Source organism: Planktothrix rubescens CCAP 1459/22, assembly GCA_904830895.1.
GTDB lineage: Bacteria > Cyanobacteriota > Cyanobacteriia > Cyanobacteriales > Microcoleaceae > Planktothrix > Planktothrix agardhii.
Window position 1 is genome coordinate 2,529,801 of the sequence record LR882958.1, and the last position, 115,343, is coordinate 2,645,143.

Sequence of the window (115,343 nt, forward strand, 5' to 3'; positions counted from 1 at the left end):
TACAACAATTGAAAGAAGACAAAATCCGTTGTCTAATATCCCATCTATAGGTATTGGTAATAAACCAATTGATGGCGGGAACTATCTATTTACAACGCCAGAAAAAGAAGACTTTATCAAGATAGAGCCACAATCTGCCAAATGGTTTAGAAAATGGGTAGGATCTGATGAATTTATTAATAATCGTGAGAGATGGTGTTTATGGCTTGGAGATTGTCCGCCTAATGAATTAAAACAGATGCCACAAGCCTTAAAAAGAGTTGAAGCAGTTAAAAAAGTAAGATTAGAAAGCCAAAGCATTCCTACTCAGAAACTAGCACAAACTCCAACTCGGTTTCATGTAGAGAATATTCCAAGCGGGGAGTATTTGATCGTTCCCAAGGTTTCAAGTGAGCGTAGAAAGTATATCCCAATTGGATTTAGTGATTCAAATACTTTATCTAGTGATTTATTATTTGTTGTTTCTAATTCTAGTCTTTACCATTTTGGTATACTCACATCCGAGATGCACATGACTTGGGTTAGGTATGTATGTGGAAGATTGAAAAGTGATTTTCGATATTCCAAAGACATCGTTTACAACAACTATCCATTCCCTGAAAACGTCAGCGACAAACAAAAGCAAAAAGTAGAAATTGCCGCGCAAAAAGTATTAGACACAAGGGCAAAATATCCTGATAGTAGCCTCGCCGATCTTTACGATCCTCTCACCATGCCGCCCGACTTGGTAAAAGCCCATCAAACCCTAGATAAAGCGGTAGACCTCTGCTATCGTCCCCAGCCCTTCGTTAGCGAACTAAATCGCATTGAGTATTTATTCAGCCTCTATGAAGCCCTAAGTGCGCCATTGCTGAAAGTTGAGAAGAAAAAGCGAAGCAAGAAAAAAGATAGTTAATAAATTAGATGATGTGGCGATCGCTATTCGGTGTGAGTAGTGATTTTTGGGCGATCGCTTTTTAGTATAAGGTATTAAGGCATTAGCTAAATATAGCAATCCTATTTGAGTTGTGTTTAAAATCCCTGATCAAAAGGGAACAGCCCCCCCAAACCCCCCGTGCACGGGGGGCTAGGGGGGGGAGGGATCTGGGGTAATACTTCTGGCTGTTTCATGTCAGTATTAAAATGTTACAACCTATTTAGGATTACTATATATGGATTTTGTGGCAGTTTTAGGGGAACGGGAACACGCTCTGGTGCGACAAGTAATCATTGAAAAAACTTACACCCTATCAGGAATTGATGCGAATAGCACTAATATTTCTGATGCTGATGGTACAGGTAAGCGACTGCGGGTTAGTTTTGCAATTCTCGGCTCTCAAGATAATGCGATCGCAGAATTGATATTTTGGTAATCCAAGATAGTTTTTGGATTTTGGTAATCGAATCAAAACCTGCAAGACTAGACGTTACCACAGGAATTCCCCAAGCACTTACTTATTTGTTGAACGCTCCGAACTTACAGTCAAGTTGCTATGGAATGGTTACAAACCAAAGAGAAGTATTATTTCTGAAATGCGATCGCCACCAAAGTATCCCTCAATACTTCTCAATAGCTGAAAAGTTATTCCGGCTTTTCTTTAAGTTTAGTTTGTTCAATCCTCCGAACTTAGAAAAATATGATGCTTTTGTACAACTGATTTAGACTCGCTATATCATGCTCTTGATTCTGAGCCTTTATTTTCAGGAGATTGGCATTCTTTGGTAGAAAAAATGATTTTCAGTAGGGTATATAATCAGAACATTGGAGAATAAAAAAGGGTTAGGTGTTTCGGATTTGAAACACCTAACCACAAATATCAATGTTTAAATTTAACTAGCGTCCGTTTACTTGTTAAATTCAGTTTTGAACTTCGATCTAATTAGAGAATAATAGTAATTATTCTGCCTCGGAAGTTAAAGGTTGAATACTAACAATTTTTGCACCCATCCGTGTTAAACGCTGCATTTCCTGGTTCATGCGGTTGTAAGGAACAATGATGAACTGGCTGGCGCTAGAACGAATAGAATAATCAGTTTTGTCGGTTTCACCCGATTGATGTAAACCCACAACTTCATAACGAAAAAAGCGACTTCCCGATGGAGAAGCGGCTGAATTACCTACTGCAACTTGACCTAACATTGTTTTGAATTAATCTAATAAAGTTGTACAAAAACAATAAACAGGGATTGCTGATCAGCGCCCCCTGATTAAAAAAACGTCCTAAACAGGTGTAACACTGGCGACTTTACCACCTTGGCGTTGAATTTCCTGAAGTAGAGAAGATAAGCCTTCGTAAGGAACAATAAAGGACTTGCTGCTTCGACGAACTTTAGGATATCGACGCTCAATAATTCCAGCCACTTCAACCCGATAGCTACGGTCAGATTGTCCTAACACTCCGCCTGTGCTGAATCCCGTGGTCGGGACTACACCTTGACCGGAGGAACGATAAGACCAACCTCCGCTACCACCGGAGGGGCCAACAACGGGAGAAGAACTGTTTTGACCCAGTTCTTTAGCCAAGCGAGACGAATTCCCGTCTAATTGAGAGCGATCGCTATTAGCATAACCGCGATACAACCGGAAGATCCGAGTAAAACCGACGCTTCTTTGTCCCCGTTGAAATTCAAAGGCGCGATAGTAGGGAACCACATTTTCCCCAAAGTTTTCCAGGTATTCGACTGAATCAATATAGGAATCAATATCAGCTTCATAGCCTTGGTTTTGATATAAATCCAAGTGGAAAACCACGTCGGATTCAGCATAAGGAGCGCGACCTAGTAAATGTTTGTAATTGAGTTCAATTACACGGGTTTGGAAATTCGGGTAGAAAAACTTGGATTTGTATAGTTCTGATTTAGCAACAGAACGAACAAACTCTCGCACGCTGATGCTACCATCGGTCAACAGAGACTCAGCACTTTTCAGACGCTCAGAACTCATTAAATAATCGTTACCCAGGAGTTGGCGATAAACGGCACGAATTACCTGTTGAGCATCGTCCCGAGTCCAATCTGGTCGCAGTTCAACACGGGGCGTTTCTTGGAATGCAGTAGTTCCTAGTCTAGATGCTGCTGTTGTAATAGCCACCTAAAACCCTCCTCTTATATTTAAGAACATGACCGAGAATCAAGTTGCGATTGTAGCGTGCATTGATTCGCTGTTAAATGTTTGTAAGTCAGAGGAATTAGAGTCTAAGCCTTCTGCTTGAACAGTCAACCCAGACCCCAAGTCTTCTGACACAAACTGGCATTAAAGTTGAAACCAATGAGATTATGCCAAAGTAATTCTCATTATCCGTCCCCCGGCGCGATGAATTCGCTGCAACTGAGTAGACAGTTGGTCATAGGGTACGGTATATTCAGTTTGGGTACGGCGCACTTGAGGCAGAGACTGTGTTGCTTTTTGCATAACAGTCAGGCGGTAGAGTTGTCCACGACTGCCGCCTGTCGTACCTGCTAGACTTTGACCATGATCCGGTGTTTGAATCGGAGCAGCCAAATTCCGGCCTAATTCCCAAGTTAAGCGACTTTGCTTTTGGTTTTGAGCGCGATCGCTGCTGGCATACCCGCGATAGAGGGTAAACAAGCGGTTGAAACCAACGGTTTTCTGTCCATCTTGGGTAGAAAAGCCCCGATAATAGGGGACGACATTTTCCCCAAAATTCTCCAGATATTCTGGAGAGTCCAGGTAAGAGTTGATTTCGGCTTCATAGCCCTGGCTGACATAGAGATCAACGTGAAACGCAATCTCTGACTCATCGTAAGGGGCGCGACCGAGCAGATGTTTGTAATTTAACTCAATAAATCGAGTTTGAGAATTAGAGTAAAAAAACTTAGTCCGGTAAACCTCGGATAAAGCAATAGCTCTGACAAAATCCCGAACGGTAATTTGTCCTTGGCGCAGTAAAGATTCCGCGCTAGTGAGCCGCTCCCGCGACATCAGGTGTTCGTTGCCCATCACCTGACGATATGCTGCCACAATCACAGTTTGCACGTCTGCTTCTGTGTAGTTGGGGCGTAGTTCTACGGGTTTTGTTTCTTCAAAGGCCCGGATACCAAGTCGGCCTCCCTCAAGCAAGCCAACCATATCCTTATGCTCCGTAAGAGATTTTCAAAACAGACAAGACAAAAAAAGAAAAACTTTGTTAATCTTGGATAACAACCACAATAAACAAAGATGCCCGGAGCGTTAAACAACCGTTAACCCAGTTGCTAACAGCTATTTACCGTTCCGGGCATCAAACGTGCTAAATCTAGCTCAGAGCGTTGATAGCATAGTCGATGTAGGAGTTGGCTTCAACACCTGCGTCGCCACTCAGACCGTGGTTGGCTTTGATATATTTCAGAGCTTCCACATACCAGCTAGGAGAAAGTTCAAAAGTCCGGTTGATTTCATCAACACCAGCAATCAGGTACTCGTCCATAGGGCCTGTACCACCGGCAATTAAGCAATAGGTGACTTGACGGAGGTAGTAACCGATGTCACGAGCGCATTTGGCTTTACCACGTTCGCTAGAAGCGTAGTTGGGCCCTTGCATTGTGGTGGTATAAGGGAATTTGTTATACACTGCTTGGGCAGCGCCACTGATCAGGCTGTCAGATTTTGCAGTCAGAGCTTTGGCTGCTTCTAAACCGGCTTTGGCTTGACGGAAACGACCAAAAGCCACTTGGATTTCAGTGCTGCTCAGGAAACGGCCTTGAGAATCGGCGGTTGTTACCGCTTCAGTCAGGGGGGTTTTCATGCTTGAGTTATCTCCCTATGGGTTTACAAAATTTAGGTACAGATTGAAGTCGTTTAATTAGACTTCTATGGAGTTTTGAAAATCTAATTTTTGAAAAATTAGGCGACAGCAGCCGCAGCGAGATCAAAGTAGCCGGCGACTTCAGAAGCCAGAGCGCTACAATCTCCAGGAGTAATTCCTGCGGGATCGTTAACAATAGCCAAAGCTGCATCTTTCATTTTGCCAACGCCAACGGCGACGGAAGCACCAGGAACGCCCAGAGCCAGGTAGGTTTCACGCAGACCGTTCAAGCAACGATCATTAAGAACGCTAGAATCTCCGGCGAAGACTGCGTAGGTGACATAACGCAAAATAATTTCCATGTCGCGTAAGCAAGCAGCCATACGACGGTTGGTGTAAGCATTGCCACCAGGAGCGATCAATTGGGCTTGCTCGTCAAATAAAGCGCGAGCAGCGTTAGAAACAATGGCAGAAGCGTTACCAGTGATGCGGTTAACGGCATCTAAACGCTTGTTGCTTTCGGCAACCATTTGGCCGAGAGCATCGATCTGGCCGGGGCTTAACATTTCGCCGCGGGTATCAGCTTGAGAAACCACCTTGGTAAAGGCATCAAACATGGATCAATCTCCTACTTGACTTGCTTAACTTTATTTTCGACTCAAAGTGAAATGATGGGTTTTCCCGATCCTGACTCTTGAGAGTCTCTCTTGTTTGGCTACTGTTACTGTTTTTGAAGTAACAGTAGCCTTACTTAGAGGAACCTTAGAAATTTTACATCATTTTATGAAAGGACATTAAACTTTTTTAATCAAATGTTAATCAATTGTTGGGAGACTAACATTTGGCTGTTATCTTTGCCCTTCAGATATTGGTTATACAACGCCGTCGCTATTTGTTGCGTTAAAATTTATTACGAACAATGTCTTAGGTAAAAAACACAGTCTGCTTTTCATCATTATCGCATTTTTGCTAAGTGAAAATACTTAGAGGAAAAATCCAATTCCGTCCTTAATCCCGCCTCAGATGAGAAATTGCTAACTGCATCGCCCGTTGCACCGTGGGGTCAGTTTCCTGAATCAATGCCGTATTCAGCAATTCCATTGCACCTTGATCTTTAACTTCATCCCCCATCTTCATCAAAGCCATCGCTACCCCTTTCCGACTTTCTCCATCTGGATGCTGCAATAACTCCATCAACCGGGGAATCGCAGGTGCATAGCTGATATTTCCTAAAGCGGCGATCGCTTCACACCGAACTTCCGAATCAACATCCTCCAAAGCTTGAACCAGAATTTCCGTGGCTTCGGTGTCCGGTTGTTCTTCCGCCATTTTAGCGATCGCCCCCACCACCGCCATCCGCACTTCTGGGGAATCAGAATGAATTTCCCGATATAAAATCTCTTTTGCGGCTGGCCCAATAAAAGCCAGAGCCCAAGCTGCGTGTCCTTTCGTGCTTTCTGGGGAATCCGGGGACGCCAAAATCTCTAATAGAGGTGGGACAGATGCGGCTCCTGTACCCGCTAATGCCCCAATTGCGGAACCTTTGACCACCGTATCCTCATCCTCTAACAACGCTTTGATCAAAACCGGAACCGCTTCCGGGTCAGCAATCAACGTTAAGGTTTTTGCCGCAGCCCTTCGGACAACCGGGTTGGGATGATTAGCCAGCGCAGTTAGTAAAAAGGGAACAGCAGGTTTTCCCACTTGACCCAACGCTTCCGCAAAACCCAGTCTTACCATCCCCCGTGTATCCCCTAGACACTCCACCATTTGTTTGATTAGGGTAAGGTCGCTAGAGTCAAAACCGTTAGCGGCTAACTGTTGATTCACCCTCGCCAACAAAATATCTGTTTCTTCAGGAGACAGGACAACAGCATCATTTCCAGATAAAGTTTCCGAGTTAGACATATATACAGATCAAGTGGGATAACTTAATTCTCAACACTCACCATCGCCTGTTGGCTGCGGAGTTCCTCAAGTTTGGCATCAATTTGAGCCAAGATCGGCTCTAGTTGTGCCATTGCCTTTGTCTTGGACATTTTAGCCCGTTGCGCCGCAGTCAACGTTTCATTCAGGAGGCGTTCTCGATACTGTTCTAGTTCCTGAATAACTTCTGCTAATTCGTCAGAAACAACAGGTTCTGTGCTAGTGATTTCGGTTTGTTCTGTCATATTTTGATAATTTAGATTGGGATCTATTCAGATTTTCTCAGATTCGGTGACTCCGAGTAAACCTTTTTTATAAAACATTTAGAATTGTTGATCAAACCGAGTATAAAATGCTCCATACTTAATCCAATATTGTTTTAATTGATGATTAGGAACAGCTAAATAAGCCTTGGCTTGATAAAGAATCACCTGTCGATGGTTTCCCATCCAAATTTTTTCCTTAATCGCCACAGAAATAAAAGTTCCATTCAAACTAGCGATGGAAGATTCAAATCTTTCAATGGCTGAATAATCTAAGGTTTCAAAAATCAAAAAATTATCTAAAAAAATCAAATGGCGACTCCGAATCCATGCCTCCATTTTTTTTCGGGCGACTGGAGGTAACATTGTTTTTATTATTCATTTTGGTGTCAATCTACAAAAAAATTATTCAATCCTCGCGGTGAAGTTCATCCGCAAAACTTTGTCGTTTTTCAAACCTTAAAGGGCCGTGTACCGATCCCCAAACCTGTTCATCGGTATTAATATCCATGCCTCGATCTAAACTCACCCAAGTCGTTTCTGTGAGTTCCACATCACTAACTAAATAGGTTTGACGACCATTGCGTTCAATTAAACATTGATTCCCTTCAACCCGTCCTTGAAATCCATTTTCACAAGGTTGAAAAATCATCGAACAGTGATAACGACGTTCGGTGACAATTGGAGTCAATGTTCGTAAAATATCCAGATTGTGTCCGGCTCCAGCGTACAAATAAGCGTCTTTTATCCCATAATTTTCAATATAAATTTCATCGTTTTGTTCAACTAATCTATGCAATCCTTGACGATAAGGACTCCACAGATCATAATCATAAGTTTGCTCAGAATAAAAACCAATGCCTTGAAAAAATTCCCAGGGTAAAGGCCGAAAAAAAATCCGAATATGAGCAAAATTTTTAGGGTCAGCAATCGTTTGTTTAGCATTGCTAAAATCCCCAGCGATACATCGAGAAAAACGTGGGATTAAGCTCATCGTTTATTCTTGTTTTAAATCTCGGATTTCGGAAGAAAAAGAAGCCGTTACCACTCCAGTTCCAGCACTCGTTCTAATCAATGAAACTCGAAATCGCAGATTCGGAGTAGCAAACCAAATTCTTTCTTCAGCCATCGCTCGATCATAGGGCGTTAACAGCGTAAAAACCCCTTCTGGATTAATCTGATAATCTCCCACAGAAGGAATGGTTTCTGCATAGCCTTGATCCCGCAATAATTGACCTTTTGTAAAGTCATTTTGATCGGGAATAGGAACTAAAATCGTTGTTCCTTTAATGATATTTCCCTCCTCCCAATCCGATTCTCCCTCCCAAGTCATCCGAAAAGGATGAGTAGAAGATTCAGGATCAATCTGATAAGAATGACACAAGGCAATTACATCAGAATCCTGTTCTTCTAAAGGCACAATATCAATAATAGAAGTAACAGCTTCAAAGTGACTAAAAGCCAGATGATGAGCGCTCCGTTGTGAACGCCATCGTCCTAAAGACTGTTCAACAAATTCAGCAATATCCATGCAGAAAATAAAAAGAGTATCATAGAAGCTATGTCAAGAGAAAAACGATTTTCAATGTGGGTAATTAAAACCTAACCCTTGTCAGTTTTAACAACCCACAGGTTCAATTTTAGGGGTGAAGATTCCCCCAAAATTCAACAGTTAGACCATCTCAGTAATACTGAGAATTTTACCCCCAGTCTTCTGAATATTTTGAATATTTTGAGACAGTTGGGAATAACTGACACAGCAGGTCTTATTCGCCAGTTTTGACAGCGAATTTACGCCTTTTGTTACCACAATCCGAAACCGCTTTTCTTGAGCGCCACCTTGACCCAAGGAAGACACCTTGATTTTTTGGGGTAAATTGGTAGCAACACTGGAAATTAATTTAGATTGGTGTTCACTGTCACTGGTAGCGGCACCACCTAATAAATTGATTGTCCGATTAAAGACAACATTTTTAATCCCCGTTTGTGTGGTGTTACTGCGAGGATAGGGAACACAATTTTCTCCGAAGTTGTTCAGATATTCTGCACTATCGAGATAAGAATCAATTTCTGCTGCGTAACCTTGTGAAATACAAATTTGAACATGAGCAGAAATTTCCGCTTGATCTAACGGTGCCCGTCCCAATAAATGCTTACAGTTTAATTCAATAAACCGATAGGCAGAATTAGGGTCAAAAAACAGAGATTTGTAGAGTTCTGATTGAGCGATTGCCCGCACAAAACCCCGCACGGTTAAATCTCGATTTCGCAGTAAAGATTCTGCCGTTTGATTCCGTTGACTTTCCAACAAATGAGCATTACCCAAGACCTGTTTATAAACGGCTCGGATAATCACTTGTAAATCTTCTTCTGTTGTATTAGGACGTAATTCTAGGCGTTCTGATGTGAAACTTGGAGTTAAAGTTGTCATTGTTATTCTTCCTCGCTACAGGTGATTTTATTGCGTGTTGGGTGCTGAGTGTTCAACACCCAACTGTTCAACCGTTAATGGTTAATTCCTAATTCTTAATTCCGAATTAATTCTATGAAAATCAAACGGAATTAGGAAACTTCATTGATGCTAATAATCTTGCCACCGCTCCGATGAATGCGCTGAATTTGGGGAGTCATTTTCGCGCCGGAAACCAAATACACGGTATTGCTCAACCGACGGGGAGCGTCAAATTTAGACCCCTTGACCACAATTTTAAACGTCTTTTCAGTGGCATCCTGATAAGCCCCTAAACGGCCGCCAGAACTAGGCAACTGAATTTTATTGCCACTGTTTGTAGCCACCGCTTCCACCAAGCGAGAAGCCGTAAAAGCACTATCAACTCCCGCATAGCCCTGATATAAAGACAAAGTACGGTTATAGTTGACCTGTTTTTGTCCCACCTGAGTTTTTGCCCCTTGATAGTAGGGAACAATCATTTCTCCGAACATATCTTGATATTCCTGGCTATCGAGATAGGAATCAATCTCAGCATCATATCCTTCCTCAATACAACGACGGATATGTTCTGAGAGTTCGGCTTGACAACTGGGAGCGCGACCCAGTAAATGTTTAAAATTGAGTTCCACAAACCGATAAGGGGCGCAGGACTCAAAGTAACGACTCCGATAAAACTCCGATTTCGCCACTTGACGCACAAATTCCCGCACGGAGATACCGCCATTTGCCAGTTGAGATTCGGCTGTCACCAACCGTTCACTCTCCATAATATGGGGATTGCCTAAAACTTGTTTATAAACAGCCCGAATCACCGTCGAGATTTCATCGGAACAACCCACTGTCCGCAGTTCTACGGGAGCATCGACAACAACGCCCATGATTTAGATCTCCTAAAAATAGATTGAGGGAATTCAAGAAATCTGGGCAATAGAATATAGAAAAAATAGGCAATCAATTCATCAATAAATGATGACTGAAATCCTATTGCCTCAGAGAAAATATTAAAAAGTTGGATTTTGGATATTGATATTAATCCCAAACCCAATTAACTAATCGGAGTAATACTGGCAATCACGCCGCCTTGTTGGTGAATGCGCTGATATTCCTGAGATAGTTTCTCAAAGGGAACCAAAAAAACTTGGTTACTGCGACGGAATTTTGACACTCGGTTAACTTTCCCAGGAGAGCTATAACCCGTGACTTCGATGCGGTAAACTTTACCTTCTTCGGACGCCCCAACTCCATGACGGGTGCGAGCACTTCCGGTTGGGTCTTGGAAAGACCAACCATTGCCCATTGCACCCCCAGAAGGAGGAATTACAGCTAAGGGAGTTTTTTGAATCACATATCGATTCAGCACCGATGCTTTCCCTGTCAAACTACCTTTGAGGTCACTACTGGACGCGCCCCGCGCCAGAGCAAAGAAATGGGTAAACCCAACCATGGTTTGACCGGGTTGAGTTTTATAACCCCGATAGTAAGGAACGAAGTTTTCGCCATAGGCGTTTTGGTATTCGTCGCTATCGAGATAGAAGTCGATTTCCGCTTCAAACCCTTGGGTATCTAACAGGGTACTGTGCACTCTCATTTCTTCTAAGTCCCGAGGGGCGCGACCTAGAAAATGTTTGAAATTGAGTTCAATAGACCGATAACGCGGACAACTCTCGAAAAAGCGAACGCGATACAAGTCAGATTTGGCAACAGCGCGGACAAATTCACGGACACTCAATTCTCCCCGCTTAAATTGAGATTCGGGGACGATGGCCCGTTCACTCTCCATGACGTAGGCATTGCCCAGAATTTGCCGATAAACCGCGCAAATCACGGCTTCGGCTTCTTCTTCAGAACGTCCGAGAATCATTTCTACCGGGGGGGTGTCTTCGTATAGACCCACGCCCAGTTGGGATGCTGGCCCAAAAACCATGAAACAATCTCCTCGATGCACGATAAGTTGGCGAAAATTAGGATTTCTGAAGTTTGTTACGAAACTTAACAAGCTGTTAAGATTTAAAAATCAGAAATTGTCTTGAAAGCTACACTTAAGCCTGTTCGTTTAATGTTATACCAGACAAGGTTTTAGATTAGACATTTTCCCGATAATCCGTAAAGATTCGTAACATTTGCCTCTCTAGGAAGCTTTTATGTCTCATAAACCTAAAACTTGGTGTTGGTGACTCGAACCCTTTGTTCAGAGAAAAAGCGATTACTGAAACCGTCTCATCGCCTCAATTAAATGGTTAAAATAAGAACTCAATTCTATCTGTTGTTCCGGGTTAAATTCCTCAAGACCAAAGGTTTTTAAAGATTCTAACCCCACAATCATTGCAGGTAAAGGAACCTGTAATTCTTGATAGAGTAATTGCATATTATTCAAGCCTTCAGAAGATGTAAACGGAATACAACTTCCAGCAATTCCATAGGTAATACAACGAAGAAAATGCCAAAAATCTCGCCAACAAGCCTGCGCTCGTGCCGGAGGATATAAATCTCCCCCAACCTCAACAATTCCTGGATATTCATCTAACACTTTTTGACGGGCAGATTCAATAATGGTATCCGCTTTATCTCTGAGTAATCGAGCAGATTCGAGAGCCGATAAAGACTCAGGAATCATCGTTGCAATCAGTTCTAAGTCCTGATCTGTTAAATAACGTCCTTGATCATCAGCCTGTTGAAAAATCTCAATTAATTCGGCTGAGTAGTGATTTTTCCAAGCCTCAAAACTCACAATTCTAGCAAGCGGAATTAATTGTTTAGCGCGTTCAGTTAACTGCATAAATTTGTATGGATTTTTGATAAAAATTCAACCGATGCCAGGGAGAATAAAAAAGGGATAAATTATTCACTTGATATTATATAATACTCAAGATACCTCCCCTCCTCAACCTGAAATCATGGAACTCAGCGAAATTAAAGCCTGTCTAGCCGACTCCGACCCCAAAGACCGACTCAAAGCCATTCAAGAGTTGCATCAGTATGAACCTGAAATCGCTATTCCCTTACTCTTGAGTCAAATGCAGGAAAAAGACTTTTTAGTTCGGTCTTTTGTCGCAATGGGTTTGGGGAAACAACGCACCGCAGAATCCTTAGCCGCTTTGTTACAAATGGTTAAATTTGACCGCGATGCTAATGTTCGAGCCGAAGCCAGCAATTCCCTATCTCTATTTGGACAACCCGTTGCTTCTCATCTGGTCGCTGCATTTTACCAAGACGACAACTGGCTCGTGCGTCGAAGTATTATTGGAGCAATGGTAGAATTAGACTGTCCAGAACACCTATTAGAAATCTGTGTTTGTGGGATTGACGGAGAAGATCTAACGGTACAGGAAGCCTGTATTGATAGTTTAGCCTTCCTCGCTAGTACCCCCCAACGAGAAAAAGCGTTACCACAACTTCTATCTAAAGTCAAGGATTCTTCCTGGCGAATTCGGGCGAGAGTCGCTCGCGCTCTGCATCGCTTTTCCAGTCCCCAAGCCGAAACCGCCTTAGAAGCATTGAAGCAGGATGAAGATCATCGCGTGGTGGCTGCGGTACTGGAAAATTTTGTAAGTTGAAGAAATGTTACTTTCTTTAAGCAAAGCCAGACAAGTCCGGTGGGATTCCGTTAATCTAAACGGATAACATTAAAATCCATATCAACTTTTATGTATCAGCCATTTCAGGAATTTTTAGAAGCAGAGATATTTTCTCGTTTCCAGGTGGTCAGTCGTTCTATTCCAGCCGGATTAGAGTCTAAGGTTAGTGAACGGGGAAAAAATCCCGCTCGGATTCAAAGTTGGTGCTACGAATGTCCTCAATTTCGGAAAATTCGCTACACCTATATTGATGCAGGTGAAACGGCTCAAATTTTTAATAGTGTCATTTATCCCAATTATCACTACGATTTACCCATTTTAGGGATTGATTTCCTCTCTTTTGGTAAAGTTAAAAATTTAGTTGTTTTAGACTTTCAACCCTTATTCCGAGACGAACAATATCAACAAAAATATATTGAACCAATGCGTCCGATTTGGGAAAAATATGATGATTTAGCCCAGGATTTACCGATGAAATTCTATGATGCAAATCAGTATTTTTCTAAATATATTCTGTTTGCTAAAACCGATGCAGCCACCGTTAGAGAAAAAGTATTTTCAGCTTATCAGGACTATATTCATCTCTATTGGGAATTATTACAAAATTCACAACCCCTTTCAGAACCCCAAAGAATTCAAGAGGTAATCAACGCCCAAAAAGCCTATGATCAATATAGCGCTGACCGAGATCCAGCATCCGGCTTATTTAGTAGCTACTTTGGTCATGAATGGGCGGAACGTTTTCTCTATGAATTCTTATTTGAAGATGCTGTTCCCTTAGCGGTTGCTGCGAAATAAAAATTTTCAACAATATGACGCTCTATCAACCCTTTTTAGATTACGCCCTTACCCTTCTTAAAGAAAAACTCCCCCTGACTTCTTACCCCATTCCCCCAGGATTTGAACAAAAAGAAGAAATAACAGGAAAAGGAAAAAGACAGCAAGTTGTGATTACCACCAGTTACGGTTATCAAACACCCAAACTGCGACAAATTCGAGCTGCTCATGTTCAAGGGGGAGAAGCTTTACAAGTTCTCAACTTTGTTATTTTCCCCCATTTAAACTATGATTTACCCTTCTTTGGGGCTGATTTAGTCACCCTACCCGGGGGACATTTAATCGCCTTAGATATGCAGCCGTTATTTCATAATTCCACCTATCAACAAAAATATACTGAGCCGATATTGCCTATTTTTCAACAGTATCAACAACATTTACCTTGGGGTGGAGATTTTCCCGAAGAAGCTCAACCCTTCTTTTCTCCGGCGTTTTTATGGACTCGTCCTCAAGAAACAGAAGTTGTTAAAACCCATGTTTTTGAAGCGTTTAAAGCTTATTTACAAGCCTATCTGGAATTTGTAGAACAAGCCCAACCCATTGATAATTCTGAGCAACGCCAAGACATTTTACAAGCCCAAAAACGTTATGTTAGTTATCGGGCAGAAAAAGACCCCGCACGGGGAATGTTTACTCGTTTCTATGGGGAAGAATGGACTGAAGAATATATTCACGGGTTTCTATTTGATTTAGAACGTTATCTGGAGTAATCCGCGCCGTCGAGACGGAGATTGTAATATTTTATTTATTGTAGGGGTTTGGTCTTCAAACCCTATTTAATCCTGGGTTTAGAGGGACATCATCCCTACAGAATTTTTGCACAACTTGTTTAGGACTGCTATAATAAGTTGAATTCAGAGTTTTAGAGCAATGTTTGATAAAAGTCATGAAAATTTTAAGTATAGAATATCACGACAAAGAATACGATTGGAGCTATAAACCTATAGAGTTATCATCAAATTTAACTTTAATGGTGGGAATATCAGGAGCCGGAAAAACTCAGATTCTTAAATCAATTTTTAACTTAAAAAAAATAGCTAATGGTGCCTCTTTGAATGGAGTCAAATGGAATGTTACTTTCCAGACTAGATCTCAGGTAATTTATCGATGGGATGGAGAATTTGAGACAGAAAAATTTGATCAAGATCTGTTTCAACTAGAATCAGAAGATACTCCAAAGGGTTTTAATCTTTTAACAGAAAATTTGTACAAAGATGAAAATCATCTGATTCAGAGAGATGCAGAAAAAATTATATTCAAACACCAAACTACCCCTAAATTATCACCAACACAAAGTATTATACATTTGCTGAATCAAGAAGAAGATATTTATATGGCTAAAGAAGAACTTGATAGAATTTACTTTAGTGATCCTGATAGAACATCGAATGGGATTTATGGATTATCCCTTGCTATTTTTAAAAAATGTGAAAATTATTCCTTAGATCAGATTCAAGAAAGTGATATTCCTATCCCCATAAAGCTGTCTTTAATTTATCGTAAATTTCCCGATCAATTTCAAATTATAAAACAGAAATTTATAGATATTTTTACACAAATTGAAGATATTAAAATAGAACCTATAGATACTAATAATTTCTCCTTACCCATGTCTTTAAGTAAAATTTTAAATGAATCTACAGTGATTAGCCTTAAAGAAAAAGGAATTATTTCTTGGATTAAACAATCTAGAATTTCTGCTGGGATGTTCAAAACATTAATGTGTTTAAGTGAACTTTTTTTATTACCAAAAGGAAGTTTAATCTTAATCGATGAATTTGAAAATAGTCTAGGAGTTAACTGTCTTGATAGTTTAGCAGATACCCTATTATCTGAGGAACGTGATTTACAAATCATTATGACAAGCCACCATCCTTATATTATTAATAATATCAACCCTAGCCACTGGAAAATTATCACCAGAAAAGGAGGAATAGTAACGGTAAAAAATGCTCAAGATTGGGGAATTAGACCCTCAAGACAAAAAGCATTTATTGATTTAATTAACCTGTTAGAAGAATATCCAGAAGGAATTGATCAAGCATGAATCTTTATATTCTTGTTGAGGGAAAAAATACAGAGAAAAAAATTTATCCATCTTGGCTGAGTTATCTTTTGCCACAATTGAAAAGAGTTAACTTTTATGATCAGGTAGATAAAAATAGTTACTTTTTAATTAGTGGTCACGGATATCCTAATATTATTGAGCATGGTATTCCTAATGCAATAGATAAAATTCATGAAACGGGTAAGTATAACTATTTGGTAGTTTGTCTTGATGCAGATGAAGATACGGTAGAAGATAGAAAAACAGAGGTTGATGAGTTTATTATAAACAATAATATTGACCTTGGAAAAACCGAGCTTGTGACTATTATTCAAAATCGTTGTATAGAAACATGGCTTCTGGGAAATAGACGAATGTTTAATTCAATACAACCGAAGGAAAGCTTGTTATTAGATTATGCTAACTATTATGATGTTTCTACGGAAGATCCAGAAATGATGGGAAGCTATACTCATAAAAATCATGCAGATTTCCATTATGCTTATTTAAAAAAAATTTTTAGAGCAAACAATAAAGTTTACACGAAGAACAAGCCACGAGATGCACAAGAACGTTACTATTTAGAACAGTTAATGCTAAGAATTCAAGAACAACCTCAACACTTAAAAACTTTTCAAGACTTGATAGAATTTTGTAATATGATTAGGCAAAAATTATCAGATTCATGAACAGGTAGCATAAGTCTATAAATTAATTTTAGCTAAAGGGTTAAAGTGATCGCTCTCATCTCAAGAAACCGAGTTTATAATTCAGATTCTATTGAGAAACCCGGTTTCTGATGGTCTACCTTCCCCTAAATTGAAAGTAACGCTCTTTGACGATTGGTTTCCATCATTGCATCTAATTCAGAAGGCAAAACACAGCGACGTTCAGAAGAATAAGTCATCAAATTAACACCATTCATCACCTTAACGGTACTAACTCTCACCCGAAAATTATCCGTAATAAACCAACAACGTTCTTGACCTTGATTGCGTTCATATTCAGTATCAATTGTTAAAACCCCATCATCAGCAAACTGATAAATCCCCACAACCGGAATGCCTTCAACATAGCCTTTATTGCGGAAGAATTTACCATAACGGGGATTATCTGGATTAGGAACATCAATCAAAATAGCGCCATAATTAGGATTAGGTTCTCCCTCCTTAAAATTTCCCTGCCACATAAAACTAGCCCCTCCAACCACTGAATTAGAATCAATTCCTTGTTCTGAACAAATTTCTAAGATAGTCGGATCAGTTTTATCTAAAACTTTAATAATTAAATTCGATTCTCCCGATTCATCCGCAGCCGAATCAAAGCGATGAACCGCTCTTTGTGAAAACCACGTTCCTTCACTCTTTCTAAAAAAATCCATCATCGTCATCGGTAATTTCATTGACCGTTTTTCTCCTTGTTAATTAAAGTTATAGCGATTAAAATGACTATTAAACCTCTATTTTTACACCTTTACAGACTTATAGCAGTTACCATCAAAAGTGATTGACAAAGACGAATCCAGCAAACCCAAACCAGGGAACTAGGGAATATCCCCCTTAATTTCTTCCTTCGTGTCTTCGTGTCTTTGTGGTTCCTTCTACAGAAAAAAAATAGCAAAGGTATTGTAAGTCACCACGCCCACCGATAATATTGGGCATGATTTTTCTTCAACAACTATGACCATAACCCGCCATGAAATTGTACAACTTCTCCAACAAGGCAAAAGTTTAGCCAAAGCCGACTTACAAAGCCTTGATCTGCATTCCCTCGACTTATCAGGAGTTGATTTCACAGGAGCCAACTTAATTCAAGCAGATTTGAGTCATGCTAACCTCACCGGGGCGAACCTCACCGGGGCTGATTTACGCGCAGCGAACCTAACAGGAGCGAACCTCACCCAAGCAATATTGGCAGATAGTCTATTATTTCGGGCTAATTTACAGGGATGCTGTCTGAATCAGGCTCAACTTGAAGGTGCGAAACTGCAACTGGCTCGTTATGATGCTCATACCCTCTGGCCAGAGGGATATAACTACCGCAACTCCGGGGCTGTGGGGCCAAAAGCCAACTTAAACGGAGTCTATCTGAATACGGCAAATCTGAGAAATGCCGATTTGCAGGGGGCTAACCTGCGGGGAGCCTATTTGAGTGGAGCCGATTTGAGTGGGGCTAACTTAGAAGATGCGGCATTAAGCGGGGCGAACCTTCAGGGAGCGTTCTTAACCGGGGCTTATTTACGCAAAGCCCGTTTAGTTGGGGCAGAAATTCAGGGGGTAGATTTCCGGGGGGCGGACTTAACCGATGCTAACCTAGAGCAAATTGAAAGTATAGCTGGGGCTGATTTTACTTTAGTTCAAGGGTTGAGCGAGGAGACAAAAGCAATGTTGTGCAGTCGTCCGGCGGAGGAATTAGGGACTTGGAACCAGTTTACCCGCCACAATACCGCCGAAAGTTTGGGGTTAGTTGAGGGTTAATTTCAGTAAAGTTTACAAATTGTTAATTAGTTTCTCAGACACAAGACAAAGGGGATAGCCTGCCTGTATCGTCATATACAAGTTAGTCAAACAACTAACGACATCTGAATTAAAAAATTCCTTTTAACTTATTTAAGGAGAACTCAATGCTTGACGCTTTTTCCAGAGCAGTAGTAACTGCCGATACCAAAACAGCCCCAATTGGTGGTGCTGACCTCGGCGGCCTGAGAAATTTTATTGCTGAAGGGAACAAGCGCCTTGATGCAGTCAACGCCATTGCCAGCAATGCAAGCTGCTGCGTTTCCGATGCGATCGCTGGGATGATCTGCGAAAATACAGGTTTAATCCAAGCTGGCGGTAATTGCTACCCCAACCGTCGGATGGCTGCTTGTCTGCGTGATGGCGAAATCATCCTGCGCTATGTGACCTATGCTCTGTTGGCTGGTGATGCCTCCGTTCTCGATGATCGTTGCTTGAATGGTCTGAAAGAAACCTACATCGCTTTGGGTGTTCCCCTCCAATCTACGGCTCGTGCTGTTGGAATCATGAAAGCAATTTCCGTTGCTCACATCAATAGCACCAACACTCCTGCGATGGCTGGTAACAAATTCCGCAAAATGGATACAATCCAAGGCGACTGCTCGGCTCTGTCTGCTGAAGCCGGCAGCTACTTTGATCGCGTGATTGCTGCCCTCAGCTAATAGCTATTGTTCTTCTAATTGATGAACTAGCTGAATTGAAACCAACAAGTAATCAGATCCATTCAGGAGATATCCCCATCATGAAATCAGTTGTTACCACTGCGGTCGGTGCTGCGGATGCAGCCGGACGTTTTCCTAGCACCTCTGACTTAGAATCCGTACAAGGTAGTCTTCAACGTGCTGCTGCTCGTTTAGAAGCCGCCGAAAAACTCGCTTCCAATCTGGATGCAGTTGCCCGGGAAGGTTATGATGCCGCTATCAAAAAATATCCTTACCTGAACAACGACGGGGAAGCCAATTCTACCGCCGTGTTCAAAGAAAAATGCCTCCGTGACATCAAACACTACCTGCGCTTAGTCAACTACTGCCTGGTTGTCGGTGGTACGGGGCCCTTGGATGAGTGGGGAATTGCTGGCCAACGTGAAGTCTATCGCGCTTTAAGTCTGCCCACCGCTCCCTATGTTGAAGCATTGAGATTCTCTCGGAACCGGGGTTGCGCTCCTCGTGATATGTCCGCTCAAGCTCTGCTTGAATACAATGCTCTGCTCGACTATGTGATCAACTCCTTGTCTTAGTAGATTGTAACGGACTGAATTTAAGTCAAATTATTTTTGCCTTAGATTCTATAAACCTGGGTATTCTTAGTACAATGCTTTGCCACTCTAAAGCCGAGTATTGCTCAAAGAGTCCCCAGGTTTGTTGGTTTTAGAACACCGATTATGGATAAACGTTTTTTTAATCTTTATAATTTAACCGAAGAACAGGCGATCGCCCTCTTAGATACTCCCCAGGAGGAAATAGGAGAGGATGATTCTCGCTATGTAGCCGCTTCCCATTTAGTTAATTTCCCCACAGAAAATACCATACTTGCTTTAATTCGGGCGGTACAAACCCTTGATCCATCTCTGGATAATCAGATTGTACGCCGCAAGTGTGTAGAGACATTAGGACGATTGCAAGCTACCCAAGCGTTATCAATCTTTCATACCTGTTTAGCCGATCCAGATTGTTATATGGTTGAGAATACAGTTTGGGCTCTGGGCGAAATTGAGGTCAGTGATCCAGACATACTCGAAGACATGGCTCAATTATTAGAGAAACCAGGACAACTGTATCGGACAATTATTCATACTCTAGCTAAATTAAACTATCAACCCGCTTTAGAACGGATTCGCCAATTCATTGATGCCGATGATCCCCCCATTGCCTGTGCTGCGCTGTCGGCGGTTTGCCGTCTGAGTCAAGATTACAGCTTAATGGAGCAAGTTGTTGCCTTTCTACAGCATGAAAATGTCAATGCTCGCCGGGGTTGTATTCAAGATCTAATTGATGCCCGTTATTATGTCGCAATTCCTGAAATTGCACGCTGTCCGGTGTCTTTAGTATTTCGACTGCGAGGAATTCGCTTATTAGGAGAACTGGGAGACAGAAGCGGAGAGATTAGCTTTAAGGAAATTCAACCCAGTTTAGAACAAGTCTTGCGAGATCATCCCCATGATCTAAACTTAGTCCATGAATATGATCAACCACCGACCCTAGAGTTTTTGATTCGAGAACTGTATCAAACGGATTTTGGCCGTTGCTATTTAGCCAGTAAAACCCTATTAGAAACCTATTCCCAAGAAGCTCCAGAAGCTTTAATGGCAACCTATAAAGAAGAAGCCCATAATGATTATGGAGCCCATTATCACGTTGTTAAACTCTTGGGTTGGTTGCGGTATGCTCCTAGTTATGATCTCTTAGTGGAAGCATTACAAAATCCTGCCCCTCAGTTCCAGAAATCAAGAGCCGCAGCAGCCCTAGCTTTAGCTGAACTGGGAGATCAACGGGCGATTCCCCTGCTAATCAATAGTTTAAACACCCGAATCTGGGATTTGAAATATGCTACATTAATGGCCTTGGAACAGTTGGGGGATTCTACAAGCTATACCTTGGTGGCGAATGATCCGGATGGGTTAGTTCGAGCCAAAGCAGCCTCACTTTCCGCCGTTTATGCCTAACCCATAATCAATAAAAATAATGACCACAGATTCAGTGTTTGAACAATTAAAGCATCCTAATCCCAATCTCAGAGAAAGAGCAATGGCAGAAATAGCCCAAACCCGGAATCAGGAAACAATTCCTCGACTGATGAGTATTTTAGGGGAAGAAGATGTCACCTATCGGCGCTCGGCGGTGAAAGCCTTGGGTTATATTGGTTCGGATTCTGTTCCTTCCCTGGTCAAGACTTTGCTTGAAAATGATGACTCGACGATTCGCTCCAGTTGTGCCAAAGCATTAGCCCAGGTTGCCTATAATCATCCTGATCAGCCTTTTCCTGTGGAGGGAATTGAAGGACTAAAAATTGCCATTAATGATCCGAATCCCGTGGTTTATATTGCTTCTGTGATGGCGTTGGGAGAAATTGGATTACCGGCTTTAGATGTTTTATTAGAAGCGTTACAAACAACAGATAATTTAGGGATGGCGGTAGCAATGATTAATGCTATCAGTGGGATTGCTGATCCGCGTGTATCGGAATTTTTAACCCAATTAGCGAGTGATGAAACTGCTGATACTTATCTCCGCGAGTCTGCTACAAGTGCTTTATCCCGTTTGGAATTGGTGTTAAATAACCAGTAATTATTTGGGGTGTTAACTATGTGATGAAGCAGGTGTCAGGTAGAAAGCCGGTGTCAGGTTTCGGGTAGAAAGCAGGTTTCATTCCCCGACACCCGACACCCGACACCCGACACCTATTTATATTATTTTAAACAAGTAAAAAATTGCTTATTCAAACAAACAAGAGCTAACGTTACACCATCACCTGTTCGGTGTGTTACTGTAGTTTAAAAAACCCTATCCTTGCTTGATCCAGGCTAAACTGTTAATATTGTTGATTATTCAGACAACTATGCAGTGTGAGTCTCCCCCACTCACCTCATTCGTCCTAAATTCGTCTCAATGGTTCATATCAAGCGCGTCGAACTCACTAACTTTAAATCCTTTGGTGGTACAACAGCAGTGCCATTACTACCAGGGTTTACAGTCGTTTCTGGCCCGAATGGTTCCGGCAAATCTAATATTCTCGATGCGTTATTATTTGCCTTGGGGTTATCGTCTTCTAAGGGAATGCGGGCAGAACGTTTACCTGACTTGGTTAATAACGCCCAAAGCCGGAAGGGAACCGTTGAAACCCTGGTCAAAGTTACCTTTGACCTCTCCGACTACGAGGGCGAACCCTTGGGGAGTGATAGCGAAGAAACCGATAATAGTTTATCCCCAGAAATTGAAACTGAAACTGAAACCTCTGTAGAGACCTTGCAGGCAACGTCTCTACAGATACCGAATTTTGAACCCCCGTTAGAATGGACAGTGGCGCGAAAACTGCGGGTAACGAAACAGGGAACCTATACCTCGACTTATTATATTAATGGGGAAGCTTGTACTCAAACCGAACTCCACGAACAGTTAAATAAACTGCGAATTTATCCCGAAGGCTATAACGTGGTTTTACAAGGGGATGTTACGGGTATCATTACGATGAAACCCCGGGAACGTCGAGAAATTATTGATGAGTTGGCGGGAGTAGCTTCCTTTGATCGGAAAATTACCTTAGCCAAGGAAAAATTAGATGCGGTTAAAGATAGAGAAGAACGTAGCCGGATCGTAGAACAAGAATTAATTGCCCAACGCGATCGCTTAGACAAAGATCGGGCAAAAGCCGAAAAATATCAACAACTGCGAGAAGAATTTCAACAAAAAAGTCAATGGGAAACGGTTCTCAATTATCAGACCCTGCAACAACAACAGGGACGACTGCGGGAACAAATAGAAGCCGATGATCGCACCTTAACCGAACTGGGTGAACAGCGTCAACACCAAGATCAACAAATTCAAACCACATCTGTTCAACTGGAACAACTCAACGCCCTAGTTAAAGCCATGGGTGAAGAAGAACTAATTGCCCTCCAGTCTAGTTTAGCTACCCAAGAAGCCCAACAGAGTCAACTGCAAACCCGGTCTGCGGAACTGGAAACCGCTATCCAACAAACGATCACCCAAATTCACCAAACCGAACAGGAACTGCGCCAACAGTATCAAACCCTGGATGGTCTGGCTATTGAAAAAGACCAAGAAACCCTGAATTTAGATCAACGAAAACGGGAACGGGATACCCTACAAGCAACGGTGGAACGGGGGCGCGAAGCCACCTCAGAAGTCGCACAACAGGCGGAAAGCTGGATGGTGCAACAAACAGAACTGCACCGCCAAATTGAAGCCTTGCAAAAAACCCTTGACCCCCATCGAACTGAACAAGCCAGACTGCGGGAGCGAGTTGAACAACTACAACGCCAACTTTCAGAACAGCAACAGTCTATTACTACCTTGAGTCAGGAATTATCGGAAAAAACCATAACTTTGCAAACCGCTACCACTCAAAGGGATGCAACTGCTCAACGGGTGACAACCTTAACCCAACAGGTGACGGAAGTGGAAACGGAGTTACAGGTGCAACAGGAAACCCAAACCCGTCTATTACAGGAACAACGGGAACGTCAGCGCAAACTGGATAAGTCCGAAGCCCAACATCAGGCGCAACAGGAAGCGACAGGAAGTTATGCCACTAAAATCATAGCTCAGTCGGGAATTTCAGGGATTTGTGGGTTAGTTTGTCAGTTGGGACAGGTGGAACCCCAATATCAGTTAGCGTTGGAAACCTCAGCCGGGGCGAGGTTGGGTAATATTGTCGTAGAAAATGATAGTGTGGCGGCGGCTGCCATTGAATTTTTGAAGCGCCAACAAGCAGGACGGGCGACATTTTTACCCTTAAATAAAATTAAGGGAAATCCTTCTAATTTACCCAATTTAGCCACGATGAGAAATGTGTCGGGGTTAATTGATTTAGCAGTTAATTTAATTGAATATGAACCCCGTTATCAAGATATTTTTGCTTATGTTTTTGGCAATACTTTAGTTTTTAATAATCTTTCTAATGCTCGAAAAGTATTAGGACAATATCGGATAGTTACCTTAGAAGGTGAATTATTAGAAACCACCGGAGCGATGACAGGGGGAAGTGTAGCTTCTCGGTCTAGCTTACATTTTGGCACAGATCAAGGGTCAGCAGAAGCCCGAAATATTGCGGCATTGAAGGAAAGATTAGAGGAAATTGAACGAATTTTAGAACGTTGTAACCGCAGTATTTTAGAAGCTAGTCAAACGGTAAAAGAGCGAGCGTTAGAACTGAATGAAGTTAGACAAACTTTGCGCGATCATCAACAACAAGTTTCCCTATTAGAGTCAGAAATTAGAACCTTAAATAATCAACAAGAACAATTGCGATCGCAATTAGAAAAAAATACCCAAGAATTCAATACCGCCCAAATTCGCTTAAAGAATTTAGAGGCAGAAATTCCCAATTTAGAAACAAAATTACAACAAGATCGGGAACTATTAGCCCAACTAGAAGACACCCATAGCCATAGTGAATGGCAACAACTTCAAGGGGTATTAAGAACCCAAGAAACCGAGCTCCAACAGAAAGAGAATGCTATGAGAACCGTGCAACAACGGTTAACGGAAATTGAAAATCAACAAACCCGTTTACAAGAAAAAAATCAAGCCGGAAATCAGAAATTAGAAGCCACTCGTCAGGAACAAAAGTTTTTAACACAAAAGTTAGAAACTGTCAAGAATCAATTAACAGAAATTCAGATAAATATTCAACAAATTCGGAGCAATGTATCCAAAGTAGAAGCCAAATTAGGAGAAGAAAAAAGACAACGGGATCAGGTAGAAACCAATTTAGGAGAATTGCGTTTAGCCAAACAACAATTAGACTGGCAAATAGAAAAATTACAAGAAACCCAACAGGGAAGACGGGAACAATTAAACATCAAATTAGAACAAATTGCCGCCATTAAAATCGAACTACCCGAACCCCTACCTAATATTCCTAATAACTTAGATTTAGCTGCTCTGCAAAGGGATTTGCGATCGCTCCAAAAACGAATGGAAGCCTTAGAACCCGTGAATATGTTAGCCCTAGAAGAATTTGAACGTACCCAAACCCGCTTAGAAGAATTAACCCAAAAACTAACAACCTTAGAAGGAGAAAGAACCGAATTATTACTCAGAATTGAGAACTTTACCACCCTCCGCCGTCGCGCTTTTCAAGAAGCCTTTGATGCTGTTAATGAGAACTTTCAAATCATTTTTGCTCAACTTTCCGAAGGCGATGGTTACTTAGAAATTGATAACCAAGAAGATCCCTTTACCAGTGGTTTAAACTTAATTGCTCACCCCAAAGGAAAACCCGTCCAACGGTTAACATCTATGTCCGGGGGTGAAAAATCCTTAACCGCTTTAAGCTTTATTTTCGCCCTACAAAAATATCGTCCCTCACCCTTCTATGCCTTCGATGAAGTCGATATGTTTTTAGATGGTTCCAACGTCGAAAGATTAGCTAGAATGATTAAAAGTCAAACCGAACAAGCCCAATTTATTGTGGTTAGTTTGCGTCGTCCCATGATGGAAGCGTCCCAACGCACCATCGGCGTCACCCAAGCCAGAGGAGCTTACACCCAAGTCCTCGGAATTAAACTCTAAAAACCTCGATAAATCTTTAATATGCCTTAATTATCCTGCTCTCTTTCTTAGTGCCTTAGTGTCTTTGTGTTTCGGTGAAAAACCTGATAACACTAAAAACTGCAATTTTCCTGTTTAGTAATTTTTTTAGATAAAGTTGACATTTTCGTGTAGAATATCGTCATGCTACTAGGATTCAATACGGAATTGTTAGCATTTTATATCGGTTATGTTTAAGCAAGCCAGCACAATTCAAGAAAATGGAACCCTGGTTGTTCCTGCTATTAGTCACTATGTTTGTCAAACATTAGTGAACGTCCAACATCCGCACTGGATTAATCCCCGTTATCGCCATATTCCTTGGCAACAATCTGAACATCAATCCTCACTGATTCGTCAACTTAATCACGGGTTAAGTCAAGTACGAAATCGAGAGGCACTTTTAATAAAAATCAACGCTTATTTAGGCCGTTTATTTAGTGTTGAATTCTTACGTTCTCCTGAATATAAAGTTTTAATTGCCAAACTCGAACAACTGACAGACCCCAATGTTGCCGCCCTATTTGCTCATTATCCTTTAGTTGATAATTCTTCTTCTCACTTATTATTAAATGGCAGAAATCCCAAGGAAAGCGGAATTAGTATTTTATTATTAGATGTCGAAAATCTGACTTTAGACATAGAAACAGAGAAATTTTTAGAGACTATTTGCTTATATCCCGTGCAAATTAAAGTTGCTTTTGCTAACTGGCGCAGCATGGGAAAAAAGGATTTAGAATATCATCAACGCAGTTATCAACTTATTCATGTTCCCCCAGGAAAAGATAGTGCAGATTTAAAAATGTCAACGGTGGGGTCATCTATTTTTGTGCATTATCCTACGGCAAAAGAGGTTTTAGTTTGTTCCTCTGACCGGGGCTTAACCCATTTATGCAATGCCCTGCAAACCCATGGTTTAACCGTTTATCAAGTTACTAAAAATAAAACTAATCTTACCGTGCTGAATACCCGCACCAGTCAGGTGAATACCTATTCTTTAAAAACCGCTCCTCAAATTCCTACTTTAGATCAATTTATTATCCAATTACAAGAGATTATCAAACTAGAACAGAAACGCTCTCACAGTCAATGGATTAAACTCAATCGAGTTGATAGTTTATATAAAGATGCCTACAATTTAACCATTAGTCAAGTAGTTTCTGCCCATTTTTCAGATTATCAAGCTAGAGATATATTTATCAAAAATCCCCATATTTTTGTCGTCCATAAACCTGCGGAAAAATCTCCTAGCTATGTTACTCTATTTGAGATTCAATCTTCTGTTACCGAACCTGGGGCTTTATTAAATACGGAATTATCTCAAAAAATTCTGATTGAATCTTTAGAAGATTTAGAAACCGCCTTAGTTAAAATCATCAAAGAACTAACTTTAAATTCATCGGAGGATAATGTTTCTATGTCTATTCTGGGAACCCAATTTCATCAAAAGTATGGAATTTCTATTACTAAAATTATTAAAAAATTAAAATTAGGGGGTAATTTTCAAAAGCTATTAAATGTCAGCCCCGCCTTTAATTTAGAAAAAACGGATAAAGATTGGAGAGTTAAGTTAAATTCCCCGTAGAGACGTGCCACGGCACGTCTGTGCAAAGACTCGAACTTTTACAAAGGCTTAAAATTTGTTGCTCCCGTAGAGAGAGTAGATAGACGCGCCGTGGCTCGTCTCTACGGGGGAACGATAATTTGTTATACTAAGAAAGATGATTGTTAAGAAATGTAAAGTAAAATGAACAATAAAGTTGCTGTGATTGTGGGCGCCACCGGAGGAATTGGGTCGGCCGTAGCCAGAAAATTGGCCCAAATGGGAACAAAACTGGTCTTAGTCGCCAGAAATAGCAGTCAATTGCAAGCCTTGGCGACGGAGTTAGCCCCAACGGAACTGTTAATTGTCCCAACGGATATTACTGACCCCCAACAAGTCGAGAGTTTAATGCAAAAAACAGTTGATTATTTCGGTCAAATTGATATTTTAGTAAATGCGGCGGGGGCGGGAATTTTAAAACAGTGGAATAAAATAGAACCGACTGATTTAGATGCTATGTTGGATCTAAATTTAAAAGGATCGGTCTATACCTGTCAAGCTGCTGCTAATATTATGAAGCAACAAAAATCAGGACATATCTGTAATGTTGTCGGAATTTTAGGGAAACATTCCATGGCAATGTCTAGTGCCTATTGTGCTTCTAAATTTGGTTTAGTCGGTTTTAGTAAATGTTTTGCGGATGAAGTCAGACGCTATGGAATTAAAGTCACCCTATTTTATTTTGGTGGTGTCGATACCTCTTTTTGGGATAATGTCAGTTTAAAAGTTGACCGCTCAAAAATGTTGAGTGCAGAAACTGCTGCTAATTCTATTATGTTTGCCTTAGCCGCCGAACCTCAAGCGGTGCCGATGGAAATTAATATTCAACCGGAAAGCCATTTATTCTTTTAAACTTAATTATATTGTTGCTTATTGAACGGAGAATTATGGAGTTTGATCATATCCATTTCTATGTTCAAGATGCCAAACGAACACGGGACTGGTTTATTCACAATCTAGGATTTCAAGGAATTGGCAATCGCAACCTTGGTCATACCCAAACAGAAATTGTTTATCATGGTTCAGTCTATTTCCTATTATCTTCGCCTTTAACTATTGAGAGTCCTATCACCGAATTTTTGCAATTACATCCGTCGGGAGTTGCAGACATTGCCTTTCAAGTTAAAGATTTAGAATTGAGACTTGAACAGCTTGTTAAACAAGGAGTTAGGGTGATTTCTCCCTTGAAATCTCAGGACTATTTAGGAGGACAATTAAAATGGTTAACCCTAGAAGGATGGCAGGGTTTACGTCATACTTTAGTTGAACAAATAGGAACAATACCCGGTAAAGCTATTCCTGGTTTTCTCGATATTATTCCTATCTCTTACCCCGATATACTTACCATCGATCATGTTGTTTTAAATGTACAATCAGGTAATTTAAAAACAGCAATTTCTTGGTATCAAAATCATTTGGAATTTCAACCCAAACAAAGTTTTGATATTCAAACAGAACGCTCTGGATTACAAAGTCAAGTTATGGTTCATTCCCAAGGTAAAGTGCAGTTTCCCATCAATGAACCCGCATCTAAAAATTCTCAGATTCAAGAATTTTTGGACATCAATCGAGGATCGGGGATTCAACATATTGCCCTAAGAACCTCTAATTTAGTCCAAACAGTTAATTGTTTAAAACAAAGAGGATTATCTTTTTTAACAGTTCCAGATGAATATTATCTGCAATTACAAAAACGGTGGATTAATCAACCCTTATTTGTGAATTGGGAAGAATTAAAAGCCCACCAAATCCTAGCAGATTGGGAAGCATTAAACTCGGAAGCGATGCTATTACAAATTTTTAGCCAACCTATTTTTGAAAAACCGACATTTTTCTTGGAATTTATTGAACGAAAGTTTTGTACTATCGAAGGTAAAATTAGACAGGCTAAAGGGTTTGGAGAAGGTAATTTTAGAGCCTTATTCGAAGCTATAGAGCAGGAACAAATTAAACGCACCAATCAAAATAATTCCTAATTTTATAATTAATTCTGATCACCCAGAAATCCCCTTGAAAATAAAAATGGACTGGTAATTCCGGTGTTATCTTTCTTTAAAGAACATTAAGGATAATTTCACCGGATAAAAACCTTGACTCCCTATGTTAGAAATAAAAAGAGTAAAATAGTGGTAGTCAAGGAGGAAAATCCCATCCCCAAATCAACAGGTCATGAACTGATTAGCCTCCACTATCCCGAATCAATTTGAAATTTTGGAGAATTATTATGACAACTGTAGGTAATTTAATTAATATTGCTGCGGGTGAAGTTGGATATACTGAACATCCATCGGGTAGTAATGGTAACAAGTACGGTGAATGGTACGGCATGAATTACGTTCCTTGGTGTGCAATTTTTATCTCCTACTGTTTCGATAAAGTCAGTTTACCCCTGCCCATTAGAAGCTCCAAGGGGTTCGCCTACTGTCCCGATGGAGTGTCCTGGTTTAGACAACGGGGTCAATGGTTTCAAGATCCAAAAGCCGGGGATGTGGTCTTTTTCTGTTGGCGGGGGGATGGAATTGCCGATCATGTTGGGATCGTAGAATCGGTTAAATCCGATGGCAGTATTATTAGTATTGAAGGAAATACCGGAGTGGGTAATGATGCCAATGGCGGTGAAGTTATGCGCCGAACCCGAACTCGGGGAATCATTTTAGGCTTCGGACGTCCCCCCTATACTAATTCTGTCCCGATTCAGGCCCAAGCCTCCCGTCCCGCGACCCCAGCCCCCACCCCACCCCAACGTGAAGTGGTTAAAGTCCCACCCAATTACCATAAAAATTTAGTTGATCAATTAATTGGGAAAAAAAATAAGTCCTGATTTTAATTCCCCCCTTTCCAATGGGGTTAGGGGGGATCATCTGTAGCATCTATAATGAGATTTCATCTAACAACTTCTTTGTGTCTTTGTATCTTTGTGGTTAAATTAGACTTAACCCTTGTAAACCTAGCCACAGGAACCGCTATAAAACACTTTCAGGCGCAATAAACATCGCATCTCCAAAGGAATAAAAGCGATATTGTTGTCCAAACTCATTAGCAGGTTCTTCTAAGACCTGTTGATATAAATTTAACAACCTTTTTCGTCCAATTAAGGCTGAAACCAACATCAATAAACTGGATTTAGGTAAGTGAAAATTGGTAATTAATCCATTAATAATCTGCCATTGATACCCAGGATAGATAAAAATATCAGTTTTCCCGCAATAGCCTGTAAACGTTGATTCTTGGGGGGTTTCTGTGGCGTTAGCAAGGGCGACCGCAGCCCCTTCTAATGCCCGTGCAGAAGTTGTACCAACGGCAATAACTCTCCCCCCGGATGCCTTGGTTTTTGCGATTTTTTCAAAGGTTTCCGCCGGAACTTCAATCCATTCTCCGTGCATTTGATGGTCGATAATATTATCTACTTCAACGGGTCGAAAAGTTCCAACTCCAACGTGCAAAGTTAAAAAAACTTGATCAATTCCTTTTAATTGTAAACGCTGAAATAATTCTTCAGTGAAATGTAACCCCGCAGTCGGTGCGGCGACGGCCCCGGAACGTTCTGCATAAATCGTTTGATATTGTTCCGGTAAGGCTTCGGTTTCCGTCAAATATGGAGGAAAAGGAATATTACCAAAGGCTTCTAAAAACGGAATTAAAGACTTCCCAGGTGGGATTTCAAATTTTAATAACCTTCCCCCAGTTTCTTCATCGGTTTCTAATACCGTCGCCTGCAATCTTTCGCAATTAAAATTATTTTTTGAGGTAGGATTCAGTTCAAACTCAATTACAGAACCCGGTTTAAATTTTTTACCCGGTTTAACTAAAGCTAACCAGCAATGATGCTGTTTTTCTTCTAGTAGTAATACCTCCACCTCTGCCCCACTACTTTTATGTCCATACAGACGAGCCGGAAGTACACGGGTATTATTAAGTACCAGTAAATCCCCAGGTCTGAGAAATTCGGGTAAATCTTTAAATAGACAATGACGATGGGAGTCGGGAGAATCTACAACCAGTAAACGGGAGTTATCCCTTGGTACAACAGGATTTTGAGCGATCCTTTCTTCTGGTAGTTCATAGTTATAGCTTTCTAACTGATAATCTAACTGATCCATTTTTCTTAATTATCTTTTAACCTAATTTTTTTTATACATTATCCCATAATAGAGTAACTCAATATTTGCAGATCCCCGTGGTGATATTAATGGGTTTCACTTTGATCCAAGTTAATTCCCTAATTTGGGGTTGGGTAGAATCCCCCATAAAAAATCGGGTGCTTTTCCCCTATCGTATCGTCCCTAATCTTGTCAGTATAATGGGTATAGGGTTATGTTGCCTACAGATCTGGCGTTTATTAGAGTCCCATCATTCTTGGCTCCGTTTCAACTTCAGACCTGAACGGTTACAGTACAAGCAAAAATACCGCTCCTATTGCTTTTTGTTGCAGAGTTCCAGACTGGAGTTCAGCAACAAATAAAGCGGAACAATCATGCAGGAGATCACCGATGGAATACCTTTACTACCTTGCCAACACCAGTCTTACCCTGAGAGTCATAGACTTTTTATGCTCGAATCATTCTTTCCCAGTTCAGTTTATTACGGTGATTCACCAAATTGATGGCTGGATTGTTAAAGTTAAAATGTGTCAATATCTTACCCCACAGGAACACGGAGACTTTAGAGCTTTTATGCAGGAATTGGGTATTCCTTATGAACCCGATATGCGGATTTTAATGGCCCTTTGGGGTTTGGAAACCGGACAATCTCCCCTGAGTGTCATGCGTCGTTACCAAGTGGCGGTTGTTTCCCATGGTATTCCTAACCGCGAGGATGTTGAATCTTTCCGAACTCAATTTGTTAGGGGTTTAGGGTACTGTCCCGAAGCTCTAGCTTAATTTCCTCGATTATTCGCTAAATGCTGATTCAATATAGTCTTGTAGAATCAGTTGGTAGCCGTTTATCAATACAGACTGACCGATATTTATGGGAGGGGAAAAGCTGGAAACTTCCTCTGCTATCGGGTTTCGATTGGGGTAGGGAACACAACTGACTAAAGCCACATCAAACCGACATGGGTATTCTAGGAATTGGGGGCGATCGCTTAAAAATAATTCAGCCGATTGAATAATTTTAGCTTGCTTCTTGGGAGTAATAGCTAAAAGTCCCCCCAGATCCCAATTCCGTTGACTACGAGTTTTCACTTCAATAAAACTTAAAGTCTTAATTCCCGATTCTCCGGTTTCAACGGCAATTAAATCAATTTCTCCATATCGACAATGCCATTGATGATTCAAAATCTCCCAGCCTTGTGTTTCTAACCAATGGCTAACTAATTTTTCCCCTAAAGAACCAATTACTTTTGATTTAGACATCGGATCTAGGATTAGAAATACAATAATTGGTAAGTACGAATTTTATCTTAAAACATTGATTGATCTCGGCAAAAATATGAAGGGGTCAGTTTATTTGGGGCTAAACTCCAAGACGTGAATCTTGAAGGTGCAGATCTGAGAAATTCTACCTTGGACATGGCTCGTTTTAGGCGCACCAACTTAACCAACGCGATTCTCGAAGGAGCCTATGCCTATAATGCCGAATTTGAAGGGGCAATTATCGAAGGGGCTGATTTCACCGATGTGATGTTACGCAAAGATTCCCTAAAAACCCTCTGCAAAGTGGCAACGGGAACTAACCCCGTCACCGGACGCAACACCCGGGATACCCTCTATAAATTGATTGACTGTAAAAAAACGGCTATATTACCACAAGTGTTCTCAAAAAACAATTATTGAGAATTATTAGCATTAAGTGTATATTGTCTTCTTGATAAACTATTGCATTAAAGTCAGATGAACAAAATCACTAGACGTGGGTTTCTCACCCTGGGAACAGCCTTAGCTGTAGTTGCCGCGGTTGGACTTAGCCCGATGAAGCGATCGCAAGCTAACCCCCAAGTGTTAAATATTTACTCCGCCCGTCACTATGATACTGATAATCAGATCTATGAAAGTTTCACTAAAAAAACCGGAATTAAAGTCAATCTGGTGGAAGGAAAAGCGGAGGAAATGGTAGAACGGATTAAGAGCGAAGGCGCTAATAGTCCGGCAGATATTCTAATTACCGTTGATGCGGGAAACCTTTGGAGAGCGCAACAACAGGGAATTTTTCAACCGATTTCTTCAGGAATTTTAAATCAAGCAATTCCGGCCAATTTAAAAGAACCAAATGGTCATTGGTTTGGGTTTTCCAAACGGGCGAGGGTGATTGTTTATAATAAAGCTAAGGTTAATCCGGCTCAACTTTCTACTTATGAAGATTTAGCCAATCCTAAATGGAAAGGAAAAATTGTGATTCGTTCCTCTAATAATATCTACAATCAATCTTTAGTCGCTTCCATGATTGGAGATAATGGAGCAACTCCTACGGAAAACTGGGTAAAAGGATTTGTACCTAATTTTGCCAGACCCCCAGAAGGAAATGACGTGGCTCAAATTAAAGCGGTGGCTTCGGGTGCAGGGCAATTAACCTTGGTGAATACCTATTATTTAGCTCGTTTAATTGCTTCTCCAAAACCTGATGAAAAAGCGATCGCCAGTAAAGTAGGTTTATTTTTTCCCAACCAAAGAGCCCAGGGAACCCACACAAATATTAGTGGGGCTGGAGTGATTAAAACTTCTCCTAATAAGGCGGGAGCAATTCAATTTTTAGAGCATTTAGCAAGTCCTGAAGCTCAAAAGATTTTTTCTCAAAGTGGTTTTGAATATCCAGCCGTGGCGGGTGTTCCCGTGTCTCCAGTTCTCTTGGGTTTTGGCACATTTAAAAGTAATCCGATCAATGTTGCAGCCTACGGAAAATTCAATCCCCAGGCGATTCAAATTATGGATCGTGCCGGTTGGAAATAAACCTTGATACGTTGTTGAGCTTTAGCGCTCTTTCTAGGGGCTAAAGCTTAACAACAAATTTGTTAATCTGTGCGAATCAAGTTGACCCATTCCCTAGAAACTCCTATTCAACTTGATAGCCTAAATCCGCCAACTGACTGCGGGACTGACGCCATTTCGGTTGCACTTTGACAAATAACTCCAAATAGACCTTACCATCAATCAACTTTTGAATTTGTTGGCGGGCATCACTGCCAATAGTTTTCAACATACTGCCCTGATGGCCAATTAAAATCCCTTTTTGGGAAGGACGCTCAACATGAATAGTCGCTAAAATCCGAGTAATTTTAGGGTCTTCTTCCACCCGGTCAACGGAAATCGCTACGGAATGGGGGACTTCTTCGCGGGTATTGAGTAAAATCTGTTCTCGAATCAGTTCTCCGATAATGAAGCGTTCCGGTTGATCGGTAACTAAATCCGGGGGATAATAATAGGGGCCAGGATCTAAACGATCTATTAATAATTGTTGCAAATCATTGACACCATCCCCGGTTAATGCTGAGAACTTAACTACAGGCCATTCATAAGGTTGGGAGAGTTGGCCATAACTCCGGTCAATAATTACCGTATCCTCCGGCTGTTGATCCAGTTTATTCATCCCCAGAATTACCGGAATTTTGACTTGCTCGAGTAACTCAATAATATAGCGATCGCCCCCTCCAGCCTCCACAGACCCATCTACCACCAACAACAGAACATCAACGGACGAAATCGCCAACTTAGCATTTTGTACCAAAACCTTACCCAATTGATGATGGGGTTTATGAATTCCGGGGGTATCGACAAAAATAATTTGGGCCTCAGCAGTGGTCAGAATCCCCCGCAGACGGTTGCGCGTCGTTTGAGCTACGGGGGAAGTAATGGCGATTTTTTGACCTACCATCTGATTCATTAATGTCGATTTCCCCACATTCGGGCGGCCAATAATTCCGACAAACCCCGACTTATATCCCTCTGGCGGTAAGGGAATTATTACACCTTCAGACCCATCCATTCAATTTCTGTTCCAGTTTTGATAGTCCCCTGTTATTCTAACCTAAGCCCATTTCCCTTGATATACAGACTAAAATTTGATAGAGTTGCCAGGTAGCTCTATCAAAATCTAAGATAGAAACCTACTCGAACTCAAGGCGATCGCGGAAACCCTTTCTGAATCTGGGTTAAGATAGGCTATAGTTCTGTAAAGCCAAATGGAGTAATGTTGATCAAACTAGAATCAACTGTACGTCCAGAGTTCGTTAATTTTTACGTTGGTGAGATTGAGGAGATGAAAACGATGAATTCTAAACTGATTGGTGGCCTATGCGCCCTGATTGCAGTAGCTTCACAGTTACCTGCTGTCGCTCAAAATCCTATTGGGACACCTGTAGTTCCCTCTGACTTTGATTATAAATATCAACCCAAAGATCCTGATCTTGGACGAGTTGAGCCCCCGATTTATTACAGCTTACCCGACCTGGGCTACCCGGATAGAACCCTACCTTCGGCCTTCAAATTCCCGATTATCTATGAATTAGGGGCTGATAGCAGCATCACCAGTGATGCGGTAATTACCGATACGGTGTTCATCCCTAACTTACCTCCGATCCCCAATGGTATTACCTTAGATGATGTTCCCCGGGTTCGGGCTGAATATAGTCGCAAAGTGGAAGAATGGGGCGAATTGGTTCAAGGATGTCTGGCTTTAAGTCCTTTAATCATCAAAACTGATACAGGCAACCCCGTTTTAATCCAACAGCAAAGTGCCGGAACAGTTGTTCTGAACGCTAATAATATTTCCGTTTGCCCTAAATAAGTTGATTTAATTATCCTTATTTTTTTTCACCTTCTTTGTTAATTGCAAAGGAGGTGATTTTATTAGGAAAGAAATGGCACAATAGGGTGAGGGCAAGAGGTAAAATCATGAAAGAACTCGAAGAAGTCGCGGAAGCCCTAGACCGTCAGGACTACCGCCAAGCTGCCAAACTGTTAAAGCAACTGCAAAAACAAGAACCCCAGAATTTTTGGGTACAGTTATATGCTGGGCGTTGGTATGAAGGGACTGATAAATTAGAAACCGCCGAAAAGGTTTATCGTAAATTACTCAAAGATGCCACTAACCCTAAAATTGTCTCCCAGGCGCGTCAGGGTTTACAAAGAATTGAAGATATTGAACAAAATCGACGTCAAGAAGCAATTATTCAAGCTAAAACTGACCCCATTAATCAAGAATTAGGTGTTTTAATTTTAGAACCTTTAGCCCCAGAAAAAAAACCAGCCGCCGCCCGAACCTTAGCCCGAATGTTGAAAACCGATCCCTATACCGCCCGAATGCAGCTACAAAGTCGGGGTTGGCGTCTGTATAAAACTGGGGAAATGGGGGAATTAAAGGTTTATGGTCAGGAAATGTTAGAAGCCGGAATACCAGTATTTTGGGTATCTTTAACGGAGATTCAAAAACTCCAGGTTTTTCAGGTACAATCAATTCAATCTTTATCCCCTCAACCGACTATTATTTGTCAAAATGAACAAGAGCAATTAGGTTCTATGACGTTTAATTGGCAGGAAGTTACCCAACGGGTTGAGGGATTATTACCATTATTTGTGGAATCCTTAGATTATGATCCCCGTCGTCCTAAATCTGAACGATTTCGTCATAAAGAAACTACTCAAGATTATGCTCAAATCTATGATTTACATTTGCCTAAACGGGGTTGTATTTTAAGAATTTGTGATCAAAATTATGATTTTCAACAGGGAGTTGATTTTAGTCAATTTTCTCAAGAAACTCTCCCAGTTTCTCAAAATACAAATAGAATTAATTGGAATCTGTTAAAAGAACAGTTAAATTTATTGTTAACTCACGCCCAACTCTGGTCTGAGTTTACACCTTTTGCCGAAACTACATTAGATTATACTCAATTTCTTGGTCGGATTAAACCCCATATTGATTTATCTCGAAAATCAGAAAGTCTTTGGGATAATGCCTTTCATTTATATAGTGGTTTAGTATTTTTGAAGTAATCTGATTAAGTTGTTGAGATGAGTGTCCCTACAAAGAGCGCTGAAGCGCAACAACAAAGAGCGCTGAAGCGCAACAACAAAGAGCGCTGAAGCGCAACAACAAAGAGCGCTGAAGCGCAACAACAAAGAGCGCTGAAGCGCAACAACAAACGACTATAGCTTATGCAAAATAACACCTTTAGCTTAATTATTAATAGTCAAAAAGTTTATATTCAAGACCTTTCTCCCACCCTGACTTTATTAGAATATTTGCGAAGTAGTGGAAGGGTAGGGACAAAGGAAGGTTGCGGGGATGGGGACTGTGGTGCTTGTACGGTTGCTGTTGTGGGTCAGGGGGCGAACGGACAACCCCAATATCTAGCAATGAATAGTTGTTTAATTCCCCTAGCAATGATGGCGGGGCGGGAAATTATTACCGTTGAAGGTGTTGGGAAATACGGTCTGCATCCGTTACAGGAAGCGATGGTTAGTTTGGGAGGTTCTCAATGTGGATATTGTACCCCGGGCTTTATTATGAGTTTATTTGCTGCGTACTATAACGGTCAGGTTGATGATGAATCTTTAGAAGGGAATTTATGTCGATGTACGGGTTATTTACCGATTATTAAAGTCGCCGAAGCTGTTAATAACTCCCATCCCTGTGATCAATTTAGTCACCGTTTACAACAAATTAATTCACAACTTAATTATATCGAATATATTACTCCTTGTCAACAGTTTTTCCGTCCGATTCAACTTTCAGAAGTTTTAGATCTTTTACAACAATATCCCCAAGCTCAATTAATTGCAGGTGGAACGGATTTAGGTTTAGAAATTAGTCATCATCGCCAAGAATTTCCTACCCTAATTTCTTTAGAATCCGTTACAGAACTCCAACAAATGCACCACAATTCAGATACAGTAGAAATTGGTGCCGCTATTCCCTTGAGTTATATTCAAGCACAATTAAGGGGAATATTCCCCAGTTTAGATGAAATGTTAGTTTGGTTTGCGGGTAAACAAATTCGTAACCGTGCTACTATTGGAGGCAATATTGCCACAGCGTCTCCCATTGGAGATTTAGCCCCGGTTTTACTCTCTTTAGATGCTCAACTGCGGTTAGCAAGTTTAACCGGAGAACGAATTATTGCTATTGCTGAATTTTTTAAAAGTTATCGTCAAACCCAATTACAATCCCAAGAAGTGATTGTTTCAATTATTATTCCTAAAACCATTACTAAAAATGCAGTGAGGCGTTTTAGTCAATCCTATAAAGTCGGAAAACGGGGGACAGATGATATTAGTATTGTTTCCGCAGCATTTACAATTGATTTGGATACAAATAATACAATTATTTATGCTAGACTCGCCTATGGTGGAGTCGCAGCAATTCCCCTGAGAGCGATTGAGATTGAAGAAATGTTAATCGGAAAACCCTGGAATTTAGCAACTATTCAACAGGCTAAAATTATGTTAAAAGATGTTTTTAATCCCTTGACGGATTTACGGGGAAGTGCTAGTTATAGAAAACGATTAGTTGCTAATTTGTTTGAAAAGTTTTTCCTAGAATTTTCTCCCCGATAAAACGTTGTTGGGCTTTAGCCCCCAGTCCTTGTTAGTTGTTGGGCTTTAGCCCCCAGTCCTTGTTAGTTGTTGGGCTTTAGCACCCAGTCCTTGTTAGTTGTTGGGCTTTAGCACCCAGTCCTTGTTAGTTGTTGGGCTTTAGCCCCCAGTCTTTATTAGTTGTTGGGCTTTAGCCCCCAGTCTTTATTAGTTGTTGGGCTTTAGCCCCCAGTCCTTGTTAGTTGTTGGGCTTTAGCCCCCAGTCCTTGTTAATTTTGATTCGGGGAATTTTTGATGGATATGCTATAAAACGTTTTTGGGATGAGTACCCTTGTAAAGATTGCGCTTAAGCGCAACAACGCGCAACAACGAATTTAAGGATAAAAATATGGAAGAAAATAATAACAATAATAAATCTAAACCCCATGAAAGCGCCGTTGGTCATGTTACGGGAAAAGCGATTTATACCGATGACCAAAGATTACCCAATGGAATGTTATATTTATGGCCAGTATTATCTCCTTATGCTAAAGCTAAACTATTAAAAATTGATAGTTCAAATTTAGATAATATTCTGGGGTTTGTTACTATTTTAACAGCAAATGATATCAAAGGCAATAATAACACCGGAACTATTAAACACGATGAAGTCCTATTACCTGCGGATGAAATTAACTATTGGGGTCAACCTGTGGTTTGGGTAGTTGCAGAAACAGAAAATGCAGCCAAAAAAGCAGCCGAAACTATAAAAATTGACTATGAAGTATTAACGCCTATTTTAACCATTCAAGATGTAATTAAAAACAATAGTGTTCACGCGGATAAAAATATTATGCGTCGGGGAAATATCACCCATGCTTTACAGGAATCTGAGTTTATTTTAACTGGAGAGATTGAAATTCCAGGTCAAGATCATTTTTATTTAGAAACTCAAGTTAGTTGGGTTATTCCGAATATGGAAGACAATTATCAAGTCTATTCCTCGACTCAACATCCTAGTGAAACTCAAGCGATTATTTCCGAGGTTTTAGGTATTTCCAGAAATCAAATAGTTGTCACTTGTTTAAGGATGGGTGGGGGGTTTGGTGGAAAAGAAACCCAAGCTAATCCTACCGCAGCTATAGCAGCTTTAGCCGCTCAAAAAACCGGACGTCCGGCGCGAGTTCGACTCAAAAGAGATCAAGATATGATCATAACTGGAAAGCGCCATCCTTTTTTGGGTCAATATCAAGTTGGATTTAACTCAAAAGGTCAACTTTTAGCCCTAGATATTGATTTATATTCCGATGGCGGTTGGAGTGCGGATTTATCCTTTCCTATTTTACAAAGGGCGATGTTTCATCTCGATAATTGTTATTATATTCCTAACTTAGAAATTAGAGGTCAAGTTGTTAAAACTAATAAAGTTTCTAATACGGCTTTTAGGGGTTTTGGGGGGCCGCAGGGTATGGTAATTATTGAAGAAATCATGGATAGAATTGCGCGTAAATTAGGTTTACCCCCTGAATTAGTCAGAGAACGTAATTTTTATCATGGCGAAGCAGAAACTAATACTACCCATTATGGTCAAGAAATTTTTGATAATCGCATTTCAAGGGTTTGGGAGGAAGTTAAATTAAAATCTAATTTTTCCCAGCGAAAAATAGAAATAGCACAATTTAATCAAAATAATAATTATCAAAAACGCGGGTTAGCAATTACCTCAGTTAAATTCGGAATTTCCTTTACTAAAACAGAATATAATCAAGGGGGTGCTTTAATTTTAATTTACCTAGATGGGAGTATTCAACTTAATCATGGGGGGACGGAAATGGGTCAGGGTTTACAAACTAAAATGTTACAGGTTGCTTCCCAAGCATTAGGGGTAAATATTGAACGATTTAGAATTATGCCAACGAGTACGGATAAAGTCCCCAATACCTCTGCTACGGCTGCTTCTAGTGGTTCTGACTTAAATGGTCAAGCGATTAAAAATGCCTGTGAAATCCTCAAAAAAAGATTATCAAAAGTCGCGGCAAAGTTGTTAAATCTGGATGAACCTCAAGAATTAATTTTTGATCAAGATTGGATTTATTGTCAAACTTATCCTAGTCAAAAAATAGAATTTAATCAGGTGGTTAAACAAGCCTATAATCAACGGGTAAGTTTATCAACAACGGGCTATTATCGCACCCCTAATATTTATTATGATCCCAAAATAGGCAAGGGTAGACCCTTCTATTATTATGCTTATGGGGCGGCGGTAAGTGAAGTCGAAATCGATGGATTTACGGGGACTTTTAAACTGCGTCAAGTGGATATTGTTCATGATGTGGGAGAATCCTTAAATCCTTTAATTGATATCGGACAAATAGAAGGAGGTTTTGTGCAGGGAATGGGATGGTTAACCATGGAAGAATTGATTTGGGATGAGTCGGGAAAATTAAAAACTTTTGCTCCGAGTACCTATAAAATTCCGACAATTAAAGAAGTCCCTAAAAATTTTCAGGTTCATTTATTACAAAGGGCGGCACAGGATGGGGTAATTTATGGTAGTAAAGCGGTGGGAGAACCTCCTTTTATGTTAGCAATTTCTGTCAGGGAAGCAATTAAAGAAGCTATTGCAGCTTTTGGTCAAACGGATTCAGTTTTTTTGGCTTCTCCTGCTACCCCAGAAGCAATTTTAAACGCGATTGAACAGGTACAATTAAACTCAGTTGATTCTTAAAAAAATTCAGTTATAGTGCTACGCATTACAGTAGAGACGCGCCATGGCGCGTCTCTACTAAATCCACTTGACTTTCTTGTGTTATAATGACTAAATTCTACCAACAACTTATTCAAGTTTTAAATCAAGCAGATGTGGTGATAGCAACCGTCACCAGGATTAAAGGTTCAGTCCCTAGGGAAATAGGGGCTAAAATGATCATTTGTGCTGATGGTCGAACTTTTGATACAATTGGAGGAGGCGCGGGAGAATTTAAGGTAATTCAGCAAGCTGGGGAAGTCTTAAAAACCGGAAAAAAGCAATTAGTTGAAATTGACTTATCCGGTGCCCCTGAACGTGAAACTCAGGGGGTTTGTGGGGGGTTAATGCAGGTTTTATTAGAAAGATGGTCAGGGGAAAAAGCGATCGCATTAACTGAAAAAATTTTACGGAATTTAGAAATAGGAAAATCTATTATTCTTGTAACTTCTTTTGATCAAACTTTTCCCTATTTACTGACTAAAAATAACCCAATTTCAATCTCTGATCAGACCTTTATAGAAACTCTAAAACCCTCGCCGATCTTATTAATTATAGGCGCGGGTCATATTGGAGAAAAGTTATCTCAAATAGCTGATTTTATTGGCTTTAAAATTATTATCCAAGACTCTCGTACTGAGTTAACTAATCCAGAACGATTTCCTCCTTTTACCAAGATTTTTAATGAAAGTGTCAGCAATGTTTTAGAACAATTGACATCCCATAAAAACCTATATATTGCCTTGGTAAATCGAGGATATATTCAAGATATTGAAGCCTTAAAGGTGATTTTAAATTGGGATTTATCCTATCAATATATTGGCATGATTGGTAGCAAAAAAAGAATTAACTGGGTTTACCAAGATTTACAAGAATCTGGAATTTCTCCCCATCAACTCGAAAAAATTCATGCTCCGATTGGATTAGAAATTGGAGCATTAACTCCTGAAGAAATTGCCATTAGTATTGGTGCAGAATTAATTCGAGTTTATCGAGAAAAATAGAAACCCTAGGCTTGAGGCTGTTTCAGCTAAAGCCTTGAATTGAGATCGGCTTTACATTGATTCAGAATCCGAGTATCGTTTTCACTAACATTAGGAAGACGATTAAATCCTTCTAAAACCAGATTATTTTCGCTAACTTGACCTCCGGTTGTCGCTACAACAGCAGTATTATTCAAACCAATTTGATAGGAATGGGTTTCTTGAGTATAACTTTCAATAATCTTTAAACTCAGATAATTGCCTTCAGGAACTCCGGTGAAACAGTCAAAGGACGAGCGCGGCATATAAAACGCCCCAGTTACTTGACCTTGCTTGACTTCAAACACCATATAAGATTGTCCAATTTGTTCCGGTTGGGAAGATTCACCATAGAGGTAAACCCCATCTTTAAGGAAATTACGTTGGACAACGGCGGTTTCTGAACCCAGATTTTGAGGATTTTGTGAAACTAAGACGGTGTTCGCCGAAGCAATTCCCCCAAAACCTATGATTACCGTTAAGGCTAAAGTATGAGTCAAGGGGGAAAGTCGGGTTAATACCCGGCAAAACCTACTCCAAGATGAAATAGAATTGAGCAGTTGATCAAGCATTTTTTGAATCTCCTGCGAAAAAAGGCATTGATCACCGAATCTCTAGCTACAGCATCAATTCAGTGAATTTCGGTAAAGTTTGCTGCTAATTGCAACATACAATATTATTTTGAAATTATTTTGAAGTGGGCATTACCTTTTCGATTGACCTAGATCGCTAATTCATCGAAACTAGATTAAAGCGTTTCAATAGTACGCCCACCAGAGGTATGATGACGTTACGGAGCAACTAAGGGAACGCAAAATCAAAATGCGAATTCTATTTGTCGCCGCAGAAGCGGCACCTTTAGCAAAAGTAGGTGGGATGGGAGATGTGGTCGGTGCATTGCCGCAGGTGTTGCGGGCAATGGGACACGATGTTCGCATCTTTATGCCCTATTATGGCTTTCTCGCCGATAAGATCAAAGTCCCCAAAGACCCGATCTGGTGGGGAAATGCCATGTATCAGCGTTTCGCTGTCTTTGAAACGGTATTTCCAAAAACAGATGTGCCATTATATTTATTTGGGCATCCCTCTTTTATGCCTCGTCGCGTTTATTACGGAGAGGATGAGGAGTGGCGGTTCACTTTATTTTCTAGTGGTGCGGCGGAATTTGCCTGGAATTATTGGAAACCCCATATCATTCATTGCCACGACTGGCATACCGGAATGATCCCTGTCTGGATGCAAGAAACACCGGATATTGCCACAATCTTCACTATTCATAATTTAGCATATCAAGGGCCTTGGCGTTGGTATTTGGAACGAATTACTTGGTGTCCTTGGTATATGCAGGGTCACAACACCATGGCGGCGGCGGTACAAGCCGCTGACCGAGTAACAACGGTTTCACCGACTTATGCTGAACAAATTCAAACCGCAGCTTATGGGGAAAATTTAGAAGGGTTACTTTCCTTTGTCAGTGGTAAAATGACGGGAATTTTAAATGGAATTGATACTAATTCCTATAACCCAGCGACTGACCCTTATATTCCAGAACGGTTCACGGCGGATAGTTTGGAAAATCGCCGCGCCAATAAAGTTGCCATTCAAGAAGAAGTGGGATTAGAAGTTAATTCTAATACTTTTTTAATGGGGATGGTCACCCGATTAGTCGATCAGAAAGGGATTGATCTGGTAATACAAATTATGGATCAATTCTTATCCTATAGCGATTCTCAATTGATTGTTTTAGGAACGGGCGATCGCTATTATGAAACCCAATTATGGCACATGGCTTCCCGTTATCCAGGTCGGATGACGACACAATTATTGTTTAATGATGCCCTATCAAGGCGGATTTATGCGGGTTGTGATACCTTTATTATGCCGAGTCGGTTTGAACCCTGCGGCATTAGTCAAATGTTGGCGATGCGTTATGGTTGTATTCCGATTGTTCGACGGACGGGCGGTTTAGTTGATACGGTATCCTATAATGATCCGATTAATTATCATGGTACGGGATACTGTTTTGATCGCTATGAACCCTTAGATTTTTATACCTCAATGGTTCGGGCGTCCGAAGCTTTCCGGTTTAAAGATCAATGGCGAGAACTGCAACGTCGGGCGATGGGTCAAAACTTTAGTTGGGAAAATTCCGCTAAAGAGTATATCCAACTTTACAACAATGTGATGGATGGTTATGGCGGTGTTTCTAATGAACCCGCACCCGAACCCGCACCACCTCAACCACCACCAACAACTCCTGGTGTTGTAGTTTAACCTAAATGGGTAATGGGTAATGGGTAATGGGTAATGGGTAATGGGTAATATTTCTGTTCCCTGTTCTCGTTCGACAAGCTCACGACGCAGCCTGTTCCCTGTTCCCTGTTCCCTGTTCCCTGTTCCCTGTTCCCTGTTCCCTGTTCTCGTTCGACAAGCTCACGACGCAGCCTGTTCCCTGTTCTTAATTTATTAATTTTAAGCAAATAAATCTAAAGGAAAATGTCCGTATACTCCATTAATTCCATTTTCTTCGGTGGATTGAAAGGAAATTAGCACCCCACGATATTTTTCTAAATAGGGACTAATATAAAAATTTTGACTGCGACCATTGAATTTTAAATAGACCGATTCCGAGATGGGTTCTAAGGCATGATCTTCTACATTAACTGAATATTCAAAGGCTTTTAAATACTCAGTTAATGCGGTTAAAGCCTGCGCCATGTCATCAGCACAAATGCCAATCATTTGATATTCAGATTCACGGTTAAGTAATAATAATGCGGCTTGAATCTTCACCTTTTCTGGATCAGAAATAGGGGAAATTACATCCGTACAAATAAAGCCCTTTAAAATGGCTTGGGCTTCTGGAATAGTTAATGGGGATATCATCATTAATTAGGAATTAGGCTTGGAGTTTGGGTTTAGACCAGCGAGTGAGGACACTCGCACTGCACGAAGGTGGACTAGGCAGTGGCGTGGGTGAGTTCTTGCCATCGTTGATGCCAAAGTTCCATGGCGGTTTCCCCCTGGGGTATGTCAATAAATTCTTGGCTTTGTTTTTGAAGTTCGGGGGCCAAGCGTTCTAAGCCATCAAAGCTATTGCAGTAACGCAAAATGGTTTTCCAGCCGTCGTACCATTGTTGACCTGCTTGTTGACGCTCCCGCAGGGGTCTGAGACGTTCTTCTTCTTGAGCTTGACGTTGGGCTTCCAGTTTCAATTGTTGGGATTTTTGCGCCCAGGCAGACCGCCATGCTTCTAAGAGGGAGGAGTCATACTGAGTTGGGTATTGCTTCACTTCTAAACTGAGCATTTCCCCTAGTTGATCTAAGTAAGGGCGATCGCCACTATTTTTAATCGCATCTAACCCCGTTTCTTTCCAGAGGGGTAGGCGACGATAGCTGATAAAAACAGCTTTTTTATGTTCAATTTTTACCCAAATTTGGTGTTGCCAGAATTCCAGGCGCTCAATGTTTCGAGGTGCGATACTGAGTAAGGTAGCAACTTCCAACCAGACACGGGCTAGAGGCCATTGACTCGGAACAATCACTCCAGCCTGAATTAAATTATGAGACATGGGCAAACACCTAGATTCTGCACGATAGTTTCCCAAATACTAGATATAGCGTCTTAATTGGGAATCACCAATGATTATACCCTATATTTGGAGTTTAGTCTAGGTCTTGAGGAAGAAAAATTGATAGGGTTTTTGAGTACAGACCCTAATACAATAGCAGAAGTTAACACCGTTGGCAAAAGCCAAACCTTAATTTAGATAGTTTTAATCTCACGTTATTTATACTACACTAATATTACACAAACGTCTAGTTTTTCAAGGAGAAAAAATTATGTATACCCTTCCTCGAACCTCAACAACCGATATGGAAGTCACCAGCATTCGCCTAGAACGGGATCTCAAAGAAAAATTAAAAGGACTGGCCAAGAACAAAGGCTATCAAGCATTGATTCGAGATATCCTTTGGAATTATGTCCAGCAAAAATCAGGAGATTATCGACCCCCCTTGACCAGAGAAGATATCCGCGCCCATATTTCCGCTATTGCAGAACAAGAGGAACGCTGCGTTTTAACAGGCAATATTATCCGACCCAAAGAAGCAATGTTTCTGGGACTCACATTTCAAGGCGATATGGTTCCCCTGAGTGTGGAGAGTGTAGGAGGCCAGTAATCACCGAATCTGAGGTAAAGATTTCCCAGTCTCCCTAAATCAAACAGGGGGATTTGGGGACTTTTGGGTTAACCTAATCCCCCTATCTACCTCCTACACCTCTACTCCTTTGGAATACTTTTTTTCCACAACTGGATTTGAGTAGATTATACTGGAAAAGCCGCTCTAAAAAGGCGAGGGTTTAAACCTAGATTTTTGGTACAAACTTTATGTCAGATCATCAAGGTCATATTTTAATTGTTGATGACACCCCCGATAACTTAAGACTGTTATCCAAAACTTTAAGTGAACAGGGGTACGAGGTTCAATGTGCTATTAATGGAAAATTAGCATTAATGGCGGTAAAACATGAGCCACCGGATTTAATTTTATTAGATATTAAAATGCCAGAAATGGACGGGTATGAAGTTTGTGAACGCCTAAAAATGCAAGAAGAAACGGCTGCAATCCCGGTAATTTTTTTAAGTGCCTTGGATGATGTTTTCGATAAAGTTAAAGCCTTTACTGTTGGGGGTGTGGATTATATTACTAAACCCTTTCAGGTAGAAGAAGTTTTTGCTCGAATTGAAAATCAACTCACCATTTGCCGTTTACAACGACAATTACAAGATCAAAATTTTAAACTAGAACAATTAAATCAAGAGTTACAACGTTCCAATCGAGAGTTAGAGGAATTTGCCTATGTCGTTTCCCATGATTTACAGCAACCGCTACAAACAATTACGGGATTTGCAGAACTGTTATTAGCCTTAAAATCCGAAATTAATTTAGAACAGGAGGCAGAGGAATATGTTAGCCCAATTTTAGAAGAAGGGATTCGGATGCAAGAACTGATCCAAAACTTACTGGAATATAGTCGAGTCGGAACCAAAAAACGTAACTTTGAACCCACAGACTGTCAGGAAATTTTGAGAAAATCCCTAGGTCATTTGCATAGTGCTATTGAAGAAAGTCGTGCTATCATCACTTCTGAAACCCTACCGACTCTCAGGGGAGATCGGATTCAACTCGGACAATTATTTCAGAATTTAATTGGGAATGGAATTAAATATCAACGGCCTAATATTCAGCCTAAAATTGTAATTTCTGTTCAAGAAAAACCTGAAGAATGGTTATTTAGGGTTGAAGATAATGGCATAGGCATCAAACCCGAAAACTTTGATCGGATTTTTCAAGTCTTTCAGCGTCTTCACACCCATCAAGACTATCCCGGCAGTGGGGTAGGATTAGCCATTTGTAAAAAAATAGTTGAACGTCATCAAGGGAAAATTTGGTTAGAATCAGAATCGGGAATTGGAACCACATTTAATTTTACATTACCAAAATCAGATAAAGGTAATTATGAAAACTCCTGAATTGTCAAAAACACAAGTATTACAACAGCAACTCGAAGCAGAAATTAAAGCGCGTCAGCAACTGGAAATTGCACTCCAAGAAAGTCAATCCCATTGGCGAGATTTATTCCACTTATCTCCGATTGGAATGGTAGAAATTTCCTTGGAGGGGAAGTTTTTAGAAGTCAATTCTTCTTTTTGTAAGTTTGTGGGGTATTCTCAAGCGGAACTAATCGAATTTCAATTTAATCAAATTACCCATCCTGATGATCAAAACATTAGTTTTGAATCTTTCAATCAGTTAATTACTCAAAAAATATCACAATTTCAACTAGAAAAACGTTATCAACATAAACAAGGACATTGGGTTTATGCGATTGTCAATGGTTATTTACGTTTAGATGCTCAGGGAAAACCCCGTTCTGTTATGGGTCAAATTCAGAATATTACCCAGCGTAAATTAGCCGAGGAAGATATTAAAGAACGAGAAGAATATTTACGTTTAATTTTAAATAATATTCCTCAACAAGTGTTTTGGAAAGACACCAATTTAGTCTTTAGAGGGTGTAATACAAATTGGGCAGAAGCCGCTAAGTTAGAAAGTCCAGAATATGTGAGGGGAAAAACCGATCATGATTTATTTTCTGACCCTAAAATTGGAGACTTTTTTCGCGCCCAAGATCGGCGGGTAATGGCATCTAAACAAGCGGAAATGCACCTAATTGCACCTAAACAAAAACTTTCTGCTGATGGGCGACAATTATGGTTAGATATTAGTCGGATTCCCATGCAGGATTCTGATGGAAATGTGATTGGAATTTTGGGGGTAATTGAAGATATTACGGAACGAAAAGAAATTGATGAAAAATTGAGATTAACGCAGTTTTCTATTGAAAAATCAAGGGATTATTTCTTATTTACAGATAGTAAGGCACGTTTTTTTGATGTCAATGAAGCCGCTTGTAATGCTTTGGGATATTCCAGAGAAGAATTATTGAAAATGCGGGTTAAAGATATTGATTCTCAAGCACTTGATGATGCCTGGTCGATTTCTTGGGAGGAGTTAAAACAACAGGGTTCTTTTACATTTGAATCTGTTCATTTAACCAAAACAGGTCAAGAAATTAGTGTTGAAATTACCTTGAGTTATTTAGAATATAATAATAAAGAATACGGTTGTGCAATTGTTCGGGATATTTGCGATCGCAAACAGGCTGAAATCGCCTTACAGCAAGCTAAAGAATCGGCGGAAACCGCAAATCGTGCTAAGAGTGAATTTCTCGCCCGCATGAGTCATGAATTGCGAACACCGATGAATGCTATTCTAGGATTTACGCAACTAATAGAACGAGATTTAAAGCGAAATCCTTTGGTATTGTTAGCCGAACATCAAGAGCATTTAGACATTATTGGCCGCAGTGGTGAACATCTGTTAAATTTAATTAATGATGTTTTAGAGATGTCTAAAATTGAAGCCGGACAAATCACATTAAATTCCTCTAAATTTGATTTACCCTGCTTGCTTGATTCAATTAAAAATATGTTAGCCTTCAAAGCAAAATCTAAAGGTTTAGAGTTTAATATTATTGCTGATTTGGGTTTTGCTGAATATATTGAAACCGATGAAAGTAAACTCCGACAGGTATTAATTAATCTATTAGGAAATTCAATTAAATTTACCGAAAAGGGGTCAATTACTTTAAAAGTCAAACCTTTAAATAATCAGATATCCTCCAATCAAATTTTACTCAGCTTTGAAATTGAAGATACTGGATCGGGAATTTCAGCAAAAGAATTAAAGTTACTATTCCAACCGTTTATCCAAACTGAAACAGGCCGAAAATCTCAACAAGGAACTGGATTGGGTTTATCTATTAGTCAACAGTTTGTACAATTAATGGGGGGAGAAATAACCGTTAATAGTGAAGTTGGAAAAGGCACAATATTTCAATTTTATATTCAAGCTAATTTAGCTATTTTTTCCGATACTTGTTCTCAAGAATTTACCAGACGAGTCATCGGTTTAGCTCCCGATCAACCCAGCTATCGAATTTTAGTAGTTGATGATAATTGGACAAATAGACAGTTAGTGATTAAGGTTTTAAAACCCTTGGGATTTCAATTAAAAGAAGCAGAAAATGGTCAAGAAGCCGTTACAATTTGGGAGAATTGGCAACCGGATTTAATTTTTATGGATATGCGAATGCCGATTATGAATGGCTATGAAGCGACCCAAAGGATTAAACAGCATTTACAAGCAGGTCAATCTACGGTGATTATTGCCTTAACTGCTAGTGCTTTACAACAGGATCAATTAGTGTCTTTATCGGCGGGATGTGATGATTTTATTAGAAAACCCTTTCGAGTTGATTTGTTATTTGAAAAACTTTCTGAACATTTAGGAATTAGTTTTATTTATGAAGAAAATTTAGAGGATTTAAAAACCTCGACCTTAGAATTAAACCAGCTTGCAGAATTAACTCCAGAGGTGTTAGAATTATTGGCAAAACCGATTGTTCAAGAGTTATATCAAGCCGGATTAAAACTTAACTCTAGGTTAGTTGCTGAAGCGATTAAAAAGATTCCACTTTCTCAAGAGTCGATTGGTAAATTGTTAACTCAATTAGCCGATGATTTTCGGTATGATGTAATTATTGATTTAACAAAAGCGATCGCTGAAAATAATTAATGTTCTGGGAAAATTAACCTTAACTTCCACGTCAATCTTAGTGAGGGATTTAGCCATCAATTCTATCAATCCTCTTGCTGTTGGATCGGAGGGTTTTTGGGTTTTTAAGAAGTTACAAATTTTGTATTTTTCCGGTTTAATCCTATTCGGGTTAGATTTGATCATAAAATATAAGTATTTAATCCATGAATCAGCTAATCAAACAACAAGCAATTCCGGGAATTATTGGGGGGTTAGGGCCTTTAGCTCATATTGAATTAGAGCGTCACTTAATTGCTATAAATCAAGGGCGAGGAGCCTGTTGTGATCAAGAGTATCCCGTTTGGTTTTTAATTAATGCTACGGATATTCCTGACCGGACTCAAAGTATTATTGGAGAGGTGGAAAATTGCACCCCTTGGTTAGTTAAATATGGCAAAATTTTACAAACCGCCGGGGCTGATTTTTTAGTGATTCCTTGTAATACTTCCCATGCTTTTTATGATCAAGTTCAACCTCAATTAAATATTCCTTGGATTCATTGGATGCAGTCTACAAGTATATTCATTAAAACCAATTATCCGCAATATCAAAATATTGGGGTTTTAGCAACCACAGGAACACTCAAAACCAAACTTTATCACCATAGTTTAACCGCATTGGGACTGAACTCGATTCAACCTGCCTTAAATTCTGAAGTCCAAAACCAGATTATGAATGCCATTTATGATCCGATTTGGGGAATTAAAGCCACAGGAATTCAAGTTTCTGCCCCGGCTTTAGAAATCTTAGTTAATGCGACTTATTGGTTAGCAGATCAGGGTGCAGAATTAGTGATTGCTGGATGTACAGAACTTTCTGTAGGCTTTAATTATTTAACGAATCTGCCTTTAATTTGGGTTGATCCGATGAAAATTATCGCTGAAATTACTTTAGATTTAGCTTGGGGATATTCTGCAATTTAGACCATTTCTCTTTGGTCTGATACTGGATATTCAACTAAAATTCTAGGATCGGCAATAACCGCAGTTGATGCGATCGCAGTATGAACAATACATAAAGTTCGGAAAGGGTCAATAATCGGGTCAATGGCAATTAACAGGACTAACACCGCTTCCAAGGGTAATCCCAAGGGTTTTAGAACTAAATCTAATAGAGTTAGGGTTAAAACCCCCGTTGTCCCTGACGTTGCCATCCCCGCAAAAATCGAGGCAATAATAATAATTAAAAAACTCGATAAATTTAAGGATGTATTATACAACTGGGCAATAAAAACCGAAGATATTGCAAAATAGGTAACGGAACCAAATCGACAAATTGTAATCGCTAAGGGAGTGACTAAATCAACCGTTTGCAGATCAAATTTTAAGATTTCAGTTAAGGAGGAAATAGAGGAGGGTAAACAGGAAAAACTACTTCGGGTTGCTAGGGCTAATATGGTGGGTTCTTTTAAAGCTATACAGACATTTTTGAAGGAAGTCTTAGCTTGTTTAGCAACCACTAAGGTACTGAGACAATAGATTAAGGCATAGGCAAGAATCACCACTCCCACAAAATCACCCATAGCCAGAACAATTCCAAACCCAGTTTTAGCAATTTGGCTGGCTAATAGACAAAATAAGCCAAAAGGTAAGAGCAGAATCAGCCAATCAATTAATTGTTTTGAACTTTTATAAATAGTATCAAGAAGCTGAAAAAAGCTAGAAGATGATGATTCTTTTACCGACCCTAAAGCGATGCCAAAAATAATTGAAAAAAACAAAATTTTTAGGGTATTACCATCGCTCAAAGCTGAAAAAATATTGTCAGGAACTAAGTTGAATAAAAAAGAGATTAACATAGAAGTTTCTTCTGGTTTAGGGGTATCACTGCTCAGAGAGACTTCTAAATCTAGTTCTGATGAATTAACAATTACCCCTAAAGCTGTTAAAGTTGATTCATCTAAATTTCCCCCTGGATTAGTCACGACAGCTATGGTCATACCGATGACGCTAGAGGCTAATAGTCCAAGAGAAAAAACCAGCAGAATGCGTTTGATATATTTCTCAGTGTCTTGACTACTAATTAACCGCCCAACACTCATGGTTGTCGCCGAGAATAATATCGGCAAAACACACATTTTTAATAAGGCTAAATACAAATTGCCAAAGGGCGTTAAAAAAGTGGCTATTTCTTTTTGGAATATGCCAAAATATAGCCCTAATACAATTCCTGGAACAATCGCCAAGGGATGACGCAATATTTTGAATAATTGAGCAAAATTAAAATATTTTTTCAGCATTTTCAGGATAATATTTATTGTGGTTTGGGTTGTCCGGTTTTTCCAAAGATATGAGAATATTCTTCGATGAGACTATCAACGGTATAGTTGATTTTGTTCAAGTCTAGGTAGAGATTAACAAATTGTAAAAGATGCCCACTTGACCAAGGAAGGGCAATTGCAATCGGATCGTAACTATCTGAGAGGGCAACCGTTTTAAAATTTAATGCTATATTAGGTTGATTCAGAATAATTTTTTTTACTTCCAATTCATCCCGATAAGCTGCTAAAACATCACCATTGATTGCGGCTTTAATTACATCCTCCCAAGTCGTAAATTCAACAATTTGAGCTTGGGGAAATTTCTCTTTGGTAAATCCCACATAGGATGATCCTTGAATCACTCCAATTTTTCCTTCAAAATTCTTTAAAAAATCAACCATATCTTTCCCTTTTGACGCTTTTGCTAATTGTAAACGATTGATTAATAGACCATGCCTTAAGGTTAAATAGGGACGGGAAAAAGAAACCATTTTGGCTCTAGCCAAGGTCTGACTTAGTTTAGAAATCCCTAAATCGGCTTTTTGAGAATTGACAATATCCACGACATCATTAAAGGTTTTAGCCGTGCGATCAATTTTGAGAGAAACACCTAAAGCCGTGGCTAAATCTTGGGCTATTTTAATATCTGACCCGGTTAAATCACCCTGTTTATTTTTGACAAAAAATGGGGGAATATCAACTCCTATAATAGCAACAATTAGCTGATTTCGATCTACAATGGTTTGCAGGTCGGGGGACAAACTAACAGAGGAAGTGGTTAACCCGATGGTGGGGGTAACTTCAGCCCCCATGCTATCATTGGGCTGGAGGTATTGCCAAGTTTGAGGATCAACTATTCCCGTTGCCTCTAAGCCCATACTGACTTGAAAATTATAAACAGCCTCTTGTGTCCCTTCTCCATAAACTCCATCTAATGCACCAGGGTAATATCCTCGTTTTTTCAATTGAGTTTGTAAGTCGATAACTTCCTTTCCCTGACTATTAAGAGTGGGTAATTGTTGATCTGGATTAGATAGAAAAGTAACAGGTATTGCTTGGGTTTCAGCAGTTTTTCCTGTTGTTTCCTTGGATAAAATATTGCTGGTTGAAATAGCAATATCTGCCTTTGTCACCAGGATAGCTACAATGGTTGCTATACAAACAACAATCCCGATCAATTTGAGAACTGTTCGCTTCCTACCTGGGGGAATTGACATATTATTTTCCAAACTCTAATTCCTATTATACTCTGGTTGTGCTATTCTTCTAAAAATTCATAACTGCGTCAGGAAAATTCTACATCTTTAGTTGAAATTGGGCATAATTTCTGACATTTTGCAAATAAAGCATCTACTTTTAAACTTTCCCACCGGAACACCTCGGTTTAATAAATTACCGGATTTCAGTCATAAAAACAGAAAGATTTATTTAATCTACTGAATTTTATTATCAGATAACTATGAAAAAAATCACAGGAAAACAGAAAACAAAAACCAGTATAAGTTTAAAAACAATGTTAACTGGTTTTATTGTTCTAACCATCAGCTTTACAACGGCAATTGTTTATTTCCCTTGGTTTTTTACCTCTAAAAAAAATATTGATAAAATTGTTACTCAAATCAACGAAGAAATTGCCCTATCAACCTCAAAAGAATTTACTGATTTATTCCAGAATGTTTACTATACCCAGGATTTTATTAGAAGTGCCATTAATCGTAATATAGTAAATATTAATAATCCTGAAGAACGCGATCGCTTTTTTTTAAGTATTCTGCAATCTAATCCCGACTTTTCCTTTGTACAATTTGCCTATCCTAATGGGGATTATGTCGGCGCTCAACGGGTGACAACAGCTTTTGAAAAGCAGAATACGTTTAAACTGCATTTTCGTCAACGGGATGAAGAAAGAAAATTAGCGATTAAAACAACAGATCAGTATGAATTAATCGGCCAAAAACTGCAATTAATTAAAACCACCCAAATTGAAGAACCGAATTGGTATACCCCGGGTCGTCCTTGGTATCGAGATGCACTGAAAACCCCAGGTCAAGCAGCTTGGACAGTCTATGTTTATCGCTCTACCAATACCCCTGGAATTGACTCTAATATCGCGCTTTATAAAGAACAAACGGATAACATCTATTGGCGGGTCGAAAACCCATCTGTACTCTTAGGCGTGATTGGTGTAGGGTTTGAATTCAGACAAATTTCTCAGCGTTTACAAGAACAACAAAAAGGGCGATCAAATATTGAGGTTTTTGTGATTAATTCCCAAGGAGAAATGATTGCTTCCACCGATCCCAATGAGCATTCTCCAATTCAAATTAAAGGGCAAGATCAACCCCAGCTTCAACTCTTAAAAAATTCTAAAAATCCCTATTTTCAGATGGCTGTAAAAATATTAGAAGAACGAGCAATAGATCTAAAACTGTTTAGTAGTCCTCAACAGTGGATCTCTAAAAATCCCCAGAATGGCAAATATTATTATGTCTCTCTCACTCGCGCTGTAACTCCAATGAATCAATTACATTGGTTCATCGGAACAGTAATTCGAGAAGATCAATACATGGGAACAATCAAAAAAAATAATAAGATTTTATTGGGGTTTGTAATAATATTGATTTTAGGAACAACGGGTTTAGTAATCACCCTTAGTGATCGATTATTGGTCAAACCAATTAATCAGATTAAAGAAGTGACTCATCGCGTTGAAAATGGAGATTTAGAAGTTGAAAAACTAGAAATTGAAACCTGTCAGGAGTTAAGCATTTTAACCCATGGGATTAATAATATGATTGTGGGACTTAGAGAAAGAGAGCGAGAACGGGATATTTTTGGCCGTGTGGTTTCTCCTGAAGTCCGAGAAAAATTATTACAGGGTCAATTAAAATTAGGAGGAGAACTCTGTTGGGTCTCGGTTTTATTTACCGATATTCGCAATTTTTCTACCCTATCGGAACAGATGCAACCCCAAGAAGTGGTGGCATTTTTAAATGAATATCTAACCGAAATGACCGATGCAATTCGTCCTTGGGGTGGATATGTAAATAATTTTATTGGGGATGCAATTGTGGTAATTTTCGGAGTACCTTTATCCCCAGCAGAAACAGAATGGCGTTCAGTAGCTGCGGCATTAACCATGCGCGAACGTTTAGAAGAACTAAATCAACGGCGAATTCAACGGGGTGAAGTTACCATTCAAACGGGAATTGGTATTAGTAGTGGAGAAGTTGTTGCGGGACAAATTGGTTCCTTAGAACGGTTATTATATACGGTGATTGGAGATGCAGTAAATGTGGCGGCGCGTTTGGAAACATTAACTAAGGAATATCCTGAATATACCATTTTAATTAATGAATTAACTGCTAACGGTATTGCAGAACATCATGGTATTGTTCTCAAAAGTTTAGGTGAAATTAAAGTCAAAGGTCGCCAAAAGCCCGTAGAAGTTTATGCGGTTTTAGATTGGATAAAAGAAGAAATTCCTGTTATCACCCCGGTTTAAATTAGGAAGGCAAAGGTAACATATAACATCGCCACGAATATTTGCACAACCATGACTGGAATCCCATAATGAAGAAAGGTTTTAAAGGAAATTGTCCGCCCATGTAGTTCGGAAATTCCGGCGGCGACAATATTAGAAGAAGCTCCTACTAATGTGCCATTTCCGCCCAAGGTTGCCCCAAACATCATCGCATAAAATAGCGGTAATACTTCCGGGGGAAACTGTCCGTTAAAAGCTGGGTCAAGCACTTCTGCACCGACAAATCCCACATTAACTAAATATTGTTTTAATAGGGGAACCATCGCCACCACTAGGGGAATATTCGGCACAACACTAGAAATAATCCCTACTGTTACTAACAGTAAAATTGAACCGAGAGCGATATTTTTTCCTAAAATCACCGCTAGAAGTCCCGATAAATTGCTAATCACTCCAGTTTTTTCTAATCCTCCAATTAAAACAAAAATTGACATAAAGAAAATTAAGGTACTCCAATCTAAATCCCGCAAAATATTATTAACGGTATCAATTTTACTGTGATGAGCTAACATTAAGGCTAAAGCAGCACCTAATAAAGCCACCGCCGCCGGAGAAATGGGAACGGGTAAGGTTTCTCCAATTACAAAAAAGGTTAAAACAAAGGCCATAATTAAACCTCCCAGTGCTAGAATCCGAGGATGATTAATTTTAGGATGGGGTAAATCTTCTAAATGTTCAAATTTTGTATTCCAAGTTTTGCGGAATAAAATTGGTAATAAAATCACTACACTTACTACTGCTAATACTCCCCCCAGACTTAAGCGTTGTAGGTATTCAACAAAGCTAATATTAATCGCATCTCCGACAATAAATGTGGCCGGATCTCCTACTAAGGTTAATAATCCTGAACTATTAGCAATGAATACCATTAAAATTAATAAGGGGACAAAATCAATTCCTATATCCTGAGCAATAGGAGGAATTAAAGGCGCTAATAACATCACCGTTGTAGCGTTGGGTAATACGGCACAAATGGGAGTAGTTAACGCTACTATTCCTAACAATAACCGTTTCCCTTCTCCCTTCGCCATCAGAATCATTTTAACGGCTAAATAATCAAAAATTTTAGTCGGTTCAAAGGCACGAACTAAAACCATCACGCCAAAAAATAAGGCTAAAGTTGCATAACTTCGACTGATATAATTAACAGCCTCGGTTAAAGTCATTACATGGAAAAAAATCAGAAGGAGAGCGCCTAAAAACGCTGCAATGGTGAGGTGTAACCATTCCCCCATGATTGAAATAATCACCCCAACAAAAATAATTCCAGCAATAAAAGAATCCATGGTTTCTATTGATAATAGGGGTTGAAAACAAACAAATACCTGAAAAGTAATTAATTGTTTTAATGGTATCACATATTTGCCAAAACAACACTAATTTTTAGTGATTAATGAGTTGGTTTTTTTGAGGAGGAAACAGAGTTTATTTTTGCGGTAAAATTGATCGGCTTTGATAAGGTTTTATCCTGTATTTTACCCATAAATATTTTTTCTTTAAATTCTCCTGTGAGTGTTAATTGATTAGGATTTTGGGACAGATTTGATGAACAGAATAATAACGGATTTGAAATTCCTGATAAGATCATTTCTGGCTCTTTGAATTTGCCACTTAACGGAATTTTATCCAAATTATCTGCGGATTTTTCTACTACCAAATTGGCAAAAATATAAATACCTGACTGTTCAATTTTTAAGGTTAACTCTTTGTCTTTTAAACAGTTGGGAGAGGTATCAAACTCCATAGAATAATCACCCCCAATACTTACAGGTGCTTTTAATTGGGTTTCTCCATAGGCTGTGACTCCTTTAAAAAGGAGAAGCACTGAACCAATCATGGTTCCATAAAAGGCTAAGGATTTTAAGTTAAAATGGTTGTGCATAGTTCGATAATAATTAGATGACGAGGTTAGCTATTAATTGGTTGCTGTAATAATGATTCAAGGTGGGAGGTAACTTGAGAATAACTCCGAGTAATTAGTAAAGATGAATGACAATCTTGAGCTAGTTGATCGGTATACCTTCCCAATGTTTGCCTTTCAATTCCCCAGGTGCGACTGGTACCTACAATCGTTAAATCTACGGTTTTTGAAGCTTCAATCACCGCTTGAATAGGATCGGTTTCTGGCAGTCTAATCAGTTCTAAACGGGATTGAATTCGGGTAGGTAATACATTAATCATGTTCCGTAATTCATGGCTTAATTCTTCCTCCCCCTCGTTGGATGTGACTAGAATTTTTAACTGACGATTGGGGTCATTGAACATCATTCTTAACGCTAAAGTTAACCCTAAATCATCGTGAATATTAGAAGCGTAAGCCACTAATAAAGACCGAATTTGTTGCTGTTCTTTATTGACAAATACGGCGACATCCGTAGGAGAATTATTCAAAATTTTGCCAACTCTCCCACCTAAACGATTATCACTGAAGGCGGGACGATGCCAACCTACTAATATTAAATTAGCTTGATCAACTTGTGCAATTTCTATGGTTTTTTTAGCAACATCCTGGGCAATACGGATAATTGGATAAACCCCCTGTCTAACTTCAGGAGGTTCTAAACTTTGAATTAATTCTTCTAAACGTTGGCGTTGTTTCTCAATTAAGCGGTTTGCTTCATCGGGGGTACTTTGAAATAAATAATCTTCCTCCAGTTCGATTAAACTTAAAGGATGAACAACAGCAGGCGGTTTTCCGGCGATCGCTAAAGCTAATTGTACTAATCCTTTTTGAGTATTGGGATTAGCAACGGGAACTAAAACTCGATAAGCAGGAGTAAGAGATTGAGGATTTGTTGTTTGAGTTTCCGGTTCAATAATATCGAGTTTAATTAACTCTTTGGGATAGGTCATTTCTAATAATGGCGAAGTCATAAAGGTTGTGACTAATGCCATAATGACTAATAGGGTAAAAAGTAACGGTGAAATTACCCCTAAACTTAAGCCAATATTTAAAACAATTAGTTCAGTTAATCCCCTGGTATTCATTAACCAACCTAACGCGGAGGCTTCTCGTTTTTCAATTCCACTAACCCGCGCGGCGACATAGGTTCCGACATATTTGCCAATAATTGCCACCGCCACAACTAATGCACATAATAACCACAATTCAGGACGATTTAGCAAGCCAATTTCCGTGCGTAATCCACTGTAAGCAAAAAAAATTGGTAGTAAGAAAATTAAGACAAAATCTTCGGTTTTTTCAGCTAATTCTCGGACTAAACCTGGATCTTTAGGCATCACAGCCCCCAGTAAAAAGGCTCCAAAAATCAAGTGAATTCCGATCAATTCAGTAATTAGAGCAGAAGCCACCACTCCCATATAAATCCAAGCTAAAACCCATTGGGTAAGTCGCCCTGTGCGTTGATAATGGATCGAGAGTTTTCTTAATAACCACCGCCCGGCGGTTGCCATTAAAATAATATACAGAATTGAGGCAATAATTGTGGGAAATGCCCCCGATATACTGTTAGTTCGGGTAACGGCGATCGCTAAGGCTAATAAACACCATGCAGTCACATCATCAACGGCGGCACAAGTTAAAGCCAAGGTTCCTAAACGAGTTCCTTGTAAATTATTTTCTGTAATAATTCGGGCTAAAACGGGAAAAGCGGTAATTGATAAAGCCGAACCTAAAAATAAAGCAAACGCTGTGAAGGAAACACCATTATTAGAAACAATTGGATATAGAATTAATGCGGTCGAAATTCCTAATGCAAAGGGAACCACAATACTAACATGAGAAATTAAAACTGCCTTTTCTAGTTGCCCACTTAAATATTTAGGGTTTAGTTCCAACCCAATTAAAAACATGAAGAAAATCAGTCCAATTTGTGATAAAATATTCAAGTAGGGCAAAGTTTCGGCAGGAAATAAAGCCGTCATCACATTAGGAGCAATTAACCCTAATAATGATGGCCCCAACATAATTCCAGCAATAATTTCTCCAATTACTAAGGGTTGTTTAATTTGACGACAGAATAATCCCATTAATCGGGATAATCCAATCACGATTAAAACTTGCAGGAGAACTAAAATCGCAGGGTTCATAGTCAGCATCAAATTGGAACAATACGAAAGTTAAAGGGAGATTAATATTTATTCACCCCCGCACTCATTGAATTTTAGAATGAGTTATCTATATCTGTGATTACCTAAAATTAGCAAACCACAAAACCTAGCCATTTCCATGACCCCAACACACCTTTGCAAGTGTCTAGTATTCAACCTTCACGGATTGAATATTAATAACAGAGTCTGATGTACTTAGAATTCCGGTGAGGGCAATGATTAAAACTTTGCCGATCAACAGTCTTCTCTCACAGCCGACGGGGTTAGCTGACGGGCTAGGACTGAGAGATGTCCTTCTCGACAATCACAAACAATCGAAGATAAGCCCCTAAATATGGTTCCCCCGCTCCTAACTCATTAAAAAAGAGTGGATTAGGCTGACTGACTCTACTTGATAGGTTAACTTAACATATTGATTGAATTTTGTCTATCCATAGCAATCAAAAGCGCCCTGAATTCGATTCAAGGCGCGTGAAGTTTCGATTAATTCGATCAGAAATTAAGATAAAATTCGTTCAACGGTAGCGCGATAGGAATTGCTATCTAATCCATCACCTGAATTAACCTGACTCGGATCAATAAGTCTTTGCATGGCGGAAATCCGATCGCCTGTAGCCGGGTGAGTGCTGAGAATTGTTGGCGGAGAACCACTTTTTAACAGTTTAGCCATAAAATCAACGGCGCCTCGTGGAGCATAACCCGCCCGGGCTAGGGTAGCTAAACCCATGCGATCGGCTTCATATTCAGCTTCACGGCTTTTAGGGCGGTTTAAGGCTAATTCCACCCCAATTTGGACTAATTTATTCTGATCCGCACCCACAGCCGTAGCCACCCCCGCAGCCACAGCTGCTTGGCGCATTTGTTTAATCGCATGACGTCCGGCAATATGTCCGATTTCATGGGCCATTACACTCGCTAATTCTGCTTCATTACTAGCAGCGGCAATTAACCCGGTATTAACATAAACAAACCCGCCCATAGTAGCAAAAGCATTGACACTACTATCATCAATTACTTGAAAAGTATAGGGAATATTCGGGCGATCGCTGGCTTGGACTAGACGTTGACCAATTTGATTAATATAGCTTTGAGCCTCTTGATTACGAAATAATTTAACTTGTTTTGAGAGTAATTCTTGATTAATTTGTTCGCCGATCGCAATTTCCTGACGTGCAGATAAATTCGATAATTGGATAACTTGAATTCCTCTAAAGATTAATTCCGGTAAAGGAATTGCCAAAGTTGCGACCGTCGAACTCAATACAATACTCAGGCTAAGAGTTATTGAAATCACCGGATATAACCAACGACGGCGCAAAGATCTGGCAATTGTCAAACGTTTTAACATAATAAGTGCAGGTGATAATTTACAGGTTATACCAAAAAAACCCGTTGTTGCGCTTCTAGCGCATCATCAGAGGGTATTTAAACTGATCGACGCAGATCTAAGAAACTAGGTTTCTAAATATAAAATAACGATTAGAAACCCAATTGCTGATCGGCGATTTCCTAAACCAACCAAGTAGCTAAATAAGCATCATTTCCTCCTAATGGATTAGGATTAATCGCGTTAGTTGTTGTTGTAACAGATGGTTGGGTTACTGTTCCCAAAATCACCGCTTGACCCTTCGCCACCGCAAAACCATTCACACTGCCTTTAGCACCATCTACGTCACCAGTTTGGGTTAACGGAGTCCAGAATTTTCTGACAGTATAATCTGCCGATAATCCTAATACTGCCATTTCTCCCAAGGTATAAGCACCAACGGGTTGACTATTAATCGTTTTACCAGGACGATTTTGTAATTGGAAAGCCGAAGATCCTCCTATATATATATTACCAAATTCGTCAGCCGTAATCGAATTGGGAGTAAAACTATTCGCCCCAGTGCTAGTGCGGGTGACAATAAATTGACCCTGATCAACTATTCCAGTATTAGGATTAATTTTGGCGTGAAATGTGAAAGATCCTGCACCAGCGCCAGAGAAATTATTAAAAGAATCCACATTAACTAAGGTTGCTAAAGTTTGAGTAATGTTTTGACCATTGCGTTGAAAAACGTTATTTCCTCCATCGGTTTTTCCTAATAAATAAAGTCCGCCATCTTTACCAATAGTAATCCGTTCTCCCCGGGTATCTGCCCCTAAGTTTTGTCCGGTGACTTCCGTTGCACTGAAATCCCAAGTTTTCCATAAGGAATTCAAGGCAGAATCAAACCCTCGTAAGAAAGGAGTTTGTAAGAGACTGGTAACTTGATTATACCCGGTAACAAAGACTTGTTTTGTGGTAGGATCAATAGTGATATCCGCCGGATTGACATTGGTTCCGGTTAAGGTTGTGCTAGTTAATTGAGTTCCCGTTCCATTCCATAAAGTAATAGTATCGGTACTATTATTTAAAGTGGCAACTGTACCATCATTGGCGATCGCAACTCGATTAAAAGTTCCCGGTTGTGACCATAAAACTGTATTAGCTGTAGGGTTATAAACCTTAATTCCAAAATCCCCAACTGCTACAATTTCCCCACTATCTCGATCCACATCTAAATCATTAACAATACCGCCTAATGGTGTATTGGATAAGGGGGCAGTATTGCCATTCTGTAATCGTTGAATTGCTCCCACACCGTTAAAATTCCCAGCAATAATAATATTATTATCAACAGGGGAAATTTCAACCGATGCACCACTATCATTTCCAGTAGTTCCTAAATAGGTTGCACTATTTAACAGGAGATTATCACTCGGATCATTATCAACAATTTGCAATATAGCTGTGTTTTGAGTTCCGACCGTTGCAGTTCCGGTGGTAATAGTTAATGCTAAATTAACGGTTTCCGTCGGTTCAAATATTGTATCATCAATGACCGGAATTATTACAGTTTTTGGAGTAATATCTCCATCTGCAAAAGTCACAGTTACGGGAGTATTAGTATAATCTAAAATTGCCGTTGCAGTTCCATCCGTTGGGGTGATTTGTGCCGTCACTAAACCACTACTTCCTCCCGTTCTATTAATGGTAATAGTGTTAATAAGTGTGCCATTTTCATTAACACTAAAATTAGCAGAACTAAACCCTAAAACACTAAGAGGTACTGGTGTTGGAACTGGTGTCGGTACTGGTGTCGGTACTGGAGTCGGTACTGGAGTCGGTACTGGTGTTGGAACTGGTGTCGGATCGGGTGTTGGAACTGGTGTTGGTATTGGTGTCGGTACAGACGTTGGTATTGGTGTCGGTACAGACGTTGGTATTGGTGTGGGATCGGGTGTCGGTATTGGTGTCGGTACAGAGGTTGGTATTGGTGTGGGATCAGGTGTTGGTATTGGAGTCGGTACAGAGGTTGGATCGGGTGTTGGTATTGGTGTTGGATCGGGTGTTGGCTCAAAACCGTCAAAAACAAAATTATCAGAATTGAGACTATTACTATTTACATTTTTGAGAATTGCTAAATATTCACTAGAATTTTTATCCTGAATAATCGTATCATTAGCATATTCTCCAGTACCTTGAGTAATATTTAAAGCCGAGAATGTCAGATCTCCTAATAATCCAATAGTATCTTGATTTAAAGTAAAATCTGTGATAATATCAGCATCATTAATCGCAAATCCTCCCATCGTTTTGCCAATATAAAATAGATCATTACCATCTCCACCCGTTACCGTGTCAGCACCAAAATCTCCATAGAGAATATCATCCCCAAAATCACCAAATAATTGATCATCTCCTTCACCTCCGGCGACTAAATCATCCTCTTTTCCCCCATAAATAATATCGTTATTCTGATTTCCAAATAATGTATCTGCACCGCGATCGCCAAAAATAAAATCATTTCCTACATCACCAAAAATCAGATCATTATCTTGACCTCCCGCTAAAGTATCGTCATCTTGACCAGCATAAATACTATCATTTCCTAGATTACCAAAAATTAGATCAGCTTGTTGGTTTCCTCCTAAAATATCATTCCCTTCTAAACCATAAATAGTATCATTTCCCCCCAGAGCAAAAATATTATCCTGAAATGCAGTACCAATAATTAAATCAGAATTATTGGTAGGAATAAAATTAGTTTCAGTCGGAGTAATATTTGTAAAACTTCTACCCATGGGAAGATTAACCCCTAAACCAAAAGATAAGGTTTGAGGATTAGGAATAATTTGGGTCGGACTGAAAAACAAATTTCCAGAATCAAAAGTGTCGAGACTCATAATCTAATTTTCCTCGCAAAGACTCACAATAGCTATACTATTTTTCAGGATATTTTCAATTAATCAGGAAAATATTTAATTTAATCTGATTAAAAATTTAGTAGATTTAAAAGCTGTTTAAACCCTGACCCTGAAAGTAATGCACTAAACAGCGAAGACGATTTATTGAGGCAAAAAGTTTCTCAAATTTAGATTTTTTTTATCCAAATTATTGATTTATAAAAGTAATTTAATATACATCAAGTTTAAAAAATACCGTATTTTTAAGGATACTCAGTTATTGATTACATCATGTACTCATTAAAAATACTGAGTAAATTCATGACTTTTATTACAGTTATTCTAGTTTTGATCAGTAGATCGACTTAGATCTATAGAATTTGATAGAATTGACCCATAATGGGTTAAAATAGGATCTCAGTGAAAAACAGTCGTCGAAAAGTCAGCACCCCGCGCTGAAGCGACGGGGCTTCGTGCCTCACCTTCAGCGATAGTTGACCAGCCTAAGTGCCTTGTGTACTACGTTTTTTGAGTCATGACACCCTGTTGGATGCGAAGCTAGTCCCTGGCTCTGTCGTTAGTGGTTAAACATCTTTATCGGGTTAAGGAAGTGCTGCTAACCTAACAAGCTCTTAAAACATTGGCGAAGCTAACTTTACCCTAGAAATAGGAGTTAGGAGGGCAACCATACCCTCCTCCCTGAAAGGGGAAATATAAAGCCTAACTAGAAGTTAGGGGTTTCTACCCATTTTTATGATGATTAAACCTGATAGCACTCAACCCGGTTTAGGACAGCAAAGTTGGCAAAGTCAGTTAGATCGGTTTGTGAAAGATAACCGTCAGGAATTCGCCGCCTTAACTTGGGGTTTACACCTAAAATGGGGAGAAGAACCCAATACCCTCGGAATTGATCTCAAACCTACCCCCCACTTTGTCGCCTGTCCGAAATCAACTATTGAACAACTAAATCAAAATGTTGAAAATCGCTTAAAAGAAATTGTCGGAATTGTAGACGGGTATCAACCGGAAAAAGAAGTATTAATCATTGGAATTGGTTTTGATCATGTCAGATTAATTTATTTTGAATCTAATCCTACTCCCCCAGAATGTTTTCAACAAGTTGGAAAAGATGTCGATACTTTATTAAAACATTTAGAAGATTCTATGAATCAAATCATAAATCTTTCTAATCAGTAGATACTGTCTAGTTTTGTGTGGGCCTGTCATCTTATTTACCTTGAGTTATTTACCTTGAAAAAGAGCGATCACCCTCGTAGATTTGGCATTAATAGAGTGCGTGTGATGTAGAGTTGGTTTAAGGGCGATCTATATTGCCTTTTGCTATATATTCAGCAATAGAGTATGTCAAGGGAAAAGAAAATTCAGTTTAATGTTAACGAGAAAGAATATGAACGTCTCAAAAGTCATGCTGAATCAGAAGGATTATCAATGGCTGAAGTTCTTAGGGATTACATTAAAACCCTCACACCCCTAAAGGGGGTCGCACTACATCCCACGACTGAAGTGCGTGGGCTTTGTGCGAGGTTGTTGTAAGTGTCATGAAGCGGATAGAGTACAATGGACACACCGACTATAAGGTGTCAATTTCAATGTCTACGACTCAATTGCACCGCCCAGTCAACATTTTAGAGTTTCCAACATCATAATGCTGATTGCCAAACTGTTAAATTCAATCACCCTTCCCTTGGGGTTTACACTCCTGTTACCCATTGCCCTAGTCAGTAGTTTCCTTACAGATAGTGTAGTCAGTTCTGCGGCTAGTTATGCCCAGGCCCCCCCCGCTAAAAACGCCGTCGGGCGGGCGATGACCGTGCGCTCCGATATTCAAGAAGCCGATGCTCAAACGGGAATTGTCACCGCTAGGGGCAATGTTCAAATTAACTATCCCGCCCGCAGTATTCAGGCCACCGCAGCCCAAGCCCAATATTTTAGTCGAGAACGTCGAATCATTCTCAGTGGAAATGTATTTGTTTTGCAAGAAGGGAATACAATTCGCGGGGAAACCGTCACCTATTTAATTGATGAAGGACGGTTTATCGCCTTACCGCAAGGGGGAGGACAGGTCGAATCTATGTATTTAGTACCCGATGAAAGTGCCAGCCCGAAAAACACAACAGTTGAACCTTTTAATCCTAAACCTGCTTTTAAAAACCCATTAAGCGCGCCTTCAGCACCGCGTAATCCTTAAATAATTTCTAACAAATCTGGTTATGAAAATAGTGCTGGAGAATATTCACAAATCCTACCGGAAACGTACCGTTGTTAGTCGGGTTAATTTATCGGTTTGTCAAGGGGAAATTGTGGGATTATTGGGGCCAAATGGTGCTGGTAAAACTACAACCTTTTATATTGCTACGGGACTAGAAAAACCGACCCAAGGGAATGTTTATCTGAATGAAATTGATATTACCCATTTACCGATTCATCAACGCGCCCGGTTAGGAATTGGTTATCTAACGCAACAGGCGAGTATTTTTCGACATCTGACTGTCAAGGATAATATTTTATTGGTGTTGCAACAAACCCATGTTCCGCGTCATTTGTGGCAAAAACGTCTGCATACTTTACTAAGGGAATTTCGCTTAGAAAAAGTAGCCTCGACTTTAGGTTATCAGGTTTCTGGGGGAGAACGACGACGGACGGAACTGGCCAGGGCTTTAGCGGCGGGGTTAGAATTACCTCAGTTTTTACTCTTAGATGAACCCTTTGCTGGTGTTGACCCGATTGCAGTTTCTGAAATTCAAGAAATTGTCGCTCAGTTACGCACTCGAAATATGGGAATTTTGATTACGGATCATAATGTTAGGGAAACTTTAGCTATTACAGACCGAGCTTATATTATGCGAGATGGGCAAATTTTTGCATCGGGAACTGCTGAAGAACTCTATAATAATCCCCTAGTGCGGCAGTATTATTTAGGTGACAGTTTTCAACTATAGCAATCCTATTTGAGTTGTGTTTAAAATCCCTGATCAAAAGGGAACACCGGAACAGCCCCCCCAAACCCCCCGTGCACGGGGGGCTAGGGGGGGAGGGAACAGGGGTCTAACTTCTGGCTTTTTCATGTCAGTATTAAAATGGTACAACCTATTTAGAATTGCTATATGAAAATTACTTTTGATCAGTCTTTTATTTCTGGTAAATTTCTCCCGCCCTATCTTTCAATTTTAGATCGATATTTAATTCAAGAATTAGTTCCGCCCTTTGTGTTTGGAGTGGGATTATTTAGTTCCGTTGCATTAACCGTAGGAACGGTTTTTGACTTGGTTAGACAGGTGGCGGAGTCGGGTTTAGCCGTGGGGATTGCGGTTGAGGTTTTTCTTTTAAAAATGCCAGAATTCATCGTTTTAGCCTTTCCCATGGCGATGATTTTAAGTACCTTAATGGTCTATGGTCGTTTATCAAGTGATAGTGAATTAATTGCCATGAAAAGTTGTGGAATTAGTTTATATCGGCTATTAGTACCAACATTGATTTTTAGTTTAATGATCACGGGTTTAACCTTTTGGTTTAATGAGGTAATTGTTCCGGCGGCTAATTATAAAGCATCTGTCACCTATGAACAGGCATTAAATGAAGGCAACCTTCCTGTTCAAGAAGATAATATTTTTTATCCCGAATATGAGAAAATTAAAATAGAAGGAACTGATAAAAAATTTAGTCGTTTAGTGCGGTTATTTTATGCCCAAAGATTTGACAAAGGTAAAATGTTAGAGGTGACTATCTTAGATCTTTCCCAACCGGAATTAACTCAAATTATTTCTTCAAAATCTGCTAATTGGAATTTTTCTGCTAATACTTGGGATTTCTTTAATGGTACGGTTTATATTGTCAATCCCGATGGCTCTTATCGTAATATTGTTCGTTTTGATCATAAACAGATTCAACTTTCTCGTACTCCCCTAGATTTAGCGTCACGGAAACGAGGGTTTGATGAGATGAATATTACTCAAGCTCGAGATTATTTAAAGTTAATGAAATTGAGTGGAGATCAACAAAAAATTGTTAAAACTCAAGTTAGAATTCAACAAAAATATGCTCTCCCTTTTTCCTGTGTTGTCTTTGCATTATTGGGTGTTGCATTAGGAAGTAGACCCCAAAGTACCAGTCGAGCAACCAGTTTTGGGATTAGTGTAATCGTGATTTTCGGATATTATTTACTGTCTTTTATTACCGGAGCATTAGGTCAAAAAGAAATTATGACTCCCTTTTTTGCAGCTTGGTTACCGACATTTTTAGGAATTGGAATTGCGAGTTTTTTATTAGTTCGTTCTTCTAAATAGAATATGTCAAATCTCTAACTCCAACGGTCAGCAGTTTTCACTTCCACTTCAATCAGATGTTAGATTAGCACTGAAGTCAAAAAATAATCTGGTAAGTACCTAAACAAAATTAATTACACATCCTCCACCCTGTTCCCTCCTCCCCTAGCCCCCCGTGCACGGGGGGTTTGGGGGGGCTGTTCCCTCTCTCAACTAGGTAATTTATTTTGTCAGGACTTACGCAAAACAACCATATCTAGTAGGGGCGAACGGCCGTTAGCCCCTACAGATGGTGTATAATTGGGTATTCTGCGTAAGTCCTGTTTGTGTAACTACTTATGAACAAACAAAAATTCACAATTGCACATCAATATTGGCAGCTACTTTGGAGCATTTTGCTAGTGTTGATAATTTGGAATATGCCTCAATGCGCCTTAGCAGAGGCTAATCAACAGGACATCAATGGGATTATTCAGGCGCGGGAGATAGCCTTAAAAGCTATCAACACTCGTGATTTTTCCAAAATTGAGCCTTACTTACACCCCTCATTCACGATTACAACTGTGGATAACCAGGTGTTTCATCAGGTGCAAGAGTTTGAGAAATACTGGAATCAGCAGTTTTCCAGTTCGATCCAAAAGATCGCAATGGAAGTTAAGGTGGACGATCCGAGAAGGTTTCTCTCGTCGGAGACTGAGGTTTCCTACGGAGATGCGATCGCAACTTTCTCTTTCCAAGATGGTAATTCTGCTAATATGGCAATGCGCTGGACAGCCGTGATGCAAAAGTTTCAGGGGAGATGGACGATTCAATCCCTGCATTTCTCGTCTAATCTACTGAATAACCCTTTACTGTATGGTGCTCAAAAAGCGGGGCGTGCGATCGCCGTTGCTACGGGGTTGGGCGGTGCTATCGTGGGGGCTGTGGGGATGCTGTTCTGGCATCGTAGCCGCAAACAAGTAACGTCAAGGCTGTAGCTCATAGAATGGGAACTCGTATTGATCACTTAAGTCGTGATAGCCGTGTCGAGTCGAATCGACATTGGAAAGCAAGGCTGGTTGTTCTATTCATTTGGGGTATCGTCAGTTTACTGCACTGGCAACCCCAAACACAATGGTTGATGGGCGGATTAACGGCAATCCTGACGATTCAAATCGTACGGATGTTGATAGCAAAACCAACTTCGCCCCAGATCGAAGTTGATGTTGATTTGCCCAGAGTTTCTATTTTAGTTCCCGCTAAAAATGAAAGTGCCGTTTTAACTGATTTAGTTGATAACCTATTTCACCTAAATTATCCAACTGCTCTTTTGGATATCTGGGTAATTGATGATGGGAGTACGGATCAAACTCCCCATATTTTGAATCAATTGCAAAGTCAATTTTCCGGGTTAAAAGTGCATCGTCGAGAATCAAAAGGCGGTAAAGCTGGGGCATTGAACTCGGTTTTTCCTTTTACTCAGGGAGAGATTATTTTAATTTGTGATGCCGATGCTCAACTTCCGGCCGATTTCTTAATACAAACCGTTCCTTTATTTGGGCAAAATGCGATCGGTGCAGTACAAACCAGAAAAGCGATTTCTAATGCTGATACCAATTTCCTGACTCGTTGCCAACAAATGGAAATGAATTGTGATGCTTTTCTGCAAACTCATCGTATTGCTGCGGCTGGAATGACTGAACTCCGGGGGAATGGAATGTTAGTGCGGCGAGAATTGCTAGAACAGTGTAACGGTTGGAGTGAAGATACGGTAACTGAAGATTTAGATTTCACATTCCAACTATATTTAATTGGTACAGAAATCGAGTTTTTCACGTTATCAGCAGTTCAGGAGGAAGGGGTGACAAACTGGAAAAGCCTTTGGCATCAACACTGTCGTTGGGCAGAAGGGGGCTATCAGCGTTACCTCGATTATTTTCCGAATATTTTAACTTTAAATTGGCAAAAAGAACTGGATTTATTATTATTTTTATTATTGCAATTTTTACTTCCCATCGGGTTAATTGCCGATCTCTTATGGACAGTTTTTTATAGCCATCATCCGGTTCTTTTCCCTCTACAAACTTTACTTGGGTTGCTTCTAACGGTTGGGTTTATAGCAGGAATATACCAATATCAAAATTTAAGAGGATGGCGATTAATTTGGGCAACTATTCAAGGTTCGTTTTATATGGTGCATTGGATTCCTGTGATGATTTTTGTTACATTAAGGATGTGTGTGAAAGGGGGGCGATCGCAGTGGATAAAAACAGAGCATTATGGAAAATCAGCTTAATAAGACTAAACCATCAATTGAATCGGGATTTATCTAACTTAAAATTTAAGTAATTTAATAAAGTAAATCAAGGGATAAAATATCAACAATTATGTTAGATTTGCTAATTCAAAACGGGTTAATTTTCGACGGTTTAGGCTCCGCACCAATGCGAGGAGATATTGGGATTGAAAAGGGGAAGATTGTGGCGATCGCATCTTCTCTTCCCCCCAATGCTCATCAAATTATCGATGCGTCCGGTTTATGGGTAACACCGGGATTTATTGATATTCACACTCATTACGATTTAGAGCTAGAAATTGCACCCGGATTAAGCGAATCAGTGCGTCATGGTGTTACCAGCGTTGTGATTGGTAATTGCAGCTTATCGGTTGCAGTTGGTAAACCCCAAATGCTGGCAGATATATTTCAGAGAGTCGAAACTCTTTCTCATAAATTAATTGAAAAATGGTTAAAACAATCGGTTTCTTGGGACACACCCGCAGAATATTTAGAACATTTAAAACAATTACAACTTGGTGCTAATATTGCGCCTTTATTGGGGCATAGTGCCTTACGCGCTCATGTGATGGGATTGGAACGCAGCTTAACAGTTCAACCTTCAGAAACTGAACTTAAAACCATGCAACAAATTGCCACAGATGCTTTAGATGCTGGATTTATTGGCATTTCAATAGATATGTTTCCCTGGCATCGGATGAGTGGAGAATGGAGGGGTTGCACAATCCCATCCCAACACGCCAAACTTCCAGAATATGCGATGCTTGCTGATCTTTGTCGAGAACGAGATTTAGTGTTTCAAGTCACTCCAAATTTACAGCGACTTGCCTCTTTTTTAGATATTCTTCGCATGGGTTCGGGAATTGGGCAAAAACCGTTAAGGTTGGCAGTTTTATCAGCACTAGATGCCGTTCATGATCGCAAATTGTGGCGAATCTTTTCTCCCTTGCTTTATTTTTGGAACCACATTCTTAAGGGGAATGTTCGCTTTCAAACCTTAACCGAACCTTTCACCATTTATTCTGATGGGTCTGTTACTCCCTTATTTGAAGAATTCCCCACAGGCGCACAACTCAATAGCTGCAATTCACGACAAAAACGGCAACAATTATGGGAGTCGGAAACGTTTCGCCGTCAATTTCGCCAAGAATGGTTAAATAATTGGCGGAAATCATTTCATCGTCAGTTAGATTTAATGGAAATCGTGCGTTGTCCCGAAACGAGTTGGCAAGGATTAAGTTTTGCTGAAGTTGCTGCTCAAAAGCAACAGAAACCTGTAGATTTGTTTATTGAGGCGTTGCGGAAATATGACACGGATCTGCGTTGGGTGGCGACGGGAGCGAACGATCGTTTAGCACCTCGTTTAGCACTGATGCAGCACCCCTATATTTTGCCCGGTTTTACTGATGCGGGGGCTCATGTCCGTAACTTGGGTTACTACGATGGGGCGTTATCTTTGCTCAAGCAAGCGGTGGCAACGAAGTTTCTGAAACCAGAAGTGGCGATCGCTCGCGTTACCGGAGAACCCGCTCGTTGGTTTAGGCTAGATACAGGTGTTCTGAATATTGGCGCTCAAGCTGATCTCGTTTTACTGAATCCTCAATTTTTTAACCAACCAATTAGTCCCCAAGTCGAAATTTTTGATCCCATTTTAGATGGCGAACCTCGCATGGTTAAACGGGGATCTGAAGAAATTGTAGAAGCGGTTTATATTAAGGGAATTCAAGTCGTTAGTCGGGGTCAAGTTAGGGAAATTTTAGGTCGAGAACGTCTGGGAACCGTTTTATTTCCATCTTTTAACTCTAATAATTTATGAATTCAATCGATCCAAAATTGAGAAATAGAATTAGCGATCGCATTCTCGATCATCCTTTTACAGACTATTGGGATATTTTTGTTCTGAAACACCAACATCCGCTCAATATCGCCCTTCACATTATCGGTATATTCTTCTTTTACGGCTTACTTTTGATCAGTTGGAAATCCCAAAATTACTGGTCACTCTTAGGTTTGCCTATTACGCAGTTAATCGGATTAGCTGGACATTTTTTATTTGAACGAAGTCATATTAATTTACAAGATGCAGTTTTCTCGTGGCGAGCTTCTTTCTGTTTAGGTAAAATGCTATTTAGGGTTTTATCGGGCAAATATAGAGAGGATATCCACCAATGTCAAGAAATTTTACAGCAGTATCAATTAAAAGTAAATTAACCGACTTATAAATAAAGATTTTTTATGAAAAATTTTAACAATTGGAATATTATTACCAAAGGTTGGTATATTGCCTGTCCTAGTCAAGAATTATCTCAGAAAAAAGCACAATCTATAGAAATTTGCGGTCAAAAAATTGTCATTTTTCGAGGGGAAGATGGAAAAGTTCGGGCTTTAGATGCCTATTGTCCTCATCTCGGAACAGATTTAGGAATTGGGCAAGTTGATGGGAATTTGATTCGCTGTGCATTTCATTATTGGGCATTTGATGAAACAGGAGTTTGTCAAAATATTCCCTGTCAATCAGAAATTCCCCATCAAGCTAAATTAACAGCTTACGCAACCGAGGAAAAATATGGCTTTATTTGGATTTATCCCGATGCTAAAGCACCGGAAAAACTTGTTGAATTTGATGAATTGAAGGGTAAAGAAATTATCAGTCAAGCTGATAATGCTTTTGAAAGAAGTTGCCATCATCATATTTGTATGATGAATGGAATTGATGCCCAACATTTGAAAACTATTCATCATTTAGATATCAAAATGGATCTATCTTTAAACATAAATGAATTAGGGACGCAAATTGACTTTACGATGCGGGGACAATTCCCCCAAACAACTTGGCGAGAAAGATTAGGACAGCGATTTTTGGGTTCTAGTTATGAGTATTCTATGCGTTATGCAGATGGTTGTATTGGTTTACTCACAATGATGAAAAATGTACGGCTATTTCCTTCGCTTTACATGATCTATGCTTATACGGCGATCGCACCACAAAAAACCCGAATTCAACCGATTTATGTCACCGAAAAACGGAAGGGAATCCTGGGTTATTTGTTCAGTCAGTTTTTATTATTTTGTACCCGTTTGGCTTATTATATGCTCAGGGATGAAGATGGCAAAATTTATGATAATATTCGGTTTAATCCGCAAGTAATTCTCACTATTGATCAACCCCTAGTTCAATATATACAGTATGTTAATCAACTTGAACCATCTCAATGGTCACAGGATGAAAATTGTCATTTGAAATCAATCCATCAAAAATAACTTAATCCTGAAAAAATAGTAAACTTATTTGCATTAAGTTTATTATCTTATAGAGGTGATATATTGCTGTTATCAAATAACATTGAGTAAACTAGAAGAGTATACTTGAAAACCGAGTTCCGGTAGTTTCCCAATCATGAAGAGTTGGCTAGTTCCCATTACCAAGCTACATCCTAGCGATCGCACTGCCATGTATGCCCTTTTAAACAATCATTTTCTGGGTATTACATGGGATCGGTTCCAGACCGATCTTGAGCGCAAAAATTGGGCGTTATTGTTAAGAGATGAAACAACTAATACCCTAAAAGGCTTTTCGACCTTAATGTTGTGTCAGACGAGTTTTTTAGGGAAAAAAATTAGTGTTGTTTATTCAGGGGATACGATCGTCGATCCCAGTGTTTGGTCAAGCACCACTTCACCTCGAACTTGGATCGCTGCCGTTAATTTTTTACGTCAACAACATACTGAAAATAAACTATATTGGCTGCTTATTTGTTCGGGTTTTCGTACCTATCGCTTTCTACCCATATTTTGGAAAGAGTTCTATCCTCAATACAACACAAATACCCCTGTTTTTATTGAAAAGTTAATGGCAAGTTTAGCAGAAGAATATTATGGCGATTTTTATAAAAAAGCAACGGGTATTGTCCGCTTTAAATCTCCCCAAATTCTTCAGGATAAATTAATAGAAATTCCATCGGGACGACAAACTAACCGCCATATTCATTTTTTTACAACTCAAAACCCAGGTTATAAATTAGGTGATGAATTGGTGTGTTTAACAGAAATTTGTTATGAAAATCTCACCCCGGCTGGACAACGAATGTGGGATGCAGAATCACCCCTAGAATTTGTGCAAAACTCAGTTTTAATTTAATTCTTATGTCTGATCAAAAACCTCATGCTATTTTTAATAATCCCACTCAATTTGTTGAGGGATGGTACTGGGTATTACCCTCTAAAGAATTAAAAGTTGGGAAGGTGAAAGCGGTCACGCTTTTGGGTAGAAACTTAGCCATTTATCGGGGTATTAGTGGTCAGGTGGTGGCGGTAGATGCCTATTGCCCCCACATGGGAGCCCATTTGGCAGAAGGGAAGGTAGAAGGGGATGGAATTCGTTGTTTTTTCCATAATTGGAAATATAATGCGGAGGGGATTTGCATTGATATTCCTTCATTGGAAAAACCCCTAAATGTGTGTATAAAAACTTGGCAAACAGCAGAAAATTATGGTTTAATTTGGGTGTGGGTGGGAGAAGATTTACCTAATTTACTGCCTTTTGTACCGGAATTAGAACAGGTAGATTGCGATTATCGTTTGGGGACTCGATTTATTAAAAACTGTCATCCCAATGTACTGTTAATTAATGCAATTGATGCTCATCACTTTAATACAGTTCACAATTTACCTTTAGAGATTATTTTTGAGTCTAAAGAACTGAATCCTCATGCTATTACTTTTAGCAATACAACCAGGGGAGGTAATAATTCTGGGTTAATTCGTTTGATTCGTCCGCTTTATAAAAATGAAGTGACTTATAGTATGTGTTATTGGTATGGTAGTACAGGAACAGTAACCCTTGGCCCCGATTTCTTACACTTCTATATTGTCTTTGCACTGCGAATGATTGAGGGGGGAAAAACCGAGGGACAAACAATTTTAATAACCCCCAAAAGATCGGGATGTTTGAAATGGGGAATTAATCAGGGGTTACTGTGGTTAACTCAACAGGTTGGTAATTACTTTGCTAAGGGAGATACACAAGTTTTTGAAACCATTCAATTTGACTTAAAAACTCCCACAAAAGCGGATCATTCCATTGGAGAATTTATCCAACAGGTTAACCGCCAGAAAGCACTGAACTGGAAAACTTGGCAAGCGGTTGATCAAGTAGAAAATCGCGATCGCAATCCATCTATTTTTTGAGTACCCTAGCATGAATCAACCATTATCAGAATCCCAAATTACCGGATTAAATTTACCTCATATCACCTCGAATAACAAATTAAGACGGGTTTTGACGGCAGCATTGCCAAAGCAAGAACGTCCTAAAATTGACGTAAGTGGTCAATATTGGAATGCGGATTTTTTTCATCTCAATCGAGTCAAAATTTTTCAAGAAGCAAGCGATCGCGAACAGTCTGCTATTCTTCAAATCACAAATCGCAGCTTATTAGAAGAAGCGTATTATATTGAGAATGCAGGCGTTGGTTATATGGCAAAGATGACGCTTTTAGCAGAAACCGTTGAAGAACGAATGCTTTACGGTTTATTTGCAGCAGATGAAGCCAATCATCTGAGTCAAATCAGTTGTTTTTTGCCAGAAATTGAATTAACTAATCATCAAGATCCATTTCTAAACTTATTGGCAGAAGTTGTTGAAGGTACGGATAAAACTGTGTTATTATTTGTGTTGCAAGTGGTGTTAGAAGGATGGGGTTTAAGTCACTATCGCCGACTAGCAAAAGAATGTTGTCATCAAAATCTTGCAGAAATTTTTTCTAGTTTTTTGGATGCAGAAGCACGCCATCACGCAACTGGAAATTTATTGTTTGAGAAAATTTTAATTTCAAAATCTAGTCAAGAATTAATGATTGAACTGTTGGCAAAGTTTTTAATGATGGTACAAGTTGGCCCCCAGAATGTGCTAACGGCGATCACACAGGTGAAAGGACACCTTTCGCGATCGCAAAAAATCCAAATCCTAGAAGAGTTGGATACGGAAACCCATAGCGGAACCAGGTTAAAATTATTGCGATCGCTCATGCGAATAAAATCGGTAGAGGCGATCATTCAAACTTTAGAAGAACGAGGGGCTTTTGTTCCCTTACCTGCTCACCAATGTGTTAACTTAACTTAAACTTTAATATGGAAAATCAACTGTTAGAGCATCCCACTATTTATCGCAAGTTACAAATTAATTATAAACGCAACAAACAGCAAGATCAGACGACTTTAATGGATGAAGCTGTTGAAAAGTTTTGTTATGAAGATTGTAAAAATGAATATTGGAATCCAGAGGAGTTTTCTTTACTGTATGGTACTCCTTTATGGGAGCAATCGAGTCCAGATCAGCGCTTAATTTTGAATCAACTTTACTGGGTCGCTTACTATTCGCAAATTGTCTCGGCTGAAATTGCCACTATCTTTTTTAATCAAACTAGCGCTACTGGTCTTTACGCCTATGAAGATTTCCGTTTGATTTGCGATACATTAGATTTAGAATCGTCTCAAGAGCGCACCCATATTAACGCATTTAGAACGATTTCCAAACAAGTAGAAAAAGCTTTGTTTGGAGAATTAATTTTCACTTACCCGATGCGATCGCCCTTTACAGAAACAATGGTTTATGCAGATACAAATGCGTTAAAAACCTGGTGGAAAAAGATTCAACTTCAATACTTTGGTTTAATTTCTGCCAATAATACTTTTTTAGCTTGTCAGTATTTTACTGTCCGAGGCGTGCGGACATTAAATGGTAAATTAATTCAGCATAAACTCAGCAACTACTATCAAAAACATACCAATCAAGAGTTAGCACCCATTCCCGCTAAAGTTTCCTACTATCATTTTTTAGACGAGAGTTTTCATTTTAATAGTTCTACAATTGTATCTCACGAAGTTGTCACTTGCCTTGCACCTCCAACAGCATTTGAAAAGTTTGTAGCGAATTTAGGAGTATGGGGATGTCAACGAGATCATTTTCATTTTTCTGCTGCAATTAATGGGATTTTTTGGTATGATCCGGCACTGTATAGCAAGATTTATCGCGTGTTGCGATCGCCTATTTTTAACCTAACTGAAAAAGACGCTAAAGACATGATGCGACGCTGCTTTACTGAGGAATCAGAGGGATTACACCGCAGTTATTTAACCCATCAAGAAGCAATGGAATCTTATAAAGTGTATGTGGAAAAGCTCGATTACTTATGGAAACGCAATCGAGAAATGACGCTAATGGCATCTAATTCGATTCCCCAATATTTAGCAACTCAAAAAACCGCTTTTCAACGCTTTGAACAGCAATATTAATAGGATTTCTGCCATGTCTAATTTGTGTAAAATCTCCTTTCCCGAAACTGATTATCTTTCCATTACTTTGCAACGTCATCAAAACTTATCCGAACATCTAACCATTCAGAATTCACCTGTTTTGTTTGGTTGTCGGACTGGAATTTGTGGAACTTGCTTAGTTAAAGTAATCGGTGATATTCCTGCTGCTAAAGCAGATGAGCAGGAAATGTTAGATACTTTAGCTCCTAATGTTTCAAATGCTCGATTAGCTTGTCAAATTGACCTCACAGCTAATGTCGAAATTAACATACTATAGGAATATCTTATTTTCTTATAAACGATACTGTATGCAATTTGAAAATTTTTGGTAGATTGTTGCATTGAGCGATTAATTAAAGCCTAACACGATGTTGGGGTGATTGCTTAATTTACTTACCCATAATATTTCCTAACGCTCCAGGTGGAATTACTAAAATTCCCGCGTTGACGAATCCAGAAGGATCACGGGTGATGATCGCATCTACTTCATTTGCTATTCCACAAGCACATTGTACTGCATCCTCAAAATCTTGAAAATTCAATGTGATTGCTTGTTCTAAAATTTCTCTATCAACCGCACAAATATGCAAGTCTGTCATAATTTGCGCTATTGCATCTTGTGCAGTTATCTTTCCAGATACTTTACGAATAATGTAATAAATGTTAGTAATTGTTATGGCTGAAATAAACCCTTCAAGTTCTCCAGCATCAATTTTTGCAAATATTTTGGCTGCATCATCAACGAAAGGTTCTCGCTCTTGCAAAAAATCAAGAACAACATTTGTGTCAATTAAAACTCGCATTACTGATATTTTTGGGTAAGATAGTTAATATAATCTGTTTCGACATCTTCACCCGATGTTTCTGTCGTTTTGGCAATTCCTCGTAATCGAGAAAGGTTTCCCTTTTTCAATTCAGAACTGGTTTCTTGCTGCAATGACAATTTTTGTAGAGGACTGGTGAGTGTTGTTAACGTTTGTTGTCTTAGCTTTTCCAGTTGAAGCCTGGCTTCTGGCTGTAATTTTACCAAAAAACGACGGACTGTTGTTGACGTTGGTGTCGGCTTTTCTAGTTCAGAACTGGTTTCTCGCTGCAATGACTCTAACAGGGTTTGTACTAATTGCCGGCGCTCTTTAATCGGTAACTGTAATGCCTGCTTTTGCAATTCTTGTAAGTTCATTATGATTTTTTGTCTATCAGTATCACTTTTAATGATAAACCAGGTGACGATTGGGAGGCAATAGATTAACTGATATTTTTTTATAATTTGCCATAATTAAAATACGATTACTCTGGTTTCTCCCCACCATACACCATGCAATTTGAAGATTTTTGGTACATTGTTGCACTGAGCAACCAATTAAAGCCTAACACGGTATTAGCGCGATCGCTTTTAGGAGAATGGTTAGCAATATTTCGGGGAGAAAATGGACAAGCTGTGGCGTTGCGCGATCGCTGTTTGCATCGCAGTAGTCGCCTATCCGTTGGAAAGGTTTGTAACGGCGCACTACAATGTCCTTATCATGGTTGGATTTACGATCAAAATGGTAATGTTATTGCTATTCCTTCGGAGGGGAATTTAATTAAATTATCCCAACAACGTCGAGCAAAATGTTATGCAACAAAAGAACAAGATGGTTATGTTTATGTGCGGTTAGCTGACGATCCTAGTGAAGATTTTAACCCGTTTTTTATGCCTCATTATCAAGAGCAAGGATGGGAAACAATACGAGTTATTAACCGTTTTCAAAATAATGTGACTAATTGTGTAGAAAACTTCATTGATATTCCCCATACTGCCTTTGTGCATCCCGGTATTTTCCGCAAATCTTGCCAACAAATGCTACAAATGATTGTACAACGAGAAAATGGTTCTGTTTTGGTTAATTATTGTAACGAAACGATTAATTTAGGATGGTATAGTCGTTTTCTTAATCAGCAAGGTGCGGAAATTAAACATTACGATCGCTTTTATATGCCGAATATTACCAGTGTCGAATATCAGATGGGAAACAACCGCCATTTGTTCATTACCAGTCAGTCGATTCCCGAAACGGAAAATTCAACCCTAGTTTACACGGATGTTACTTATAACTATGGCATTTGGAATAAACTAGCCCGTCCGTTTGTTAGATGGACAGCACAACATATTATTCAGCAGGATGTGAAAATATTGGGGATTCAAGGGGAAGCGATCGCTAAATATGGAACCCAATTTTCTAATACCCCTGCTGATACAATTCATGTATTTGTAGAGTCGATCCGAAATGCGATCGCATCGGGAAAAGATCCGCGACAATTACCCAATCAATCGGTTAAAGTTACATTTTTCGTTTAACCTTTTTTATGCAAATTATTGTCCAAATTATAGTTTTTGTTGCTTTTATCGGCTTAGTTGGCTGGACTATTTTTGATAAATCAGGGAGAACTCAACTTAAAGCAAAATCTTTTGAAGATTGGCTATTAGATAGCGCTGGATTATTTGTACAAGGAATGCTAATTCCACTTATGCAAGCGACGATAATTTATCAACTTTATCGTTACTGGCTACCGATATCACCCGGATATCTTCATGTTTCTCCAATTTTATCCTTTCTGATTAGCTTTGTTGCCGTTGATTATCTCTACTACTGGAATCATCGCCTGCTACATTCTACTTTTTTTTGGAACGTTCATCAAGTGCATCATACAGTGACTAATTTGGATGTTTTAGGAACATCTCGTAACACGATTTGGGCAAGCTTTTTTATTGTTTATTTGTGGATTAATAGCTTTTTTTTGTACTTGTTTGCTAATTCTACAGGCTATCTTTTAGGAGTTAGCTTAACTTCTGTCCTAGATCTATGGAGGCATAGCCAACTGATTGTTCCTGCAAATAGTTGGTTTTACCATTTTCTATCTCCTTGGTTGATTTTGCCCCAGGATCACTCATGGCATCATTCTAGCCAGTTTCCTAACTGTAATTATGGTGCTAATCTAAAACTTTGGGATCGTTTGCATGGAACTTATTATCAAAACAGTGAATTACCAACTCAAATTGGAAATGCAATTCCATTAACTTTCACTCAAAAACTTTTATTTCCCTTTTCATGACACTGCTGAGTAAAATTCTTTTATTTTTTCCTGCTATAGTTTTATTACTAACAGGCGGATCGTTAATCTATTTTGCACATTCACCTGGCATTTTTAGTGCTTTGGCTGTATTATTTTCTCTTTATGGTTTGCCCGTTTTTATTTATCAATTACATCAGTGGATTTATCCGATTAAAGAAGGGATTAGTTATTTACAGGGAAAAGAATATAGCCATTGGTGGGGTAGCCATCAAATTCAGGTGATTTATATTGCAATTCCAGCTTTAGAGGCTGTATTGCGATTAATTCCAGGCGTATTTTCCGGTTGGTTGCGATTGTGGGGAGCGAAAATCGGGCAAAATATATACTGGACACCGGGACTAGAAATTGCCGATCGCGGTTTGTTAGAAATTGGCGATCGCGTTGTAATTGGACATCGAGTTGGCATTTATTCTCATGTTATTAAACCCCGTAAACACAACTTAATGTTGTATGTCAAAAAAGTCAAAATTGGCAATGATGTTTTTGTCGGTGCTGGATCGCATATTGCGCCCGGAGTAATTATTGAAAATGGTGTTTATATGCCTGTTGATACTAACCTTTATCCCAATCAAAAAGTAAAATAATGCGTCAATTTATTCAACTATTTGGGAAACTTCTAGCCCCAAGTTTTCGGCGATTTTATCAAGCATTAGATAACCCGCAAGCGGCACAACAATTGGTGCAAATAGAAATTTGCGATCGCTTGATTCAAAGCGAGTACGGCAAATCTTTAAACATTCGCTCTGTAGCAGATTGGCATCAGGTTCCAATCGTTGATTATGATCAACTTAAACCTTGGATTTTAGGAAAACAAAACTCTAAACAAAAGCGAATTTCACTGACACCAGAACCCATTTTATTTTATGAAAAAACCTCTGGAAGTAGCGGTGCAGTTAAATGGATTCCTTACACGCGATCGCTGCGAAAATCCTTCAATCAAATGTTTTGTGTATGGGCGTATGATTTAATACAAAATGGCCCTAAGTTTTCCACAGGTAAACTCTATGCTTGTATTTCACCTCAATTAGATTCCCTCGATTCTAAATTCAATAATTCCCTCTCTTTGCAAAATGATTTAGATTACTTAGATAATTGGTTGCGCTGGTTTTTGCATCCTTGGTTAGTCATGCCAGAAAAACTGGAAAGTTTGCAGAATTACCAGCAATTTAAACATCAGCTTTCTTTAGCACTATTACAAGCTGAACAACTCGAAATTATTTCGATTTGGAGTCCTAGTTTTCTTAAAACACATTTAAACTATATTCAAGAAAATCAGGAATTATTGTCAAAAGAATTACAGAAAAAGATATCAAGTGAACGTCTACAATTACTCACAGAACCTCAGATTTCTTGGCAAAAACTTTGGTCTAATTTAAAGCTGATTTCCTGTTGGGATGCTGCTAATTCAGGAGATGGGGCGAAGGGGTTGCAATTACAATTCCCTAATGTCTTCGTTCAAGGTAAAGGTTTATTAGCCACAGAAGCCCCAATGACAATTCCGTTAATCGAGGCTAACGGATATGTTCCCGTCCTTGATGAAGTTTTTTTTGAATTTGAAGATGATCAGGGTTGCTTTTATCAACTACACGAACTTAGTGTTGGGCAGAAATATACAATCATTCTATCACAAAAGGGAGGATTATATCGTTATCGAATTGGCGATCGCATTCGCGTGTCGGGGATATATCATCACACTCCTTGTTTTGAGTTTTTAGGACGACAGGAAGCCATCAGCGATCTAGTAGGCGAAAAGCTACAAGAAAGCTTTGTTTGTGATATTTTAGCGCAATTAAATATTCCAGAAACCTGCTTTAAAAGCTTAGTTCCAGTTGCCAATCCACCTCACTATATTTTATTACTCGATCAAGTTGTAGAAAGTCCACAAATCTTAGCTAAAAATTTAGATATTGCTTTATCACAATCAATTCAATACCAACGGGCGCGATTACTCGATCAACTTGCACCCCCACAAGTTTTTATTTCCCCGAAAATTCCTGAATTATTAGCATTGTATCGGGTGCGATCGGGTAGTATTTGGGGTGGTGTTAAGTATCCCATTCTAGCAACATCGCCTATTAACGCTGATCTTTTTGACCAACTTAAATTTCAGCTTTAATTATCATTTTAAATTCAAAATTTTTGTAAAAAGCAAGCGATCGCTCTTGATTTTATAGCAACCGCCAAGGCAGTTAAGACACCAGACGGATCTTGGAACCCAGACGGTAAAGTGTTTTCCCCCGGTGTTCCCTCCCCCCCTAGCCTGCCGTGCACGGGGGGTTTGGGGGGGCTGTTCCCTGCTATATCAGGCTGCGATCGCTAACTTTTTACTCTTTCAGGACTTACGCAAATTTGGGGATGTAACCCTATATGTAGGGGTAATTCATGAATTACCTCTACTAGCGTTTTTTACCGTCATCTCAGTGGGTTGTTAACCGCGTTAATACTTGGTTAGAACGTTCTACAAAGTCCTTCATCCCTTCAGCATCAAAGCCTTTTTGAGCAATTAAAGCTAAGTCATAGACATGATGACAAATCATATTCGCTAATTCCGTCGAAGGAGATTCACCACCTTCTTGAATAATCGCCCCTTGACTCAAATTCACTAAATTCTGAATTAACGGATGGGCAATATTAATTAACAGAATATGTTCCTCTGGAAATTCAACTTTTTGTTGCTGCATCAGGGCTGTCATATCCTGTAACCGTCGCATAAATTCCGGCAATAATACCATCGCGGGCGGGGTATTTTCGGATTTCAAGGATTCAGTCCGAATCGTTAATTTAGGCTTGTTTAAAGCTGCGGTAAACAGGTCTTTAATGATTTCACTGCGGGTTTTATTGGTTTTAGGATCAACAATTTCAGGACTATTATCCTTAGCAATTAAATTGTCATCTAGTTCCGCATCCACCCGGGCAAACTTAACATCAGTGTGTTCCCGTTCTAGGAAACTAATAAAATGACTATCAATAAAGGAATCGAAGAACAAAACTTCTAGCCCTTGACTGGTATGTAACTGAATATAAGTGGCTTGAGTTGTTTCATCGGTACAATAAAATACCCGATTCTCATGGCGCTCTTTATTGCGTTCGAGATATTCGCTTAAGGTGGTGTAGTAACGACCTTTTTCGTCGGTATTATCAGAAGTTGGAGAAGCAACATCCTGCCAAACATCCCCGTCTTCGGTTTGCACTTGGACTTGGGTAGGAACGGCAACAGGCCCATCCTCCGTTGACCCAGTGGCATCGTCTGGAGTTGACCCCCCCGGCCCCCCCTTATCAAGGGGGGGATTAGAAGTGGAGTCCCCCTCGGTAAGGGGGGGATTAGAAGTGGAGTCCTCAATAGCCCCACCCTTGGTAAGGGGGGGGTTGGGGGCAGGGCTGTTTCAAAGTCAGGTGAAAAAGAGTAAAGAAAGAGCGATCGCCACCTGATAAAATGGAGAGCGATCACCATTTTTTTCTAAAATAAAGATGCTAACAAGTTTAATAGAAAATTTAAAAGAAGTCAAGGATTTCCGAAAAAATCAGGGAAAAAGGTATAGTTTATGGGAAGTGCTATTAGTAGTAGTTTTAGGGGTGATGTCAGGGCATCAAGGATATCGAGAGATGGAATATTTTGTCAAAGCCAACGAAGTTATCCTGAAAAGAACATTCAATATCTATAGCCAAGGAATGCCATCTTATTCAACAATAAGGAGGGTGATGAGAGGAGTAGACGAGAAGGATTTAAGCAAAATAGTAAAAGAATGGTCAAGAGAGAATTCTCCTAAATTAAAGGGAATAGAGGGATTAGCAATAGATGGAAAAAGTTTAAGAAGTACGGTAAAAGACCCAGGCAATCAGCAGCAAAACATGGTAATAATGGTATCTCTATTTAGTCAAGAAACCGGATTAGTATTAGCGACGGAAAAGTTCGAGAGTAAAACCGGTTCAGAACAAGCTGTAGCCCAAGGGATAATAGAAGAATGTGGTCTAAAAGGAAAGTTAATAACTGCGGATGCGTTACATTGTAATGTCACCACAGTCCGAAAGATTATCGAGAGTGAAAACGATTATTTAATCGCGGTTAAAAAGAATCAAATCAAACTGTATAATCAAATTGAAAAAATTACAAAAACGACGAAAGCTGAAAGTATAGATACTCAAAAAGAGAGGGGTCATGGACGAGAAATAACTCGTCGGGTATCAGTGTTTAAAAATTCGATAAAAATTGAAAGCCCTTGGGAACATATTCAAAGTATAATTCAGGTAGAAAGGTGGGGATACAGAGGAAAAAAGCCTTATAGAGAAACGGTTTATTATATAAGTAGTATCTGGGAAAAGGCGGATTTTTTTTCCAAAAAAATTAAAGGGCATTGGGGGATTGAGAATCAAGTTCATTGGGTAAAAGATGTGTTATTTAAAGAGGATAGTATGAAAATTCATCAAGTACAAGCCGCGACTAATTGGGCACTGCTCAACACCCTAGGATTGAATATTTTCAGAGGTTTAGGATTTTTGTCAATAACAGAGGGAAGAAGGTGGTTAGGAAATCATTGGGAGAAATTAGTGGCTATCTCTTAATCCGAAGGTTAAAAATGAAAAAATAGAGCAATTAATTTAGGAAAAATAGATAAAAATCGGGAATGTAAGTCTTACTCCATAGGGAATAAGAATATTTATGCTGCTTAGATAATACCTCCTATAATTAATATTAATATAGCAATTATATGAAATATTAATTATTCGGAAAATAGCTATCATGTTTGAGAATTATGACCCAAAAGTAGGCTATAATTTTCAAACATGAAACAGCCCTGGGGTTGGGGGGGGTATAGGTAGTACGACAAATCAGAATATCATCAACTTGTTTTTTAAACTTATCATCGTTGAGGGAACCAAACTTAACAAAGGTTCCGATATCTTGCCAACAACGGATATATTCTTTGCGGTTATCCCGATATAATTCTTTCAGACGGTCAGCGACTTTTTTCGCTACATAATCGGCAATTTTACGGACGGTGCGATTAGTTTGTAAAGCACTGCGGGAAATATTCAAAGGAATATCCGTACTATCAATAACCCCCCGTAATGGCATCAAGAATTTGGGGATAATATCTTCGCAGTGGTCACTGACAAAGACTTGATTACAGAACAGTTTAATATTGCCCTGGGTGACATCCACATCGGGTTTGAGTTTGGGAAAATACAGAATCCCATTCACAATAAAAGGATAATCCGTATTCAGATGTACCCATAATAGGGGTTCTTCTTGGAAGGGATAAAGATAGCGATAGAGCTCTAAATAATCTTCTTCGGTTAAATTATTAGGAGATTCCCGCCAGGGTGCTTTTTGGCGGTTGATGATTTCGCCGTCCAACTTAATCGGGACGGGCATAAAATCACAATAGGTTTTAATTAATTGACGGATGCGGGAGGGTTCGGTATATTCGATTTCCTCATCCATCAAAGTCAGGGTAATAGTAGTTCCCCGTTGGATGCGGCCAGAGTCTTCCAGTTTGAATACCGGAGAACCATCGCAAATCCAGTGGACGGCTTGGGAACCCTCTTTGTAGGACAGGGTATCAATTTCGACTTGACGGGCGACCATGAAGGAGGAGTAAAACCCTAAACCAAAATGACCAATGATAGACTGGTCAGAGTTGGCCTGATATTTTTCGATGAATTCTTCGGCGCTGGAAAAGGCGACTTGGTTAATATATTTTTTGACTTCCTCGGCGGTCATCCCGATGCCATTATCGGTGATGGAGAGGGTTTTGTTGTCTTTATCGAGGGTGATGGTGATTTCGGGTTCGCCCGCATCCCCGGAATATTCCCCAGACCGGGACACCATATTCAGTTTAGCGATGGCGTCAACGGCGTTGGAAACCAGTTCCCGCAGGAAGACTTCATGGTCGGTGTAGAGGGACTTTTTGATAATTGGGAAGATATTCTCGGTATGGATTGTAATGGTTCCCTGTTCGAGTACAGTCATAGCTATCTTAGGTTATCTATAAAATTAGAGTTGTTATTTATGATTGTGTGCGATCGCCGTTCCCTTACTAGGGATGGATGACCGCCCAAAGGTTGATTCGGATTTCCGTATTAATGAAAAGAAGTAAATCGTTAGATTTTTGAAAAAAATCTACGCAGCTTATAGGATAGTGCCCCTAAATTATTTCGCAAGGTGCGGATTGCTTGCACGGGGAGAGGGATTTTCAACCCTGTGATCTCATAACCCAGTTCAACCAGCAAATCACCCGCCACACTCTCAAAGTCAGCTATTTCTAAAGCAGATAGTGAGCGCTTCCAAGCAGATACTCGTGATGGGTCAATGGGTTGATCAATTAATTGAAATAAACTTTTATGTTGTTCTGATATCCGATCTTGCGCTCCTTTATAGTATTCTAACATTTGTGCAGTGTAGTCAAGGTTAAGCCACTGACATAATTCCTTTAAGGTTTTTTCGGGTTCATAGACCAGTTGCTCATAATAGACCTCATAGTAGCGATCTTTTGATAGTGTTGATCCTCCTAATCTCCCCGCTTGCACCCGTTGTTTCCAATAAGTGGCAGCTTCTTGCATATTATTACTGACCCATTTGGCTTTACGGATACTGATTGCGACATCCCGACCATCTCGAATGATGTGAACAAATTTTGCATGAGGAAATGATTCTGCTAAAAGTGGGATATACTTAACATGGCGGGGCGATTTATCTCCCCATCGTTGTTTATTTAGTTTAGAAGCAGAAGCTTGAAATAAGGCTTCTATGGCACCGGAAACATGAGTTGGTGTTACCTCAAAGATGGCTCGTTCCGCTTCTTCCAGAGTTAGATTAAAAATAGGAAATGTAAAAGATTCAGGAGTAGCTGGGTTAGTTTGTAAATCTCTGATCAAAAACCAACGTTGATAAGGGTGTGTCAAATCCCCGTAATTCTCAGACTTTCTCTCTAACAAATAGACAAACATTGACTCTTGAGGAATGTGGAGAATCGGGCTTTGAATCAGCATCAGTCTCAGTAAGGTTGTTCCTGATCGATCACAACCCACGATAAAAATCGGCGATTTTTCCATAAATCAAGTAATTCACAAATCCGAGTTGACACTATTGTTAATTTTAGCATCATTGAAAACATGAAGAAAACCGTTTTAATTTATCGAGATGCACTGCTCCCTTACTCAGAAACTTTTATTCCTGCTCAGGTAGAAAATTTTTCATCTTATCAAGGTTTCTATATAGGGAGTGGTCGTTTTAAAGGACTAAGATATCCCTTACCACCAGAGCGAACCTTAGTGTTGAGCGATCAGGCTAAAGTCACCACAAATAGAAGATTTTTTTATTTGCTAACGGGGTGGGGTTATGGGAATTGGTCTGAACGTTTAAAAGCACTATCACCCTGTTTAATTCATACCCATTTTGCAACAGATGGGATTTGGGCATTACCGTTAATGTCCCGTTTGAAAATTCCGTTAATTCTCACTTGTCATGGACATGATGTTACATCCAGCAATAGAACTAACGATGATTTAGTGTGGCTTTATGGTCAAGGAATCTGGCCTCCAGTCTTTAGGAATTTTCAGAAAAAGTTATTTAGACAAGCTCATACTTGTATTGCCGTTTCTAACTTCATTCGTTCTCGATGTATTGAGTTGGGTTGTCCTGAAAATAAAGTCATTGTTCAATATATTGGAGTAGATGTTGATCATTTTTTACCTCAATCTAGCATTTGTCGTGAGCCTATTGTCTTGTTTGTTGGGCGATTAGTTAAGTATAAAGGCTGTGATGACTTAATTCGAGCAATGGCAGAAGTACAGTCTGTTATGCCTGAACTAGAATTAGTTATTATTGGGGACGGAGAACAAAGACTAGCTTTAGAACAACAAGCTGCACGTTTACTCAAACGTTATCGATTTTTAGGAGTACAATCTTCTGCTGAAGTGAAAACATGGATGAATCGTTCCTTGTTAATGTGCGCTCCTAGTTTTTTAGATCAGCGAGGTACTTGTGAAGGTTTACCGATAACAATACTGGAAGCTCAAGCGATGCAATTACCCGTTATTAGTTCCATTCATGCAGGAATACCTGAAGTTATTATTCAGGGTGAAACCGGGTTTTTGATCCCAGAAAAAGATTGGAAAACACTAAGTCAATATATCTTAGATTTAGCTAAAAGCCCTATATTAAGACAAAAATTTGCGATGGCGGGACGCAAAAGAATAGAACAAGAATTCAATGTAAAAATAAATACTGCTAAACTAGAATGTCTTTATGATCAAGTGCTGGCTTCGGTTATGTAATTTTCTGTTAGTTTCTATTACTTGATGTCAATGATTTCTATAATTATTCCGGTCTATAATGCCGAAAAAACCATCCAATCAACCATTAATTCTGTTTTGAATCAAACATTTATAGACTGGGAATTAATTGTTATTAATGATGGGTCTACGGAGTTTTTTTACCGAAACAACAAGCTAAAACTATCCTCAATAAATATGGTATTCTTAAAAATATTGGTGTAATAACATCATTGATTGAAACTACTCTTGATTAAAAAATATGCCTCTAATTTCAGTTATTATTCCAGTGTTCAACGGAGAAAAAACAATTTATTATACAATTGAATCAGTATTAAATCAAACTTTTACTGATTTTGAATTAATTATAATCAATGATGGTTCCACTGACTCAACTTTAGATATCATCTCCAGTATTAATGATTCTCGGATTAAGTTTTTCTCCTATCCTAATGGGAATCAAGCTGTTAGTCGCAATCGTGGCATGACTCATGCTAAGGGTAAGTATATTGCATTTTTGGATGCTGATGATCTTTGGACACCAGACAAGCTTGAAATGCAATACCAAGCTTTGCAGGATCATCCTGAAGCCGCGGTTGCTTATAGTTGGACAGACTATATTGATGAATCAAGCCAGTTTTTACGGTGTGGTAGTCACAAAACAGTCAATGGAGATGCTTACCCAAACTTATTAGTCGTTAATATACTTGAAAATGGCTCTAATCCTTTAATTCGTCGTCAAGCTTTAGTTGAAGTTGGTAATTTTAATCCTGATTTTACTCCTGCTGAAGATTGGGATATGTGGCTTAGACTGGCAAAAAAATATCAGTTTATTACGATTCCTAGACCTCAAATCTTATATAGACAATCTTCACAATCAGCATCTGCTAATGTTTTAAGGCTAGCAACAGCTAGTAAAAAGGTTGTTGAACAAGCTTTTAGCAAAGTTCCTGATTCATTAAAACCTCTCAAAAAAAGAAGCCTTGCGAATATATATAAATACCTTACTTTTAAAGCCATTGAAGACTCTCCTTCACGGCAGAATGCTGGAATAGCTGCCTACTGTTTATGGCAATATTGCAAATATAAACCAGAATTATTATTAAAACCCAAAATTATTATGAGTGTAACTATTAAAATAATACTCATGTTTTTTCGACCCAAAATAGTTGATTAACTTCTTAATATAACTAATCTTTTTTAAGAATTTTTTGGGAAAACCTAGAAGGTAAAATTAAGGTTATTAAACTTTTTATAAACATGATCAAGATGAATTTTATTTCTTTTTTCCATTCAGGCTCATGGGTAGAATAATTAATGAGATATTCCATTAAAATCAAACCTTGCTTATGATTCGGCTGCTGCTGAAAAATTTTCCACATTAGATATTTATATAGTTCTGCTAAAGTCTTTCGTTTTAAAGGCTGTAAAGACTCAGGTGCTTGTTCAAAAGATTTTTCAATAACTTTTAAACATTCTCTTTCTTGATTTTTAATTTGAGAGGACATTGAACGAGTAGAAACTCGATATAAAATCTGAGGGAGTGGAACCGCTACAAATTGATAAAGTGCTGCTAATCTCAGCCACATATCCCAATCTTCTCCTGCTTTTAAAGATGTATCAAACTCTCCCACATGATTTAAAGCTTGTTTACGAATTAATGGGTTAGAACCATTTTCTAAAAAATTATTAACTAATAAATGTTGATAAACATCGCCATTAATTGTAATCTGTCTTCCAGAATACAAAAATTGGCTTGACTCATCAATATAGTCTGTCCAACTGTAAGCAACCATTGCTTGAGGATTCTCTTGTAACGCTTGAAACTGTGCTTCTAATTTGTCTGGAGTCCACAAATCATCGGCATCCAGAAAAGAAATATATTCACCTTGAGCCTGATCAATACCTCGGTTTCTACTTTTAGCTAAACCGGCATTCTCACAATTAAATACTCGAATTTTAGTGTTTTGTATTTGAGCAATGATTTCGATTGTAGAATCAGTAGAACCGTCATTAATTATGATTAATTCCCAATTTTTAAAGGTTTGATTAAGAACAGATAAAATAGTCTCTTTGATCGTTTTTTCTCCATTATAAACAGGAATGATCACAGAAATTAAAGTCATAATATTATTTTTTGTCAATTAAATAATGGCTCAAAGTATAAAAAGGACTTAAAGCACTTTTCCAAAAAAATCTTAATTCACAGGCTGTTACTAGATCGATATTAACATGATGTTTATATTTTAACAAATGTTGCATCACTCGTTTCATACTTCCTAAAAATACTCTCACAGCAATCATGGGTTTCTGCCGATTTTTTACCAGCATTGCTCGAAACTTAAAGGTAGATAACCCATAGCGATCTGCTAAACTTAATAAATATTTTCTTTCTAACCGTTCACCAGGAATATAATGGTTTATGTGCATCTTATGATTATACCAAATTTCCCAACCTTGATTATAAAAATGAATCGATATTTCATAATCATTATCGCCTCGATCTGTATCAACTAACTCAGGAATAAAATGATTAAACCAAGCCTCTCGACGAATAACCAAGCCTGCACCTGATGGTAATTTTAACTGTTCTGGACAAAATAAAAAGGGTTGATCACCACTTTCTCGAATGGCCAATAATAAATGTTCAATACGTTTAAAATTTTCCGGTGGTTTAACTTCATAAATACCATGAATTTGCCCCCCATAACTTCCCGCTTTAGGATGTTCTTGACCAAATAAATAGGCTTGTAAAACCCAATCAGAATTAGGGAAATTATCATCATCAAGAAACCCAATTAATTCTCCTTGACTTTCTTCTATTCCTTTTTGTCGGGCAAAAGCAATACCTTGTTTCGCTTCAAACACATACCGGAGCGGAAAAACTTCCTGCCAAGATGCAATAATATTCTGAACTACATCAGCCGTTTGATCATTACTATTATTATCAACAATAATAATCTCCCAAGCGATATTTTCTGTTCCGGTTTGCGATCGCAATTTCTCTAAAACATCGGGAACACGACTAGCACCATTATAGGTGGGAATAACAACAGTAAAATCGATCATAATTTTTTTAGATAAGATGTTTTCCACAAATAAAAAGGACTGATCACACTACTATTTAAAAATTCCATTTCACAGGCTGCCACCACATCGGTTTTTAATTCTTTTCGATGTTTTAGATAATAAGCGATCGTTTTTCTAATATCATTGGCTAACCCTAGAGGAAATAATAACGGCCGTTGCCAAGGCTTTAACCGTAACATCCGAATATGATGCCGTGCTAACCCCGTACTTCGCATCAAAAATAATAAATAATCCCGTTCTAACCGTTGTTTGGGAATTTGATGATAGAGGTGCATTTCTGAATTATACCAAATTTCCCAACCCGCATTTTGAATATACATGATCGCTTCTAAATCTTCACTATTCAAAATAGATTGACTAGAACGTCCAGTTAAAAATGTTTTTTCCGGTACATTTTCGACCCAAACTTGACGACGCACCACCAACCCAGCAGAAGGCGGTAACATCTTCAGATTGGGTTCATATAAATGGGGATTATCTCCCCGTTCAGTAATAGCAAAAAAACCAGAAATCCGATTAAAATTAGTCGGGGTTTCTACTTCATAAACCCCATGGATTTGACTTCCAAATGCGCCAGCTTGAGAATGTTCTTGAGCAAAATTATAGGCTTTTTCCACCCAATCTAAGTCAGGAATAGTATCATCATCTAAGAAGCCAATCAACAAAGATTCCGACTCTTTAATTGCTCTTTTTCGGGCGAAAGCTGCCCCTTGTTCTGTTTCTAAACAGTATTTTAAAGGAACATTATCTAACCAATTATGTTGATAATTTTTAACTAATTCTGCGGTATGATCTGTGCTATTATTATCAACAATTAAGATTTCCCAGTTGATCTGTTCTGTTCCGGTTTGCGATCGCAATTTTTCTAAAACCGCAGGTAAACGGGTCGCGCCATTATAGGTAGGAATAGCGATAGTAATATCAACCATAATGAGTGATAGGGATTAAAATTTCCTGTTTTTATTATAACTCAGTTGAATAGCAAGAGACGGTGCACCAAATGTTTCTTACTATTCTAAGTACCTAAACAAAATTAATTACACATCCTCCACCCTGTTCCCTCCCCCCCTAGCCCCCTGTACACGGGGGGTTTGGGGGGGCTGTTCCCTGCTATATCAGGCTGCGATCGCTAACTTTTTACTCTTTCAGGACTTACGCAAATTTGGGGATGTAACCCTATATGTAGGGGTAATTCATGAATTACCTCTACTAGCGTTTTTTACCGTCATCTCAGTGGGTTGTTAACCGCGTTAATACTTGGTTAGAACGTTCTACAAAGTCCTTCATCCCTTCAGCATCAAAGCCTTTTTGAGCAATTAAAGCTAAGTCATAGACATGATGACAAATCATATTCGCTAATTCCGTCGAAGGAGATTCACCACCTTCTTGAATAATCGCCCCTTGACTCAAATTCACTAAATTCTGAATTAACGGATGGGCAATATTAATTAACAGAATATGTTCCTCTGGAAATTCAACTTTTTGTTGCTGCATCAGGGCTGTCATATCCTGTAACCGTCGCATAAATTCCGGCAATAATACCATCGCGGGCGGGGTATTTTCGGATTTCAAGGATTCAGTCCGAATCGTTAATTTAGGCTTGTTTAAAGCTGCGGTAAACAGGTCTTTAATGATTTCACTGCGGGTTTTATTGGTTTTAGGATCAACAATTTCAGGACTATTATCCTTAGCAATTAAATTGTCATCTAGTTCCGCATCCACCCGGGCAAACTTAACATCAGTGTGTTCCCGTTCTAGGAAACTAATAAAATGACTATCAATAAAGGAATCGAAGAACAAAACTTCTAGCCCTTGACTGGTATGTAACTGAATATAAGTGGCTTGAGTTGTTTCATCGGTACAATAAAATACCCGATTTTCATGGCGTTCTTTATTGCGTTCGAGATATTCGCTTAAGGTGGTGTAGTAACGACCTTTTTCGTCGGTATTATCAGAAGTTGGAGAAGCAACATCTTGCCAAACATCCCCGTCTTCGGTTTGCACTTGGACTTGGGTAGGAACGGCAACAGGCCCATCCTCCGTTGACCCCTGCGGAGTTGACCCCCCCAGCCCCCCCTTATCAAGGGGGGGATTAGAAGTGGTGTCCCCCTCGGTAAGGGGGGGATTAGAAGTGGAGTCCTCAATAGCCCCACCCTTGGTAAGGGGGGGGTTGGGGGCAGGGCTGTTTCATGTTTGAAAATTATAGCCTACTTTTGGGTCATAATTCTCAAACATGATAGCTATTTTCCGAATAATTAATATTTCATATAATTGCTATATTAATATTAATTATAGGAGGTATTATCTAAGCAGCATAAATATTCTTATTCCCTATGGAGTAAGACTTACATTCCCGATTTTTATCTATTTTTCCTAAATTAATTGCTCTATTTTTTCATTTTTAACCTTCGGATTAAGAGATAGCCACTAATTTCTCCCAATGATTTCCTAACCACCTTCTTCCCTCTGTTATTGACAAAAATCCTAAACCTCTGAAAATATTCAATCCTAGGGTGTTGAGCAGTGCCCAATTAGTCGCGGCTTGTACTTGATGAATTTTCATACTATCCTCTTTAAATAACACATCTTTTACCCAATGAACTTGATTCTCAATCCCCCAATGCCCTTTAATTTTTTTGGAAAAAAAATCCGCCTTTTCCCAGATACTACTTATATAATAAACCGTTTCTCTATAAGGCTTTTTTCCTCTGTATCCCCACCTTTCTACCTGAATTATACAGTTTGATTTGATTCTTTTTAACCGCGATTAAATAATCGTTTTCACTCTCGATAATCTTTCGGACTGTGGTGACATTACAATGTAACGCATCCGCAGTTATTAACTTTCCTTTTAGACCACATTCTTCTATTATCCCTTGGGCTACAGCTTGTTCTGAACCGGTTTTACTCTCGAACTTTTCCGTCGCTAATACTAATCCGGTTTCTTGACTAAATAGAGATACCATTATTACCATGTTTTGCTGCTGATTGCCTGGGTCTTTTACCGTACTTCTTAAACTTTTTCCATCTATTGCTAATCCCTCTATTCCCTTTAATTTAGGAGAATTCTCTCTTGACCATTCTTTTACTATTTTGCTTAAATCCTTCTCGTCTACTCCTCTCATCACCCTCCTTATTGTTGAATAAGATGGCATTCCTTGGCTATAGATATTGAATGTTCTTTTCAGGATAACTTCGTTGGCTTTGACAAAATATTCCATCTCTCGATATCCTTGATGCCCTGACATCACCCCTAAAACTACTACTAATAGCACTTCCCATAAACTATACCTTTTTCCCTGATTTTTTCGGAAATCCTTGACTTCTTTTAAATTTTCTATTAAACTTGTTAGCATCTTTATTTTAGAAAAAAATGGTGATCGCTCTCCATTTTATCAGGTGGCGATCGCTCTTTCTTTACTCTTTTTCACCTGACTTTGAAACAGCCCTGGGGTTGGGGGGGGTATAGCTAGTACGACAAATCAGAATATCCTCAACTTGTTTTTTAAACTTGTCATCGTTGAGGGAACCAAACTTAACAAAGGTGCCGATATCTTGCCAACAACGGATATATTCTTTGCGGTTATCCCGATATAATTCTTTCAGACGGTCAGCGACTTTTTTCGCTACATAATCGGCAATTTTACGGACGGTGCGATTAGTTTGTAAAGCACTGCGGGAAATATTCAAAGGAATATCCGTACTATCAATAACCCCCCGTAATGGCATCAAGAATTTGGGGATAATATCTTCGCAGTGGTCACTGACAAAGACTTGATTACAGAACAGTTTAATATTGCCCTGGGTGACATCCACATCGGGTTTGAGTTTGGGAAAATACAGAATCCCATTCACAATAAAAGGATAATCCGTATTCAGATGTACCCATAATAGGGGTTCTTCTTGGAAGGGATAAAGATAGCGATAGAGCTCTAAATAATCTTCTTCGGTTAAATTATTAGGAGATTCCCGCCAGGGTGCTTTTTGGCGGTTGATGATTTCGCCGTCCAACTTAATCGGGACGGGCATAAAATCACAATAGGTTTTAATTAATTGACGGATGCGGGAGGGTTCGGTATATTCGATTTCCTCATCCATCAAAGTCAGGGTAATAGTAGTTCCCCGTTGGATGCGGCCAGAGTCTTCCAGTTTGAATACCGGAGAACCATCGCAAATCCAGTGGACGGCTTGGGAACCCTCTTTGTAGGACAGGGTATCAATTTCGACTTGACGGGCTACCATGAAGGAGGAGTAAAACCCTAAACCAAAATGACCGATGATAGACTGGTCAGAGTTGGCTTGATATTTTTCGATGAATTCTTCGGCGCTGGAAAAGGCGACTTGGTTAATATATTTTTTGACTTCCTCGGCGGTCATCCCGATGCCATTATCGGTGATGGAGAGGGTTTTGTTGTCTTTATCGAGGGTGATGGTGATTTCGGGTTCGCCCGCATCCCCGGAATATTCCCCAGACCGCGACACCATATTCAGTTTAGCGATGGCGTCAACGGCGTTAGAAACCAGTTCCCGCAGGAAGACTTCATGGTCTGTATAGAGGGATTTTTTGATAATCGGGAAGATATTCTCGGTATGGATTGTAATCGTTCCCTGTTCAAGTACAGTCATAGTGATGTCAGGTTATCTATAAAATCATGGTTGTATTTAGATTGTGTGCGATCGCTGTTCCCTTACTAGGGATGGATCACCGCCCCAAAGTTGATTCGGATTTCCGCATCTGCAATTTAGCTAATTTTTCGCTAAATTCCAAATTTGCTGTTGAGAGTTGTTGTAGAATATACTGTTTCTGTTCTTCATTAAACAATTGATTGAATTTTTGACCAGAGGTATTATAAATTCCCTGTTGGACGGAAACCTTCCAATATTCAAAGGGTAAGATTACGTTTTCAGCAACTTTCTGATAATTCTCTAACATTGTAGGTTCATATTTTACGCCAATAAAATCGCAAAGTTCAGATAAAACTAAAAGTTGATTATCAATTAATTGTTCATATTGAACTAGGATATGATTGGGTTTATGGAGATGGTTCAAACTTAACCGAACATCATTAATCCATTGTCTGATACAACGGTCTAAATCCCAAGCCCCTCGCCAGTCTTCAGGATACTGGTGAGTGACATCATAAAGGGATGTGACAACATCGGCCCCATTCCTAACCAAATGAATAAATTTTGCACCTTCAACTCGTTTTTCAATATAGCTAATATAATATAAATTTCCAGGGGTTTTTTCTAACCATAGGCTTTTTTCTTGTTGTTGGGTTAATTCATCTAAAACTCGAATAAATCCCTTGATATACTGAATAGTAAAAACCGCCGTTTTGGGTAAATATCGTTCCAATTCGGGATGACCTGTTTCTACTAAAAATTGGTCAAATCGTTGTCGAGCTAAAGGAGAAGGAATTCTCAATTTTCTCCGCCAAGTTGAACGATTTCCCAATAAATAGCGGAAAAAATGGGATTCAGGAAAAGAGGCAATTTGAGAATGAGCCGCTAATAAACTTTGTAATAGCGTTGTTCCTGACCGGGGACAGCCAACTAGAAATAATCGGGGGTAAGAATGTTTCAACGGAAGCCAGACCTCTACTGATAGCTTTAGGGTAATTTATATTATACAATTTGTTTAGGCGAATTGTCATCATCGGAGGTTAAATTTAATGCTAAATACTTCAGCAAGGACACTATTTATTACCCTTGATTTACCCTATCCCCCCAGAGCCGGAGCGCCCCTTCGTAATTGGCAGAATATTAACCTGATGAAACAATATGGGGATGTGGCTGTATTGTCTATTTTCAAAGGACAACCACCGGAAAAAACCTTACCCGGGATTGAAAATTGGTATCACTATGATTTGGGGCAAAAACGTCCTTTAAAAGAACGCTTAGAACGTCGTTTATCGGTGTTACAACCCTGGAGATATTCTTATATTGACTGGTTTTATACTCAACCTGCTGTCGAATTATTAAAACAAATTCTTCAAGATTTAAAGCCTTCTATAGTAGTTTTTGAGCATTTATGGTTATGTCGTTACCTTCGAGTTGTTCAAGGTTATCCCTGTAAAATTATCTTTGATGAACATAACATAGAAGCGGATTTATTTGAGCAAAAAATTCATCAAATTATAGAGTTTTTACCCAAAATCAAGATGAACTTACAAAAAAATTATATTCAATCAATGGAAAGAAAAATTGCATACAAATCCGATCAAATTTGGGTGTGTAGTCAATCCGATGCTGATAAACTACAACAGCGATACGGACATAAACTCAATCCTTATGTTGTCCCAAATGGAATCAATGTAACTAACTATGAAACTGTGCGTAATGGTCAATGTACTCCAGCTTTTCAGGCTCAATTTAACCCCCATACTTTGATTTTTATTGGGACATTTAGTTATCCTCCCAACGTCGAAGCAGCACAATTTTTAACTCAAGAGTTTTATCCTAAAATTAAACAGCTTTATCCTAATACTTTATTAATTATTGTCGGGAAAAATTCCCCCCCAGCTTTAACAGCCGCAACACAAAAAGAACCTGGAATTTTATGGACAGGATTAGTTGAAGATGTTAAACCCTATTTAGCAGCAGCTAGTGTGGTAATTACTCCTCTATTTAAAGGGGGAGGAACTCGCTTAAAAATATTAGAAGCCTTTGCCGCTGGTCGTCCCGTTGTTAGTACCACAAAAGGGGCTGAAGGGCTAGAAGTTGAAACTCAAAAACATTTATTAATTGATGATACAGTCGAGGGAATGGTTGATGCTGTTAATCAATTTTGGTCGAATCCTACCCTGTATAAAAACTGTGTTGATAACGCTTATAATTTAGTTAAAACTAGATATTCTTGGGAAGCGGTTGCTGATAAAATTCAACCCTTAATTCAAAAATTGATATCTCAAGATTAATTAACTTTTACCTAGAATATCTTGATAAAACTGTGCCGTTTTTTGAGCAATTAAGCCCCAATCTAAAGCATCACATTCCTGTTTAACTAATATACTTAAAGCTTGTAAATCAATCGTGGTGCTTTGTTGTAATGCCTTTAGTAAACCTTGTTCATCATTAGGGTTATATAAAAGTTGACTAGCAACTCCCAAAGTTTCAGCAATTCCACCTAAATCCGGTGCAATAATAGGTTTATTATAGGACATAGCTAAAATTAAACTTCCTGATGTTAAGATTTTTTCAAAAGGAAACACAACCACATCCGCAGCACTGAAAAAAAGATGGATTTTACTAGATTCAATAAACTTTGGAATCAGAATTAATCCAGGGATATCTTTAGAAAGTTCCTGTAATTCTAAATAATAAGAATGGTTAACAGGTCTCCCCGCAATCACCAAGGTATCATCAGCAAAAATATCTTGATTGTTTTTCCAAATATCAATCAATTTTTCTATTTTTTTATAGGGTTTGAGGAAGCCAATATTCATATAAATCCGACCTGTTAAGGGTAATCCCAACTGTTTGCGAGCGTCAATTGAATTAACAGAAGCCCCATAAACCTCTCGATAATGACCATGGGGAATAACAATGGCTTTTTGGCTATTAAATTTAGAGTCAGTTTCTACTAATTTCAAACTGGAATAACTATGAAAAATAATCCCATTAACTAACTTTGATAAAATCTCCCTTGTCCAAGATTCTAATTCTGAAAATTTATCATCATGGGAAACTTGGTTATGAACTGTCCAAACAATTTTAACTCCCAACATCCGAACTAAAATAATATCCAATAAAAATTTGATACAAGCCAGAAATTTATATCCTTTTTTCGGTGCATTGATATAAAAATCTAACCAGTGCAAATGAACAATATCAACCGCAGGAGGTTGATTTTTTAAAACACCTCTTAAAATTGGAAAATAGTTTAGATAATAATACCAAAATTCAACTTGAATCTGTTCTTGTGCTAACCCTTGGGAAAGTAGGGATTGATAGGGGTTATCGTTGCGAAAATCTGGTAGCATTAAAATTTTAATTTTGGTACAAGGTGCAATGTCTTGAGAATTCATAATTTGAGGCTTACAATCGAAAATATTTTGATAAAATAAAATATAAAGTTAATCTACTATAGATTTTCTAGTTATTGGCTGGATATTTCATTAATTTTTTCAACATTATTTTAAGTTTTATAACTATGGCTATTATCTCTGTTATTATTCCCGCCTATAATGCAGAAAAAACGATTCGACAAACCATTGATTCCGTTTTAAATCAAACCTTTCAAAACTTTGAAATTATCGTAATTAATGATGGTTCAACGGACTTGACTTTAGATATTGTTTCTGGTATTAATGATCCTAGAATTAAGATTTTTTCCTATCCTAATTCTGGGGCGGCTGTCAGTAGAAACCGAGGATTTGATGTTGCCAAAGGTGAATATATTGCTTTATTAGATGCCGATGATCTTTGGACTTATGATAAATTAGAAGCTCAATATAATGCTTTAAAAAGCCATCCTCAAGCGTCTGTAGCCTATAGCTGGACAGATTATATTGACGAGTCAGGGAACTTTTTAAAATTCGGTAGACATCTAACTTTTAATGGAGACGTTTATCCTGAATTATTAGTTCAAAATTTTTTAGAAAATGGTTCTAATCCTTTAATTCATAGAGAATCTTTTGCAGAAGTTGGAGGATTTGATCAATCCCTATTGGGGGGACAAGATCGAGATTTATATATTCGTTTAGCGGCTCATTATCATTTTGTAGCAGTTCCTTTGGTTCAGGTATTTTATCGAATGTCTCCCAATTCTATTTCATCTCAAATACTCCGACAAGAAAAACAATGTGTAGCGGTTATTGAAAAAGCCTTTTTACAAGCCCCTCCCTCATTACAGCATTTAAAAAAACAAAGTTTAGCCAAAATTTATAAGTATTTTATTGATCGTGCTTTACAAGGATATCCCTCCCCAGAAAAGGGTCGTGCTACCATCGGATTTTTATTCAATTATATTAGATATGATTCCTCCGCTTTACAACAATGGAGATTTTGTCTGATCATTCTTTTTAAAAGTTTAATTATTGCTTTATTTCCACCGTCAATCGCCAAAAAAATCTTATCTACCTTAAAAAAGATTGTTTAGTATTCAGTTGTTTTCACCTGAGAAAACTAAGATTTTTTGAATATAACTTTTTGTAAAAAATAAAAAGGACTGATAGCACTCGCTCGAAAAAACTCCAATTCACAAGCAGCAACGATATCAATTTCAATATCTTTTTTATGCTTAATTTGATGTTTAATATAACGTTTAATACCTCCTAACATAACTTTAAAAAATGTTATTGTTTTTTTCCATTTAGGCGTGATTAACATTCTAAATTCACAGGATTTTAAACCATATAAAGAAGCCAGAGATAATAAATATTTTTTTTCGAGACGATCAGAAGGGATATAGTGATTAAGGTGCATTTCTGGGTTGTACCAAATTTCCCAACCTCCCTTATATAAATTTAAGGAAATTTCATAATCATTTCCCCCTCGTCCCGTATTCACGAGTTGCAAAGGAACGTGATCTAACCATGCTTGTTTACGCACAACTAACCCCGCACCTGATGGTAATTTTAACTGTTCTGGACAAAATAAAAAGGGTTGATCACCGCTTTCTCGAATAGCTAATAATAAATGTTCAATACGTTTAAAGTTTTCAGGTGGTTTAACTTCATAAATACCATGAATTTGCCCCCCATAACTTCCAGCTTTAGGATGTTCTTGACCAAATAAATAGGCTTGTAAAACCCAATCTGAATTAGGGAAATTATCATCATCAAGAAACCCAATTAATTCTCCTTGACTTTCTTCTATTCCTTTTTGTCGGGCAAAAGCAATTCCCTGTTTCGCTTCAAATACATACTTTAGCGGAAAAATTTCTTGCCAAGATATGATCATATTCTGAACTACATCAGCCGTTTGATCATTACTATTATTATCAACAACAATAATTTCCCAAGTGATATTTTCTGTTCCGGTTTGCAATCGCAATTTTTCTAAAACATCGAGAACACGACTAGCACCATTATAGGTGGGAATCACAACAGTAAAATCGATCATAATTTTTTTAGATAAGATGTTTTCCACAAATAAAAAGGACTGGTCACACTACTTTTTAAAAATTCCAGTTCACAGGCTGTCACCACATCAGTTTTTAATTCTTTTCGATGTTTCAGATAATAAGCGATCGCTTTTCTAATATCATTGGCTAACCCTATGGGAAATAATAACGGCCGTTGCCAAGGTTTTAACCGTAACATCCGAATATGATGCCGTGCTAACCCCGTACTCCGCATCAAAAATAATAAATACTCCCTTTCTAATCGTTGTTTGGGAATTTGATGATAGAGGTGCATTTCTGAATTATACCAAATTTCCCACCCAGCATTTTGAATATACATGATCGCTTCTAAATCTTCACTATTCAAAATAGATTGACTAGAACGTCCAGTTAAAAATGTTTTTTCCGGTACATTTTCGACCCAAACTTGACGACGCACCACCAACCCAGCAGAAGGCGGTAACATCTTCAGATTGGGTTCATATAAATGGGGATTATCTCCCCGTTCAGTAATAGCAAAAAAACCAGAAATCCGATTAAAATTAGTCGGGGTTTCTACTTCATAAACCCCATGGATTTGACTTCCAAATGCGCCAGCTTGAGAATGTTCTTGAGCAAAATTATAGGCTTTTTCCACCCAATCTAAGTCAGGAATAGTATCATCATCTAAGAAGCCAATCAACAAAGATTCCGACTCTTTAATTGCTCTTTTTCGGGCGAAAGCTGCCCCTTGTTCTGTTTCTAAACAGTATTTTAAAGGAACATTATCTAACCAATTATGTTGATAATTTTTAACTAATTCTGCGGTATGATCTGTGCTATTATTATCAACAATTAAGATTTCCCAGTTGATCTGTTCTGTTCCGGTTTGCGATCGCAATTTTTCTAAAACCGCAGGTAAACGGGTCGCGCCATTATAGGTAGGAATAGCGATAGTAATATCAACCATAATGAGTGATAGGGATTAAAATTTCCTGTTTTTATTATAGCTCAGTTGAATAGCAAGAGACGGTGCACCAAATGTTTCTTACTATTCTAAGTACCTAAACAAAATTAATTACACATCCTCCACCCTGTTCCATCCCCCCCTAGCCCCCCGTGCACGGGGGGTTTGGGGGGGCTGTTCCCTCTCTCAACTAGGTAATTTATTTTGTGTAACTACTTATCAAGACCTATTCATCTTTCACCGTTTCAACGGTAATAATATCATCCCCCTCTGCTGTTTTAGAAGTGTTTAATATCACAGGTTGAATATCAATTTCCAACGGATCAGATGTTATTTTTCTCATGGGTTGAACATTCATGATTAACGGTTCTTCTTTTAGTTTAGGAATCAAAGGTTGATGATTAAACACTAATTTGTCATCTACATGATCCACATAAATTGTATCTCCCGTTATGAATTTTTGTTCTAATAATAAATTAGCAATATGGTTTTCTACTTCCCGTTGAATTGCTCGTTTTAACGGTCTAGCCCCATAGACTGGATCATAACCAATATCCGCTAAATAATCTAAGGTTGCTGGTGATAATTCAATAGATATTTTCTGATCCGATAATAACCTTTGAATCCGTTTAACTTGAATCGCAACAATATACCTTAATTCCCCTTTACTTAACGAATGGAATAGAATAATATCATCCACACGATTTAAAAATTCCGGGCGAAAATGCGATCGCAAAGCCGTCATAACTCGCTTCTCCATTTCCCCATAACGGGACTCATCCCCCGCCACATCTAAAATATGTTCCCCCCCAATATTACTGGTCATTACAATTACGGTATTTCTAAAATCAACAGTCCTTCCTTGCGAGTCGGTAATTCGGCCATCATCTAATACCTGTAATAAGATATTAAACACATCGGGATGGGCTTTTTCCACTTCATCAAATAAAATCACCGAATAGGGATGGCGTCGCACCGCTTCCGATAGTTGACCGCCTTCGTCATATCCCACATAGCCCGGAGGCGCCCCGACTAGCCGGGAAACCGCGTGTTTTTCCATATATTCAGACATATCAATCCGAATAATCGACTCCTCACTATCAAATAAAAACTCTGCTAACGCCTTCGCCAACTCGGTTTTTCCCACCCCCGTTGGCCCCATAAACAGGAAAGATCCAATCGGACGACCGGGATCTTTCATCCCCGCCCGCGCCCTTCTAATAGCAGCAGAAACGGCCGCCACTGCCTCCTGTTGCCCGATTACCCGTTGATGTAAATGACTCTCTAAGCGCAATAATTTTTGCCGTTCTGACTCCAATAAACGGTTAACAGGTATACCAGTCCATTTAGCAATAATCCCCGCGATATCGGCTTCTGTAACCTCCTCACGCAACATCGAAGAACCTTGAGATTGTAACTTAACTAATTCCGCTTCTTTGCCTTCCCGTTCTTGATGTAAAACTTCCAATTGACCATACTTTAATTGGGCGGCTTTGTTTAAATCATAGGCCCTTTCTGCCTGTTCAATTTGTACCCTTAATTCTTCTTCATCTTCCTTGAGTTTATTAATACTATCTAATAGGTGTTTTTCCCCTTGCCATTGGGAGGCGAGTTTTTCCTGTTTGGTTTTTAAACTCTCTATTTCTTCCTTAATTCTGCCTAAACGAAGGGCTACCCCGCCATCATTTCGGCGGTTACTTTCTCCCGTTCCTAAACTTTCTCCTTCTATGGATAATTTTTCCATTTCTAACTGCATTACCCGCCGATCAATTTGTTCTAATTCAACGGGTTTAGAAGTTATTTCCATTTTTAATTGGGCGGCGGCTTCATCGACAACATCAATGGCTTTATCTGGTAAAAAGCGATCGCTAATATAACGACTTGATAACATTGCCGCGGCTACCAAAGCACTATCAGTAATTTTTACCCCATGATGGCGTTCATAACGATCTTTTAATCCTCTTAAAATTGATATGGTATCTTCAGGAGAAGGTTGATCGACATAAACTTGTTGAAACCGTCTTTCTAGGGCGGGATCTTTTTCAATATGTTTACGATATTCGTCCACAGTTGAAGCGCCAATACAACGCAATTCTCCCCGGGCTAACATTGGTTTTAATAAATTACTCGCATCCATTCCTGATGAACCGCCCCCGGAACCAGCGCCAACAACGGTATGTAATTCATCAATAAATAATACAATTTGCCCTTCGGAATGGGTGACTTCTCTTAATACCGATCGCAGTCTTTCTTCAAATTCTCCCCGATATTTTGCCCCGGCAATTAAACTACCCATATCTAGGGAAATTAACTGGCGATTTTTTAAGGATTCTGGCACATCTCCGTTCACAATTCTTTGAGCTAAACCTTCCGCAATGGCGGTTTTTCCTACTCCTGGTTCGCCAATTAAAACCGGATTATTTTTAGTTCTGCGAGATAAACAACTGACCACCCGACGGACTTCTTCATCCCGACCGATCACCGGATCAAGTTTTCCAGCTTTAGCGAGTTCTGTTAAGTCTTTACCATATTTTTTTAAGGCTTCATAACTGGTTTCTGGGCTTTGGGTTTCGACTTTTGAACTACCTCGAATCGCTTTAATCGCTTCTTCTAGTTTGGGACGTATGGAGGGTGCACTTGATGGGCGATCATAACCCGGACGTCCGGGGCGTTGACTGGTAGGTTGTTCTCCGGCTAAGAGTTTACGACCAATGCGGTCATCTTCTGAGAAAGCCAGGATTAAATGTTCTATGGAGATAAAACCATCTTGTAGGGTTTGACGAGCTTCTTCTGCCTTATCTAATAGGATATCAAGGCTTTGTCCCAAATATAAATGTTCAATGCGTCCAACTCTGGGTTGACGTTTGGTGAAGGCTTCCAACTGTTGGCCAAAAATATCCGTATCGACTCCCGCCCGACTCATGAGGTTAGTGGCGAGTCCATTTTGTTCCAGTAGGGCGGTGATCAGATGTTCGACTTCTAAATTCTGATTTTGAAAACGACGCGCCACATCCTGGGATTTAACCACGGCTTCCCAGGCTTTATCTGTAAATTTTGTCGGATCGGTCGGTTGCATCGTTCAGGTTGTCAATAAAGGGTAAAAATAACCAACAATATACTGCCCCTATTGTAACTATATCTGGGCGCAACCCGTTAATTCATTTTAAATGAAGGACAGTTATCTATTAAATGGGGACGTAAACTTAAAAACAAAGGTAATGCTATAATCACAGTTTAAATAAACAACAACTTACCGATATAGCGGGAGTCTCCAAGGGGGAAAAAAGATGAGCTTAGATAATACAAAAATAGAAATAACTGTTTCTTCAGAATGGGCTGAACAATTCAATCAATTATCCCTAGAAACTGGACATTCCTTAGAAGAATTAATTCAAGAAGCGATTGGTCAGTATTTAGATAAAACCAGAGTATTTTTGAGTAGTCAGTCGGTTGATTTGGAATATTTTAATCTCCAAAAAGAATTATTGAATTTACAGGAAAAAGTCGAATCTTTAAAACCATTATTAAATCAAGTTGCTAAATTAGAAGCCAAAATAGTCGCATTGGAAAAAATAGTTATCCCTGAACTTTCTATTTCCCCTAGTTCTACTTTTTCCAAATTTTTAGCTGATGATAATGATCAAGATGAACCGGATGAAATTCTGACGGATTTTTTAGTGGATTAGTTAGCCCTTTAGGGCTTACTAGAGGTCTAGGGGAGCCATAATTCCTAGTTTTTCTTCTAATAAAATTTTAAGGAGAAATTGGGTAATAAAAACCAAACCTAGTCTAGCTTGAGCTAACTCAGTTTTGCCTTGTTTGACTTCTCCCCAGATTTGACAATAACGATAAAATTGTTGAAAACTTTGGCTAAATTGATCGGCAATTTTGAGCCATTTTTGAGGACTAGCAGAACAGAATAGAATATCAACCAGATTCACAGATTCGGTTAGTAGCTGATATTCATAACTTTGGGTAAATTGTAGTTTTTCCTGGGGATTTAACCAGGGAATTGGGGGAGAATGGGGACTAATTTTTAAGGGTAATGTAGAAATTAGGTTAGATGCTTCTAAGGTAATTAACTGATCGCGATCGCCCAGACGCAATAAGGAACAACAGCGAGCATGACTATATTGAATCCCAAATAGATCGGGCAGAATTTGCCGATCCTGAATTGGAGTGGATATCCAGGGATATCGGATCATTTGTTCTAACCAAGCGGCAATTCCGAGATCGGTGAACTCAAACTGCAACATCCCCGAAGGTAATACCTGAATTGTGACATCCGGCGGGAATTTACCTAATTCTGGGTTGAGGGTTTGGAACTTCAGACCGATGGACGTGGCCAAATCCAAAGGGGATTGATGCAAACGGGAAGCTAATTTCATGGCGATCGCCGATCCATAGATTACGCCAGTTTGATTTTTAATCCGATTTACGGGAATTTCCTGAGAGTCAGCCGTATCAATTCCTAAACAACCCAAGGTTTTTCCCAGTTGTGCCCTTAACCTACCTGCTAGAGTTAGCATGAGTGATCAAACGACCTTGCCAAGTTACTCAAATCTGATATTATTAGTAGATTGGTGCGAGACGTTCCTGTCGAAGTTAGGGTTAAACCCCGAAACGTAAGCAGGGAGATAGGTATAGACAATTGGTAAATGGAGTTAAATCCATCAATAAACCCAATCAAGCCCGTCTTAACTTTGAAAATGTGACCTTAAAGGAAGGTCAATCTCGGAGTCAATGGTGCGGCTTCGGTGAACCTTAAAAAAAGTACGGTAGCCAATTCCAAAGAGATTCGGCAATACCCACAGAGCCAGACTGATTATCAAAACTCTGAAGCTGGGTATAACGGGAAATCGGGTATAAGTCAAATGCCTAAGTAGTTCTCTAGCCAATTGCCCAAGTTTAATGTAAATGAACATCCGGCTTGAACTGTCGTAATGATTATGTAGTGAAATTGACTTGATTACACTGCGTTCAAAAGAACAAGGGGAAAAGATAGAAGTCTTTCTAAACTTCTATAAAAGGTAGGGTTTTTAATCTAAACCTTACTAAGACTCCCAAAAAGTACCCCGGCAGACAGGATGAAGCTAAAGGCAATAATCCCATTTTCAAGGAACGTTAAAACCCCTCATATACCCTACAGTGGTCGAATACTGTCAGGTAGCCACAAATCTAAGGCGGATGTTATGAGGGCGAGAGATGGAGTCAGAAGCTAATGCCTAGATGTAATGTTTAGGATACGCCGATAGATTCCGGTCAAGTTGTTAGGTAAGGTTGATACTAGCAGTACAAACGGTGAAAACGAGTTTTAAGACTACGGAAGCATGGAATACAATTAACTGGGCGAAAGTTCAACGAAAAGTATTCAAGCTGCAAAAGCGAATTTACCAGGCATCATTATCGGGACAAAATGCGAAAGCTCGGAAGCTCCAAAAACTTCTAGTTAAGTCATATTACGCCAAACTCTTAGCAGTAAGAAGGGTTGCGCAAGACAACCAAGGCAAGAGAACAGCCGGGGTTGATGGAGTCAAATCCATCCCACCCAAAGAACGGCTAGAACTTGTCGAAAATCTTAAATACCAAAAGGCGAAACCACTCAGAAGGAAATGGATACCCAAATCCAACGGTGAGGAAAGACCTCTAGGAATCCCAACTATAAACGACAGAGTTAGGCAAGCCTTGGTTAAGTCTGCATTAGAGCCACAATGGGAAGCCAGATTTGAGGGTACAAGCTACGGTTTTAGACCTGGACGCTCTGCCCACGACGCAATGTCAAGAATCTTCCAAAGCATCAACAAAGGTGAATATTTCATCCTAGATGCTGACATCTCAAAGTGTTTTGACCAAATTAACCATGATTATCTACTGTCTAAAATTGATTGTCCATCAACAATGAAAGCTCAAATCAGACAATGGTTAAAAGCTGGAGTTATGGATAACGGCATATTTAGCGCAACAGAGGAAGGCACTCCACAAGGAGGTGTCATTAGTCCCTTACTTGCAAACATCGCACTGGATGGAATGAGCAGTCTAGTTAGTAGCTTGTTTCCAATGAAAACGAGCAACAACAAAAACTATGCAACGCTCATTAGATATGCAGATGACTTTGTGGTTATTAGTCCACAATTAGAGGTCATTCAACAGTGCCAGGTTGCTATCGAAGAATGGTTAAAACCTGTAGGGTTGGAACTGAAACCAGCCAAAACCCGTATATGCCACACACTGAAAGAAATTGAAGTAAAAGGCGAAAAGGTAGCACCAGGATTCGACTTCCTAGGTTGGAACTTCCGACAATACCCAGTGGGAAAACACCATTCAGGGAAAACAGGAAGTAAAAATTCAAAAATATTAGGATTCAAACTTCTAATAAAACCTAGTAAGAAAGCAATTAAAGCTCACGCGGATAAGGTAAAAGAAGTGATTAAAACCCACAAAACTGCACCCCAATACGCATTAATCAAACGCCTAAATCCGATAATTAAAGGATGGTGCAATTACCATTCCAAAGTCGTTTCCAAGAAAATATTTTCTTCCATGGATGACACGACCTGGCAGAGATTAAGAGCATGGACAGTCAGCAGATGCAGTAAAGCAAGTTACGGGAAACTGAAGAAATACTTCAGAAATAATGGTAATAAAGCATGGAGTTTTGAAACCAAAGATGGTTTTAGATTAATAACCCACGCCGAAACACCTATCATCCGCCACGTAACGGTAAAGCCTGAAGCATCACCCTATGACGGAAACTGGACATACTGGAATACGAGGAAAGGAACATCTTTCGATGTACCTAAACGAGTAGCTACTTTGCTTAAAAAGCAAAAAGGTAAGTGTACCTTTTGTGGGCAATATTTCACCCCAGAAGACATTGCAGAAATCGACCATATCATCCCTACGTCTTTAGGCGGAAAAGATGAATATAAGAACCTGCAATTGTTACACCGCCATTGTCACGATTCTAAAACGGCAACCGATGGCTCCTACGAAACAATGGACATAAGTATTACTTATGTATTATAATTGTAATATAGGGGTCAAAGGAAAACCTGTTGCTCTAATGACAATAGTTCAACTTGATTAGGAGCCGTGTGCGGTGAAAGTCGCAAGCACGGTTTTGTATGGGAGTTGGGGGCTGTAAAGCCTCCTTCGACCCCTACTGGTTAAGGCATTACCAAAATTTTTTGAAATTTATTTTTGAAAAGAATTGATTATTGATTCCCAAAGGGATGTGTTTTTTGCTACATTGGTTAAGATGTCTTAAGCCCATATACTTCAAGTCTAAAACACACTGTTCAACCTCTAGGTGTCTTAATATTCCTCCTGCCTTTGATTGTGATTGAAAAATTTTAATGAGCCGATCTAATGATGCAGTCTTCCCCGATTCCGACCGATTCTAACCGACCGTTTTTAACCTGGCAACGGATTACTGACTGGGCGCAGGAACATTACCGTTGTCGAAGTTTCAGTAAAGATGAGCGGATTCCAGCCCGTCCGGGGTTACTTTATTTAGTGCAACGGGGTACCGTCCGGTTAGTGGGTAGCGCCGAACTAAAATATGCCGAGAGTAAACCCAAATCCAGACCGCGTAATCGCAAATTAGACCAAGCCTTTTTGGGTTTTGTCGGTGCGGGTCAACCCTTTGAATTAATTGCCCAGTCGCCCTTTAGCCTGCAAGCCTATAGCCACGCCGATGATACAACGGTTTTATGGATGTATTGGCATGACTTGGATAACTGGCCCCATTTTCGTCGGGAAGTCCTCGATGCTTTCCGGTATCAACATCAACGGAAATTACTGTGGTTAAGTATATTGGGTCAACGACGTACCATTGACCGACTTCTAGGATTTTTGACCTTACTGATTGAAGAACACGGCGAGTATTATACCAGTGGTGACAGGGAAGATGGGTTTAAGGGTTATCGTCTCCCTTGGTCATTAACTCATTCTCAAATTGGTAGTGCGATCGGGACTACACGGGTTACTGTAACCCGGCTGATGGGGAAACTCCGTCAACAAAACCTGATTTATACTCAGGATGATAACTTCATCTGTATTCCCGTTGACCCGGAAACCCAGAATCAAACCTCAGATTTAACAGCAGAATCAGGCTTTGAGGAAGAATAATAATCAGTCATCAGTGTAGAGACGTGCCATGGCGCGTCTCTGTTAACTGTTAACTGATCACTGATAAAACTTGCCGTAACTGTTCTGTTGTCTGGGTTTGATTCTGGGAGATTTCGAGCAACTGATTCAATTCAGTTGTGGTTTGTTCTAACTGTTGGCGAACTTGATTCCAGGAATCTTGAACTGGTTGTAACATTTCCTGATACAAACTGATCCGGCCCCAAAGTTCTGCTACCATCCGTTGCTGTTCGATCCAACTTTGTTCAGTCGTTTCTAACTGTTGGCGGGTTTGTTCGGTGGTGTTGGTGCGAGTATTAAGATCGGTTTGCCGTTGTTCAAAGCCCGAACTGATTTGTTGAATTTCGGTTTCCAAAGTTTGGAGTTGCTGTTTTTGTTCCTGTTGTTGGGTTTCCAAACTAGCAATCACCAATTTAAAATTACTGGCTCCTCCAGGGTTTACAGGCGGTAGACCTTGGCGACGGAGTAAAACCGCTTGATATTGGGTTTTATGTTCCTCCCGTTCTTTGAGGGTGCGACGCTGACCCACTAAGGTTTCATTCAGCATTTGATAGGCGTCTTGTTCATCGGTTAATTCCGTTTGTAAATTTTCCCGTTCGGAATCACTGATGGTTTTGAGTTTTTCCTGGATTTCCTTAATATCTTCGAGCTTGTATTTGAGTTCCTCCTCCTGTTCTCCCACCATCCGAAACCAGCGATCCCACTCTTTTTCCAGTTGTTTAACTTCGGTTTTTAATTGTTCCAATGACATCGCTTCTAAGGCTTGAACATCTACCTTGACACTGACAGTAACCGGATCACTTTCAGATTGACGGGAGGCTAAATTTTGTAACTGTTCTAATAGGGTTTGACGGTTTTGGATCAGGGTTTTTAAGGTTTGGGCATAGTCCTGTTTGGTTTGAAGTAACTGTTGTTCACCGACTAACTCCGCTCGGTTTTGGGTTAAAGTATCCTGAGCTTGTTGCCATTGTTGCCATTGCTGTTCAATGTCTGTGGTTGTACTATCTACGGTTTGTTGAAGTTGTTCTGCTTCTAAACGTTGTGACCGTAAACGTTGGCGATGTTGTTCTAGCCCATTCAGAGCAATAGCCACCTGTTCCCGGGAGCGATCCAGTTGTGTTTGTAGGGGCGAAATCGAAATGGGGTTAGACAGTTGATTCAGTAAATTCCCCAAGAGTGCCGACTGTTCCGTATTTAAGGAGGGAGACGACTTTAAGCTGGCCTGTTGTTCTTCAAGCTGTTGTCGTTGCTGTTGTAATGCGGCTCTAGTGGTTTCAATATCTTGACGGGCTTGGTCAATTTCAGAACGTAGACGTTTACTTTCATCCTTAGAGCGATCAATTTCTTGACGCTGCTGTTCTAGTCGCTCTAATTCTCCCTCCAGTTGTTCCATTTGTTCCCGTCGGGCTTCCATTTCCATTTCCCGACGATTCAATTCCTGACTTTGGTAAGTCAAAGACTCTTTCCACTGTTCGATTTCTTCCTGTTGGGTTTTGAATTTTTCTTGCAACCGAGAAAAATCCTGGAGAATTCCCACCAGTTGGCGTGCAGCTTCTTGAATGCGCTGTACCTGTTTACCCGTATTTAGATCGACTAAAACTAAAGTTCCATCCTTGAAATTAGTTGCATCTTCAGCGAGAACGACCTCATCCCCGGATACGGCACTCCAATTGTTTTCACCTCGCTGACAAGCCAATAGCTTGAGTTCCGTCCTCCCGCCTCCTAGACCAAATTTGTTACTCTGCTTTTGTACTTCCGCTAAATAGAGCATCGGCCCTTTATCCTCTTGAGGTGTTCAAGCATGATTTTGATTTACCTGTCCTAATCATAAAACCTTCAGGGAGTAGCAATTAACAGTTTATATTTTGTCCTATTCTACAGGCTCAATTCCAGCCGCGCGTAGTTGGGCTTTTAATCTTTCTGCCCGTTGATATTCCTGCTCGGCCCGTTGACGTTCCTGTTCAACCTTTTCTGTACCCCACAATAGCAAATTACCCTGTTCATCCCACCAGCGCAACCAATGGCCCTGACGGTTTTCGCGAGTTCCTTGCCAGGCTCCTAGAAACAGCTGCATTTCCGGTATCCAAAACCAGCCATGCTCATTGGCCGATTCCAGTCTATACCTTTGGATGTCACCGAAACGATACAATTCTAAGCTCCCTGAGTTGGGTTCAAAAATTCCGTAATTGGGAACTTGCAAAATCTGTTCATAGAAAAAGAATTTCCCAGGGGGATAGGTTTCTTTAACTGAATATTCTCCCCCATCGGTATCGGACAAAAATTCTAAGACCAAGGCCGGAATTTCTCCCTGGAGTTGCGGGGTATAACTGCGAACCACTTCCCCCCGACTCACGGAAATCTGGGGAATATAGGCCCAGTCTGGGGCTTTTACGGCCATTTTGCCATTGATAGTGGCACAAATACCGTAGTTTGTTGGGGTGAGGGCTGTTTCTGGCAGTTTTCCGGCCAGTTGCAAACTTTCGGTTAGGGCCGCAGCCAGGGCGGGTTGATTGATATTATCCACAGGGTCATCGGGTAGCAAAAAATCATCTGGCAACTTTTCCCAAGTAATTGTGTAGGTGGGGGAGGTGGCTAACATGATCATGCGGGTAAGAGAAACTAATTTATATTATATCATTGATGTTTCAACCATGCAAATATATCTCCGACTTTTAATTGTAAATCTTTAACTAATTCTGGAGTCGGCAAAATAGCAGTTTCTTCTTCTAATAATTGGGGTTGTTGTTGGGGCGGATAAACTAAAACGGATTCGGTTTCTGGATCAATTAACCAACCTATTTGACTCCCCTGATTGAGAGCGTGTAAGATTTTTCCGGTGACTTTGATTGGGTTTTGTTCGGGAGAGAGAATTTCAATGATCCAATCGGGTACAATATTAAAAACATTAGCAACTTTTCCCTGTTCATCAATGGGAATTCTTTCCCAGGCAAATACCGTAATATCAGGGACAATTGCCCGTCCTCCAAACACACAGCGAAGTTCTGTATAAGCTCTAGCAATTCGTTGTTTTTTAACCACAGAATTAATTGCTTCAGTCAGATCAACCTGAATTGTACTGTGATGT

Annotated in this window: 103 protein-coding genes, 6 pseudogenes and 1 riboswitch (2 of these 110 cut by a window edge); of the genes and pseudogenes, 60 read left to right on the top strand and 49 right to left on the bottom strand. The window is 39.4% G+C overall.

The genetic code is table 11. The features are described 5' to 3' along the window. The 3 genes from NMG86_RS11880 to NMG86_RS11890 all read left to right on the top strand — a co-directional run. On the top strand, positions 1-895 hold the 3' portion of the coding sequence (locus tag NMG86_RS11880) for a class I SAM-dependent DNA methyltransferase (protein ID WP_026797711.1). 1,859 nt of this gene lie to the left of the window's left edge; only the last 895 of its 2,754 coding nucleotides appear in the window; its start codon lies off the left edge, out of view; the stop codon is at positions 893-895. 256 nt (positions 896-1,151) lie between these two features. Then, positions 1,152-1,352 carry a hypothetical protein gene (locus NMG86_RS11885; protein ID WP_026786783.1) on the top strand — a complete coding sequence of 67 codons (201 nt, stop codon included), beginning with the start codon at positions 1,152-1,154 and terminating at the stop codon, positions 1,350-1,352. Between the two features lie 125 nt (positions 1,353-1,477). Continuing rightward, positions 1,478-1,642, top strand: coding sequence for a hypothetical protein (locus tag NMG86_RS11890; protein WP_158442105.1), 165 nt, complete (start codon positions 1,478-1,480; stop codon positions 1,640-1,642). Between the two features lie 234 nt (positions 1,643-1,876). Here the strand turns inward: NMG86_RS11890 and cpcD are convergent, their stop codons facing one another. The 14 genes from cpcD to NMG86_RS11960 form a co-directional block, all read right to left on the bottom strand. After that, positions 1,877-2,119 (bottom strand): rod-capping linker protein CpcD, encoded by a 243-nt coding sequence (cpcD, locus tag NMG86_RS11895; RefSeq protein WP_026786781.1) that lies wholly within the window; start codon positions 2,117-2,119, stop codon positions 1,877-1,879. Positions 2,120-2,200: 81 nt separating this feature from the next. Continuing rightward, a complete protein-coding gene (locus tag NMG86_RS11900; RefSeq protein ID WP_026797712.1) occupies positions 2,201-3,070 on the bottom strand; it encodes a phycobilisome linker polypeptide in 870 nt (289 codons plus the stop codon). Between the two features lie 183 nt (positions 3,071-3,253). Further along, the gene (locus NMG86_RS11905; RefSeq protein WP_026797713.1) at positions 3,254-4,069 is read right to left on the bottom strand and encodes a phycobilisome linker polypeptide; all 816 of its coding nucleotides are present in this window, start codon (positions 4,067-4,069) and stop codon (positions 3,254-3,256) included. Positions 4,070-4,235: 166 nt separating this feature from the next. Beyond that, positions 4,236-4,724, bottom strand: a complete 489-nt coding sequence (gene cpcA / locus NMG86_RS11910; RefSeq protein ID WP_026786778.1) for a C-phycocyanin subunit alpha — start codon at positions 4,722-4,724, stop codon at positions 4,236-4,238. 98 nt (positions 4,725-4,822) lie between these two features. Then, entirely contained in the window at positions 4,823-5,341 is a 519-nt protein-coding gene (gene cpcB / locus NMG86_RS11915; protein ID WP_026786777.1) for a C-phycocyanin subunit beta, read from the bottom strand. A 391-nt stretch (positions 5,342-5,732) separates the two neighbouring features. Next, the gene (locus tag NMG86_RS11920) at positions 5,733-6,632 is read right to left on the bottom strand and encodes a HEAT repeat domain-containing protein (RefSeq protein ID WP_026797714.1); all 900 of its coding nucleotides are present in this window, start codon (positions 6,630-6,632) and stop codon (positions 5,733-5,735) included. Between the two features lie 23 nt (positions 6,633-6,655). Then, positions 6,656-6,895, bottom strand: a complete 240-nt coding sequence (locus NMG86_RS11925) for a DUF8630 family protein (protein WP_026786775.1) — start codon at positions 6,893-6,895, stop codon at positions 6,656-6,658. Positions 6,896-6,973: 78 nt separating this feature from the next. After that, entirely contained in the window at positions 6,974-7,279 is a 306-nt protein-coding gene (locus NMG86_RS11930; protein WP_026786774.1) for a hypothetical protein, read from the bottom strand. Positions 7,280-7,322: 43 nt separating this feature from the next. Further along, complete coding sequence (locus NMG86_RS11935) at positions 7,323-7,907, bottom strand: chromophore lyase CpcT/CpeT (protein ID WP_026786773.1); 585 nt, start codon at positions 7,905-7,907, stop codon at positions 7,323-7,325. Between the two features lie 3 nt (positions 7,908-7,910). After that, positions 7,911-8,444: a phycobiliprotein lyase gene (locus NMG86_RS11940; protein ID WP_026786772.1), complete on the bottom strand. Its 534-nt coding sequence runs from the start codon at positions 8,442-8,444 to the stop codon at positions 7,911-7,913. Between the two features lie 141 nt (positions 8,445-8,585). Next, the gene (locus NMG86_RS11945) at positions 8,586-9,344 is read right to left on the bottom strand and encodes a phycobilisome rod-core linker polypeptide (protein ID WP_026786771.1); all 759 of its coding nucleotides are present in this window, start codon (positions 9,342-9,344) and stop codon (positions 8,586-8,588) included. A 131-nt stretch (positions 9,345-9,475) separates the two neighbouring features. Further along, a complete protein-coding gene (locus NMG86_RS11950; protein WP_026786770.1) occupies positions 9,476-10,243 on the bottom strand; it encodes a phycobilisome rod-core linker polypeptide in 768 nt (255 codons plus the stop codon). 167 nt (positions 10,244-10,410) lie between these two features. Then, positions 10,411-11,289 (bottom strand): phycobilisome linker polypeptide, encoded by an 879-nt coding sequence (locus tag NMG86_RS11955; protein WP_026786769.1) that lies wholly within the window; start codon positions 11,287-11,289, stop codon positions 10,411-10,413. A gap of 279 nt (positions 11,290-11,568) precedes the next feature. Continuing rightward, the gene (locus NMG86_RS11960; protein ID WP_026786768.1) at positions 11,569-12,141 is read right to left on the bottom strand and encodes a bilin-binding protein; all 573 of its coding nucleotides are present in this window, start codon (positions 12,139-12,141) and stop codon (positions 11,569-11,571) included. Between the two features lie 118 nt (positions 12,142-12,259). Between NMG86_RS11960 and NMG86_RS11965 the strand changes: the two genes are divergently transcribed. The 5 genes from NMG86_RS11965 (at position 12,260) to NMG86_RS11985 (ending at position 16,513) form a co-directional block, all read left to right on the top strand. Then, positions 12,260-12,919, top strand: coding sequence for a HEAT repeat domain-containing protein (locus NMG86_RS11965; RefSeq protein ID WP_026786767.1), 660 nt, complete (start codon positions 12,260-12,262; stop codon positions 12,917-12,919). Positions 12,920-13,009: 90 nt separating this feature from the next. Beyond that, a complete protein-coding gene (locus NMG86_RS11970) occupies positions 13,010-13,738 on the top strand; it encodes a 15,16-dihydrobiliverdin:ferredoxin oxidoreductase (RefSeq protein ID WP_026786766.1) in 729 nt (242 codons plus the stop codon). A gap of 14 nt (positions 13,739-13,752) precedes the next feature. After that, a complete protein-coding gene (locus NMG86_RS11975; protein WP_026786765.1) occupies positions 13,753-14,487 on the top strand; it encodes a phycoerythrobilin:ferredoxin oxidoreductase in 735 nt (244 codons plus the stop codon). A 176-nt stretch (positions 14,488-14,663) separates the two neighbouring features. Further along, positions 14,664-15,824: an AAA family ATPase gene (locus tag NMG86_RS11980; protein WP_026786764.1), complete on the top strand. Its 1,161-nt coding sequence runs from the start codon at positions 14,664-14,666 to the stop codon at positions 15,822-15,824. Next, positions 15,821-16,513, top strand: a complete 693-nt coding sequence (locus tag NMG86_RS11985) for a hypothetical protein (protein ID WP_026786763.1) — start codon at positions 15,821-15,823, stop codon at positions 16,511-16,513. The genes NMG86_RS11980 and NMG86_RS11985 overlap by 4 nt, the downstream gene beginning before the upstream one ends. 125 nt (positions 16,514-16,638) lie before the next feature. Here NMG86_RS11985 and NMG86_RS11990 read toward each other — a convergent pair whose 3' ends face one another. Further along, positions 16,639-17,226 (bottom strand): phycobiliprotein lyase, encoded by a 588-nt coding sequence (locus NMG86_RS11990; RefSeq protein ID WP_026786762.1) that lies wholly within the window; start codon positions 17,224-17,226, stop codon positions 16,639-16,641. A 277-nt stretch (positions 17,227-17,503) separates the two neighbouring features. Here NMG86_RS11990 and NMG86_RS11995 point away from each other — a divergent pair, with 277 nt between their 5' ends. The 10 genes from NMG86_RS11995 (at position 17,504) to NMG86_RS12040 (ending at position 30,035) form a co-directional block, all read left to right on the top strand. Continuing rightward, the gene (locus NMG86_RS11995) at positions 17,504-18,301 is read left to right on the top strand and encodes a pentapeptide repeat-containing protein (protein WP_026798671.1); all 798 of its coding nucleotides are present in this window, start codon (positions 17,504-17,506) and stop codon (positions 18,299-18,301) included. Between the two features lie 146 nt (positions 18,302-18,447). Further along, positions 18,448-19,002 (top strand): phycoerythrin subunit beta, encoded by a 555-nt coding sequence (gene cpeB, locus NMG86_RS12000; RefSeq protein ID WP_026797716.1) that lies wholly within the window; start codon positions 18,448-18,450, stop codon positions 19,000-19,002. A gap of 80 nt (positions 19,003-19,082) precedes the next feature. Next, positions 19,083-19,577, top strand: a complete 495-nt coding sequence (cpeA, locus tag NMG86_RS12005) for a C-phycoerythrin subunit alpha (RefSeq protein WP_026786759.1) — start codon at positions 19,083-19,085, stop codon at positions 19,575-19,577. A gap of 144 nt (positions 19,578-19,721) precedes the next feature. After that, positions 19,722-21,002: a C-phycoerythrin alpha-cysteine-82 phycoerythrobilin lyase CpeY gene (cpeY, locus tag NMG86_RS12010; RefSeq protein ID WP_026786758.1), complete on the top strand. Its 1,281-nt coding sequence runs from the start codon at positions 19,722-19,724 to the stop codon at positions 21,000-21,002. A gap of 19 nt (positions 21,003-21,021) precedes the next feature. Further along, a complete protein-coding gene (locus NMG86_RS12015) occupies positions 21,022-21,624 on the top strand; it encodes a HEAT repeat domain-containing protein (protein WP_026786757.1) in 603 nt (200 codons plus the stop codon). 321 nt (positions 21,625-21,945) lie between these two features. Then, positions 21,946-25,593: a chromosome segregation protein SMC gene (gene smc / locus NMG86_RS12020; RefSeq protein WP_026797717.1), complete on the top strand. Its 3,648-nt coding sequence runs from the start codon at positions 21,946-21,948 to the stop codon at positions 25,591-25,593. Positions 25,594-25,801: 208 nt separating this feature from the next. Beyond that, positions 25,802-27,196, top strand: a complete 1,395-nt coding sequence (locus NMG86_RS12025) for an NYN domain-containing protein (RefSeq protein WP_043937051.1) — start codon at positions 25,802-25,804, stop codon at positions 27,194-27,196. 162 nt (positions 27,197-27,358) lie between these two features. Next, positions 27,359-28,066 (top strand): SDR family oxidoreductase, encoded by a 708-nt coding sequence (locus NMG86_RS12030; protein ID WP_026797718.1) that lies wholly within the window; start codon positions 27,359-27,361, stop codon positions 28,064-28,066. A 35-nt stretch (positions 28,067-28,101) separates the two neighbouring features. Next, on the top strand, positions 28,102-29,190 hold the full coding sequence (hppD, locus tag NMG86_RS12035; protein WP_026797719.1) for a 4-hydroxyphenylpyruvate dioxygenase: 1,089 nt from the start codon (positions 28,102-28,104) through the stop codon (positions 29,188-29,190). A 248-nt stretch (positions 29,191-29,438) separates the two neighbouring features. Continuing rightward, entirely contained in the window at positions 29,439-30,035 is a 597-nt protein-coding gene (locus tag NMG86_RS12040) for a CHAP domain-containing protein (RefSeq protein ID WP_026797720.1), read from the top strand. A 142-nt stretch (positions 30,036-30,177) separates the two neighbouring features. Here NMG86_RS12040 and queA read toward each other — a convergent pair whose 3' ends face one another. After that, positions 30,178-31,314 (bottom strand): tRNA preQ1(34) S-adenosylmethionine ribosyltransferase-isomerase QueA, encoded by a 1,137-nt coding sequence (gene queA, locus NMG86_RS12045; protein WP_026797721.1) that lies wholly within the window; start codon positions 31,312-31,314, stop codon positions 30,178-30,180. Between the two features lie 390 nt (positions 31,315-31,704). Between queA and NMG86_RS12050 the strand changes: the two genes are divergently transcribed. Next, the gene (locus tag NMG86_RS12050) at positions 31,705-32,094 is read left to right on the top strand and encodes a hypothetical protein (protein WP_026797722.1); all 390 of its coding nucleotides are present in this window, start codon (positions 31,705-31,707) and stop codon (positions 32,092-32,094) included. Between the two features lie 9 nt (positions 32,095-32,103). Here the strand turns inward: NMG86_RS12050 and NMG86_RS12055 are convergent, their stop codons facing one another. After that, positions 32,104-32,571 (bottom strand): YraN family protein, encoded by a 468-nt coding sequence (locus tag NMG86_RS12055; RefSeq protein ID WP_026797723.1) that lies wholly within the window; start codon positions 32,569-32,571, stop codon positions 32,104-32,106. 78 nt (positions 32,572-32,649) lie between these two features. Between NMG86_RS12055 and NMG86_RS12060 the strand changes: the two are divergent. Then, positions 32,650-32,991, top strand: a pseudogene (locus NMG86_RS12060) (pentapeptide repeat-containing protein); the annotation flags it as partial. A 57-nt stretch (positions 32,992-33,048) separates the two neighbouring features. Then, positions 33,049-34,101 (top strand): Fe(3+) ABC transporter substrate-binding protein, encoded by a 1,053-nt coding sequence (locus tag NMG86_RS12065; protein ID WP_026797724.1) that lies wholly within the window; start codon positions 33,049-33,051, stop codon positions 34,099-34,101. A 103-nt stretch (positions 34,102-34,204) separates the two neighbouring features. On the opposite strand, the gene era is transcribed toward NMG86_RS12065, so the two are convergent. Further along, the gene (era, locus tag NMG86_RS12070) at positions 34,205-35,134 is read right to left on the bottom strand and encodes a GTPase Era (protein WP_026797725.1); all 930 of its coding nucleotides are present in this window, start codon (positions 35,132-35,134) and stop codon (positions 34,205-34,207) included. A gap of 282 nt (positions 35,135-35,416) precedes the next feature. Here era and NMG86_RS12075 point away from each other — a divergent pair, with 282 nt between their 5' ends. From NMG86_RS12075 to NMG86_RS12095, 5 genes are all read left to right on the top strand, one after another. Further along, a complete protein-coding gene (locus tag NMG86_RS12075) occupies positions 35,417-35,935 on the top strand; it encodes a hypothetical protein (protein WP_026786742.1) in 519 nt (172 codons plus the stop codon). Positions 35,936-36,042: 107 nt separating this feature from the next. Continuing rightward, positions 36,043-37,143: a tetratricopeptide repeat protein gene (locus tag NMG86_RS12080; protein ID WP_026797726.1), complete on the top strand. Its 1,101-nt coding sequence runs from the start codon at positions 36,043-36,045 to the stop codon at positions 37,141-37,143. Between the two features lie 162 nt (positions 37,144-37,305). Further along, positions 37,306-38,706, top strand: a complete 1,401-nt coding sequence (gene xdhA, locus NMG86_RS12085) for a xanthine dehydrogenase small subunit (protein ID WP_026797727.1) — start codon at positions 37,306-37,308, stop codon at positions 38,704-38,706. A gap of 367 nt (positions 38,707-39,073) precedes the next feature. Next, positions 39,074-41,392: a xanthine dehydrogenase molybdopterin binding subunit gene (gene xdhB / locus NMG86_RS12090; protein WP_026797728.1), complete on the top strand. Its 2,319-nt coding sequence runs from the start codon at positions 39,074-39,076 to the stop codon at positions 41,390-41,392. Between the two features lie 86 nt (positions 41,393-41,478). After that, on the top strand, positions 41,479-42,414 hold the full coding sequence (locus NMG86_RS12095; RefSeq protein WP_026797729.1) for an XdhC family protein: 936 nt from the start codon (positions 41,479-41,481) through the stop codon (positions 42,412-42,414). A gap of 26 nt (positions 42,415-42,440) precedes the next feature. Here NMG86_RS12095 and NMG86_RS12100 read toward each other — a convergent pair whose 3' ends face one another. Further along, a complete protein-coding gene (locus tag NMG86_RS12100) occupies positions 42,441-43,004 on the bottom strand; it encodes a hypothetical protein (protein WP_043937046.1) in 564 nt (187 codons plus the stop codon). A 250-nt stretch (positions 43,005-43,254) separates the two neighbouring features. On the opposite strand from NMG86_RS12100, the gene glgA reads away from it, so the two are divergent. Next, positions 43,255-44,706, top strand: a complete 1,452-nt coding sequence (glgA, locus tag NMG86_RS12105; protein ID WP_052330981.1) for a glycogen synthase GlgA — start codon at positions 43,255-43,257, stop codon at positions 44,704-44,706. 198 nt (positions 44,707-44,904) lie between these two features. On the opposite strand, the gene NMG86_RS12110 is transcribed toward glgA, so the two are convergent. Continuing rightward, entirely contained in the window at positions 44,905-45,321 is a 417-nt protein-coding gene (locus tag NMG86_RS12110; RefSeq protein WP_036831886.1) for a DUF1824 family protein, read from the bottom strand. A gap of 71 nt (positions 45,322-45,392) precedes the next feature. Then, positions 45,393-46,004, bottom strand: coding sequence for a hypothetical protein (locus tag NMG86_RS12115; RefSeq protein ID WP_026786735.1), 612 nt, complete (start codon positions 46,002-46,004; stop codon positions 45,393-45,395). A gap of 271 nt (positions 46,005-46,275) precedes the next feature. On the opposite strand from NMG86_RS12115, the gene NMG86_RS12120 reads away from it, so the two are divergent. The 3 genes from NMG86_RS12120 to NMG86_RS12130 all read left to right on the top strand — a co-directional run bounded on the left by NMG86_RS12120 (position 46,276) and on the right by NMG86_RS12130 (position 50,637). Next, positions 46,276-46,614: a ribbon-helix-helix domain-containing protein gene (locus NMG86_RS12120; protein ID WP_026786734.1), complete on the top strand. Its 339-nt coding sequence runs from the start codon at positions 46,276-46,278 to the stop codon at positions 46,612-46,614. Between the two features lie 209 nt (positions 46,615-46,823). After that, positions 46,824-47,969, top strand: coding sequence for a response regulator (locus NMG86_RS12125; protein ID WP_026797730.1), 1,146 nt, complete (start codon positions 46,824-46,826; stop codon positions 47,967-47,969). Beyond that, a complete protein-coding gene (locus NMG86_RS12130) occupies positions 47,956-50,637 on the top strand; it encodes a PAS domain S-box protein (protein WP_043938670.1) in 2,682 nt (893 codons plus the stop codon). Before NMG86_RS12125 ends, NMG86_RS12130 begins: the two co-directional genes overlap by 14 nt. Here the strand turns inward: NMG86_RS12130 and NMG86_RS12135 are convergent. Then, positions 50,608-50,802 carry a hypothetical protein gene (locus tag NMG86_RS12135; protein WP_026786731.1) on the bottom strand — a complete coding sequence of 65 codons (195 nt, stop codon included), beginning with the start codon at positions 50,800-50,802 and terminating at the stop codon, positions 50,608-50,610. The genes NMG86_RS12130 and NMG86_RS12135 overlap by 30 nt on opposite strands. A 20-nt stretch (positions 50,803-50,822) precedes the next feature. Between NMG86_RS12135 and NMG86_RS12140 the strand changes: the two genes are divergently transcribed. Next, positions 50,823-51,581, top strand: a complete 759-nt coding sequence (locus tag NMG86_RS12140; RefSeq protein WP_026797732.1) for an aspartate/glutamate racemase family protein — start codon at positions 50,823-50,825, stop codon at positions 51,579-51,581. Here the strand turns inward: NMG86_RS12140 and NMG86_RS12145 are convergent. Together NMG86_RS12145 and NMG86_RS12150 are read right to left on the bottom strand one after the other, a co-directional pair. Beyond that, positions 51,578-52,897: a dicarboxylate/amino acid:cation symporter gene (locus tag NMG86_RS12145; protein ID WP_043938669.1), complete on the bottom strand. Its 1,320-nt coding sequence runs from the start codon at positions 52,895-52,897 to the stop codon at positions 51,578-51,580. The genes NMG86_RS12140 and NMG86_RS12145 overlap by 4 nt on opposite strands. A 14-nt stretch (positions 52,898-52,911) precedes the next feature. Next, positions 52,912-54,135 (bottom strand): peptidoglycan-binding protein, encoded by a 1,224-nt coding sequence (locus tag NMG86_RS12150; protein WP_026797733.1) that lies wholly within the window; start codon positions 54,133-54,135, stop codon positions 52,912-52,914. Positions 54,136-54,377: 242 nt separating this feature from the next. On the opposite strand from NMG86_RS12150, the gene NMG86_RS12155 reads away from it, so the two are divergent. Continuing rightward, positions 54,378-56,423 carry an adenylate/guanylate cyclase domain-containing protein gene (locus NMG86_RS12155; RefSeq protein ID WP_052338702.1) on the top strand — a complete coding sequence of 682 codons (2,046 nt, stop codon included), beginning with the start codon at positions 54,378-54,380 and terminating at the stop codon, positions 56,421-56,423. Here NMG86_RS12155 and NMG86_RS12160 read toward each other — a convergent pair. The 5 genes from NMG86_RS12160 to NMG86_RS12180 all read right to left on the bottom strand — a co-directional run bounded on the left by NMG86_RS12160 (position 56,420) and on the right by NMG86_RS12180 (position 64,745). Further along, entirely contained in the window at positions 56,420-57,748 is a 1,329-nt protein-coding gene (locus NMG86_RS12160) for an SLC13 family permease (protein ID WP_043939736.1), read from the bottom strand. The genes NMG86_RS12155 and NMG86_RS12160 overlap by 4 nt on opposite strands. Positions 57,749-57,852: 104 nt before the next feature. After that, positions 57,853-58,344 carry a hypothetical protein gene (locus NMG86_RS12165; RefSeq protein ID WP_026797735.1) on the bottom strand — a complete coding sequence of 164 codons (492 nt, stop codon included), beginning with the start codon at positions 58,342-58,344 and terminating at the stop codon, positions 57,853-57,855. Positions 58,345-58,370: 26 nt separating this feature from the next. Then, positions 58,371-60,512 carry a cation:proton antiporter gene (locus NMG86_RS12170; RefSeq protein ID WP_026797736.1) on the bottom strand — a complete coding sequence of 714 codons (2,142 nt, stop codon included), beginning with the start codon at positions 60,510-60,512 and terminating at the stop codon, positions 58,371-58,373. A gap of 259 nt (positions 60,513-60,771) precedes the next feature. Then, positions 60,772-60,922, bottom strand: a riboswitch (cyclic di-AMP (ydaO/yuaA leader). Positions 60,923-61,032: 110 nt separating this feature from the next. Then, positions 61,033-61,881 (bottom strand): M48 family metallopeptidase, encoded by an 849-nt coding sequence (locus NMG86_RS12175; protein WP_026786726.1) that lies wholly within the window; start codon positions 61,879-61,881, stop codon positions 61,033-61,035. 161 nt (positions 61,882-62,042) lie between these two features. Continuing rightward, the gene (locus NMG86_RS12180) at positions 62,043-64,745 is read right to left on the bottom strand and encodes a Calx-beta domain-containing protein (RefSeq protein WP_026797737.1); all 2,703 of its coding nucleotides are present in this window, start codon (positions 64,743-64,745) and stop codon (positions 62,043-62,045) included. A 753-nt stretch (positions 64,746-65,498) separates the two neighbouring features. Here NMG86_RS12180 and ccmS point away from each other — a divergent pair. The 15 genes from ccmS to NMG86_RS12255 all read left to right on the top strand — a co-directional run bounded on the left by ccmS (position 65,499) and on the right by NMG86_RS12255 (position 78,894). Continuing rightward, a complete protein-coding gene (ccmS, locus tag NMG86_RS12185) occupies positions 65,499-65,942 on the top strand; it encodes a beta-carboxysome assembly chaperone CcmS (protein ID WP_306439083.1) in 444 nt (147 codons plus the stop codon). Positions 65,943-66,107: 165 nt separating this feature from the next. Next, entirely contained in the window at positions 66,108-66,299 is a 192-nt protein-coding gene (locus tag NMG86_RS12190; RefSeq protein ID WP_043938667.1) for a ribbon-helix-helix protein, CopG family, read from the top strand. 112 nt (positions 66,300-66,411) lie between these two features. Then, positions 66,412-66,954: an LptA/OstA family protein gene (locus NMG86_RS12195; RefSeq protein WP_036831889.1), complete on the top strand. Its 543-nt coding sequence runs from the start codon at positions 66,412-66,414 to the stop codon at positions 66,952-66,954. Between the two features lie 22 nt (positions 66,955-66,976). After that, a complete protein-coding gene (gene lptB / locus NMG86_RS12200; RefSeq protein ID WP_026797738.1) occupies positions 66,977-67,705 on the top strand; it encodes an LPS export ABC transporter ATP-binding protein in 729 nt (242 codons plus the stop codon). A 165-nt stretch (positions 67,706-67,870) separates the two neighbouring features. Then, positions 67,871-69,049: an LptF/LptG family permease gene (locus NMG86_RS12205; RefSeq protein ID WP_026797739.1), complete on the top strand. Its 1,179-nt coding sequence runs from the start codon at positions 67,871-67,873 to the stop codon at positions 69,047-69,049. Between the two features lie 398 nt (positions 69,050-69,447). Then, positions 69,448-70,005: a YybH family protein gene (locus NMG86_RS12210; RefSeq protein WP_237157198.1), complete on the top strand. Its 558-nt coding sequence runs from the start codon at positions 69,448-69,450 to the stop codon at positions 70,003-70,005. A gap of 8 nt (positions 70,006-70,013) precedes the next feature. Then, entirely contained in the window at positions 70,014-71,303 is a 1,290-nt protein-coding gene (locus tag NMG86_RS12215) for a glycosyltransferase family 2 protein (protein ID WP_026786719.1), read from the top strand. Between the two features lie 91 nt (positions 71,304-71,394). Next, on the top strand, positions 71,395-73,119 hold the full coding sequence (locus NMG86_RS12220; RefSeq protein WP_026797740.1) for an N-acyl-D-amino-acid deacylase family protein: 1,725 nt from the start codon (positions 71,395-71,397) through the stop codon (positions 73,117-73,119). Next, the gene (locus NMG86_RS12225) at positions 73,116-73,514 is read left to right on the top strand and encodes an Mpo1-like protein (RefSeq protein ID WP_026786717.1); all 399 of its coding nucleotides are present in this window, start codon (positions 73,116-73,118) and stop codon (positions 73,512-73,514) included. Before NMG86_RS12220 ends, NMG86_RS12225 begins: the two co-directional genes overlap by 4 nt. Before the next feature lie 24 nt (positions 73,515-73,538). Next, positions 73,539-74,564: an aromatic ring-hydroxylating oxygenase subunit alpha gene (locus tag NMG86_RS12230; protein ID WP_026786716.1), complete on the top strand. Its 1,026-nt coding sequence runs from the start codon at positions 73,539-73,541 to the stop codon at positions 74,562-74,564. A gap of 136 nt (positions 74,565-74,700) precedes the next feature. Then, entirely contained in the window at positions 74,701-75,441 is a 741-nt protein-coding gene (locus NMG86_RS12235; protein WP_026797741.1) for a hypothetical protein, read from the top strand. 5 nt (positions 75,442-75,446) lie between these two features. Beyond that, on the top strand, positions 75,447-76,490 hold the full coding sequence (locus tag NMG86_RS12240) for an aromatic ring-hydroxylating dioxygenase subunit alpha (protein ID WP_026798669.1): 1,044 nt from the start codon (positions 75,447-75,449) through the stop codon (positions 76,488-76,490). A gap of 10 nt (positions 76,491-76,500) precedes the next feature. Beyond that, positions 76,501-77,424, top strand: coding sequence for a hypothetical protein (locus NMG86_RS12245; protein WP_026786713.1), 924 nt, complete (start codon positions 76,501-76,503; stop codon positions 77,422-77,424). 8 nt (positions 77,425-77,432) lie between these two features. Then, a complete protein-coding gene (locus NMG86_RS12250) occupies positions 77,433-78,596 on the top strand; it encodes a hypothetical protein (protein WP_026797742.1) in 1,164 nt (387 codons plus the stop codon). Between the two features lie 13 nt (positions 78,597-78,609). Then, positions 78,610-78,894, top strand: coding sequence for a 2Fe-2S iron-sulfur cluster-binding protein (locus NMG86_RS12255; protein WP_026797743.1), 285 nt, complete (start codon positions 78,610-78,612; stop codon positions 78,892-78,894). Positions 78,895-79,006: 112 nt separating this feature from the next. Here NMG86_RS12255 and NMG86_RS12260 read toward each other — a convergent pair whose 3' ends face one another. Next, the gene (locus NMG86_RS12260; RefSeq protein ID WP_026797744.1) at positions 79,007-79,420 is read right to left on the bottom strand and encodes a type II toxin-antitoxin system VapC family toxin; all 414 of its coding nucleotides are present in this window, start codon (positions 79,418-79,420) and stop codon (positions 79,007-79,009) included. After that, entirely contained in the window at positions 79,420-79,797 is a 378-nt protein-coding gene (locus tag NMG86_RS12265) for a DUF445 domain-containing protein (RefSeq protein WP_026797745.1), read from the bottom strand. Before NMG86_RS12265 ends, NMG86_RS12260 begins: the two co-directional genes overlap by 1 nt. Before the next feature lie 135 nt (positions 79,798-79,932). Between NMG86_RS12265 and NMG86_RS12270 the strand changes: the two genes are divergently transcribed. From NMG86_RS12270 to NMG86_RS12285, 4 genes are all read left to right on the top strand, one after another. Next, entirely contained in the window at positions 79,933-80,955 is a 1,023-nt protein-coding gene (locus NMG86_RS12270) for an aromatic ring-hydroxylating dioxygenase subunit alpha (RefSeq protein WP_026797746.1), read from the top strand. 8 nt (positions 80,956-80,963) lie between these two features. Beyond that, positions 80,964-81,710 (top strand): sterol desaturase family protein, encoded by a 747-nt coding sequence (locus NMG86_RS12275; RefSeq protein WP_087882174.1) that lies wholly within the window; start codon positions 80,964-80,966, stop codon positions 81,708-81,710. 101 nt (positions 81,711-81,811) lie between these two features. Next, positions 81,812-82,315, top strand: a complete 504-nt coding sequence (locus tag NMG86_RS12280; RefSeq protein ID WP_237747608.1) for a DapH/DapD/GlmU-related protein — start codon at positions 81,812-81,814, stop codon at positions 82,313-82,315. Beyond that, positions 82,315-83,847 (top strand): GH3 family acyl-acid amido synthetase, encoded by a 1,533-nt coding sequence (locus NMG86_RS12285; RefSeq protein ID WP_026797748.1) that lies wholly within the window; start codon positions 82,315-82,317, stop codon positions 83,845-83,847. Before NMG86_RS12280 ends, NMG86_RS12285 begins: the two co-directional genes overlap by 1 nt. 301 nt (positions 83,848-84,148) lie before the next feature. On the opposite strand, the pseudogene NMG86_RS12290 reads toward NMG86_RS12285, so the two are convergent. Beyond that, positions 84,149-84,931 (bottom strand): annotated as a pseudogene (locus NMG86_RS12290) (molecular chaperone HtpG); the annotation flags it as partial. 268 nt (positions 84,932-85,199) lie between these two features. Between NMG86_RS12290 and NMG86_RS12295 the strand changes: the two are divergent. Next, positions 85,200-86,291, top strand: coding sequence for an ISAs1-like element ISPlr1 family transposase (locus NMG86_RS12295; protein WP_026795269.1), 1,092 nt, complete (start codon positions 85,200-85,202; stop codon positions 86,289-86,291). A 241-nt stretch (positions 86,292-86,532) separates the two neighbouring features. Here the strand turns inward: NMG86_RS12295 and htpG (NMG86_RS12300) are convergent. Continuing rightward, positions 86,533-87,702, bottom strand: a pseudogene (gene htpG / locus NMG86_RS12300) (molecular chaperone HtpG); the annotation flags it as partial. 131 nt (positions 87,703-87,833) lie between these two features. After that, a complete protein-coding gene (locus NMG86_RS12305; protein ID WP_026797750.1) occupies positions 87,834-88,784 on the bottom strand; it encodes a sulfotransferase family protein in 951 nt (316 codons plus the stop codon). A 60-nt stretch (positions 88,785-88,844) separates the two neighbouring features. Here NMG86_RS12305 and NMG86_RS12310 point away from each other — a divergent pair, with 60 nt between their 5' ends. Genes NMG86_RS12310 through NMG86_RS12320 form a run of 3 tightly spaced genes read left to right on the top strand, consistent with a single transcriptional unit; the run spans position 88,845 to position 91,182 of the window. After that, a complete protein-coding gene (locus tag NMG86_RS12310) occupies positions 88,845-90,008 on the top strand; it encodes a glycosyltransferase (protein ID WP_026797751.1) in 1,164 nt (387 codons plus the stop codon). A 30-nt stretch (positions 90,009-90,038) separates the two neighbouring features. Beyond that, a complete protein-coding gene (locus NMG86_RS12315; protein ID WP_026797752.1) occupies positions 90,039-90,230 on the top strand; it encodes a glycosyltransferase family 2 protein in 192 nt (63 codons plus the stop codon). Between the two features lie 37 nt (positions 90,231-90,267). After that, a complete protein-coding gene (locus NMG86_RS12320; RefSeq protein ID WP_026797753.1) occupies positions 90,268-91,182 on the top strand; it encodes a glycosyltransferase in 915 nt (304 codons plus the stop codon). Positions 91,183-91,195: 13 nt separating this feature from the next. Here NMG86_RS12320 and NMG86_RS12325 read toward each other — a convergent pair whose 3' ends face one another. The 7 genes and pseudogenes from NMG86_RS12325 to NMG86_RS12355 form a co-directional block, all read right to left on the bottom strand. Continuing rightward, positions 91,196-92,131 carry a glycosyltransferase gene (locus tag NMG86_RS12325; RefSeq protein WP_026798667.1) on the bottom strand — a complete coding sequence of 312 codons (936 nt, stop codon included), beginning with the start codon at positions 92,129-92,131 and terminating at the stop codon, positions 91,196-91,198. A 4-nt stretch (positions 92,132-92,135) separates the two neighbouring features. After that, the gene (hpsE, locus tag NMG86_RS12330; RefSeq protein WP_071783083.1) at positions 92,136-93,074 is read right to left on the bottom strand and encodes a hormogonium polysaccharide biosynthesis glycosyltransferase HpsE; all 939 of its coding nucleotides are present in this window, start codon (positions 93,072-93,074) and stop codon (positions 92,136-92,138) included. Then, positions 93,071-94,024, bottom strand: coding sequence for a hormogonium polysaccharide biosynthesis glycosyltransferase HpsE (gene hpsE, locus NMG86_RS12335; protein WP_087882172.1), 954 nt, complete (start codon positions 94,022-94,024; stop codon positions 93,071-93,073). Before hpsE (NMG86_RS12335) ends, hpsE (NMG86_RS12330) begins: the two co-directional genes overlap by 4 nt. A gap of 301 nt (positions 94,025-94,325) precedes the next feature. Next, positions 94,326-95,108 (bottom strand): annotated as a pseudogene (locus tag NMG86_RS12340) (molecular chaperone HtpG); the annotation flags it as partial. 400 nt (positions 95,109-95,508) lie between these two features. Further along, a pseudogene (locus NMG86_RS12345) lies at positions 95,509-96,451 on the bottom strand (ISAs1 family transposase). A 103-nt stretch (positions 96,452-96,554) separates the two neighbouring features. Then, a pseudogene (htpG, locus tag NMG86_RS12350) lies at positions 96,555-97,721 on the bottom strand (molecular chaperone HtpG); the annotation flags it as partial. A 76-nt stretch (positions 97,722-97,797) separates the two neighbouring features. Next, positions 97,798-98,682 carry a sulfotransferase family protein gene (locus NMG86_RS12355; RefSeq protein ID WP_043937037.1) on the bottom strand — a complete coding sequence of 295 codons (885 nt, stop codon included), beginning with the start codon at positions 98,680-98,682 and terminating at the stop codon, positions 97,798-97,800. Between the two features lie 88 nt (positions 98,683-98,770). Here NMG86_RS12355 and NMG86_RS12360 point away from each other — a divergent pair, with 88 nt between their 5' ends. After that, positions 98,771-100,015 carry a glycosyltransferase family 4 protein gene (locus NMG86_RS12360; protein WP_026786703.1) on the top strand — a complete coding sequence of 415 codons (1,245 nt, stop codon included), beginning with the start codon at positions 98,771-98,773 and terminating at the stop codon, positions 100,013-100,015. Here the strand turns inward: NMG86_RS12360 and NMG86_RS12365 are convergent, their stop codons facing one another. Beyond that, the gene (locus NMG86_RS12365) at positions 100,016-101,125 is read right to left on the bottom strand and encodes a glycosyltransferase (protein ID WP_026797755.1); all 1,110 of its coding nucleotides are present in this window, start codon (positions 101,123-101,125) and stop codon (positions 100,016-100,018) included. A gap of 125 nt (positions 101,126-101,250) precedes the next feature. Between NMG86_RS12365 and NMG86_RS12370 the strand changes: the two genes are divergently transcribed. After that, the gene (locus NMG86_RS12370; RefSeq protein WP_026797756.1) at positions 101,251-102,198 is read left to right on the top strand and encodes a glycosyltransferase; all 948 of its coding nucleotides are present in this window, start codon (positions 101,251-101,253) and stop codon (positions 102,196-102,198) included. Between the two features lie 26 nt (positions 102,199-102,224). Here the strand turns inward: NMG86_RS12370 and hpsE (NMG86_RS12375) are convergent, their stop codons facing one another. The 3 genes from hpsE (NMG86_RS12375) to clpB form a co-directional block, all read right to left on the bottom strand. Next, positions 102,225-103,163 carry a hormogonium polysaccharide biosynthesis glycosyltransferase HpsE gene (hpsE, locus tag NMG86_RS12375; RefSeq protein WP_052338703.1) on the bottom strand — a complete coding sequence of 313 codons (939 nt, stop codon included), beginning with the start codon at positions 103,161-103,163 and terminating at the stop codon, positions 102,225-102,227. Further along, positions 103,160-104,113: a hormogonium polysaccharide biosynthesis glycosyltransferase HpsE gene (hpsE, locus tag NMG86_RS12380; RefSeq protein WP_043937033.1), complete on the bottom strand. Its 954-nt coding sequence runs from the start codon at positions 104,111-104,113 to the stop codon at positions 103,160-103,162. The genes hpsE (NMG86_RS12375) and hpsE (NMG86_RS12380) overlap by 4 nt, the downstream gene beginning before the upstream one ends. A 223-nt stretch (positions 104,114-104,336) precedes the next feature. After that, positions 104,337-107,186: an ATP-dependent chaperone ClpB gene (gene clpB / locus NMG86_RS12385; RefSeq protein ID WP_081693667.1), complete on the bottom strand. Its 2,850-nt coding sequence runs from the start codon at positions 107,184-107,186 to the stop codon at positions 104,337-104,339. A gap of 211 nt (positions 107,187-107,397) precedes the next feature. Between clpB and NMG86_RS12390 the strand changes: the two genes are divergently transcribed. Then, on the top strand, positions 107,398-107,796 hold the full coding sequence (locus NMG86_RS12390; protein ID WP_026797759.1) for a hypothetical protein: 399 nt from the start codon (positions 107,398-107,400) through the stop codon (positions 107,794-107,796). Positions 107,797-107,814: 18 nt separating this feature from the next. Here the strand turns inward: NMG86_RS12390 and NMG86_RS12395 are convergent, their stop codons facing one another. Next, complete coding sequence (locus NMG86_RS12395; protein ID WP_052338705.1) at positions 107,815-108,639, bottom strand: DALR anticodon-binding domain-containing protein; 825 nt, start codon at positions 108,637-108,639, stop codon at positions 107,815-107,817. A 772-nt stretch (positions 108,640-109,411) separates the two neighbouring features. Here NMG86_RS12395 and ltrA point away from each other — a divergent pair. Both ltrA and NMG86_RS12405 read left to right on the top strand, forming a co-directional pair. Continuing rightward, positions 109,412-111,136 carry a group II intron reverse transcriptase/maturase gene (gene ltrA, locus NMG86_RS12400; protein WP_026797760.1) on the top strand — a complete coding sequence of 575 codons (1,725 nt, stop codon included), beginning with the start codon at positions 109,412-109,414 and terminating at the stop codon, positions 111,134-111,136. A gap of 345 nt (positions 111,137-111,481) precedes the next feature. Next, positions 111,482-112,240 (top strand): Crp/Fnr family transcriptional regulator, encoded by a 759-nt coding sequence (locus NMG86_RS12405; protein ID WP_043937031.1) that lies wholly within the window; start codon positions 111,482-111,484, stop codon positions 112,238-112,240. Positions 112,241-112,289: 49 nt separating this feature from the next. On the opposite strand, the gene hmpF is transcribed toward NMG86_RS12405, so the two are convergent. The 3 genes from hmpF to NMG86_RS12420 all read right to left on the bottom strand — a co-directional run. Beyond that, a complete protein-coding gene (hmpF, locus tag NMG86_RS12410; RefSeq protein ID WP_026786697.1) occupies positions 112,290-114,029 on the bottom strand; it encodes a pilus motility taxis protein HmpF in 1,740 nt (579 codons plus the stop codon). 99 nt (positions 114,030-114,128) lie between these two features. After that, positions 114,129-114,857: a Uma2 family endonuclease gene (locus tag NMG86_RS12415; RefSeq protein WP_026786696.1), complete on the bottom strand. Its 729-nt coding sequence runs from the start codon at positions 114,855-114,857 to the stop codon at positions 114,129-114,131. A gap of 35 nt (positions 114,858-114,892) precedes the next feature. Further along, positions 114,893-115,343: the 3' portion of a Uma2 family endonuclease gene (locus NMG86_RS12420; protein WP_026797761.1), read on the bottom strand. The gene runs 116 nt beyond the window's last position; the window shows 451 of its 567 coding nt (coding positions 117-567); its start codon lies off the right edge, out of view; the stop codon is at positions 114,893-114,895.

Coding starts and splice junctions, on each gene's coding strand:
- NMG86_RS11885 (WP_026786783.1), top strand. CDS start 1,152: ATGGATTTTGTGGCAGTTTTAGGGGAACGGGAACACGCTCTGGTGCGA.
- NMG86_RS11890 (WP_158442105.1), top strand. CDS start 1,478: ATGGTTACAAACCAAAGAGAAGTATTATTTCTGAAATGCGATCGCCAC.
- cpcD (WP_026786781.1), bottom strand. CDS start 2,119: ATGTTAGGTCAAGTTGCAGTAGGTAATTCAGCCGCTTCTCCATCGGGA.
- NMG86_RS11905 (WP_026797713.1), bottom strand. CDS start 4,069: ATGGTTGGCTTGCTTGAGGGAGGCCGACTTGGTATCCGGGCCTTTGAA.
- cpcA (WP_026786778.1), bottom strand. CDS start 4,724: ATGAAAACCCCCCTGACTGAAGCGGTAACAACCGCCGATTCTCAAGGC.
- cpcB (WP_026786777.1), bottom strand. CDS start 5,341: ATGTTTGATGCCTTTACCAAGGTGGTTTCTCAAGCTGATACCCGCGGC.
- NMG86_RS11920 (WP_026797714.1), bottom strand. CDS start 6,632: ATGTCTAACTCGGAAACTTTATCTGGAAATGATGCTGTTGTCCTGTCT.
- NMG86_RS11925 (WP_026786775.1), bottom strand. CDS start 6,895: ATGACAGAACAAACCGAAATCACTAGCACAGAACCTGTTGTTTCTGAC.
- NMG86_RS11930 (WP_026786774.1), bottom strand. CDS start 7,279: ATGTTACCTCCAGTCGCCCGAAAAAAAATGGAGGCATGGATTCGGAGT.
- NMG86_RS11935 (WP_026786773.1), bottom strand. CDS start 7,907: ATGAGCTTAATCCCACGTTTTTCTCGATGTATCGCTGGGGATTTTAGC.
- NMG86_RS11940 (WP_026786772.1), bottom strand. CDS start 8,444: ATGGATATTGCTGAATTTGTTGAACAGTCTTTAGGACGATGGCGTTCA.
- NMG86_RS11945 (WP_026786771.1), bottom strand. CDS start 9,344: ATGACAACTTTAACTCCAAGTTTCACATCAGAACGCCTAGAATTACGT.
- NMG86_RS11950 (WP_026786770.1), bottom strand. CDS start 10,243: ATGGGCGTTGTTGTCGATGCTCCCGTAGAACTGCGGACAGTGGGTTGT.
- NMG86_RS11955 (WP_026786769.1), bottom strand. CDS start 11,289: ATGGTTTTTGGGCCAGCATCCCAACTGGGCGTGGGTCTATACGAAGAC.
- NMG86_RS11960 (WP_026786768.1), bottom strand. CDS start 12,141: ATGCAGTTAACTGAACGCGCTAAACAATTAATTCCGCTTGCTAGAATT.
- NMG86_RS11965 (WP_026786767.1), top strand. CDS start 12,260: ATGGAACTCAGCGAAATTAAAGCCTGTCTAGCCGACTCCGACCCCAAA.
- NMG86_RS11970 (WP_026786766.1), top strand. CDS start 13,010: ATGTATCAGCCATTTCAGGAATTTTTAGAAGCAGAGATATTTTCTCGT.
- NMG86_RS11975 (WP_026786765.1), top strand. CDS start 13,753: ATGACGCTCTATCAACCCTTTTTAGATTACGCCCTTACCCTTCTTAAA.
- NMG86_RS11980 (WP_026786764.1), top strand. CDS start 14,664: ATGAAAATTTTAAGTATAGAATATCACGACAAAGAATACGATTGGAGC.
- NMG86_RS11985 (WP_026786763.1), top strand. CDS start 15,821: ATGAATCTTTATATTCTTGTTGAGGGAAAAAATACAGAGAAAAAAATT.
- NMG86_RS11990 (WP_026786762.1), bottom strand. CDS start 17,226: ATGAAATTACCGATGACGATGATGGATTTTTTTAGAAAGAGTGAAGGA.
- NMG86_RS11995 (WP_026798671.1), top strand. CDS start 17,504: ATGACCATAACCCGCCATGAAATTGTACAACTTCTCCAACAAGGCAAA.
- cpeB (WP_026797716.1), top strand. CDS start 18,448: ATGCTTGACGCTTTTTCCAGAGCAGTAGTAACTGCCGATACCAAAACA.
- cpeA (WP_026786759.1), top strand. CDS start 19,083: ATGAAATCAGTTGTTACCACTGCGGTCGGTGCTGCGGATGCAGCCGGA.
- cpeY (WP_026786758.1), top strand. CDS start 19,722: ATGGATAAACGTTTTTTTAATCTTTATAATTTAACCGAAGAACAGGCG.
- NMG86_RS12015 (WP_026786757.1), top strand. CDS start 21,022: ATGACCACAGATTCAGTGTTTGAACAATTAAAGCATCCTAATCCCAAT.
- smc (WP_026797717.1), top strand. CDS start 21,946: ATGGTTCATATCAAGCGCGTCGAACTCACTAACTTTAAATCCTTTGGT.
- NMG86_RS12025 (WP_043937051.1), top strand. CDS start 25,802: ATGTTTAAGCAAGCCAGCACAATTCAAGAAAATGGAACCCTGGTTGTT.
- NMG86_RS12030 (WP_026797718.1), top strand. CDS start 27,359: ATGAACAATAAAGTTGCTGTGATTGTGGGCGCCACCGGAGGAATTGGG.
- hppD (WP_026797719.1), top strand. CDS start 28,102: ATGGAGTTTGATCATATCCATTTCTATGTTCAAGATGCCAAACGAACA.
- NMG86_RS12040 (WP_026797720.1), top strand. CDS start 29,439: ATGACAACTGTAGGTAATTTAATTAATATTGCTGCGGGTGAAGTTGGA.
- queA (WP_026797721.1), bottom strand. CDS start 31,314: ATGGATCAGTTAGATTATCAGTTAGAAAGCTATAACTATGAACTACCA.
- NMG86_RS12050 (WP_026797722.1), top strand. CDS start 31,705: ATGGAATACCTTTACTACCTTGCCAACACCAGTCTTACCCTGAGAGTC.
- NMG86_RS12055 (WP_026797723.1), bottom strand. CDS start 32,571: ATGTCTAAATCAAAAGTAATTGGTTCTTTAGGGGAAAAATTAGTTAGC.
- NMG86_RS12065 (WP_026797724.1), top strand. CDS start 33,049: ATGAACAAAATCACTAGACGTGGGTTTCTCACCCTGGGAACAGCCTTA.
- era (WP_026797725.1), bottom strand. CDS start 35,134: ATGGATGGGTCTGAAGGTGTAATAATTCCCTTACCGCCAGAGGGATAT.
- NMG86_RS12075 (WP_026786742.1), top strand. CDS start 35,417: ATGAATTCTAAACTGATTGGTGGCCTATGCGCCCTGATTGCAGTAGCT.
- NMG86_RS12080 (WP_026797726.1), top strand. CDS start 36,043: ATGAAAGAACTCGAAGAAGTCGCGGAAGCCCTAGACCGTCAGGACTAC.
- xdhA (WP_026797727.1), top strand. CDS start 37,306: ATGCAAAATAACACCTTTAGCTTAATTATTAATAGTCAAAAAGTTTAT.
- xdhB (WP_026797728.1), top strand. CDS start 39,074: ATGGAAGAAAATAATAACAATAATAAATCTAAACCCCATGAAAGCGCC.
- NMG86_RS12095 (WP_026797729.1), top strand. CDS start 41,479: ATGACTAAATTCTACCAACAACTTATTCAAGTTTTAAATCAAGCAGAT.
- NMG86_RS12100 (WP_043937046.1), bottom strand. CDS start 43,004: ATGCTTGATCAACTGCTCAATTCTATTTCATCTTGGAGTAGGTTTTGC.
- glgA (WP_052330981.1), top strand. CDS start 43,255: ATGCGAATTCTATTTGTCGCCGCAGAAGCGGCACCTTTAGCAAAAGTA.
- NMG86_RS12110 (WP_036831886.1), bottom strand. CDS start 45,321: ATGATGATATCCCCATTAACTATTCCAGAAGCCCAAGCCATTTTAAAG.
- NMG86_RS12115 (WP_026786735.1), bottom strand. CDS start 46,004: ATGTCTCATAATTTAATTCAGGCTGGAGTGATTGTTCCGAGTCAATGG.
- NMG86_RS12120 (WP_026786734.1), top strand. CDS start 46,276: ATGTATACCCTTCCTCGAACCTCAACAACCGATATGGAAGTCACCAGC.
- NMG86_RS12125 (WP_026797730.1), top strand. CDS start 46,824: ATGTCAGATCATCAAGGTCATATTTTAATTGTTGATGACACCCCCGAT.
- NMG86_RS12130 (WP_043938670.1), top strand. CDS start 47,956: ATGAAAACTCCTGAATTGTCAAAAACACAAGTATTACAACAGCAACTC.
- NMG86_RS12135 (WP_026786731.1), bottom strand. CDS start 50,802: ATGATCAAATCTAACCCGAATAGGATTAAACCGGAAAAATACAAAATT.
- NMG86_RS12140 (WP_026797732.1), top strand. CDS start 50,823: ATGAATCAGCTAATCAAACAACAAGCAATTCCGGGAATTATTGGGGGG.
- NMG86_RS12145 (WP_043938669.1), bottom strand. CDS start 52,897: ATGCTGAAAAAATATTTTAATTTTGCTCAATTATTCAAAATATTGCGT.
- NMG86_RS12150 (WP_026797733.1), bottom strand. CDS start 54,135: ATGTCAATTCCCCCAGGTAGGAAGCGAACAGTTCTCAAATTGATCGGG.
- NMG86_RS12155 (WP_052338702.1), top strand. CDS start 54,378: ATGAAAAAAATCACAGGAAAACAGAAAACAAAAACCAGTATAAGTTTA.
- NMG86_RS12160 (WP_043939736.1), bottom strand. CDS start 57,748: ATGGATTCTTTTATTGCTGGAATTATTTTTGTTGGGGTGATTATTTCA.
- NMG86_RS12165 (WP_026797735.1), bottom strand. CDS start 58,344: ATGCACAACCATTTTAACTTAAAATCCTTAGCCTTTTATGGAACCATG.
- NMG86_RS12170 (WP_026797736.1), bottom strand. CDS start 60,512: ATGAACCCTGCGATTTTAGTTCTCCTGCAAGTTTTAATCGTGATTGGA.
- NMG86_RS12175 (WP_026786726.1), bottom strand. CDS start 61,881: ATGTTAAAACGTTTGACAATTGCCAGATCTTTGCGCCGTCGTTGGTTA.
- NMG86_RS12180 (WP_026797737.1), bottom strand. CDS start 64,745: ATGAGTCTCGACACTTTTGATTCTGGAAATTTGTTTTTCAGTCCGACC.
- ccmS (WP_306439083.1), top strand. CDS start 65,499: ATGATGATTAAACCTGATAGCACTCAACCCGGTTTAGGACAGCAAAGT.
- NMG86_RS12190 (WP_043938667.1), top strand. CDS start 66,108: ATGTCAAGGGAAAAGAAAATTCAGTTTAATGTTAACGAGAAAGAATAT.
- NMG86_RS12195 (WP_036831889.1), top strand. CDS start 66,412: ATGCTGATTGCCAAACTGTTAAATTCAATCACCCTTCCCTTGGGGTTT.
- lptB (WP_026797738.1), top strand. CDS start 66,977: ATGAAAATAGTGCTGGAGAATATTCACAAATCCTACCGGAAACGTACC.
- NMG86_RS12205 (WP_026797739.1), top strand. CDS start 67,871: ATGAAAATTACTTTTGATCAGTCTTTTATTTCTGGTAAATTTCTCCCG.
- NMG86_RS12210 (WP_237157198.1), top strand. CDS start 69,448: ATGCCTCAATGCGCCTTAGCAGAGGCTAATCAACAGGACATCAATGGG.
- NMG86_RS12215 (WP_026786719.1), top strand. CDS start 70,014: ATGGGAACTCGTATTGATCACTTAAGTCGTGATAGCCGTGTCGAGTCG.
- NMG86_RS12220 (WP_026797740.1), top strand. CDS start 71,395: ATGTTAGATTTGCTAATTCAAAACGGGTTAATTTTCGACGGTTTAGGC.
- NMG86_RS12225 (WP_026786717.1), top strand. CDS start 73,116: ATGAATTCAATCGATCCAAAATTGAGAAATAGAATTAGCGATCGCATT.
- NMG86_RS12230 (WP_026786716.1), top strand. CDS start 73,539: ATGAAAAATTTTAACAATTGGAATATTATTACCAAAGGTTGGTATATT.
- NMG86_RS12235 (WP_026797741.1), top strand. CDS start 74,701: ATGAAGAGTTGGCTAGTTCCCATTACCAAGCTACATCCTAGCGATCGC.
- NMG86_RS12240 (WP_026798669.1), top strand. CDS start 75,447: ATGTCTGATCAAAAACCTCATGCTATTTTTAATAATCCCACTCAATTT.
- NMG86_RS12245 (WP_026786713.1), top strand. CDS start 76,501: ATGAATCAACCATTATCAGAATCCCAAATTACCGGATTAAATTTACCT.
- NMG86_RS12250 (WP_026797742.1), top strand. CDS start 77,433: ATGGAAAATCAACTGTTAGAGCATCCCACTATTTATCGCAAGTTACAA.
- NMG86_RS12255 (WP_026797743.1), top strand. CDS start 78,610: ATGTCTAATTTGTGTAAAATCTCCTTTCCCGAAACTGATTATCTTTCC.
- NMG86_RS12260 (WP_026797744.1), bottom strand. CDS start 79,420: ATGCGAGTTTTAATTGACACAAATGTTGTTCTTGATTTTTTGCAAGAG.
- NMG86_RS12265 (WP_026797745.1), bottom strand. CDS start 79,797: ATGAACTTACAAGAATTGCAAAAGCAGGCATTACAGTTACCGATTAAA.
- NMG86_RS12270 (WP_026797746.1), top strand. CDS start 79,933: ATGCAATTTGAAGATTTTTGGTACATTGTTGCACTGAGCAACCAATTA.
- NMG86_RS12275 (WP_087882174.1), top strand. CDS start 80,964: ATGCAAATTATTGTCCAAATTATAGTTTTTGTTGCTTTTATCGGCTTA.
- NMG86_RS12285 (WP_026797748.1), top strand. CDS start 82,315: ATGCGTCAATTTATTCAACTATTTGGGAAACTTCTAGCCCCAAGTTTT.
- NMG86_RS12295 (WP_026795269.1), top strand. CDS start 85,200: ATGCTAACAAGTTTAATAGAAAATTTAAAAGAAGTCAAGGATTTCCGA.
- NMG86_RS12305 (WP_026797750.1), bottom strand. CDS start 88,784: ATGGAAAAATCGCCGATTTTTATCGTGGGTTGTGATCGATCAGGAACA.
- NMG86_RS12310 (WP_026797751.1), top strand. CDS start 88,845: ATGAAGAAAACCGTTTTAATTTATCGAGATGCACTGCTCCCTTACTCA.
- NMG86_RS12315 (WP_026797752.1), top strand. CDS start 90,039: ATGATTTCTATAATTATTCCGGTCTATAATGCCGAAAAAACCATCCAA.
- NMG86_RS12320 (WP_026797753.1), top strand. CDS start 90,268: ATGCCTCTAATTTCAGTTATTATTCCAGTGTTCAACGGAGAAAAAACA.
- NMG86_RS12325 (WP_026798667.1), bottom strand. CDS start 92,131: ATGACTTTAATTTCTGTGATCATTCCTGTTTATAATGGAGAAAAAACG.
- hpsE (WP_071783083.1), bottom strand. CDS start 93,074: ATGATCGATTTTACTGTTGTTATTCCCACCTATAATGGTGCTAGTCGT.
- hpsE (WP_087882172.1), bottom strand. CDS start 94,024: ATGGTTGATATTACTATCGCTATTCCTACCTATAATGGCGCGACCCGT.
- NMG86_RS12360 (WP_026786703.1), top strand. CDS start 98,771: ATGCTAAATACTTCAGCAAGGACACTATTTATTACCCTTGATTTACCC.
- NMG86_RS12365 (WP_026797755.1), bottom strand. CDS start 101,125: ATGAATTCTCAAGACATTGCACCTTGTACCAAAATTAAAATTTTAATG.
- NMG86_RS12370 (WP_026797756.1), top strand. CDS start 101,251: ATGGCTATTATCTCTGTTATTATTCCCGCCTATAATGCAGAAAAAACG.
- hpsE (WP_052338703.1), bottom strand. CDS start 103,163: ATGATCGATTTTACTGTTGTGATTCCCACCTATAATGGTGCTAGTCGT.
- hpsE (WP_043937033.1), bottom strand. CDS start 104,113: ATGGTTGATATTACTATCGCTATTCCTACCTATAATGGCGCGACCCGT.
- clpB (WP_081693667.1), bottom strand. CDS start 107,186: ATGCAACCGACCGATCCGACAAAATTTACAGATAAAGCCTGGGAAGCC.
- NMG86_RS12390 (WP_026797759.1), top strand. CDS start 107,398: ATGAGCTTAGATAATACAAAAATAGAAATAACTGTTTCTTCAGAATGG.
- NMG86_RS12395 (WP_052338705.1), bottom strand. CDS start 108,639: ATGCTAACTCTAGCAGGTAGGTTAAGGGCACAACTGGGAAAAACCTTG.
- NMG86_RS12405 (WP_043937031.1), top strand. CDS start 111,482: ATGCAGTCTTCCCCGATTCCGACCGATTCTAACCGACCGTTTTTAACC.
- hmpF (WP_026786697.1), bottom strand. CDS start 114,029: ATGCTCTATTTAGCGGAAGTACAAAAGCAGAGTAACAAATTTGGTCTA.
- NMG86_RS12415 (WP_026786696.1), bottom strand. CDS start 114,857: ATGTTAGCCACCTCCCCCACCTACACAATTACTTGGGAAAAGTTGCCA.